Annotated in this window: 84 protein-coding genes, 2 pseudogenes and 1 other annotated feature; of the genes and pseudogenes, 57 read left to right on the top strand and 29 right to left on the bottom strand. The window is 45.9% G+C overall.

The window, feature by feature from the left end; translation table 11 throughout:
- Positions 1-666: 666 nt before the first annotated feature.
- The 6 genes and pseudogenes from DBT49_RS09715 to lpdA all read right to left on the bottom strand — a co-directional run bounded on the left by DBT49_RS09715 (position 667) and on the right by lpdA (position 6,816).
- Positions 667-1,716 carry a PTS sugar transporter subunit IIC gene (locus DBT49_RS09715; RefSeq protein WP_070558801.1) on the bottom strand — a complete coding sequence of 350 codons (1,050 nt, stop codon included), beginning with the start codon at positions 1,714-1,716 and terminating at the stop codon, positions 667-669.
- 75 nt (positions 1,717-1,791) lie between these two features.
- Positions 1,792-2,478: pseudogene (locus DBT49_RS09785) on the bottom strand (dihydrolipoamide acetyltransferase family protein); the annotation flags it as partial.
- A 120-nt stretch (positions 2,479-2,598) separates the two neighbouring features.
- Positions 2,599-3,243, bottom strand: a pseudogene (locus DBT49_RS09780) (E3 binding domain-containing protein); the annotation flags it as partial.
- A gap of 43 nt (positions 3,244-3,286) precedes the next feature.
- Positions 3,287-4,276, bottom strand: coding sequence for an alpha-ketoacid dehydrogenase subunit beta (locus DBT49_RS09705; RefSeq protein WP_070558797.1), 990 nt, complete (start codon positions 4,274-4,276; stop codon positions 3,287-3,289).
- Positions 4,277-4,309: 33 nt separating this feature from the next.
- Positions 4,310-5,296 (bottom strand): thiamine pyrophosphate-dependent dehydrogenase E1 component subunit alpha, encoded by a 987-nt coding sequence (locus DBT49_RS09700; RefSeq protein ID WP_070558795.1) that lies wholly within the window; start codon positions 5,294-5,296, stop codon positions 4,310-4,312.
- 104 nt (positions 5,297-5,400) lie between these two features.
- Positions 5,401-6,816, bottom strand: coding sequence for a dihydrolipoyl dehydrogenase (lpdA, locus tag DBT49_RS09695; RefSeq protein ID WP_101560548.1), 1,416 nt, complete (start codon positions 6,814-6,816; stop codon positions 5,401-5,403).
- Positions 6,817-7,185: 369 nt separating this feature from the next.
- On the opposite strand from lpdA, the gene rpmH reads away from it, so the two are divergent.
- From rpmH to DBT49_RS09665, 6 genes are all read left to right on the top strand, one after another.
- Positions 7,186-7,320 carry a 50S ribosomal protein L34 gene (gene rpmH / locus DBT49_RS09690; RefSeq protein WP_013669588.1) on the top strand — a complete coding sequence of 45 codons (135 nt, stop codon included), beginning with the start codon at positions 7,186-7,188 and terminating at the stop codon, positions 7,318-7,320.
- Positions 7,321-7,371: 51 nt separating this feature from the next.
- A complete protein-coding gene (gene rnpA / locus DBT49_RS09685) occupies positions 7,372-7,758 on the top strand; it encodes a ribonuclease P protein component (RefSeq protein WP_064293045.1) in 387 nt (128 codons plus the stop codon).
- Positions 7,748-8,602 carry a membrane protein insertase YidC gene (gene yidC / locus DBT49_RS09680; RefSeq protein ID WP_306740197.1) on the top strand — a complete coding sequence of 285 codons (855 nt, stop codon included), beginning with the start codon at positions 7,748-7,750 and terminating at the stop codon, positions 8,600-8,602. The genes rnpA and yidC overlap by 11 nt, the downstream gene beginning before the upstream one ends.
- A 15-nt stretch (positions 8,603-8,617) precedes the next feature.
- Positions 8,618-9,613: an RNA-binding cell elongation regulator Jag/EloR gene (jag, locus tag DBT49_RS09675; protein WP_070558791.1), complete on the top strand. Its 996-nt coding sequence runs from the start codon at positions 8,618-8,620 to the stop codon at positions 9,611-9,613.
- A 347-nt stretch (positions 9,614-9,960) separates the two neighbouring features.
- Complete coding sequence (locus tag DBT49_RS09670; protein ID WP_070558789.1) at positions 9,961-10,878, top strand: 3-hydroxyacyl-CoA dehydrogenase family protein; 918 nt, start codon at positions 9,961-9,963, stop codon at positions 10,876-10,878.
- Between the two features lie 102 nt (positions 10,879-10,980).
- Positions 10,981-12,195 carry an acyl-CoA dehydrogenase family protein gene (locus DBT49_RS09665; protein WP_060778995.1) on the top strand — a complete coding sequence of 405 codons (1,215 nt, stop codon included), beginning with the start codon at positions 10,981-10,983 and terminating at the stop codon, positions 12,193-12,195.
- A gap of 341 nt (positions 12,196-12,536) precedes the next feature.
- Here DBT49_RS09665 and DBT49_RS09660 read toward each other — a convergent pair whose 3' ends face one another.
- The 3 genes from DBT49_RS09660 to DBT49_RS09650 all read right to left on the bottom strand — a co-directional run bounded on the left by DBT49_RS09660 (position 12,537) and on the right by DBT49_RS09650 (position 15,097).
- Positions 12,537-13,208: a PepSY domain-containing protein gene (locus DBT49_RS09660; protein ID WP_111846197.1), complete on the bottom strand. Its 672-nt coding sequence runs from the start codon at positions 13,206-13,208 to the stop codon at positions 12,537-12,539.
- 194 nt (positions 13,209-13,402) lie between these two features.
- Positions 13,403-13,726 (bottom strand): putative heavy metal-binding protein, encoded by a 324-nt coding sequence (locus DBT49_RS09655; RefSeq protein WP_070558786.1) that lies wholly within the window; start codon positions 13,724-13,726, stop codon positions 13,403-13,405.
- A 156-nt stretch (positions 13,727-13,882) separates the two neighbouring features.
- Positions 13,883-15,097: an AI-2E family transporter gene (locus DBT49_RS09650; protein WP_111872430.1), complete on the bottom strand. Its 1,215-nt coding sequence runs from the start codon at positions 15,095-15,097 to the stop codon at positions 13,883-13,885.
- Between the two features lie 220 nt (positions 15,098-15,317).
- Between DBT49_RS09650 and DBT49_RS09645 the strand changes: the two genes are divergently transcribed.
- Positions 15,318-17,111, top strand: coding sequence for a heavy metal translocating P-type ATPase (locus DBT49_RS09645; protein WP_111872431.1), 1,794 nt, complete (start codon positions 15,318-15,320; stop codon positions 17,109-17,111).
- Between the two features lie 238 nt (positions 17,112-17,349).
- A complete protein-coding gene (locus DBT49_RS09640; protein ID WP_013669627.1) occupies positions 17,350-18,720 on the top strand; it encodes an FAD-dependent oxidoreductase in 1,371 nt (456 codons plus the stop codon).
- A gap of 307 nt (positions 18,721-19,027) precedes the next feature.
- Here DBT49_RS09640 and DBT49_RS09635 read toward each other — a convergent pair whose 3' ends face one another.
- Positions 19,028-20,350, bottom strand: a complete 1,323-nt coding sequence (locus DBT49_RS09635; RefSeq protein ID WP_013668483.1) for an HlyC/CorC family transporter — start codon at positions 20,348-20,350, stop codon at positions 19,028-19,030.
- Positions 20,351-20,784: 434 nt separating this feature from the next.
- Here DBT49_RS09635 and DBT49_RS09630 point away from each other — a divergent pair, with 434 nt between their 5' ends.
- The 7 genes from DBT49_RS09630 (at position 20,785) to mnmG (ending at position 28,541) form a co-directional block, all read left to right on the top strand.
- The gene (locus DBT49_RS09630; protein ID WP_013669558.1) at positions 20,785-21,516 is read left to right on the top strand and encodes an energy-coupling factor ABC transporter permease; all 732 of its coding nucleotides are present in this window, start codon (positions 20,785-20,787) and stop codon (positions 21,514-21,516) included.
- The gene (locus DBT49_RS09625; RefSeq protein WP_013669736.1) at positions 21,517-21,804 is read left to right on the top strand and encodes an energy-coupling factor ABC transporter substrate-binding protein; all 288 of its coding nucleotides are present in this window, start codon (positions 21,517-21,519) and stop codon (positions 21,802-21,804) included. It abuts the gene before it with no gap.
- Positions 21,805-21,893: 89 nt separating this feature from the next.
- On the top strand, positions 21,894-22,571 hold the full coding sequence (cbiQ, locus tag DBT49_RS09620; protein WP_041706316.1) for a cobalt ECF transporter T component CbiQ: 678 nt from the start codon (positions 21,894-21,896) through the stop codon (positions 22,569-22,571).
- An 81-nt stretch (positions 22,572-22,652) separates the two neighbouring features.
- Complete coding sequence (locus tag DBT49_RS09615) at positions 22,653-23,393, top strand: energy-coupling factor ABC transporter ATP-binding protein (RefSeq protein ID WP_013669754.1); 741 nt, start codon at positions 22,653-22,655, stop codon at positions 23,391-23,393.
- Positions 23,394-23,580: 187 nt separating this feature from the next.
- Positions 23,581-24,969: a tRNA uridine-5-carboxymethylaminomethyl(34) synthesis GTPase MnmE gene (mnmE, locus tag DBT49_RS09610; RefSeq protein WP_111872433.1), complete on the top strand. Its 1,389-nt coding sequence runs from the start codon at positions 23,581-23,583 to the stop codon at positions 24,967-24,969.
- Positions 24,970-25,392: 423 nt separating this feature from the next.
- On the top strand, positions 25,393-26,379 hold the full coding sequence (locus DBT49_RS09605) for a helix-turn-helix domain-containing protein (protein ID WP_013669580.1): 987 nt from the start codon (positions 25,393-25,395) through the stop codon (positions 26,377-26,379).
- A 227-nt stretch (positions 26,380-26,606) separates the two neighbouring features.
- Entirely contained in the window at positions 26,607-28,541 is a 1,935-nt protein-coding gene (mnmG, locus tag DBT49_RS09600) for a tRNA uridine-5-carboxymethylaminomethyl(34) synthesis enzyme MnmG (protein WP_013668878.1), read from the top strand.
- A 167-nt stretch (positions 28,542-28,708) separates the two neighbouring features.
- On the opposite strand, the gene DBT49_RS09595 is transcribed toward mnmG, so the two are convergent.
- The 4 genes from DBT49_RS09595 to DBT49_RS09580 are packed head-to-tail and all read right to left on the bottom strand — an operon-like array spanning position 28,709 to position 33,473.
- Complete coding sequence (locus DBT49_RS09595) at positions 28,709-30,217, bottom strand: ABC transporter ATP-binding protein (RefSeq protein ID WP_013669094.1); 1,509 nt, start codon at positions 30,215-30,217, stop codon at positions 28,709-28,711.
- Between the two features lie 7 nt (positions 30,218-30,224).
- Entirely contained in the window at positions 30,225-31,004 is a 780-nt protein-coding gene (locus tag DBT49_RS09590; protein ID WP_013669950.1) for an ABC transporter permease, read from the bottom strand.
- On the bottom strand, positions 30,994-31,917 hold the full coding sequence (locus DBT49_RS09585; RefSeq protein ID WP_013668720.1) for an ABC transporter permease: 924 nt from the start codon (positions 31,915-31,917) through the stop codon (positions 30,994-30,996). The genes DBT49_RS09590 and DBT49_RS09585 overlap by 11 nt, the downstream gene beginning before the upstream one ends.
- A gap of 44 nt (positions 31,918-31,961) precedes the next feature.
- A complete protein-coding gene (locus tag DBT49_RS09580) occupies positions 31,962-33,473 on the bottom strand; it encodes an ABC transporter substrate-binding protein (protein ID WP_013669630.1) in 1,512 nt (503 codons plus the stop codon).
- Positions 33,474-33,726: 253 nt separating this feature from the next.
- On the opposite strand from DBT49_RS09580, the gene DBT49_RS09575 reads away from it, so the two are divergent.
- The 4 genes from DBT49_RS09575 to DBT49_RS09560 all read left to right on the top strand — a co-directional run bounded on the left by DBT49_RS09575 (position 33,727) and on the right by DBT49_RS09560 (position 37,499).
- On the top strand, positions 33,727-34,644 hold the full coding sequence (locus DBT49_RS09575) for a magnesium transporter CorA family protein (protein WP_111872434.1): 918 nt from the start codon (positions 33,727-33,729) through the stop codon (positions 34,642-34,644).
- 324 nt (positions 34,645-34,968) lie between these two features.
- On the top strand, positions 34,969-35,175 hold the full coding sequence (locus DBT49_RS09570; protein WP_013669191.1) for a PspC domain-containing protein: 207 nt from the start codon (positions 34,969-34,971) through the stop codon (positions 35,173-35,175).
- Positions 35,176-35,213: 38 nt separating this feature from the next.
- Positions 35,214-36,224: a transglutaminase domain-containing protein gene (locus tag DBT49_RS09565; protein WP_049776783.1), complete on the top strand. Its 1,011-nt coding sequence runs from the start codon at positions 35,214-35,216 to the stop codon at positions 36,222-36,224.
- 120 nt (positions 36,225-36,344) lie between these two features.
- Positions 36,345-37,499, top strand: a complete 1,155-nt coding sequence (locus DBT49_RS09560; protein ID WP_041706312.1) for an MFS transporter — start codon at positions 36,345-36,347, stop codon at positions 37,497-37,499.
- Positions 37,500-37,581: 82 nt separating this feature from the next.
- On the opposite strand, the gene lrgB is transcribed toward DBT49_RS09560, so the two are convergent.
- The 4 genes from lrgB to DBT49_RS09540 all read right to left on the bottom strand — a co-directional run bounded on the left by lrgB (position 37,582) and on the right by DBT49_RS09540 (position 41,438).
- Entirely contained in the window at positions 37,582-38,265 is a 684-nt protein-coding gene (gene lrgB / locus DBT49_RS09555) for an antiholin-like protein LrgB (protein WP_013669843.1), read from the bottom strand.
- A 52-nt stretch (positions 38,266-38,317) separates the two neighbouring features.
- Positions 38,318-38,767, bottom strand: coding sequence for an antiholin-like murein hydrolase modulator LrgA (gene lrgA / locus DBT49_RS09550; RefSeq protein ID WP_013669073.1), 450 nt, complete (start codon positions 38,765-38,767; stop codon positions 38,318-38,320).
- A 155-nt stretch (positions 38,768-38,922) separates the two neighbouring features.
- Entirely contained in the window at positions 38,923-39,654 is a 732-nt protein-coding gene (locus tag DBT49_RS09545) for a LytR/AlgR family response regulator transcription factor (protein ID WP_013670080.1), read from the bottom strand.
- Positions 39,655-39,656: 2 nt separating this feature from the next.
- Positions 39,657-41,438, bottom strand: a complete 1,782-nt coding sequence (locus DBT49_RS09540; protein ID WP_013668523.1) for a sensor histidine kinase — start codon at positions 41,436-41,438, stop codon at positions 39,657-39,659.
- A 197-nt stretch (positions 41,439-41,635) separates the two neighbouring features.
- Between DBT49_RS09540 and rsmG the strand changes: the two genes are divergently transcribed.
- From rsmG to DBT49_RS09505, 7 genes are all read left to right on the top strand, one after another.
- A complete protein-coding gene (rsmG, locus tag DBT49_RS09535; RefSeq protein ID WP_013670093.1) occupies positions 41,636-42,355 on the top strand; it encodes a 16S rRNA (guanine(527)-N(7))-methyltransferase RsmG in 720 nt (239 codons plus the stop codon).
- Positions 42,356-42,696: 341 nt separating this feature from the next.
- A complete protein-coding gene (locus DBT49_RS09530) occupies positions 42,697-45,477 on the top strand; it encodes an MSCRAMM family protein (protein WP_111872435.1) in 2,781 nt (926 codons plus the stop codon).
- Between the two features lie 308 nt (positions 45,478-45,785).
- Positions 45,786-47,417, top strand: coding sequence for a peptide ABC transporter substrate-binding protein (locus DBT49_RS09525; RefSeq protein ID WP_013669029.1), 1,632 nt, complete (start codon positions 45,786-45,788; stop codon positions 47,415-47,417).
- 53 nt (positions 47,418-47,470) lie between these two features.
- Positions 47,471-48,691, top strand: a complete 1,221-nt coding sequence (gene pepT, locus DBT49_RS09520) for a peptidase T (RefSeq protein WP_013668671.1) — start codon at positions 47,471-47,473, stop codon at positions 48,689-48,691.
- A 300-nt stretch (positions 48,692-48,991) separates the two neighbouring features.
- Positions 48,992-49,900: an ABC transporter ATP-binding protein gene (locus DBT49_RS09515; protein ID WP_013669663.1), complete on the top strand. Its 909-nt coding sequence runs from the start codon at positions 48,992-48,994 to the stop codon at positions 49,898-49,900.
- Position 49,901: 1 nt separating this feature from the next.
- Positions 49,902-50,654 carry an ABC transporter permease gene (locus DBT49_RS09510; RefSeq protein WP_111872436.1) on the top strand — a complete coding sequence of 251 codons (753 nt, stop codon included), beginning with the start codon at positions 49,902-49,904 and terminating at the stop codon, positions 50,652-50,654.
- Entirely contained in the window at positions 50,651-51,385 is a 735-nt protein-coding gene (locus DBT49_RS09505) for an ABC transporter permease (protein ID WP_013668658.1), read from the top strand. The genes DBT49_RS09510 and DBT49_RS09505 overlap by 4 nt, the downstream gene beginning before the upstream one ends.
- Before the next feature lie 187 nt (positions 51,386-51,572).
- Here DBT49_RS09505 and DBT49_RS09500 read toward each other — a convergent pair whose 3' ends face one another.
- Positions 51,573-52,817, bottom strand: a complete 1,245-nt coding sequence (locus DBT49_RS09500) for a peptidoglycan bridge formation glycyltransferase FemA/FemB family protein (RefSeq protein WP_111872437.1) — start codon at positions 52,815-52,817, stop codon at positions 51,573-51,575.
- Between the two features lie 252 nt (positions 52,818-53,069).
- Here DBT49_RS09500 and DBT49_RS09495 point away from each other — a divergent pair, with 252 nt between their 5' ends.
- From DBT49_RS09495 to DBT49_RS09460, 8 genes are all read left to right on the top strand, one after another.
- Positions 53,070-54,785, top strand: coding sequence for a putative polysaccharide biosynthesis protein (locus DBT49_RS09495; RefSeq protein ID WP_013669117.1), 1,716 nt, complete (start codon positions 53,070-53,072; stop codon positions 54,783-54,785).
- A 199-nt stretch (positions 54,786-54,984) separates the two neighbouring features.
- A complete protein-coding gene (locus DBT49_RS09490; protein ID WP_041706891.1) occupies positions 54,985-55,854 on the top strand; it encodes an ABC transporter ATP-binding protein in 870 nt (289 codons plus the stop codon).
- Between the two features lies 1 nt (position 55,855).
- On the top strand, positions 55,856-56,662 hold the full coding sequence (locus tag DBT49_RS09485; protein ID WP_111872438.1) for a hypothetical protein: 807 nt from the start codon (positions 55,856-55,858) through the stop codon (positions 56,660-56,662).
- Between the two features lie 321 nt (positions 56,663-56,983).
- Positions 56,984-57,748 carry a ParA family protein gene (locus DBT49_RS09480; RefSeq protein WP_013669632.1) on the top strand — a complete coding sequence of 255 codons (765 nt, stop codon included), beginning with the start codon at positions 56,984-56,986 and terminating at the stop codon, positions 57,746-57,748.
- A complete protein-coding gene (locus DBT49_RS09475; RefSeq protein WP_013668691.1) occupies positions 57,738-58,703 on the top strand; it encodes a ParB/RepB/Spo0J family partition protein in 966 nt (321 codons plus the stop codon). The genes DBT49_RS09480 and DBT49_RS09475 overlap by 11 nt, the downstream gene beginning before the upstream one ends.
- A gap of 10 nt (positions 58,704-58,713) precedes the next feature.
- On the top strand, positions 58,714-58,917 hold the full coding sequence (locus tag DBT49_RS09470; protein WP_013668998.1) for a DUF951 domain-containing protein: 204 nt from the start codon (positions 58,714-58,716) through the stop codon (positions 58,915-58,917).
- Between the two features lie 108 nt (positions 58,918-59,025).
- Positions 59,026-60,123 (top strand): redox-regulated ATPase YchF, encoded by a 1,098-nt coding sequence (gene ychF / locus DBT49_RS09465; RefSeq protein WP_013669818.1) that lies wholly within the window; start codon positions 59,026-59,028, stop codon positions 60,121-60,123.
- A gap of 12 nt (positions 60,124-60,135) precedes the next feature.
- Positions 60,136-60,849 (top strand): DUF1129 domain-containing protein, encoded by a 714-nt coding sequence (locus DBT49_RS09460; protein ID WP_013669241.1) that lies wholly within the window; start codon positions 60,136-60,138, stop codon positions 60,847-60,849.
- Between the two features lie 76 nt (positions 60,850-60,925).
- Here the strand turns inward: DBT49_RS09460 and ppc are convergent, their stop codons facing one another.
- Positions 60,926-63,637, bottom strand: coding sequence for a phosphoenolpyruvate carboxylase (gene ppc, locus DBT49_RS09455; protein ID WP_013669937.1), 2,712 nt, complete (start codon positions 63,635-63,637; stop codon positions 60,926-60,928).
- Between the two features lie 395 nt (positions 63,638-64,032).
- Between ppc and DBT49_RS09450 the strand changes: the two genes are divergently transcribed.
- Positions 64,033-65,652, top strand: a complete 1,620-nt coding sequence (locus tag DBT49_RS09450) for a LysM peptidoglycan-binding domain-containing protein (RefSeq protein WP_181565451.1) — start codon at positions 64,033-64,035, stop codon at positions 65,650-65,652.
- Between the two features lie 85 nt (positions 65,653-65,737).
- Positions 65,738-67,164 (top strand): IS3 family transposase gene (locus DBT49_RS09445; protein ID WP_101560582.1). Its coding sequence is split into 2 segments (ribosomal slippage): positions 65,738-66,248 and positions 66,248-67,164, totalling 1,428 coding nucleotides; the frame shifts between segments, so codons are not numbered across the junction.
- Between the two features lie 215 nt (positions 67,165-67,379).
- Here the strand turns inward: DBT49_RS09445 and DBT49_RS09440 are convergent.
- The 3 genes from DBT49_RS09440 to DBT49_RS09430 form a co-directional block, all read right to left on the bottom strand.
- Positions 67,380-68,642: a lipid II:glycine glycyltransferase FemX gene (locus tag DBT49_RS09440; RefSeq protein WP_013669557.1), complete on the bottom strand. Its 1,263-nt coding sequence runs from the start codon at positions 68,640-68,642 to the stop codon at positions 67,380-67,382.
- A gap of 109 nt (positions 68,643-68,751) precedes the next feature.
- On the bottom strand, positions 68,752-69,822 hold the full coding sequence (locus DBT49_RS09435; protein WP_013669288.1) for a glycosyltransferase family 4 protein: 1,071 nt from the start codon (positions 69,820-69,822) through the stop codon (positions 68,752-68,754).
- Positions 69,823-69,857: 35 nt separating this feature from the next.
- On the bottom strand, positions 69,858-70,634 hold the full coding sequence (locus DBT49_RS09430; protein ID WP_081456582.1) for a TVP38/TMEM64 family protein: 777 nt from the start codon (positions 70,632-70,634) through the stop codon (positions 69,858-69,860).
- A gap of 370 nt (positions 70,635-71,004) precedes the next feature.
- Between DBT49_RS09430 and DBT49_RS09425 the strand changes: the two genes are divergently transcribed.
- From DBT49_RS09425 to DBT49_RS09415, 3 genes are all read left to right on the top strand, one after another.
- Complete coding sequence (locus tag DBT49_RS09425; protein WP_013668933.1) at positions 71,005-71,691, top strand: response regulator transcription factor; 687 nt, start codon at positions 71,005-71,007, stop codon at positions 71,689-71,691.
- Positions 71,692-72,033: 342 nt separating this feature from the next.
- Positions 72,034-73,191, top strand: a complete 1,158-nt coding sequence (locus DBT49_RS09420) for a sensor histidine kinase (protein WP_013670072.1) — start codon at positions 72,034-72,036, stop codon at positions 73,189-73,191.
- Positions 73,175-74,542, top strand: coding sequence for a serine hydrolase (locus DBT49_RS09415; RefSeq protein ID WP_013669154.1), 1,368 nt, complete (start codon positions 73,175-73,177; stop codon positions 74,540-74,542). Before DBT49_RS09420 ends, DBT49_RS09415 begins: the two co-directional genes overlap by 17 nt.
- A gap of 126 nt (positions 74,543-74,668) precedes the next feature.
- Here the strand turns inward: DBT49_RS09415 and DBT49_RS09410 are convergent, their stop codons facing one another.
- From DBT49_RS09410 to guaD, 5 genes are all read right to left on the bottom strand, one after another.
- Positions 74,669-75,061, bottom strand: coding sequence for a DUF3021 domain-containing protein (locus tag DBT49_RS09410; RefSeq protein ID WP_013668566.1), 393 nt, complete (start codon positions 75,059-75,061; stop codon positions 74,669-74,671).
- 14 nt (positions 75,062-75,075) lie between these two features.
- Positions 75,076-75,537 (bottom strand): LytTR family DNA-binding domain-containing protein, encoded by a 462-nt coding sequence (locus DBT49_RS09405; RefSeq protein WP_013669690.1) that lies wholly within the window; start codon positions 75,535-75,537, stop codon positions 75,076-75,078.
- 184 nt (positions 75,538-75,721) lie between these two features.
- Complete coding sequence (locus DBT49_RS09400; protein ID WP_013668550.1) at positions 75,722-75,850, bottom strand: hypothetical protein; 129 nt, start codon at positions 75,848-75,850, stop codon at positions 75,722-75,724.
- Between the two features lie 44 nt (positions 75,851-75,894).
- A complete protein-coding gene (locus tag DBT49_RS09395; RefSeq protein WP_013669574.1) occupies positions 75,895-76,659 on the bottom strand; it encodes a hypothetical protein in 765 nt (254 codons plus the stop codon).
- Positions 76,660-76,844: 185 nt separating this feature from the next.
- Positions 76,845-78,212, bottom strand: coding sequence for a guanine deaminase (gene guaD / locus DBT49_RS09390; protein ID WP_013668840.1), 1,368 nt, complete (start codon positions 78,210-78,212; stop codon positions 76,845-76,847).
- Between the two features lie 369 nt (positions 78,213-78,581).
- On the opposite strand from guaD, the gene DBT49_RS09385 reads away from it, so the two are divergent.
- The 15 genes from DBT49_RS09385 to fsa all read left to right on the top strand — a co-directional run bounded on the left by DBT49_RS09385 (position 78,582) and on the right by fsa (position 95,772).
- On the top strand, positions 78,582-79,808 hold the full coding sequence (locus DBT49_RS09385; RefSeq protein WP_111872447.1) for a dicarboxylate/amino acid:cation symporter: 1,227 nt from the start codon (positions 78,582-78,584) through the stop codon (positions 79,806-79,808).
- 93 nt (positions 79,809-79,901) lie between these two features.
- Positions 79,902-80,120: a binding site (T-box leader), on the top strand.
- A 106-nt stretch (positions 80,121-80,226) separates the two neighbouring features.
- Positions 80,227-81,525: a serine--tRNA ligase gene (serS, locus tag DBT49_RS09380; protein WP_013669486.1), complete on the top strand. Its 1,299-nt coding sequence runs from the start codon at positions 80,227-80,229 to the stop codon at positions 81,523-81,525.
- Between the two features lie 398 nt (positions 81,526-81,923).
- Entirely contained in the window at positions 81,924-82,448 is a 525-nt protein-coding gene (msrA, locus tag DBT49_RS09375; protein WP_013669472.1) for a peptide-methionine (S)-S-oxide reductase MsrA, read from the top strand.
- Between the two features lie 416 nt (positions 82,449-82,864).
- Positions 82,865-83,893, top strand: a complete 1,029-nt coding sequence (locus DBT49_RS09370; RefSeq protein ID WP_013668548.1) for a branched-chain amino acid aminotransferase — start codon at positions 82,865-82,867, stop codon at positions 83,891-83,893.
- A gap of 298 nt (positions 83,894-84,191) precedes the next feature.
- Entirely contained in the window at positions 84,192-86,354 is a 2,163-nt protein-coding gene (locus DBT49_RS09365) for a copper-translocating P-type ATPase (RefSeq protein WP_101560544.1), read from the top strand.
- A 292-nt stretch (positions 86,355-86,646) separates the two neighbouring features.
- Entirely contained in the window at positions 86,647-86,916 is a 270-nt protein-coding gene (locus DBT49_RS09360; RefSeq protein WP_070558980.1) for a hypothetical protein, read from the top strand.
- 255 nt (positions 86,917-87,171) lie between these two features.
- The gene (locus DBT49_RS09355) at positions 87,172-88,368 is read left to right on the top strand and encodes a MalY/PatB family protein (protein WP_013669192.1); all 1,197 of its coding nucleotides are present in this window, start codon (positions 87,172-87,174) and stop codon (positions 88,366-88,368) included.
- Positions 88,369-88,495: 127 nt separating this feature from the next.
- Complete coding sequence (locus DBT49_RS09350) at positions 88,496-88,858, top strand: MerR family transcriptional regulator (RefSeq protein ID WP_013669829.1); 363 nt, start codon at positions 88,496-88,498, stop codon at positions 88,856-88,858.
- 111 nt (positions 88,859-88,969) lie between these two features.
- On the top strand, positions 88,970-90,319 hold the full coding sequence (locus DBT49_RS09345; protein WP_013668676.1) for a flavocytochrome c: 1,350 nt from the start codon (positions 88,970-88,972) through the stop codon (positions 90,317-90,319).
- 52 nt (positions 90,320-90,371) lie between these two features.
- Positions 90,372-90,605: a hypothetical protein gene (locus DBT49_RS09340; protein ID WP_013669387.1), complete on the top strand. Its 234-nt coding sequence runs from the start codon at positions 90,372-90,374 to the stop codon at positions 90,603-90,605.
- Positions 90,574-91,284: an HAD family hydrolase gene (locus tag DBT49_RS09335; RefSeq protein ID WP_013668819.1), complete on the top strand. Its 711-nt coding sequence runs from the start codon at positions 90,574-90,576 to the stop codon at positions 91,282-91,284. The genes DBT49_RS09340 and DBT49_RS09335 overlap by 32 nt, the downstream gene beginning before the upstream one ends.
- Before the next feature lie 174 nt (positions 91,285-91,458).
- Complete coding sequence (gene rpiA / locus DBT49_RS09330; RefSeq protein WP_013668666.1) at positions 91,459-92,151, top strand: ribose-5-phosphate isomerase RpiA; 693 nt, start codon at positions 91,459-91,461, stop codon at positions 92,149-92,151.
- Between the two features lie 11 nt (positions 92,152-92,162).
- Positions 92,163-92,822 carry an HAD family hydrolase gene (locus DBT49_RS09325; RefSeq protein WP_111872446.1) on the top strand — a complete coding sequence of 220 codons (660 nt, stop codon included), beginning with the start codon at positions 92,163-92,165 and terminating at the stop codon, positions 92,820-92,822.
- Positions 92,823-93,025: 203 nt separating this feature from the next.
- On the top strand, positions 93,026-95,023 hold the full coding sequence (tkt, locus tag DBT49_RS09320) for a transketolase (protein WP_013670121.1): 1,998 nt from the start codon (positions 93,026-93,028) through the stop codon (positions 95,021-95,023).
- Between the two features lie 101 nt (positions 95,024-95,124).
- On the top strand, positions 95,125-95,772 hold the full coding sequence (fsa, locus tag DBT49_RS09315) for a fructose-6-phosphate aldolase (RefSeq protein WP_013669223.1): 648 nt from the start codon (positions 95,125-95,127) through the stop codon (positions 95,770-95,772).
- 348 nt (positions 95,773-96,120) lie between these two features.
- Here the strand turns inward: fsa and DBT49_RS09310 are convergent, their stop codons facing one another.
- Positions 96,121-96,648 carry a TetR/AcrR family transcriptional regulator gene (locus DBT49_RS09310; RefSeq protein ID WP_224786529.1) on the bottom strand — a complete coding sequence of 176 codons (528 nt, stop codon included), beginning with the start codon at positions 96,646-96,648 and terminating at the stop codon, positions 96,121-96,123.
- A 175-nt stretch (positions 96,649-96,823) separates the two neighbouring features.
- On the opposite strand from DBT49_RS09310, the gene DBT49_RS09305 reads away from it, so the two are divergent.
- From DBT49_RS09305 to DBT49_RS09295, 3 genes are all read left to right on the top strand, one after another.
- Positions 96,824-97,525 (top strand): ABC transporter ATP-binding protein, encoded by a 702-nt coding sequence (locus DBT49_RS09305; protein ID WP_013669526.1) that lies wholly within the window; start codon positions 96,824-96,826, stop codon positions 97,523-97,525.
- 10 nt (positions 97,526-97,535) lie between these two features.
- Positions 97,536-100,262, top strand: a complete 2,727-nt coding sequence (locus DBT49_RS09300; protein WP_013669179.1) for an ABC transporter permease — start codon at positions 97,536-97,538, stop codon at positions 100,260-100,262.
- A gap of 344 nt (positions 100,263-100,606) precedes the next feature.
- Positions 100,607-101,263, top strand: coding sequence for a nitroreductase family protein (locus tag DBT49_RS09295; RefSeq protein ID WP_070558976.1), 657 nt, complete (start codon positions 100,607-100,609; stop codon positions 101,261-101,263).
- Positions 101,264-101,283: the final 20 nt, after the last annotated feature.

Raw genomic sequence — 101,283 nt, 5'->3', positions numbered from 1 at the left:
CGAAACGACTCCTTTCTATAGAAATAGTCTCTTTTAGTTTACCATGAAGCGGAAAAGTTATCCACATTTATTCGAATTGGGGATAAAAGTTTTCCCAAGTTGTTCATAGACTTATCCACAATCTGTGTATAGTTAGCAGGTAACAGGGGAAAACTTGTTCGACTGTGGATAATACCCTGGGGTAAAAGCCTAGCTACACACAGATTTAGTAAAAGAATCCACAGCTGTGGATAACTTCTCCCCTTGCTGTGGATTGTGTAGAAGTCTGTTAAAAGCCCTTGGGATAAGTTATAGACAGTAAGCTCTGTCCACTCCCCCTGGGAAAACTTATCCACTTTTGGGGATTTTAGAGAGTGTGACAGTCACACAAAAGGACGAAATCGCTGGAGAAAACTGGGATAAGCTCAGCTAGTCTGAGCGTTACCAGTTTTTGAAGCGGACGTTCGTCCTGTGACTGGAACACGTTTGAAGAGAGTGTGACAAGTGCGCCAAAGAGCAAGACCGCTGGAAGAAATATGCGGAAATCCTTGAAAAGGATTGACAAATATTTCTGAAGTGGAGTTCACTTTTGTCACCGAACTCAACTAGAGAGTGTGACTGTCACACAAAAGGACGAAAAAATTCGCATAAAAAAAGCCGAGCTTGCGCTCGACTTTGTTAGCAATCTTAGTCTTGACCTTGGTAAGCAAAGACCACGTTACCGTCATATAATTTCAATACTTTTTCAAAGAGAACTTTGCTGAGTAAGGCAACGGCTACGGGGATGATTAACCAAGAGAGAATGACTAAAGGAATACTTAGGCCGGCATCGAAGGATGCTAGCGGTCCGACAATACCCACTAAACCGAAACCAGCGGATTGTGGGGTACCGGAAATATTAAAGAGGGCTACTGGAATAGCGGTAATCACTGCGGTAAATAGGGTAGGTACCAAGATGATTGGGTACTTGAATAAGTTGGCCATCATCATCTTCATAGCCCCTAAGGCAATAGCTAGGGTAACCCCGGATTCATTGACTTTCCAAGAATGAACCACTAAAACGACTGTGGTTGCCGCAACCCCCATGGAAGCTGCCCCAGCAGCAATCCCATCGAGTTGGATAGCTAAACCGATCGCCACGGTTGAAATAGGTGAGATAATCAACATCGCGAATGAACAGGAGATCAAGATGGTCATTAGGATCGGTTGTAAATTGGTAAAGCTGTTAATGACACTACCGATGGCGCCAGTGAATTTAGCAATAATCGGTAGTAAGAGGACCCCGATCAAGGCCACCCCACAACCCACTAAGATCGGCATAGCAATCACAGCGGTGGAGCCAAATTTATCTTTGACCCAGAGTAAGACCAGAACCGCGATCGCGGCGGTGATCATGGTATTGATCAAGTCCCCGGTTCCTGCACCGATATAGGCCTTGGCTTCAGGGTTATATTGAATAACCCCCGAGCCCACGAAACTGGCTCCAGCAGTCACCATGACTTGCATGGGCTTGAAGCCAAATTGCATGGCGATTAAGGCCCCAATCAAAAGCGGGGTAGCTAATTGGAAAATTACGGCAATTTGAGAAATGGTAAGGGCTAGGGGAATGTGGGTAAAATATTTCAAAATCCCGGATAAAACGGCATTAGGAATTAAACCAATAACCACTCCTGTCGCTGTCCCATTCAATACTTTATTAAGAAAGACCTTAGGGGTCATTTGTGTTTCTTCACTCATATTGTCACTCCTTCTTCTCTAGAAATAATTGGTTGACTCTCAGTTAAAGACTGTCGCTAGAGTCTAAGAAGCGCATTAATATATCTCTGTTTCTTGGCTGAATTGAGCTAAATTGTGGACCACATCTTGTAAGAAGCGACCGGCCTCTAAACCGTCGAGGAGACGATGGTCAATGGAGAGACAGAGGTTAACCATGTCGGCCATCTTGAAATTACCGTCATCGCTGACAAGAAGGCGCTTCTTAATCGATTCGACTTGAAGAATCGCAGCTTGTGGTGGATTAATGATTCCCATGGATTGGACCGAACCGAAGACCCCCGTATTATTTACGGTAAAGGTCCCGCCTTGCATGTCTTGGCTGGTTGCCTCACCGTTTTTAACGGCTTGCGCGAGGCGGTCAATTTCATGGGCGATTCCATTGATGGAAAGACGGTCCGCCTGCTTAATCACTGGGACATAAAGATGGTCTTCGGTAGCTACTGCTATCGATAAGTTAATGTCTTTATGGTAGTGAATCCCATCTTCTTGCCAACTGGCGTTAAGCAGTGGGTGTTGTTTTAAGGCTTGGGTCACTGCTTTTACAAAGAATGGGAAGTAAGAGAGGTGGATCCCTTCATTATCCTGGTAGGAATCTTTCAAATGATTGCGTAAATTAACGATATTGGTCACGTCAGCTTCTACCATCATCCAAGCATGGGGAATCTCTTGGTAGGACTTGGTCATTTGTTTAGCAATGGCCTTACGGATACCATCGGCTGGTGTGACTTGGTCTTGAGATTGACTTGGTTGACTCACAGGAGTCTTGGCTGACTGATCAATTTGGTTGCTGCTTTCAGACTGGCTGGCAGTTTGGTCTGGGCTTGGGCCCGACTCAAGTGCCGCTAGGACATCTTTTCGCGTGATGCGCCCTTTAGCACCAGTTCCCACCAACTGAGACAAATCAATATTATGCGTCTGTGCTAATTTTAGCACAGCTGGTGAGTATCGGCTATCAAATTTTGATTTTTCTGAATCATTTGACAATTTCACTTCATTTACTTTTGTGCTTTGACTGCTACTTTCGCTTTGATCAGCGGCCTTAAGAACATCTTTTTTGGTAATCCGACCATTTTTGCCAGACCCGGTGACTTGTTTGAGATCGATTCCTTTCTCCTGGGCCAAACGAACGACAGCAGGGGAATAGTTGAGATTTTGAGTTGGCTCGGCTTCCTCTTTTGCTTCATCCGCATTCTCTTGGTCACTAGTTTCTGTAGAATGGGCTTCGGCTTGGTCGTCTGGGCCATCCCCTTCGACAATAATTGACAGGATGGCTTGGCCAATAGGGATTTCTTCATCTTCATCAACCAACAATTCGTCGATCACCCCACTATATTCGGAGGGGACCTCGGTGGTGACCTTGTCAGAGATCACTTCCGCCAGCGGGTCGTATTTTTTGACAGTATCGCCGGCTTTGACTAGCCAAGCGTTAATGGTCGCTTCATGAACACTTTCGCCTAGGGCCGGCATCTTGATGATTTTTTTAGTCATTAGTTTAAGCTCCCTTCTGCTTGATGACAAGTCTTAGCTATGGTTAGAATTCAGCGAGCTCTTTCATGGCTTGGTAGACCTTGTCCTCATCGACTAAGAATTCACGTTCTAAGTTTAGGGCATAGCCCACAGTAGGCACATCTGGGCCAGCTAAACGGCGGATGGGCGCGTCCAAGTCGAAGAGGGCTTCTTCAGCGATAATGGCGGCAATTTCACTCATTATCGCGCCTTCCTTATTATCTTCGGTAACTAAGAGGACCTTACCGGTTTTCTTAGCCGCTTCCACCAGGGTTTCCTTATCTAGTGGATAAAGGCTTCTCACGTCAACGACTTCACATTCAATGCCTTCTTCTTCACTTAAGCGTTCAGCCGCTTTGAGGGCGTATTGGAGGACAATCCCATAGGCAATCACGGTAATATCATCCCCTTGACGGAGGACATTGGCCTTGTCTAAAGGAACGGTATAGTCTTCACTAGGAATTTCATCTTTTAAGAGCCGGTAGAGGCGTTTGTGCTCATAGAAGAGGACGGGGTCATCAGAGCGGATAGCGGCCTTGATCATCCCTTTAGCGTCATAGACAGTGGAAGGGGTCACAATCCGTAGTCCCGGTTGTCCGGCAAAGACCTTGTCGGTAGTTTGGGAATGATAGAAACCGCCGCGGACACCAGCTCCATAAGGGGCGCGAAAGACAATTGGCGTGGTCCAGTCGCCCTTGGTCCGGTAACGCATCCTAGCAGCTTCGGAGTTAATTTGGTTAACGGCTGGGAGGATATAGTCCGCAAATTGGAATTCACCAATGGCCCGGTAGCCTTTAATCCCTAAGCCCACGGTTAAACCAGCGATGGCAATTTCAGTGAGGGGGCTGGAGAAGACCCGGTCATCCCCGTATTTAGCGGCTAGGCCTTTGGAGACCCCGAAAACCCCACCTTTTTCCCCACCGACGTCTTCACCAAAGATGAGGACCTTATCATCGCGGGCCATTTCTTCATCAATACCTTGGTTTAAGGCCTCTAAGTAAGTTATTTCTGTCATCTTGAGTCATTCCTTTCCTATTATATGGAGAAATTAGTCGGCATAGACTTGTTCATAGAGTGATTCTGGCGTCGGATCAGGGCTGGCTTCCGCTTCATCGGTGGCTTGGTCGACTTCCGCTTGCAGTTCTTGGTAGATTTTTTCGTTTTCTTCTTCAGTCAGATAGCCTTCCTCGATAAGTTGTGCTTTAAATTTCTTAATTGGGTCGTTGGCTTTCACTTCTTCCAGTTCTTCCGGCGACCGATAGACAGTTTGGTCGTCATCGGAGGAGTGACTGGTTAAACGGGTGACCATGAGTTCAATCAAGTGTGGGCCCCCGCCTTGGCGAACTTTTTCTACAGCTTTTTTGAAGGCCTTGTAGGTTTGAGCAAAATCAAAGCCGTCCACGCGTTCGCCGTCAAAACCGTAGCCAGGACCTCTTAGGGCTAAGGATTCGGCATGGTATTGGTGTTTGGCTGGTACTGAGATGGCATAACCGTTATTTTCCACCACGAAGATGACTGGGAGTTGCATAACCCCGCTAATGTTCATGGCTTCAGCACATTCCCCTTGGTTAAAGGAACCTTCACCCGTCGTTGTCAGGGCAATGCTGTCAGACCCATCCAGTTTGTTGGCTAGGGCGACACCTGCAGCGACAGGGTATTGGGTGGACACTGGGGAGGAGTGGCTGACAATATTGTGTTCCTTGGAGCCGAAGTGGTTTGGCATCTGCCGGCCGTGGGAGTTGGGGTCAGCATCCTTACCAAAGGTGGCCAGGAGAACATCGGTACAGGACATGCCCCACACCATGCAGGCAGTCATGTCCCGGTAGTAAGGTAGGAAGAAATCCTTGTCATGGTCAAAGGCTAAAGCCATGGCCACTAGACCGACTTCATGACCTTGACCAGAAATATTAAAGGAAGTCTTACCAATCCGGGTTAATTGCCAGATCCGTTCGTCGAGTAAACGGCTCCGGACCACATGCTTATAAGCCTCGATAATGGCTTCTTTACTTAGACCAGTACTTGCTAATTTTTCCATGATAGTCAACTCACTTTCTCTATTCGATGAGCTTTATGGCTCAATATACTTACTAAATCAACAAAAATATTTTTAGAGACTACTATATCCTTTGTGGCTGTAATTTACTTGTGAATGGCCATTTTCATAGCGTCTAAAGCGGCTTCTTGGAGGGCTTCTGAGAAGCTCGGGTGCGGGTGGACGGTGGTGGCGACTTCCTCATTGGTGGCATTGAGGTAGAGTCCCAGGCTGCCTTCACTGATCATCTCGGAAGCATGGGGGCCAAAAATGGTGATGCCTAGTAAGTCGTCCGTGACTTGGTCGCGGATAACTTCAATAAAGCCGTCACTGGCTTTCTCGATCAAGGCCTTGCCGTTACCTGCTAGGGGGAAGTGGCCGACCTTGGCTTCAACGTCTTCGGGGAGGTTGTCTTGGTTATAACCTACGCTGGCAATTTCTGGGGAACTATAGACACAACGTGGCAGCATGGTGTAGTTAAGCGGGTCACTGGTTTTCTTGACGATGTGGTCGACGGCACACTTGGCTTCAGCCATGGCCACATGAGCCAGTTGCAGGGTATTAATCGCATCACCGATGGCATAAATGTGGCCTTCCTTGGTTTGGTAGTGCTGGTTGACCTCAATCCCCTTCTTATCGTATTTAATGGAGGTATTATGAAGGCCAATGTTATCAATGTTAGGCTCGCGACCAACAGCCACCAGGACCTTGTCAAAGACTTCCTGGTCCTGACCCTGGTTCATGGAGACCAGAACCTGGCCATCCTGGACTTGGGCTTGGTCGACTTGGCAGTTGAGCTTCAGTGTGATGCCTTGATCTTTAAAGGCCTTGGCCAGGGCTTGGGAGATGTTTTTGCCTTCATTGGCTAAGAGCCGGTCTAGGTATTCGATAATGGTGACCTGGCTTCCCATCCGGGCAAGGAAAGAGGCAAATTCTACCCCAATGACCCCGCCCCCAATAATGGCAATGGACTTAGGAATTTCTCCAATCTCTAAGAGGCCGGTGGAAGAGAGGATATATTCCTCATCAATAGTAATATTGGGCAGGTTTTTGTTCCGTGACCCAGTAGCTATGATGACATTTTTGGGAACGATAATACTTTCTTCTTCCTCAGGATCGTTCGGGCTTACTGCAATGGCGCCAGAATTGGGAGAGAAGATCGAAGGCCCTAAAACGGCTCCGTGACCCTTTAGGAGGTGGACCTTGTTTTTCTTGACCAAACCTGCCACCCCGGTCACTAATTGTTTGACCACGGCATTTTTATAGGACTGGACTTTTTCCATCTTGACCTGGGACTGGCCTCCACTTTCAATGCCAAAAGCTTGGGCCTGGTCGACCGTGTCTTTTACATGGGCCGCCTGTAAGAGGGCTTTGGTAGGGATACAACCTCGATTCAAACAGGTTCCCCCCACTTTGTCCTCTTCAATTAAGTAAACCTCTAAGCCGAGCTTGGCTGCCTGGATAGCGGCCACATAGCCGGCAGGTCCACCGCCGAGTACGACTAAATCTGTATTGATCATCAACCGTCACCTTTCTTTCTATACACCTGACTTGAATAATTAGCTTTATTTATGGTTTATTTACTTGAAGTTAAAAAGAGGTGAAAAGATATGGATTTATAGCAAGTAAGCGCTTTCTTTTTCACTTTTATTATACTAATCCTTAGGTCATTTCGCAAAGGTTAGACTTAATTAATAAGAAGAAACTATTAATTATTTGCCGACTAGAAATCCTGTTTATAAGACTGCTGGGAAGGATGTGTTTTTTAGAAAAAGATTAGTCAGTTGGTGAATTTTTTTTTAGATTTCTATTGATCTTATTTCAGTTGTTCGGTATAATGTGAAAGATTGTTATTAGATATAACCATTCCCATATCATAGGAGGTGTCATTCATGAAGAGAACTTATCAACCAAATAAACGTCGTCGTCAAAAGAAACATGGCTTCCGCAACCGTATGAGTACAAAAAATGGTCGTCACGTTTTAGCGCGTCGTCGTCAAAAAGGCAGAAAACGACTTTCAGCATAAGACCACAAAGCGCTGTGGTCTTTTTTTATTTAGTGTCGAGGAGGGAATACAATGCGCAAGAGCTACCGAGTCAAGTCAGAAAAAGATTTTAGCTTGGTTTTCCACCAAGGAGATAGCAAGGCGAACCGGCAATTTGTAGTCTACTCCATCGAAAAAGAGCAAAAACATTTTCGGGTTGGACTCTCTGTGGGAAAAAAGATCGGCAATGCGGTGACCCGCAACCGGGTGAAACGGTTAATCCGCCAGGCACTGACCGAGTTAAAACCCTATATTAAAAGCAATGTCGATTTTATCATCATTGCCCGTAAGCCAACCAAGGCGATGAGCCAAGACCAGGTCAAGTCCAGTTTGATCCACGTCATGCGCTTACAGGGCCTCTTCCACACTGACCCGTCTAGGCCAGTAGAAAGAAACGAGAGGGCAGAAAGTGAAAATTAAACAAAATAAAAAACACCTGCTAGTTCTGGGGATGCTCTTAGTCGGAGTCCTGGTTCTGAGTGGGTGTGCCAGAGCCGGTGGTATGGAGCCGATTACAGCCGATTCCACGGGCTTCTGGGACCGTTATGTGCTCTATAACCTATCACAAATCATTATTTGGTTATCAGGAGTTTTTGGTAATAGTTACGGGATGGGGATTATTGTCTTCACCATCTTGGCCCGCCTCCTCTTAACCCCGCTCTATAGCTTACAAATGAAGAACACGGAGAAGATGCAAAAGATGCAGCCTGAACTTCGGGCCCTGCAAGAAAAGTATGCTTCCCGTGATTCGGAAACCCAACAAAAACTCCAAGAAGAGACCGCCAAACTGCAAGAGAAGTATGATACCAACCAATTTGCTGGCTGTCTCCCCTTATTAATCCAACTTCCAATTCTGACGGCCCTCTACCAAGCCATCAGTCGGACAGAGGCCTTAACTAATGGGCATTTCTTATGGATGGAATTAGGGAAGCCAGACCCTTACTTCATATTGCCAATTATTGCTGCGGTATCGATTTGGTATTCGACCCACCTCAGTCAGATTGCTTCAGGAATTAAATCAGGGTCTATGACAGCGATGCAATACGTTATGCCTGTCTTTATTTTCTTTGTTATGATGAACTTACCGAGTGCTTTGGCCTTATACATGGCAACTGCCAATGTCTTTACCATTGGCCAAACCCTATTGATCAACAACCCTTATCAAAAACAAAGGGCCCGCCACGAAGAAGAGGCCAAGGAAAGGGATTTGGAACGGCGCTTAGAGAAAGCCCGTCGCAACCCACGAGGTAAAAAGCGTAAGTAATAAGGAGCATCAAATATGAAATTAGAAACTTATCAAGGCGCCAGCGTTGAAGAGGCGATCGCAGCAGCTAAAGAAGGGCTCCAAGTCAGTGACATCCCGATGGAAGATGTCAAAATTCTCCAAGAGCCTAAAAAAGGTTTCTTTGGTTTTGGTAGCCAACCGGCCATTATTCAAGTCAGCCTAGCTGATGGTGAACCTAGTGTTGATGAGATTGTGGCTGAAGTAGCTGTTGAAGCAGAAACAGTCACTAACCCAGCAGCTGATAAAGAGCCGGCCACTACTGAAGTGGTCGAAGAAGCTAGCCAGGTTGAAGCGCTCGATGATAGCCAAAGTGCTGTCGGCCAAGCAACTAGTGAATCCAGTAGTGACAGCCAAGTAGCTCATACACTCGATAGTCAAAGCGCTAGCCCAGCTGATGCAAGTACCAGCGCCGAATTAGAGCCAGTGGAGAGTCAAAGTGAGCCAGCCAGCCAATCACTAGCAGCTGACTACTCAGCAACTGACAGCCAGTCTCAAGACGCAGATGAAGCGGATGACGAAGAAGAAGCTTCCTATCCTTTCGATTGGGGCGTTGAAGATGTGGCCCACTATCTCATCGATGTCATGGAAGCCTACCTAGTGGATGTGACCATTGATGTTGAAGATATGGATGACTTAATTATCTTCCATATTAATACCGACAAACCGGGCTTAGTGATTGGTAAGCATGGTAAGATTATCAATTCCTTAGAAACCCTGGCTCAGATTCTCACTCATTCCCATGTGCGTAAACGTGTAGCTGTTGAAGTGAATGTGGGCGACTACCGGGAACGTCGTGAGCAAACCTTGGAGAAATTGGCGGAAAGAACCGCTGATCAAGTGACTGTGGAACGTGAAGACGTCACCTTGAGTCCCTTGCCAGCGCGTGAACGGAAGATTATTCACCGTTGCCTATCCAAATATAGTCATATTAAAACCCAGTCCCAAGGCCGCGATCCCCATCGTTATATGGTCGTGTCCTATAAGGACTAGTGATATGGTAAGAAGAACTCCAGTGTCTGATGGCGCTGGAGTTTTTTTATATCAACAAATGAGGTTGGTGAGCAGTTAGTACAAAAATTGTATAAATACGCCTTTCAGAGGAGCGATTAGTCAAGAAATAAGATATTTATTTTTTGGCTTTTTTCTTTATGTTTATTTTTTATCAAGGCCAAGAGATGGCTTGTGAAATCACTTTACCTGAGCATCTTGGCTTAGTGATAGTGATTTTAACGGCTAGATAAAGAATAAGTGCACAAGCATATAACTGATAAAGCGCTTACATTTTTGCTACAATACTTGTGAAGATAATAAATCCAAAGAAAGGAAGTGTTTTTTCTATGTCAGAGATCAAAACAATTGGAGTGATTGGAGCCGGCTCAATGGGGGCAGGGATTGCCAACGTGTTTGCTTCCAATGGTTACCAGGTGATCTTAAGAGATATTGAAGACAAGTTTGTCCAAGGGGGGATAGACCGGATTAGTAAATTCCTCGACGGTAGTGTGAAACGGGGGAAATTAGATGAAGCGGGCAAGGAAGAAGTTCTTAGCCGCATCACCGGAACCACCGACCTCAAGGACTTCAAAGATGTGGACTTCGTGGTTGAAGCCGTTCTAGAAAAGATGGAGCTCAAACAGGAAGTTTTTAAAGAAGTGGAAGGCATTGTTCGTGATGACATTGTCCTAGCGACTAATACCTCTTCCCTATCCATTACCGAAATTGCTAGTGTCTTAGAAGATCCGAGTCGTTTCGCGGGGATGCACTTCTTCAACCCACCACAAGTGATGAAGTTAGTAGAAATTATCTATGGCTATGAAAGCAGTGATGAGACGGTAGCGGTGGTTAGAGAAGTTGCTGAAAGTATCGGTAAAGAAACCGTGACCGTTCATAAAGATTCCCCAGGTTTCATCGTTAACCGGATCATGATCCCTCAAATGATCGAGGCCATCAAGGTGCTCGAAGAAGGTATTGCCACTCCAGAAGACATTGACAAGGCCATGCGCTATGGCTTAAACCATCCCATGGGATCCTTTGAACTCCAAGACTATGCTGGGGTAGATATTGGTTACTATGTCATGGAATACTTCGAACAAGAGTATGGTGACCCACGCTGGACCCCACCAGTTACCATGAAGAATATGATGCGGGCTGGTCGCTTCGGTAAGAAAGCAGGCAAAGGCTTCTACGACTACGATGAAGATGGCAATCAATTACCTTCTGAACAAGCCAAAAACCAAGAAAAATTACAAGGAAAATAGTGAGATGACCAAAAGGCCCAAAAGCGCTAGACTTGGGAGAAGAAATGAATATCCTAGCTGCTTAAAGGGCATATGAGCGAATTAAAGGACAAGGAGACTATTATGGTTAAAGAATCTAGAGCAGACATTGATGCAGTTGAAAAAATGTTTTATTCCGACCTTTATAACTATGCTGAAGACTTAACCGATGGGGAAAAAGAAGTTCTGCAAGAGGTTGAAAAGGTTCTAAAAGAAGATATCTACCCCGTCCTCGATGAGCACTGGGACAAGGCAACTTTCCCACTGGAAGAAATGCAAAAAATTATTGATATTGACCTTATCCAAAACCCTAAATTATTAGAAGGTCGTGAAGATGGGACCATCAGCCAACTCTTCCGGGGCTTCCGGGCTTATACCTTAGCCAAGACTGACCCGGTGATTGGGACCTTCTATACCTCTAATGGGGGGCTCTTCCACGAATGTGTCAAAATTGGGGGTAGCAAGGAACAGCAAGAAAAACTCATGCCAGGCGTCCTCAGCTGGGAAGGTAAGGGTGTCTTAGCCATGACCGAACCTGAACACGGCTCTGATATTGCTGGCGGGATGGCAGCGACCGCTAAACGGGAAGGTGACACCTGGATTCTGAATGGTCATAAGAAATGGATCGGTGGCGGGACTCTAGCTAAGTGGCACGCTTTCTTTGCTCGTGATGTGGACGATGGCCAAGTGAAGATGTTCTTTGTGGAACGGGAAAGTGAAGGGGTCGAAACCTTCAACACCGAACCCAAAGCCTTCTTCCGGATGATGCCTAATGCGGAAATTATTTATACCGATGTTAAAGTGCCTGAGTCCCAACGGGCGCAAAATGTGAACTCTTGGAAGGACGCGGCGAACATCCTCCGTAATACCCGGTCTGACGTGGCTTGGTTACTGGCAGGTGCGACAGCCGGCGCCTTTGAAGCAGCCTTGAAGTACACCCGGGAACGGGAAGCCTTCGGTAAGACCGTGGCCAGCTTCCAATTGATCCAAGAAAAATTGTCCCGCATGGCAATGAACGCTCAAGCTACCCTAGCGATTGCAGTGAGATTAGCCCAACAACAAGAACGTGGTATCTACAAAGAAGAGAACTCTTCTATGGCCAAGATGCATAACGGCTACCGGGCTCGTGAAAATGCTGCTTTAGCTCGGGAAGTCTGTGGGGGTAACGGCATTCTCTTGGAATACGATGTGCCACGTTTCATGGCGGATATTGAAGGGATGTACACCTATGAAGGGACCCACGAGGTTAACTCCCTCATTATCGGTCGTTACTACACTGGCCAACAAGCCTTTATCTAAAGTTTTCGATAATTAAGCGCTGGGCTAAAACTTAGCCGAATAATATAAGAAGACGAAAAAAGTGTCTCTTTCACTGATGAGTGATGGAGGCACTTTTTGTTTGTCTAAGCCCAAAGAAAAAGGATCTAGCAGATTTATTCTACTAGATCCTTATTTATTACTTATTTGTCAAAATGTGCTCCAGTGGTCTTGCTCTCTGACGCGCTTGTCGCACTCTCTTCAAACGTGTTCGCTGACAAAAGTGAACTCCGCTTCGGTAATATTTGTCAATCCTCTACGAGGATTTCCGCATATTTCCTCCAGCGTTTCACTTTTTTGTCGTCAGCTCACACTCTCTTCCTTTATTTAATAATTTCTCCGCTGCTTGCATTGACGTCCACGTCATCGACGTTAGTGAGGTCGACTTCGTAGTGGATGACGCCGTTGTCATCGACAGAGAGTTCCCAGTTCTTGACTTTTTCGCCTGGGTGTTCAGCGAGGGCCTTTTCCATGGCTTCTTTTGGTGTGATTAAGCTGGTGACTTCGAGTTGTTTGGTTTCGTCATTGGCTTCTTTTTCAGCTTCTACCTTTAAGACTTCACCAGTATCGGGGTCAATGTGCATGTCCCATTCGTTTTCTGCGTTGTAGCCTTGGATTTGATAGGTATGTTTGCTGAATTCTTCTTCGTAGTCAAATTCAATTTCTTCAATCTTCACGTCTTGGGCGCCGGTTTCTTCGTTAAATTTATTCACGGCATCCTCGATAGAGATGGCATATTCTTTGTTTTCAATGCCTTCTTGGTCCTGGCTGGATTGATTGGATTCAGCTTGGTCCTTATTGTCTTCTTTAGACTCTTTTTGGCCCTTGCTGTCCTCTTGAGAAGCTGTTTCTCCCTTGGTTTCTTGAGAAACTTCTTGGCTGCTTTCATTTTGGTCAGTGTTAGCCTTATCTCCCCCATCATTGGCTTGGCCACAGGCAGCTAAGGTAAAGATGCTGGCTAGACTGACTAATGAGATTTTCAATTTCTTATTCATATAATCGTCCTCCTCAAAATACTTTTATATGATTAACATACTTTAAGCTTAGGAGAAATATTGATAAACCACAAATGGAAGCGCTTCATTTTCTAGATTCTTAAAGTCTCCTTAATAAAAAACAGAGAAAAACTTAGAGTTTCTCTCTGTTTAGAAGGGAATGGTTTATCGATTGTCTGCTACAGTTGCCTGATTTAATCACCTAAGCTTACAGCGGTGCCACTGCAGGTGACCATGAGTATGCCATTATTAGCGCCTAGGGTTTCATAGTCCATCTTAACGCCCACTACAGCATCAGCGCCCAGGTCTTTAGCCCGGTCAGCCATTTCTTGGAGGGCTTCTTCGCGGGCTTGGGTCAGTTCGCCTTCGTAACCCTTGGACCGACCGCCAAAGACATTACGGAAACCAGCGCCCATATCTTTGAGCAGGTTGACCCCGGCCACCACTTCGCCAAAGACAATGCCCTGGTAGCTAGTGATGGTCTTGCCTTGGATGTTTGGTGTTGTTGTAATAATCATGATAAGCCTCCTTAGTAAATAATGAAAGCGTTCTATTTCTACCACTATTTTATCACTATGCCTGTCGACTTAGTATCGAAAATCGCAAAAAACCGTTCCCTTTTTTATGCTGAGGGAACGGTTTTTATCAAATTTGAGCTAAATTTCTCTGATCAGTTAGTTTAAGCCCTCTTCATTGGCTAAGGCTTGGATACTGAAGTCATGCTGGCGGGCCAGTTGGCTAGGGGCTTTGACTTCTTGGTCGTTAGAAGCCTTGGCCTTGGCTTCTCGGTAGTTGACGTCAAATTTAAGGAGACGGTAGCCGGCGGAAGCAATTGGCACCCCAATTAGCATACCAGCCACGCCCATTAAACCGCCACCGACCGTGACTGCGATCAAGACCCACATGCCAGGGAGTCCCAGGGAATTGCCAACCACTTTGGGATAGATCAAGTTCCCTTCAATTTGTTGGACAACCACAATAAATACGACAAAGAGCAGGGCTTGGATCGGTGAATGCATAAGGATCAACAGAAAACCCAGTCCTCCAGAGATATAGGCGCCCAAAAGTGGGATAATAGCTGTCACCCCAGTGAGGACCCCGATCATGCTGGCGTAAGGGAAGCCAAAGATCCACATGCCAAAGCCGACCATACAGCCCAGGATAGCGGCCTCTACCACTTCTCCCGCGATAAAGTTATAGAAGGCATCGTTTACCATGGCGAGGACATAGTGGATTTGGTTATAACGCTTGTCCTTTAAATAAGCCTTGGTAAGTCGGTGGAATTGTTGACCCAGTCTTTCTTTGGACATCAAAATATAGAAAGTAATGATGATGGCAATAAAGATAGTAACGATCCAGCTGGCCACTGAAGTGACAGCACCAATGGTTGACCCGATTAAACTCGAGGTGAGTCCTTGGGCAAAGCTGACGGTGCGCCGGACCATGTTTTGCCAGTTGAGGTCCAAGTTCCCCATATAGGAGACAATTTCCGGATAGAGGTCCTCGTAACGCTCTAGGAGTCGATCGAGACTTTGGAAGAGGCGGGGGAGGATCTCCATGAAGTTGGTCACTACAGCCACCAATTGGGGAATAATCAAGCCCAAGGTGAGGGCGATAATGGCCAGAATCGTTAAGAGGGCCAAGACAATGGCGATGGGGCGGCGGATTTTGGCCAGCCAGTCCTTATCGGCATGGGGCCAGAGATACTTCTCATAAAGTGACATTAAAATATTGACCACATAGGCCATCATGGCCCCTAAAGTGATCGGATAGGCAATCGACCAGACTTGGCCCAGCCAGGAGACGATGGTTGACCAGTTGAGGACAATTAGGCAGAGGGCAATGACGCCTAGTCCCAATGATAACCATTGTTTGCGGTTAAAATGCACAAAGTTAACCTCCTTTATTGGTTAAAGATTGAATATTTTTTTGGCATAAGTTTACTTTAACAAATTATTGGCTAGAAGTCTTAAGAAAAAAGCAAAGTCGGCACTCTTTTTGGCCCTTTGGAAATATTTTGTAAAAATAAGCTTTATCACTTTAGAAAAATTCTAAACTAGTGTATACTAAGCATACAAAAGCAAGATGATTAACAAGGAGGAAGAAAAAATGACTGATTTTCAACAGTTCATCGTGACCTTGGTCACTGGAGCAATCGCCCTCTGCCTACAATTTCTGATGGGGCGGGAGACCATGGCTTTTTGGGTGATTGCGATTTGGGGGATTATCATGGCCCTCATTTTGGCTAAGGACATGATTGAAACCCTAAAGGATGGCTACTATGGGGTAGATATCCTGGCCATTACCGCTATCCTAGCCACTCTAGCTGTGGGGGAACACTGGGCCAGTTTAATGATCTTAGTGATGATGACTGGGGGAGAATCCCTGGAAGCCTATGCTACCCAACAAGCCAGCCGAGAACTGGAAGCCTTACTGGAACATTCCCCCCAATTTGCCCACCGGATTAATACCGACAGTTCGGTAGATTCCGTCCCGGTGGAAGAGATTCAAGTCGGCGACCAAGTCAGGGTCCGTCCCAATGAATTGGTGCCTGTGGACGGAGTCATTGTCCAAGGGGAGACCTTTGTCGATGAATCGTCCTTGACCGGTGAATCCAAGCCGGTAGAGAAAGGCGTGGGCGACGAACTGATGTCAGGGTCTATTAATGGGGAGGCCAGTCTGACTTTCGAAGTGAAGAAGGCTGCTAAGGATAGCCAGTACCAACGTTTAGTGGCCCTGGTGGAGAATTCTAAGGAAGAGCCCGCTCCCTTTGTCCGCTTAGCTGACCGTTATGCGGTACCTTTTACCATTATTGCCTATGTCATTGCCTTTATTGCCTGGTTTGTCTCAAAAGACCCAGTTCGTTTTGCGGAAGTCCTAGTGGTGGCTTCACCTTGTCCCTTAATTATCGCCGCTCCGGTGGCTATTGTCGGGGGGATGAGTAATTCCAGCCGCAATGGGATTGTCATGAAATCAGGAACCAGCTTGGAAAAACTCGACCAAGTCAAAACGGCGGCCTTTGATAAAACCGGAACCATTACCCAGGGTTCTTTAGCTGTTGATGATATCCAAGTCCAAGGGAGATTTGAGGTGGATCATATTCTCCACTATGCAGCTAGTGCCGAACAATCCTCTACCCACGTTTTGGCCCGGTCCTTAGTGGATGACGCTCAAAAACAGGGTCTGGACCTTAGTCCGGTTAACCACTTAGAAGAAGTGACTGCTGCTGGGGTTAAAGGCCAAGTGGACAGTAAGGAAGTCAAGGTGGGTAAAGCTGACTTTGTCGGGGCTGAGAAGATCACTGACGGCAAGACCAATGTCTATGTGTCCATTGACGGTGCTTATGCGGGTCGGATTACCTTTAACGACCAAATCCGTCCCGAAGCTCCAGCGACCATCCATGAATTAGAAAGCTTGGACCTGGACCGTATTATCATGCTGACCGGTGATGATGAAAATATTGCCCAAAGGATCGCTCACAGCGCGGGGATTGAAGAAGTCCATGCCAACTTGCTGCCGGAAGATAAGATTAACCTGCTCAAAGACCTAAGGGAAGACTTCCGTCCAGTGATGATGGTGGGGGACGGGGTTAATGATGCCCCAGCCCTGACTGTAGCAGATATTGGGATTGCTATGGGCGCCCACGGGTCAACCGCTGCCAGTGAATCGGCAGATGCGGTAATCTTGAAGGATGATCTCTCCAAGGTGGCCCAAGCAGTTAAAGTTGCCAAGCATACCCTGAAAGTCGCCAAGCAAGCAGTGATCTTTGGGATCGTAACCTCAATTATCCTAATGTTAATTGCCTCCACCGGTGCCATCCCCGCCCTACTCGGAGCCATTCTCCAAGAAGTTATGGACCTCATAGCTATCTTCTATGCTCTACGTGCCCGCATGCAGGTTTAAGGATTGTGATAAAGGATCAGGGAGGATAAGCCTTGGAGGAGAAAAAGATTGAGAAAGGAATGATGTGGCTAATTTTCGCATTTATCTTTCATTCACCTGCTCTACTTGCCTAGATCGATTGAATCTATCAATGAATGAATAAATAAACGAAGTTAACCATGGTCTCATGATTTTATGGAATTTTAGTTTATTAATTTTTGACAATTAATGAAAGAAAAAAATAAATGGAGGTATATCAATGAAATACGCTATTGTTGGTACATCGCATGCTGGTTATGAAGCCGCTCAAACGATTCTTGAGGCGCAACCAGATGCAGAAATTAATTTATATGAAGCAGGTTCAACCGCTTCCTTCCTATCCTGTGGGATTCAATCCTACTTAGAAGGCGAATCTGAATCTTTAGATGACTTACATTACGCTAATGAGGCTTCATATAAGGAACAAGGCATAAATATTATGGTCAATACCGAAGTCGTTTCCTTTGATGGCGACGCTAAGACGGTTACCGTTAAAACCCCAGAAGGTGAACGGACCGATGACTATGACAAGTTAATCCTCTCCCCTGGTGCCATCCCAACCCCTCTACCTGTTGACGGCGTTGACGCTGAAAATGTCTTTTATCTCCGTGGTCGTGACTGGGCACAAAAAGTTCATGACCGTATGGAAGACGCTAAGAGAGTCGTTGTTGTCGGTGGTGGTTACATTGGGATTGAAGCAGCTGAAGCTTACGCCCTAGCAGGAATTGACACCACAGTCATTGACTTCCAAGACCGCATCTTACCCACCTACTTAGATGAAGAATTTACTGATATCTTAACCAAGAATGCTGAATCTCACGGTTTAACTTTCCATGGTGGTGAAGGGGTTCAATCCTTCGAAACTAAGGATGGTAAAGTCAGTGCAGTCGTTACTGACAAGAATACATATGAAGCTGACACCGTGATTGTTTCTATCGGTATTAAACCTAATACCAAATGGTTAGAAGGTTTAGTTGATATGGACCAAAAAGGATTTATTGAAGTCAATGAAAAACATGAAACTTCAGTAAAAGACGTTTACGCTGCTGGGGATGCTACCCTAGTACCATTTAGCCCAACAGGTAAGAAAGTTTCCTATGCTTTAGCTTCTACCGCTCGTCGCCAAGGTATTGTCGCAGCTAAAAATGCTTTAGGTGAAGAAGCAACCATCCGTCCAGTCTCAGGGACTTCTGGCCTACACTTATTCGACTATGAATTCTCTACTTCAGGGATCAAAGATTCCAACGCTGACTGGTATGATGGTGAAGTGGACAGTAAGTATGTCACCGCCCGCTTACGCCCAACTTTCTTTACTGAATTAAATGACGACAATAACACCGTCTACATGCAAATCAACTTTGACAAAGAATCTCATGTTGTGCTTGGTGCCCAATTCATGTCAAAAGGCAGTGTTGGCGAATTAGGTAACATTATGTCAGTTGTCATTGATCATAAGATGACTTTAGAAGAACTTGAAGCCCAAGACTTCTTCTTCCAACCAGAATTTGATGGCCCATGGCATCCAATTAACGTCTTAGCAATGCAAGCTTTAGGACGTACCTACGGATCCGATAAAATGTTATTTATGTAATTGCAGTAAAATGATTTAAAAAACTCCTTCAATAAGACCCGCCCAGAGATTGATCAACAGTCCTTGGGCGGGCTTTATTTTGACAGTAGCTAACTAGATAAAGAAGTTATCTTGAGTCTTGGGCAACGAACTAGCTCTTTTTGATTTTAGGTAATAAAAAAGACGCGCTCAGGCGTCTTTTCTTCTACTCTTTCTATAATGGGAGGAGAAAGATAGAAATAATGTATCTATTTACTACGGTTTTATATTAAGCCATAATTGTGAAGAACTTGTGAACAAACTGGGAAGAAACTAACAAATCTCTTAATTATTCTTCTTTGTCATGGTCACTTTCTTCATACTGAGCGGCTTGGCCGACGATCTCATCTTCGGGGAGGCGTTGGGCATCTAACTTGCCGACTCTTTGCTTGTCCTCTTCAACCACTTCAAAGACCCAGGCGCCAACGGCAAAATGGTCGCCGAGTTCAGGTAGCTTACCAAGATAATGGGTGGCAAAGCCGTTGATAGTGTGGTAGAGGTTGGCTTCCTTGAGGGGAAGTTGGAGGAGGGGTTGGCTCTTTTCAATCGCGCAGCCTCCGCTGAAGATATAGTGTTGGCCTTCTTCCAAAACTTCGATATCTTGGGTGACCACATCGTCTTCGTCCCAGATTTCCCCCACTAATTCCTCTAAGACATCTTCCATGGTAACGATCCCAATCATGCCCCCGTGTTCATCACGGACAACGGCCATATGGATTTGTTTGGCTTGCATTTGCCGCAAGAGGGTGGCGAGTTTCATATTTTGTGGGATGGAGAAGGTATCCAGTAGGAGACTGTTTAAGAGAATCTTCTTCTCGGGATGTTTGAATTTTTCCCGCAAATAGCGGTTGAAGTCGCGTTCGTGGAGGACACCGAGGACATTGTCGATGTCTTCTTCATAGACTAAGAGCCGGGAATAGGGTTGGTTTTCAAAGATGGCTTCAATTTCTTGGTCACTGTCCGAAACATCGATGGCTTCAACATCGATCCGCGGGGTAATGATGGCGGAGACTTCCCGGTCATCGAAGCGGATGGCGGCCTTGACTAAGCGTTGTTCATCGTGCTCAATGCTGCCGCCGACCCGGGCTTCATCCACCATGGACAGCAATTCTTCTTCACTAATACCTTCTTGGGCCTCCAAGGGAAAGAAGTGTTGGACCATTTTTTGCCATTGGTTAACTAACCAGACTAGGGGTTTGAAGAGCCACATGATAGCCCGTAGGTAGGGGGTGGAGAACTTGGCAAAGGGTTCAGGAACAATCTTGGCGATCAGTTTGGGGGTGATTTCTGAGAAGAGCAAGAGGGTCACTGTGGTAAAGACCGTGGCAATGGTGGCGCCATATTCAGGAATCAACTCCATAAAGATCACTGTCGCAATGGAAGAAGCGGCAATATTAACGAAGTTATTACCGATTAAAATCGTCGATAATAAGGAATCAAATTGATTTTGTAAGTCTAGGGCTTGTTTAGCGCGGTCGTCACCCAATTCGGCTTCATTCTGTAAACGAATCGAAGACGCTGAGGTGAAGGCCGTTTCCGATGATGAAAAGTAGGCCGATAAGATTACACAGACTAAAAAGATGATTATGCTGACAAGAAAACTGTCATCCATAGATGAAATTCCTCCTAAATTTTATTACTACTATCATAGCACAAAGCCTGGGCTAGTCCTATTGATAGCCTAGAAAAATTCTAAAAATTGAACCGGTTAGGAGCTTGCTTTATTTTAATAGAATATAAAGTTTATTTGTCTTTAGAATTCTTCTAATCTTGTGAAAAACATTGCAAGCCGACTAGATCTGGGGTATAATCTTCGCGTAGCTACAAGATCTTGGGTAAGGCAGTGACTTCGCCGAGCCACATTGAGTAAAGAAAATAAGTTCAGGACTAGTTTCATGAGTGACTATTGCTGGGATGATGACCAGCAGCTTTCACAAGGACTTGGGGGTCAAGGCTTTTGCGACTAGTCCGCTTATTTCTGACCTTTTTTCCCATGGGGGTTGTTATTGTTAGGCATTTTAGTGTATCAAAAAGGAGAAATTTTTAATGCATTTATCTAAAAGTCAAGCCCTAAAGTTATTTCTAGCGGCTTTCTTGTTTTTATTAGTGGCCTTTTCTGAACCTGCCCACGCCATGCACATTATGGAGGGTTACTTGCCACTGAAATGGGTAATCATTTGGTTTGCGATTTTCATTCCCTTCTTCTGCTACGGGGTTTACCAAATTAAGGAAAGCGTCAAAAAAGATAGTAAAAATAAGGTCTTATTAGCCCTCAGTGGTGCCTTTATCTTTATCCTATCTTCCTTGAAAATTCCATCCGTGACTGGGTCAACCTCCCATCCTACGGGTGTCGGTGTGGGGACCTATTTATTTGGACCTGGGGTGATTAGCGTTTTAGGGACTATCTGTCTCTTATTCCAAGCCCTCTTCCTAGCTCACGGTGGTTTAACCACACTGGGTGCCAATGCTTTCTCGATGGCGGTTGTAGGACCATTTGTTGGTTACGCCGTTTACCGTTTAGGCGAAAAAATCAACCTTCCAAGTAGTGTCAATATTTTCCTCTGTGCAGCCTTAGCTGACTTGGCCACCTATATGACCACCTCCTTCCAATTGGCTTTGGCTCACCCTGATCCTGCCTTAGGGGTCTTTGCAGCAGCTATGAAATTTATGGGCGTCTTTATGATTACCCAAATTCCTCTAGCTATTGTTGAAGGGCTACTTTCCGTGGTAATGGTGAATATGATTAACGACACCGTCTTGAAAGAGGTGAAGAAATAGATGAAAAAGAAAAATTTATTACTCATCTTATTAGCCCTATTAATTATGTTTATCCCCTTGTTTACCATTGATGGTGAATACGAAGGTTCCGATGGTGGGGCTGAAGAATTGATTGGGGAATTAGACGAATCCTATACTCCTTGGTTTGAACCCATCTTTGAACCTGCTTCCGGTGAAATTGAAAGTTTACTCTTTACCTTACAAGGAAGCATTGGGACCGGGATTATTTGTGGGATCGTTGGATACTATTTAGGCAAGAATAAAGGCCTAGACCAAGGTAAGAGATAAACCAGTTAAGTGTATTCTCAATAAAGAAGCTGAGGTTCTGTGCTCAGCTTCTTTTAAAAAGCAAATGATTAGTGAAAAGGTGTGATGTTATGGGGATTGATCGTTATACCTATCAATCCAAGTGGGCTAAGAAGTCCGGCAAGTTTAAGTTTGCTTTTTGGCTCTTGGGGATTCTAGTGGCCTTTTCGGGGTGGAATAGCTTAGAAGTGGTCTATACCCTCCTGATCATGACTCTTACCCTCTATCTGGTGCCTATTAGGCTAAGGACCTACCTGAATTTATATATTGGTCCGGTTCTGTTTTTGGCCTTTTCTAGCCTGGCCTTGTTGGTGTCTGTTAGCCAAGAGCCCGCTCTTTTTTCCTGGTCCTTATCACTGGGAGATTATTACCTGGGGCTGTTAAGTGGTCAGTTTTCCTATACCTTGACCCTAATTATTAGGGCTTTGACAGCGATCACGGTGACTTTTTTATTTACCCTGACTACGCCACTAAAGCAGATCTTACAATTGATGAAGCAAGCCCACATCCCTTATGTGGTGATTGAATTGGTCCTCTTGATGTACCGTTTTATCTTTGTCCTCTTAGACGATGTGGTGGTGGTCTACCAGGCCCAAAACTTGCGCTATGGCTACTCCCACCCTAGAGTGTCTATTCATTCCCTGGCCTTACTGGCTAAGGTAGTTTTCGAGCGGTCATTGTATCGCTTTACGGAAATGACTGACACCTTAGATTTGAAACTCTACCAGGATGAATTTTACCTGGATTAGTTTAATGTACAAAAATGGGGCTAGAAATGGCTAGGGTATAAGGATTTGTAGGCTTACAAAATAATAAGTGAGGATGAAATGATGTTAAGTGTCAAACACCTATCTTTTGCCTACCAAGGGCATACCGTATTTGAAGATATTTCTTATGATTTTTCCAAGGGCCAGGTGATCGGTCTGATGGGGGCCAATGGGACCGGAAAGACCACCCTGATGCGGATTTTAACTGGTCTGATTCCGGTGGAGAAAGGGATGGTGCTCTTCCAAGGCCAACCCCTCTCCTATAAGAAGAAGGCCCTCTACCAACTTCGCCAAGCGGTCAATATGGTCTTTCAAGACCCCAACCAACAGCTCTTTTACCCCACGGTTCAAGACGATGTGGCCTTTGCCCTCCATAATTTAAAGCGCGACCCGGCTGAAATAAAAGACCGGGTGGCGAGTGCCCTCAAGGCCCTGGCGATCGATCACTTGGCTAGCCGCCCGATTCAAACTCTTTCCTATGGGCAAAAGAAGCGGGTGGCTTTGGCGGGAATTTTAGTGATCCAGCCCGCTATGATCCTCTTGGATGAACCCACTGTGGGGCTAGACCCGGCTGGGGTGAAAGACCTGACTAAAATCATCCAAGACTTGGTCAAACAGGGCCATCGTTTCTTGATCTCAAGCCATGACATGGCCTTTCTCTACCAGCTCTGTGACCAATATTTGGCCATCGCTGATAAGGGCATTGTGGCCCAAGGGGATAGTGAGGCGGTCTTTAAGTCCCAGGCCTTTATGGAAAGTATTGGCCTAGAACTCCCCTGGCAAGTCCGACTCCTCGACGAGTAAAGCTGGTTATTGGACTCAGAAATTGGATGCTAACAGTTTACATTTAGGCCCCTAGCCCTTATAATGCTGGTGTAGTTACTAAGAAAATAAATCATTAAGACAGTCAAAGTGTCGTTTCTGCAGGATAAACTGGGCAGAAAAGGCACTTTTTTATTGAGTTTAAGGACTTGTGAAGAGGGGTAATTTTATGTTTACTGAAGGTTTTGATACCATTGCTGCGATTTCAACGGCACCGGGGGAAGGCGCGATTGGGATTGTGCGCTTGTCAGGCGACCAAGCTCTAGCCATTGCCGATACCGTCTACCAAATGGGGACCAAGCAACTGGCCAACCAGGATTCCCATACTATTCATTATGGCCACATTGTTGATCCGCAAAGCGAACAAGAATTGGATGAGGTCATGGTCACTGTTTTGCGCGCGCCTAAGACCTATACCCGCGAAGACATTGTCGAAATTAACTGCCACGGGGGTATGGTGGCCACTGACCGAATCTTGCAATTGGTTCTGAGGGAAGGGGCGCGGATGGCGGAGCCGGGGGAATTTACCAAGCGGGCCTTTCTCAATGGCCGAATTGACTTGACCCAAGCCGAAGCGGTCCAAGACATGATCCGGTCGAAAACGGACCGGTCCATGGACCAAGCCATGAAACAATTAGATGGGAAATTATCCACTAAAATCTCTACTCTACGGAATCGGATTTCGGACGCCATGGTCCAAGTGGAGGTCAACATTGACTATCCGGAATACGAAGAAGAAGAGATGACTCTGGAACTTTTAGACCAAACCGCTGATACTATCCAAGCCGAATTACAAAGGTTACTCACGACGGCTAAGCAAGGCAAGATTCTTCGTGATGGGATTGAAACGGCTATTATTGGCCGGCCCAATGTGGGGAAATCCAGCCTCTTGAACCATCTCTTACGTGAAGACAAGGCCATTGTGACCGATATTGAAGGGACTACCCGCGATACGATTGAAGAATATGTCAACTTACGGGGCGTGCCACTGAAATTAGTCGATACGGCTGGGATTCGCGATACCGAAGATGTCGTCGAAAAGATTGGGGTAGAACGGAGTCGTAAGGCCATGGAAGAAGCTGACCTGGTGCTCTTAATCCTCAACCAAAGTGAACCCTTACAGGCGATGGACCGGGAACTCTTAACCATGACTAAGGACTCCAATCGGATTATTCTCTTGAATAAGACTGATCTCGACCCGGCTTTAAGCCTTGACGACCTGGCCGACTATGCTGATAAGGAAGAGATCATCAAAACCTCGATTACTCAAGACCAAGGGGTGGATGACTTGGAAGAAAGAATTTCTCAGCTCTTCTTCTCGGGCCAAACCGGCGACCGGGATGCTACTTATGTATCCAACACCCGCCACATTGACCTCCTCCAAAAAGCCAGCCAAGCCATTGCTGAAGCCAAGGAAGCCATTAGTCTGGGCACGCCCGTTGATTTAATCCAAATCGACTTTAACCGGGCCTTTGAATTTCTCGGCGAAATTACCGGAGAAAATGCCCCTGATGAATTGATTACTAAACTCTTTAGTCAATTCTGTTTAGGGAAATAGTCTATGAGAGTGTGACAAGCGCACCAAAGACCAAGACCTCTGGAGCAAAAAGGCGAAAGAATTTGCGTAGAGAATTCGTCGCCTTTTTGTGAAGAGGACGCTTGCTCTGCGCTTGGAACACGTTTTGATTAGAGAATTCGTATTTAAAAAAGGGGCTTTTTTAATGGCTGAAGCTATCTCCAACTGCCGTCATGCTTTTGAATAAGTACATTCAAAAGAGAAAATTTTTCATTTAACATTTTCACTCTCATCCAAGTTCAAAAGCTTGATTTGACAGCTTTGCAACCCCCAGTTGCGCCAATGATCTGGACTGGTGCTAGCTGCCCTTAGATAAATCACCTATAATTAAGACAAAGAAAGGGGTAGGCGTCGACCGCTTTCAATAAAAAAATAATGAACTTTCATTGAAAGGAAGTGGTTGGCATGATTTTAGCCGACAAGATTTTACATTTGAGGAAACAGGCAGGCTGGTCCCAAGAAGAACTGGCCCAACAATTAAATGTTTCCCGGCAATCGATTTCTAAATGGGAGCGGGCCGAAGCTATTCCCGATTTAGAGAAAATATTAGACCTTGCCCGAATTTTTGGAGTGACCACCGATTATCTGATTAAAGATGAATTAGACCAAGTAGACTATAGTGCGGGTGATGAGGGTCCCTTAGAGGCTGGCCTCCCCAAACTATCGATTGAAGAAGCCAATGCTTTTATCGCTGCTCGCTTGAAAGGGGCCCATAGGTTAGCTTTGGGTGCTTTCCTCTGTATCCTAGCTGGGGTCCCGATCACGGTTTTGGGGATATTAAGTGAAGGCCAGGGTTGGTTTCATGTCCAGGGTCAAATATCGATTCTCGGGATCTCCTTGACCTTGGCTATTGTAGCCATTGCCGTCGCCCTGTTTGTAAAGAATAGCCAAGACTTAAAAGCCTACCAATTCATTTGTGAGGGACAATTTACCCCAGCTTATGGGGTCAGTGGCTTGGCCAGTGAAGGGCTCAAACGCTACCAAGCCTCCTACCAGCGGGGCTTAGTTTTAGGGATCTCCTTTTGTATCTTGTCGGGGATCCCGCTCCTATGGGGGTCGATTAGTGAAGAAAATACCTCTCTGGCTCTGGGCTTCACTTTGACCCTTGTCCTTGTTGCTTTGGGCGTCTATCAACTCGTCAAGGTAATCAGCCGCAGAAACACTTTCCGCTACCTCTTACAAGATGAAGACTTGCTAGGCGAACGTGGCGACCGGGAGCTGGACGATCAAATTGATCGTTATATGGAAATTTACTGGCCCTTGGTCCTGGCCATCTACCTGGGCTATAGTTTTTGGACCCATGACTGGGGTCGGTCCTGGATCATCTTCCCAGTCGCGGGACTCCTCAGTGCAGTCCTAGAAAATCTGCTGAAAGTAGTTTTGAAAGATTAAATAAGCCTTAATTCCTAATTTCCCTATTTTACAAACCTTGCTTTTCCTGTTATAATCTGTCAGGAAATTAAATAGCTAGACAGTCAAAGTGTCTTTCCGTCTCGATTTAAGGGGCGGAGTGGACACTTTTTTAGTGCTTATCGAGTGACGACTGCCTGGTTAAAGGAAATGGATACCACTAGCATAAGAGAAGCAAGAACGACTTGATTTAGGAAGGAAGAGGATGAATGAAGACTTTTGAAGCGGGAAGCTTTGATGTCATTGTGGTTGGTGCTGGACATGCAGGTTGTGAAGCGGCCCTAGCCAGTGCCCGGATGGGAATGGAAACCTTACTGGTCACTATTGATATTAATATGGTGGCCTTTATGCCATGTAACCCCTCGATTGGTGGACCCGCCAAGGGGGTCGTGGTGAGAGAGATTGACGCCTTGGGTGGCGAAATGGGTAAGAATATTGATAAGACCTATATCCAAATGCGGATGCTCAATACCGGGAAGGGGCCGGCTGTTCGCGCTTTGCGGGCCCAAGCCGATAAGGAAGCTTATGCCCGGGAAATGCGCCGGACGGTGGAAAGACAGGAAGGCTTGACCCTCCGCCAAGGAATTGTTGATGACCTGGTGGTAGAAGATGGGGTCTGCCGGGGTGTCATTACTCAAACCGGGGCTCTCTACCGGTCTAAAGCTACCATTTTGACTATGGGGACCAGTGCTCGGGGCGAAATTATTATCGGTGAATTAAAGTATTCCGCCGGGCCTAATAACTCCCAACCCGCTCTCAATTTAACCAAAAATTTAGCCGAAAAATATGGTTTCGATATTACCCGCTTTAAGACAGGAACCCCGCCTCGGGTGGATAAGAAGACCGTCGACTTCTCTAAGATGGAAATCCAACCCGGTAGCGCAGAACCTAACCATTTTTCCTTTATGACTCCTGACGAGAATTATATTCCCGTTTCTGAACAAGTGCCCTGCCATCTCACCTTTACCAATGCCAAAACCCATGAATTGATTCGGGCTAATTTGGACCGGGCGCCTATGTTTACTGGGATTGTAGAAGGAGTCGGGGCGCGCTACTGTCCTTCTATTGAAGACAAGATTGTCCGCTTCGCTGATAAGCCTAAGCATCAACTTTTCTTGGAACCAGAAGGCCGGGATAATGAGGAAATCTACCTGCAAGGCTTGTCTACCTCCCTACCAGAGGATGTCCAAATCGAAATGGTTCATTCCATTACCGGGATGGAAAAGGCCCAAATCATCCGTGATGGTTATGCCATTGAGTATGATGTGGTCCGGCCTAGTCAATTGAAGGCTACCTTTGAAACCAAGGCCATTGAAAACCTCTATACCGCAGGTCAGACCAATGGGACCTCGGGTTATGAAGAAGCTGCCGGTCAAGGACTCTATGCGGGCATCAATGCCGTGTTAAAAATCCAAGGCAAGGAAGCCTTTATCCTCGGTCGGGATGAAGCTTACATTGGTGTCTTAGTGGATGACTTGGTCACCAAGGGGACGACCGAGCCTTACCGTCTACTGACTTCTCGGGCTGAATACCGGCTCCTGCTCCGCCACGACAATGCTGACTGGCGCCTGACGGAGAAAGGCTATGAAATCGGCCTGGTCACTGAAGACCGCTACCAAGCCTTTAAGGCCCACCAAGCTGCGGTCAATGAGGAATTGGACCGCTTGGAACATACACGCTTGAAACCAAGCGATGACCTCCAAGCCTATCTCGAATCGAAAGGATCTTCCCGCTTGAAAGACGGGATTTTGGCCTCTGAACTCTTACGTCGACCAGAACTTTCGATTGACGATATCTTAAAATTTGCCCCTGGCGATAAAGACCTGGGCCATAAAGTCTATGAAGAAGTGGCTGTTGCCATTAAGTATGCTGGTTATATTGAAAAGGCGCAAAAACAAGTCAAGCGCCTACGTAAAATGGAAGGTAAGTTGATACCTGAAGATATTGACTACAGTCAAATCGAAGGCCTTGCTACTGAAGCAAAGGACCGCTTATCAACCATTGAACCCAGGACCCTGGCCCAAGCCAGTCGAGTATCTGGAGTCAATCCCGCTGACGTCTCTATCCTAGCCGTCTACCTAGAGAGTGCGACAGTCACAAAAAAGGACGAAACCACTGGAACTAAAGGGAGAAAGAATTCTTGAAAAGAATGCGTCGACCTTTAGCGAAGTGGACGTTCGTCCTGTGACTGGAGCAGGTTTAAAGAGAGTGCGACAAGCGCAAAAAGAGATTAAGAGACACTGAAATTTTCTAAAAGGACATAAAAATACTCCTCCCAAGGCGGACTTTAAGCGCCTGGGAGGAGTATTTTTTATTGGGCAATGACTTTGCCGTCTTCAATCTGATAAATACGCTGGCAGAGGATTTTTACCATGGCCAGGTCGTGGGAGATAAAGAGTAAGGTAAAACTTTGCTTGTCTCGTAAGTCTTTCAGTAATTGAACCAATTCTAAGGCAATGTCATAATCTAAGGCGGAAAAGATTTCATCAGCCACAATAACAGGACATTGGGTCAAGAGAATGCGCAGAATGGCGAAACGTTGACTCTGACCGCCGGAGAGTTGGCGGGGGTATTTATCCATAAGGTCCTCGCTGATATGTAGGTGCTGGGCCAGGTGGTTGATCCGCTCGTAGAAAGCTGCTTGTGAGGCATAACGGGCTTTGACCCAAGGAATCTTCTCCAGTTCCCTAAGGTTCACAAGCATTTTATAAGTGGGGTCAAAGGCTTGGTAGGGATTTTGAAAGATCATCTGAATGGCTTGAAAATCACTGAGCTGCTCTGGGGCGAGGGCCTTACCATTCAAGTAGATTGTACCTTGGCTGGGCGGATAGAGCCCAGTGACTAATTTAGCTAGGCTAGATTTTCCCGAACCTGAGGGGCCGACTAAACCGACAAATTCTCCCGGATAGAGTTCAAGATTGACGTCTTGGAGGACCGGGTTGTGGGCCCCGGGATAAGTCAGGCTTAAATGCTCAGTCCGTAAGAGCGGTTGAGCAGCTTGAGGCAGCTGGCTTTGGAAATTTTGGCTGGCTTGCTTGCGGTAGTCCGCACTTTGCACCAGCCGCTTGGTGGTCGGTGCTTTAGGGTGGTTAAAGAGAGCCTTGGTGGTATTACTTTCAATCGTTCTTCCCTGGTCAATAATGACAATATCCGAGCAGAGTTGGCTGACCAGTTCTAAGTTATGACTGATAAAAAGGACAGCGATTTCTTCCTTTTCACTGAGGGCCTTGATCAAGCGAACAAAGCTGACTTGGTTAGCCTGGTCTAGGGCGGTGGTAGGTTCGTCGGCTAAGATTAATTTAGGCTTTTGTAAGAGAGCCATGGCGATGACCACTCGTTGTTTCATTCCCCCAGAAAGTTGGGCAGGTTTGGCGGCTAAAACCTGGTCGGTCTGGCTTAAATTCACTTGTTCTAGCACCTGTTGAAATACTTTAGGATAGTCTGCTTTGGGCACTTCGGCTTGAAATTGCTCCATGATTAGCTCTAACTGAGCGGCAATGGTATAGTGAGGATTGAGACTATCCAAGGCCTCTTGCTGGATGACGGCAATTTCTTGGGGCAGGATTTTTTGGGCTTCCTTTGTGGGTAAGTCGAGTAAGTTCCCTAGCCCTTGATAAATAATTTCCCCACGGATCTCAAGGTCACCTTGGTGAATAAAGTGCATGATTGCCTTGGCAGTGAGGCTTTTACCGGCACCGGAAGGCCCCACTAGGCCTAAGCGTTGTCCGGGGTAGATTTTTAGGGAGAGGTCCTTGACATAGCTTTGGCCCTGGATAGCGACACTTAGTTGGTTGATGGTTAATAGTGGACTTTGTTTCATGATCTACTCACCTTTCCAAGAGGGCTTGACGGTCAAAGAGGGCTTGAAAGAGGACCGCTAAAATAAAGATGGCTAAGGTTGGTGCTAATACCAGTAGTGGTCGTTCAAAGACATAGAGACGGTAGTCGTAGAGTAAGGTGCCCCAGTCAGGTTGGACCAGGTCCGTGCCTAGTCCGATAAAGGCAAGTCCCGCGTAGGATAAGACCATGCCACTCAGGCGGTTAGCTAAATTGGTAAGAATATAAGGCTGTAAGTTTTTACCGAGATGGTCCTTAATCAGGCGAAAATCAGAGAGACCGAGTTTTCTGAGACTAAGGATAAATTCACTGGCCTTTAACTCTTCACTCAGGGCAGCGACTTGGAAGATATAATTTCCCATGGCTCCGATGCCAAGAACAAGGCCGGCGCTGAGTGGGCTGAGGCCGATGAGGGCAGTAATGATTAGGGCCATGATAAAGCTGGGTAAAATCAAAAGTGATTGGGCGACGAGGAGAATGGCCTTCTTTAAGCTGCCACCGTAGTAACCAGCCAGGATACCTAGAGTCGATCCTAAAACTAAAGATAAGGAGCCGCCCACTACAACAACGATGAGGGTACGGATGGTGCCTGCCTGCATGAGGGCTAAGACATCGCGGCCGAGATGGTCCGTTCCTAGCCAGTGGTCGGTAGAGACGGGGGCTAGGACATTGGTCATATCGGTTTGAAAATAATCGGGTGAGGGGATGACTAAGAATAGTCCTATGGCTAGGAGCAGGACGGCACTGACAATTTTCTGCTTAAGCGACATAGGAAGTCTCCTTTCTTAATCGATTCATCAACCAGCGAAAGATTAAACGGATGATAAGCATCCAAATGCCTACCACCATAATATAGGCTTGGATGACTAAGTAGTCCCGCCTTTGCATACTGGTGACCAGGTAATTGGAGATGCCGGCAATGCCAAAGGAGTATTCGACAATAGCGGTCCCGCCAATGACCCAAGACATTTGTGCCAGCGAACTGGCTAAGAGTCCGTAGAGGGCATCTTGCCAAGCGTATTTACCCAAGGCCTGCTTTAAAGGCAGTCCCCGCAATAGGAGGGCTTTAAGATAGCTTTCCTTTTGAGTGGCTTCGAAATGGCGGCAGACAATGCGTGAGAGTGGCCCGATTTGGTAGAAAGCGACCACTATGACGGCAAAGACAATGGCCAAGGGGCTCTCCTCAGTATAGAACTTAAACCAGCGCAGGCGGACACTAGTGATTTGGATAAAAATAATAATTAAAATAAAGCTGGGAATGGCCTGGGAGATTAGGGATAGTGCTCGGCTTACTTTATCCCAGAAGCCATAACCAGGAAGCGATGCTAGGAAGCCTAAGTAGAAGCTTCCTAGCATCGCTAATAAAACCCCGCCTAAGCCGACCATTAAGGAGGCCGGCAGGCGGTTAAAGATTTCTTGACGGATGGGCTGGCTGGAGTAGAAGGAAGTCCCCCAGTCGCCTTGAATAAAGTGACTAATCCACTGGAAATACTGAACCATGAGTGAACGGTCTAAGCCAAATTCTTCATTGATTAAGGCGATATTTTCCGGGCTTTGGGCCAGCTGCTTAGATTCTAAGTACAAGCTTGCTGGGTCGCCTGGAATAAGTCGGGAGATGAAGAAGGCAAAGAGACTCATGATAAAGAGGAAGCCGAGTGCTTGATAGAGCGTTTTTAATTTCATACTGTCCTCCTCTATTGAAGGCTTACGTCTTGGTAATTGTCTGCTTACTTATTGACCCCTAAACTTGGATTAACGATATAATAGTCCCCGCAATAGAGCTGGTAATCGCCGAGATCGGCACCAATGCCAGCATGCCATTCAGGATCGACTAGGCGAAGGATAGGACGGTCGTTAATAATTTTTTCTTGGATGGATTGAGCAATCGCATCGCGTTTAGCGGGGTCGGATTCTTGACCAAGTTGGTCGAGTTCTTGGTCCACTTCTGGGTTGCTATAATCGAAGCGGTTGTTGGACCCGTCGCTTCTAAAGAATTGATTGAGGAAGTAACTCGGTTCTCCAGAAGGGGCGGTGTGTTGGCTGTAGATTAAGAGGTCGTAAGGCGACCCGGTCTTAATGTCTTCCGCATTATCTAAAGCTTCTACCTTGACTTGGATACCTAAAGGCTCGAGTTGAGAAGTCAACATTTGTCCAATGGTTACCAGGTCTTCACGGAAGGAAAGGGTGGCCACCTTAAGTTCTAAGGCTTGGCCATCTTTTTCCCGTTGGCCTTGGTCATTTTTCTTCCAACCTAATTCATCCAATAGGGCCTCTGCCTTAGCGGTGTCTTGTTCGAGAGGGACATCTGCATTGAAGGAATAGATGTCCGCAAATAGTCCGCTTGGTAGCCGTCCGCCTTTGAGGGCCTTGAGGTAGTCATCGCGGTTGAGGGCTAAATCAAGGGCTTGGCGCATTTTAGCCTCTTGGAGGAGTGGCTTTTGGATGTTGACCAAGGCGAAATATTGGTAACCAGCGTCATAGGACTGGGTCTTGTGACCAGATTTGTCTAATTGTTCCTTTAAATTAGGAGAAATGGGAGCGATTAAATCCATCTCTTCGGATTGGAAAGCTGACTTCATGGCCGCTTCATCGTTAAATGCCGTGATGGTTACATTTTTTCTTTGGTCGCTGTCTGGGTAATGGGGGTTGGGTTCCATTTCCACTTTTTCTTCGGACTGCAGGTTTTTCACTTGGTAAGGACCAGAGTAAATGACTTGGTCGCCGTCGCGCTTATAAACCACATTGGTCCATTCCCCTAAGACTGAGTCCATGACTTGGGTAGGGCGTTCGGTTTTGATGGTGAGATGGCTATCATCGTCAGCGGTAAAAGTGATCTTACCGGCTGTAGCATTGGACAAGGGGTTCTTTTCTTGGATTTCGTTAAGGCATTCAGCCAGGGCTGGGGCATCCACCAGGCTCCCATCAGCGAACTTGGCTTCGTTTTTACTGCTAGCTTGCCAGGTATTCGCATCCACATGGTCTAACTGGTCAATATAACGGGAGAATAGATTACCGTCTGGATCTTGTTGGTAGACATATTCAGCTACTCCGTGACTGGCTAGGGACCAACTCGAATTCAAGGGATCGAGGTCCCCGGCGACTAGGCTTTGGCCGACGTGGTAGGTGTCGGTATTATTTTGACCCTGACTTTGCTCAGACGAGCTGCCTTGGCAACCGCTAAGGAAGAGGGTCAGAAAACTGGAACAAAGGATTATGCATCTAAAAAATTGGCGCTTCATATCTTATCCCTTTCTATAATTGTTATGGAGGGCTATTTTCCCTAATGATCTCCATTGTCAAGACGTAAGCCAACTAAATATAGGGAATTCCCTTTTCGATTTTACTATATGTAGCGGGAGAAAACAAGGGAATATGAAAGCGCTTTAAAAAGAATGAAAGATTCTTGAATTAGCGATAATAGAAGCTTTCGACTGGGGTCAATGCTACAATAGTAAGGCAGTGAATATAAAAAGTGCGGAAAGAAGTGAGAATATGGCTAAAGTGAAGGAATATGGACCAGCAGACGAACGCTTTACCTGGATTAATTTACCGGTGGATGATTTAGACGACCTCCTCGAGATTGGGAATACTTACGGGATCAGTGAAGAAATGTTGGCCTATGCCAGCGACAAGAATGAACGGGCCCGCTTGGAGTACGATGATGATACCGATACCTTGCTGATTATTTTTAATATTGCTAATAAGAAGAAGGTTAACTATCATTATGAAACCCTGCCGATGACCCTCATCATTCGGAACAATGTCCTCTTAACCTTTGCCCATGAGGATAATGATTATGTTATTCAGTTGATGAAGCATTATATCCACCGCCACTCGGATGAAGGGCTCTATAAGTTTCTTTTCTCTAGTCTTTTTTTAATTGTTAAGGAATACTTCCCTTTGGTGGAGGAGATGGACCGGGAGCGCAACCTCTTAACCAAGGAATTACGGACCCGAACCACTCGCAAGAACCTCTTCAACCTGTCAGACTTAGAAACGGGGATTGCCTATTTCCGTACCGGGGCCCGGCAAAATGAAATTCTCTTGGAACAATTCCGCTCACCCTCGCTCTTTAAACGCTTGGATGGGATTGATATTGAGGAGCTGGACGACGCCGTCATTGAAGCCAAGCAGCTCGTGGAAATGACGGAGCTGTCCTGGCAAATTCTCGACCGCCTCTCCGACACCTATAACAACGTCTTGAACAATAACTTGAATGAGACCATGCGGATCTTGACCGTCCTCTCCATCCTTTTAACCGTGCCCACCATTGTGACCGGTTTTTACGGGATGAATATGGATCTGCCCTTTGTCCAAAGCCGCTTTTCCTGGGTCTTCGCCCTAATCATCTCCGCCTTAGGCTGGTGGATCCTGTCCCGAATCTTAAAACGGTTCTTTGATAAGCATTAGAGTGCGAGCTGACGATAAAAAGTGAAACGCTACGCATACTATATCTGTAACTCGCTGACGCTTCGAACAGCTATAGCAACTGGAGCTAAAGGGAGAAAGAGAGTGTGACAAAAGTCAAAAGAGCTCTGAACCACTGGAAGGAAAAGCACCGTGAATCTGAAGCCTTTTTACGGTAGAATAGGGAAAGCTCCTTAATTGAGTGCTTACTCATTAAAAAGTTTAAAAGCTAGGCTCAACTGGCGTTTAGACATGAGAATTGCTGACGTTTAGGGTATAATAAAGGTATCTAAAAGGCAGGAATAGCCAGTGAAAGGAGCTAGAAGGATGGATTTTAATGGAAAACGTTTATATCGTAAAAAGTATGATCGTACCTTTTTAGGGGTATGTGGTGGTTTGGGAGAGTATTTCAATGTGGATCCCGTTATCTTCCGCATCATCTTCGTTGCCCTTTTCTTAGGAGGGTCAGTCGGTTTTTGGCTGTACTTATTGATGGCCTTGATCATTCCTGAAGAGCCTGACTCACAAGAATAAGCCTTACAGTTTTACTAAGTTATAATGGGGTGGTATGTATGAAAAAGAGACAAGTTTTCGGACTGTTTTTCAGCATGCTGCTTTTTTTGTGGGGCTGTGACCATAACCAAGCCCTCAACTGGGTAGAAGACCAGCTGGTTGATCAAGAAGAAGTGACTAATCAAGTCATAGAAGAAAGTGAAACTAAGCCGGTCGAATCGGCTTCTCAAGAAGAGAGTCAGGCAGCTCCTAGTAAGGACCAGCCAGGGAAGACTTCTCAGCAGAAGGGCCGGCCTCAAGCGCCGTCTAAGCAGGAAGTCATCCAGCAATTTAAAGAGGCCCCCCTGGCTGGCCAGGTTAAGGAAGCTAATTATGCCGACCTCCTGCCAATTGTCCAAAGGCAATTAGAGCAGGGGACCTATCAATTTGTGGTTGACGTGACCGCTCCCCAAGCCAGTGGCTCAGCCATCTTTGAGCGTTTGCGCCAAGACTTGTATGGGACTTATTACGGGATTGTCCTGGACTATGCCAATGCCTATTCCTACCAGGCCAGTCCCAGTAAGTTGAAGGTCTTATTGACCTTCCGCTTCCACCATGACGCCGCTGCTGACCAGGCTATCCGTGACTATGCCCGCAACTTTGCCAGTCAGATCCAGGGCAAGAGCGACCATGAAAAGGTTCGTCTCATCCATGATGCCATTATTGACAAGGCCCACTACCACCTAGGTGAGGGCAATGATGTCCAAGGCGTCTCGATTTATTCCCCGGCCTGCATCCTCTCCCAAGGCACTGGGGTTTGCCAGGCTTATGCTGGTCTCTTCCAGATTATGTGTGAAGAGAGTGGGGTCAAGTCACTGGCCCGGACCGGCATTGCCTATCAATACGCCGATAAGAACCAGCCCATCGACCACGCCTGGAACTTGGTCCAAGTCAATGGTCAGTGGCTGGGGGTCGATACGACTTGGGATGATCCCGTGGACCTCAATAATCCCCAAGCCGAGTTTAAACGTTACGATTACTTCTTAGTGGACTTGTCTGACACCCACTTTGCTGACGATAAGATACGTTAGGCGATTATTAGGGACGAGAGAGGGCTTTTCTTGCACGCTCTTGCCCTACTTTTTTGTTAAGATCCTGCATGCGGGCGGCAGGATTTTTTATTGGAAAAGATTGAGAAAGGTTGTGAATTGATGAAAACAGATACAGAACAGCAAGGCTTGCCCTGGCTGCCCTTGATGGTGATGCTGGGCCTAGTTTTATTAGCTATTATTTCGGAATTATTACCTTCCGGCCTCTTAGTGCAAATGGGGGATGACCTGGGAGTTGATTATGGGACGGTGTCTTACTTGGTGGGAGGCTATGCCTTACCCGCTGGGCTCTTAGCGATTCCGATGACCCAGGTGGTGACCAAGTTCAACCGCCGGCCCCTCTTACTCGTGTTAACCTGCGGCTTTGCCTTGTCGAACTTCCTGGTTTTCTTGGCCCCTAACTTCCCCTTGGCCTTTATGGGACGTTTGATCGGTGGGGCCAGTGCCGGGACATTTTGGTCCATGTTGGGCCCTTATGCTATGGACATGGTGTCCAGTGAAAACCGCGGTAAGGCCGGGACCATTGCTCTGGCGGGGTCACCGATTGGGATTTCGCTTGGATTGCCCCTGTGGACGCGTTTAGGTCAAATCGCTGGCTGGCGGATCGCCTTTTTAGCTACTGCACTAGCCTTTCTTGTCTTAGGCTTATTGGCTTGGCGGCTTCTTCCCTCGATTCCGGGACAAGCAAGTGACAGCCGGGTCAAACCGACTGATGTCTTGAAGAAACCGGGTTTCCGAGTAGCTATCTTAGTAGTCTTCTTGATGGTGATGGCTGAATATAGTGTCTATGTCTATATTCAATTGATTAGTGAACGCTTGGGGCTAGCCCTGCAAAGTTCTCAAATCTTCTTTGGGGTCGGTGCCCTCCTAGCGGTTTGGATTGTCGCCCGCTTTATTGACAGTCACTTGAAGCATTTAATGCAAGGGGCCCTCTTAGCGGGAGCGCTTGCCATGTTTGTCTTCCTGGCTCTTTCTGGCCATCCGCTTTTAGGCTTAGGGGCGATGGTGCTTTGGGGGATGAGCTTTGGCCCGATTTCCTCGCTCTTACAGAATTCGGTGATTCGCCAAGTGGACAAGGGCCATGACGTGGCCATGTCGATTCAAACCACGGTCTTTGACCTCTCCATTATGGGGGCCAGTGTCATGGGGGCTTCCTTCTACCAAGGTTTAGGTCTAGGTGCTAACCTGCTTGTGGCTATGATCCTCTTCTTGGGAGCTGCCCTGGTGGTGACGGTCTTTAGACAATATTATGAATAACGACTCATTGTAGACATGAAAAAATCACTCTAGAGCACATTCTAGAGTGATTTTTTGAAGGGTGCGTATTTTAAAGTAGGGATTAGATACCAAAGAGTGGTGCGATCATGGGGACAACGAAGACGGTCAAGACACTGACTACGACCATGGCAACGGAAGCCATCGCGCCTTCGGTTTCACCCATTTCTAAACCAACGGCTGCTCCGATGGTGTGTCCGGCTGTCCCTAAGGCGAGACCACGGGCAACAGGATCTTCGATATGGAGCCATTCGAGTAGGCCTTTACCGACTGCAGAAACGATCACGGCGTTAAAGATCACGGCTGCTGCAGTGATGGAGGAGATACCGCCTAAGGATTCTGCGATCGGTAGGGCGATAGCGGTGGTGGCTGGTTGAGGTAAGAGGGCGGCAATAATAGAGTTATCCATATGGATTAACTTAGCCATGATACCCAGAGATACCAAGGAAAGGGCCATGCCGCCGACAAGCATGATAGCGATTTGTTTCCAATATTTAACGAGTAGTTTTCTTTGCTTATAGAGTGGGATGGCAAAGGCGATGGTGGCTGGTTCAAGGAAGAACATGATCACCTTTCCACCGGGTTGATAAGCTTCATAAGGAATTCCGGTGACGACTAAGAAACCGATTCCTAAAATCATAGCGACAAAGAGTGGGGTGAAGAGGAAGAAATGGTTAAAACGGTTGTATAACCAAGTCCCAATCCCAAAGGCAACAAATGAAATAACAATTCCTAAATAAGCTGACATGTGATGAACGCTCCTTCTTCTCTTGACTGCTTACTGATCGAACAACTGCGCCCTAGTGGCTGACATTGTTACTGTATGAGTAAGAACTTTCGCTGCTTTCTTGTGAGCTGGATACTTTCTTACGTACCCATTCAATGCCTTCACCGATGTAACCGATGAATACCATAGCCATGATGGTCCAGAAGATGACCAAGAAAACAATTTGTACGCCGGATGTGGCCATGATCCCAAGAGAATTCATTAAGGAAATTCCGGAGGGGACGAAGAGGAAGGAAAGAATCGAAATCAATTTTTGTGATAAGCTTTCCACTTGTTCCAGTTTGACAATGCCTAAGCAGAGACTGGCGAAAAGTAAGATTAGACCAATCACTGAAGCTGGCATGGGGATGGGGGATAGTTTAGAGAGATAGCCTGAAATCAGCATAATCACTGCGAAGATCCCCGCTTGAGTTAGAAAGTTCGCTTGTTTAACCTCTTGTTTTTCTGTTTGTTTCTTTTCCATTATGAATCGCTCCCTTTGTTTGTTATTTTTTAACTCTTCATTTATCTGACAATCATAGTTTAGCCTAATAACAAGGATGGAAGCGGTTTTATTCATAAGATGCGAGGATTGGAACATAACTTACATGGCCCTGGACATTAAATACAGGGCCTCATTTATTCGATGGGCAGGCGGTCTTTGAAATCTTTGAGATAGGACCTAGAAACAGGCACCTTACTGCCGTTTCTCAAGGTGACTTGGTAGGTCTGGTTGAACCAGGGTTGGATTTCTTGGATCTGGTCGATATTAATTAGGTAGGAGCGGTGGGTTCTTAAAAAGAGGTCCTTGGGTAATTTCTTCTCAATGGCACTCAAACTCCCCGCCATTTCATAGGTCTTGTCATAGCTTTCGATACTGAGGGTGTGACCTTGGACCGAAACCAGGAAGATTTCTTCTGGACGAAGGAGGTAGACCCGGTCATTACTTTGGATAGGGATAGCCTCATGGCGCTTACTTTCTTGGTCTTGGTCGACTTGGCCACTGGCCCGCTCCAGGCTTTGGTAGTATTTGTCGATTGCCGCATGGATCTTAGACTCTTCAAAGGGTTTTAAGATATAGTCATTGGCATTGGCTTCAAAGGCCTCTAGGGCGTATTGGTCATAGGCGGTGGCAAAGATGAGATAGGGTGGGTTGTGGACGGCCTTGAGTTTCTTTGCCAGGTCAAAGCCGGTTTCGCCCTCGAGGTGGATGTCTAGAAAGAGAATATCAGGTTTCTCATCCAACATCATGGTGATGGCTTGGTCAATGCTGTCGGCGGTTTTCACCTGGCTAACCTGGTCGTGTTCCTTGACCAAGTAAGCCAGCTCTTGGCGCGCCATTTGTTCGTCATCAACAATCAAAACTTTCATCTTTAGTCCTCCTTGTTAGCTAATTCTAAGGGAAATGTCAGGGTAAAGCGAGCGCCACCAGTTGGGCGGTTGGCGGCTTGAAAGCTGCCCTTGTCGCCATAAAGGTTCTCAATCCGCCTTGCTAGGTTTTCTAAAGCTGTCCCAGTTCCTTCCTTGGATTCAACACTTTCCTTACCCAGGCGTTGGAGTTGGCCTTCCTCAATTCCTACACCATTATCTGCAACTACAATTTCCAGCTGGTCGTCCAGCTTCTTGATCTCAATCACCACAGTGTTATTGTCCTTCTTATCGGGAAAGGCGTGGCGGATAGCATTTTCCACCAGGACTTGGATACAGAGGGGCGGCAGGAGGTATTGGTTAAGGGCCTCGGGCATGTCGAGTTCAATGTGGTAGCGGTCAGGGAAACGGGCGTCATTCAAGGACAGGTAGGCATAGAGGTGTTCCAATTCCTTTTCCGCTGGGATCTTGGTTTGCCGGCTGGCTTGCAAGTTGTGGCGGAAATAAGTGGTCAATTGGAGCAGTAACTGCCGAGCCCGGTCATGGTCAAAGCGCATAACCGCCAGGATTGTATTAATGGTATTAAAGAAAAAGTGGGGGTTGACTTGGGCTTGTAAGGACTTAATCTCAGCATCTTGGAGCAACTTACTTTGTAGTTGGGCTTCCCCAAGTTCCAGCTGCATGGAAAAAATTGCCCCTAGGCCCCGGGCGAGTTGTTCTTCCACATAGGAGAGCTGGCTGGGGTTAGTGAAGTAGAGCTTCATGGAACCGAGGACTTGCTGGTTAGACTTCAAGGGCACCACAATGGCCGCTTCTAGGGGACAATCAGGGTGGGTACAGCCAATTTCGCTCTTACTGTGGGCAATCCGCATCTGCCCCGACTCAATAACCTCCCGGGAGAGTTCAGTAATCACATCGTGGCTGGGAAAGTGATGGTCGATCCCGGCCCCGACATGGGCTAAGATCTTACTTTGGTTGGTCAAAGAGACGGCTGAAACCTTGGTGGAGGCCTTGATCATGGTCGCCAGTTCTTGGGCTTTTTCGCCTTTGAGTCCTTCCAGACCCGACCGCAAGTAGGGGAGGGTCTGCATGGTCAGGGCGAGGACGTCGTGGGTTTGGACAGCCCGGGCCTGTTCTTCCTGGATCAGGGTATTAACAATGGTTGAGAGGAAGATAAAGGTTCCGACACTATTTAAGAGAATCATGGGTAGGGCGATTAATTGGACCAGGGGCCAACCTTCCCGGGAGAAGATCCCGATAAAGAGGAGTTGAATGCATTCTAAGCCCACTGCCACCAGGGACCCTTTGATGGGCTTGATAAAGGGGGCGTAGGCATTACTGGAGGAAGATTTCTTGCCCGCGTAACCGGCCAGAAAACCAATCAGGGGCGAAGACAGCATATAAAAGGCGTTGGACCCATTCCCTTGGAAGAAACGATGAACCCCAGCGATCAGACCAACCGCACTCCCCACCCAGGGGCCACCGACAAATCCTGACACGCCAATGGCTAGGGACCGGGTGTTGGCAATAGAGGTATTGGGGGAGATCTGGGTTAGTAAGCCCGAATACTTGAGGCCTTCTGAAGTAATTTGAATCCCGACTAAGTTGGAGAGAATGGCAAAAAAGCCAAACAAAATAATCAAAGACAACATCCGCTTGGGCGAATTTCTTTGTACCAGTAATTTCTTGAAATACGAGAAGTGAACTAAGAGGACGGCTAAGAGAACAATCAAACCGACCCTTTCCATCATTAGGATAAAAAGTTCACCCAGATAAGTCAGTCCCATGTTAAGGGCTCCTTTCCACGTGCAATTTTACTTTACTCATATAGCTTAGCAGATGAGGAGAGGCTGAGCGCAAGTTTTTTCTTTTAGGAGGGTAAGTTATCTTAGTTTGAAGAACAAAAATGACTCGTTGGCGATGATTTCTAGACCGAGCTTGCCTATGCTATAATGAATGGGATAAAGTCAAAGGAGGATTTGACATGAACCCAGAAGAATTTAAGGCAGCCCTGGTTGAGCAGGGGATTGACCTGACCGATTTACAAATGCAACAATTTGAGAGCTACTACCAACTGCTAGTTTCCTGGAATGAAAAGATTAACCTCACCGCCATTACCGACCGCGATGAAGTGTATTTGAAACACTTTTATGATTCCCTGACCCTGGCCTTTAGCTTGGAGACCGATTTGACGGGTAAAAAGCTGGTTGACGTGGGATCGGGAGCAGGTTTTCCTAGCATCCCGCTCAAGATTGCCTTCCCTCAATTACAGGTCAGCATTGTTGACAGCTTGAACAAGCGGATCAAATTTATTGAAACTGTGACGGAAGAACTGGGACTAGCAGGCGTTTCAGCCTACCATGACCGGGCGGAAGATTTTGGTCAAAATAAGGCCTTCCGCGGGCAATTTGACCTAGCCACCGCCCGGGCAGTCGCACGTTTGAGCGTTTTAAGCGAGTATTGCCTGCCCCTAGTGAAAAAAGGCGGACTTTTTGTGGCCATGAAGGCAGCCAAGGCGGATGAAGAAATCGCTGATGCTAAGAAGGCCATTGCGACTTTAGGGGGCAAGTTTAGCCAAGACTTGGCCTTAGAACTCCCTGGTCAAGCCGGCGAACGCCATCTCCTAGTCATTGAAAAGCGTAAAGAAACTCCTAATAAATACCCCCGTAAGGCCGGTTTGCCCAATAAGAAACCCATCCAATAGAAGAAAAGTGTCCAGAGCAAATTTTAATAGAAGCTTTCTTATCTACCTGCTAAGACTTATTGAATGACTTAAGTCTTAGCAGATTTTTTGTGTTTACGAACAATAATTAATAATAAATAAACTTATTTAAAACGTTTTCAATTTTAAATAGTTTTTATTTAGTTAACGTGCTAAAATAAATGTGAAAAAACAGAAATGATTGGAATCATGATGCCTTTTCCTAAGTCAAAAGCGGGAAAGCTTGGGCAAGAATGGTTAGTAATATCCTGGTTTTATTAACCCTTATCTTTTTGCTTAAGACCTTTTGATTGCTTTAAAAATGGATTAAGGAGGGTTGAAAAATGAAGAAGGGATTTACTGCTTTATTATTGGCAATAGCAATGTTAATTTTCAGTTTCATACCGACCCGAGTAGAGGCTAAGGAGCTGGGACCTCCCATTGCTAATCAGGAAGTTATGGCAATAAATGAGGTAAATAGTCAGGACAAGGTCACTCCAAGTCCTGAAACTCACAAAGAAGTAAATTCAATTAGCGAGAAGGACACGACGAGTCAAGTTGCTGGTCAAAAGAAAGAAGGAGGCGACCAAAAGCCAGCGACTCTAAAGGAAAATACAAGTTCAATCAAAGCGACTGGAGCAGAAAGCCATTCTCCTAAGGCCACCCAGGCTAGTGGGGATAAAGACCAAGCTTCAAAGCCGGTGGAAGAGCCAGCTGACCCAGAAGTCAGGGCTGAAAAGTCAGGAGAAGACTTGCTGGACCAGGCTGTGGATGTGGCAGAAAGAAGCCTGTCTAAGCACCATGACAATATCATTAAAAGGGTAAGAGTAACTAAGGGCAATGGTCAGAACTTGGATAGCGTCCGCCAATGGATGACGGTTAAGGTCAATATGGACTTTGAGCTACCGGATAACACCATTAAATCTGGTGATATCACCACGATCCAGCTGCCTCAAGGCCTGGTCTTTAAAGAAACCCCTAGTCGTTTTGGGGTCAAGGATTCTACTGGAGCAGTCGTTGCTAGAGCTTCGGTTAATCCTCAATACAAAACCATTACCCTATCCTACACGGACTATGTCGAAAAGCATTCCGGCATCCAGGGTACTTTATTTTTCTCCACCCGGGTGGACCATGTCAAGGAGAAGAAAGCCAGAAAGATTCCTTTGAATTTTCAAGTCGGGAATCAGCTGATCTTGGCGGGAAAAATCCGCTGGCAAGGGGCTATAAAACCCCACTATTATCCCTTACAAAAAGATTCCTGGAAAAGCTGGCAAGGGGATAATATCATCCAGTACCGTATCTCTGTCAATCGCAAGGGACAAGACATTTATAATGGGCTTATTTCAGATGCTCTGAAAAGTGAAAAAGTTGACTACCTCAAGGACACTTTGCGTGTCTATAAGGGCAAGTGGCGCTGGAACGATAAGAAGAGTGATTTTGATTTTGACCATGGTGTCAATGTGACTTCGCAAGTGGACATTATTTGGGGAGAAAATGGTCAAAATTTCAAGATTCACTTTGGACACTTAAGCGCTGAAGAAGGATTAATGATTACCTACCGGGCTCGCATTGGCTACCAAGCCCTTGATGGCGAAGTCATTAACAATTACGTGCGACTGACCGGTGATGGGATTTCAAATGAAGAAGGCCTCAGTCGTTATCGCTATCTTTCTGCTGGTGGGAAGGCCCAAGGCTATCTTTATCAGCTTAAGATTCGTAAGTTAGATAAGACCGACTCAAATAAAGCTTTAGCAGGCGCTAAATTTAAGCTGATTCGCAACCGTACTGGAGCCCTTATTGGTGAGTACGAAACCAATCAAGCGGGGGAAATAGTAATTAAGAACCTGCTAAGAGATGACTACACCCTGACGGAAAGCCAAGCACCGGCGGGTTATCAATTGGATCCAAGTCCCATAACCATTGGGGCGGAAGACTTCGACAAGAATAACAAGTTGGCCATTAAATCCATTAGCAATCAAAAAGTGGAAGAAAAAATCGCTATCCCAGTCACCAAGCTTTGGAAGGGCAAGGCCTTAAAAGAGGTCAGCGTTTTCTTAATAGCAGATGGTAAAAAGATTCAAGAAGTCAAACTTTCACAAGAAAACGACTGGAAGCATAGCTTTGATAATCTGGCTAAATTCAAGTCAGACGGCAGTCGCATTGATTATAGGGTGGAAGAGGCAGCCTTAGATGGTTATCGCACGGAAATCAAGCAAAAGGATGCTAACGATGTCAGTCAAGGTGTTGAAATTATTAATGTAGAAAGCCCCTCCTGGACCCTAATGACGCCACCAAGCCGAGAGATCAAAGTGACGAAGACTTGGTTAAACGCCCAAGGGGAGGCCGTAACCGCGCCAGCTGCTAAGATTGAAGTCGAACTCTACCGCGACGGTCAAGCCACCGGCAAGACCTTGGCGCTGTCGAAAGAAAATCACTGGAGCGGTTCATTTAAGAATTTACCAGTTTATGAATCGATAGAAAATCCCAAAAATTACGACTACAGTATTCAAGAGGTTGGCGGAGACCAGGGTGCGATCCAAGTCGCTGGCAAGTGGTTCAAGGTGACCTACCAAGGGGCGATGAAGGATGGCTTCCAAATTCTTAACCAAGCCTATCCTCCAGAGGAACCCCAAACCCCACCAGATAAACCCAAGAAGCCGGAGACGCCACCTGTGACCCCACCGGATGAACCCAAGAAGCCGGAGACGCCACCCGTGACCCCACCAGATGAACCCAAGAAGCCGGAGACGCCACCTGTGACGCCGCCGGATAAACCCAAGAAGCCGGAAACGCCACCTGTGACGCCGCCGGATAAACCCAAGAAGCCGGAGACGCCACCCGTGACGCCGCCGGATGAACCCAAGAAGCCGGAGACGCCACCTGTAACGCCGCCGGACCAACCTAAGAGACCAGAATCTCCAGCGAAAGTATCCCGGCCTGGCGTAAATCCATCCACGCCAACTGAAAAATCCCTAGCCCCTCAAAAACAAGTTCATAAAAAAGCGGAATTACCGCCTACTGGCTTTGACAATAAGACTAAGGATTGGCTGGCTTTGGGAATCGGAGCAGTCTTTGTTGGTTGTCTCTTTGCTTGGCTAGGAAAGCATAATAAATCCCGGCGCTAAGGCTTAGTCATGGCTTAAATTTTAAAAAATGGTAAGAAAAGAATAATCGCCAAGATAGGTCTTGGTATTTCATAGAATCACTCCTAAAAGTGCTTAGGCTTGTGTTATTGACACGGGCCATAGGCACTTTTTCTCTGTTTTTAAAAACCAGAGTAGACTGATAAAGGGAGGCCTTATCATTTTTTTTAAATACTTAACTGCGATCAAGAAAATCGATTAATAGAAATCGGATTTATAGTGATTAAATAGTTTGACAATTTGTTATAATAGGAATAATTTTGAAAAATTTTAATCTGAGGAGGAATTACATGAAATGGAGAAAGCTCCAGCAGTTATTGCTGGCCTTAGTCGTAAGCCTAGTCTTAGTAGGCTGTTCGGGAGGGGCTTCTAAGGAAGAACGCCCGATTAAAATGGGGGTAAAGACCGAATTATCGACCTTAGACACCCTCATTGTTGGTGATATTGAAAGCTTTTCTGTCTTGGGGAATACGGTGGAAGGCCTTTATCGTTTGGATGCCGATAACCAACCCCAGCCTGCCATAGCAGAAAAGACCGATGTTTCTGAAGATGGTAAGACCTATACCTTCCACTTGCGGGATGCCAAGTGGTCCAATGGGGAAGCGGTGACCGCCCATGACTTTGTCTACGCCTGGCAAACCGCAGTCAACCCAGACAAGGCGGCCCGTTACGCTTATATGTTCGCTAACATTGTGAATGGTGAAGCGGCAGCTAAGGGCCAAGTACCGGTAGAAGAATTAGGGGTCAAAGCCATCGATGATAAGACGTTTGAAGTCAAATTGAATCACCCTGTTTCTTATTTCCTCAGTGTAGTGGCTTTCGCGCCTTTCTACCCTCAAAACCAAGCCTTTGTGGAAGAACACGGGGAAGCCTACGGGACTTCCAGTGACAAGATGCTCTATAACGGGCCCTTCACTGTGGAAAACTGGGACGGTAGCAATCAAACCTGGCAATTAGTCAAGAATGAGAACTATTGGGACAAGGATAATGTCAAGCCACAGAAGGTAGACTTCCAAGTGATTAAAGAAGTACCAACTGCCCTTAGTCTCTTTGAAAACGGCGAGGTGGATGACGTTCTAATTACCGGAGAAGCTGCCAAGCAATTACAGGGGTCCGATAACTTTGTGGTTGAGCCCCAAGCGGCCACCAATATGGTCCACATGAATTACACCAAGAGGCCTGAATTTAAGAATAAGAACTTGAGAAAGGCCTTATCTTTGGTGATAGACCGCGACCAATTAGCCAATGGAGTCTTGGCCGATGGTGCCGTGCCAGCGGAAAACTTTGTCCCTCATGACTTTGTCAAACATCCAAATACCGGTAACGACTTCGCTGATGATGCCGGTAATGTTGACAAAGCCTTACGCTATGATGTTGAATCCGCCAAGCAGGCTTTGGAAGAAGCTAAGAAAGAATTAGGTCAAGACCAATTCCATTTTGAAATCTTAGCTTATGATGATCCGCAAATGAAGCTAGTGGCCCAATACTTACAAGGCCAATGGCAAAATGAACTCGAGGGAGTTACGGTAGATATCCGCACCATGCCAAAACAAACCGCCCTAGCAGAAGCAGGCAAGAAGAATTTTGACCTCTTCTTATCGGGTTGGGCAGCGATTTTACCTGATGCTATCAACCTCTTAGATATCTTAAATACGAAGACCACAGCCAATTTTGGGGATTACAATAATCCTAAAGTTAATGAACTCCTTGACCTAGCGGAAGGTGACCATGCGACCGATGTGGACCAACGCTGGCAAGATATGATTGAAGCACAAAATACCATGGTTGATGATTATGGCTTCTTAGTGCTTTACCATCCTTATGAAGGTCACTTACGTAATCCAAACCTGAAGGGCTTCGTTTACCACTCAGTAGGGGCCAAGTATGATTTCCGTCAAGCAGAATTGGTGGATGCTAACTAGTTCCACTGGACCGCTCGATTCCTAGTCATTAAGCCAGAGAAAGGATTGATACCATGGCTGAAAGTTTAACCGATCGTTTTATCCGTTATGCTAAGGTCAATACCCGGTCTGATATGTATAGTGAGACCTTCCCCAGCACCCAAAGCCAGCTGGATTTCTTAGAAGTCATTGCTGGAGAAATGGAAGAATTGGGCCTGAGCCAGGTCGACTTTGACCGCCAGCGGGCCTGTGTGACGGCTACCCTGCCGGCAACGACAGAAGCGGATTTACCCGTGATTGGCTTTGTTGCCCATGTCGACACGGCTGACTTTAATGCGGAGAATATCCAACCCCAAGTCCATGAAGACTATGACGGCCAGGACCTGGTATTAAATGAAGCTGAGGGGATTGTCATGGAAGTGGCGGAATTTCCCTTCCTCAAAGACTATGTCGGTCAAACTCTGATCACTAGTGATGGGACCACCCTGCTCGGTGCCGATGACAAGGCCGGCATGGTGGGAATTATTGGGGCCATGGAATACCTCCTGGCCCACCCAGAAATTGAACATGGGAAGGTGAGGATTGCCTTTGTGGTCGATGAAGAGATCGGTCTCCTAGGGGCCTACCGCTTTGACGTGGAAGGTTTTGGGGCTGACTTTGCCTATACTCCTGATTCTGGCCGGGTCGGAAAGATTGAAGGAGAGACCTTCAATGCGGCCCAGGTGGAAGTTTGGATTGAAGGTAAGAGTGTCCATCCCGGGTCTTCTAAGGGCAATGCCATCAACCCCTTGCACTTGGGGGCGCAAATTGTCAATGACTTACCCAAAGACCAAGTGCCGGAAAAGACTGATGGCTATGAGGGTTACTTTATGCTAACTCAACAAAACGGGGACTTAGGCCAAGTTCACCAAGTCTTCATTATCCGTGACCACGACGAGGCCAAGTTCCAAGAACGTAAGGAAATCTTTGCCCAAGTGGTGGATAAGATCAATAGTCAGTACAAACGGCCGCGGATCCGCTATGAAATTTCTGACCAGTACAAGAATATTAAAGAAGTCCTCGACCACCACCCCTATGTCATGGAGCGGGCCCTGAAAGCCTACCGGGATTGTGGGATTGAGCCAGATATCCAACCCTTCCGCGGGGGCATGGATGGCTGTGTCTTTAACTTCAAAGGTCTCCCGACCGCGAATATTTTTACCGGTGGGGAAAACCTCCACGGCCAATACGAATTCGTCAGTGCCCAAGGCCTCCAAGCCCTCCAGGATGTCATCGTGGCCATTATTAAAGGCTAAGACAATGACTGAAATCAAAATCATGTCGATAAACAATGTCATATCAGTGATGGTATGGCATTTTTTCTTTGCCTTGAAGTTAAAGAAAGGCTCTTCTCTGGGGCCATGGGGTTAGATATAAGCACAGCTAAGCGTAGTCAGGCCTTGAGTTAATAAACATCAATTAAGCTTACAAAACTGTAAGCTTACCCCTTTGATTTGTAAGTTTAGGTAAAGGCTGGTCCACTTGCTTCAACCTATAATTAGATATGATCTAAAAAGTATATTGCAAAAAGTTTTACTGATAGGAAGAGGCATGACATGACCAATATCATTGAACTTAAAAATTTGAAGAAGGACTTTAATGGCCACCATTCGGTTGACTTGGATCGTCTTACCGTGAGAAAAGGAGAAATCTATGGTTTCTTGGGACCTAACGGGGCCGGAAAAACCACCACCATGAAGATGATTCTATCCTTAATCCCACCCTCATCGGGTCAGATTGAAGTCGGCGGTCAATCCATTTTAGAAAATAGGGATTATTTAAATGACATCGGCTCAATGATTGAAGAGCCTTCCTACTATCCCAATTTAACCGGATATGAAAATCTCCTAGTCTTTCAAAAAATGCTAGGTTTCGATAAGCGGAATATTTGGAAAACCCTTGAATTAGTCGGTTTAGCTGAAGAGAAGAATCAGAAAAAACTGGCCAAAGACTATTCTTTAGGAATGAAACAGCGCTTAGCCCTTGCCTTTGCCTTAGTTAAGCAACCCAAAATCTTACTTCTTGACGAACCGACCAACGGCTTAGATCCTAGCGGTATCCACGAGGTCAGAGAATTGATTATTAATCTAGCCAAAACTCAGGGCTTGACCGTCTTTATTTCCAGTCATATTTTATCGGAAATTGAACAGATGGCTGATCGGGTGGGCATCATTAACCAGGGGCGACTGGTCTATGAAGGCGAAATTGACCAAATCAAGGCCAATCATTGGATTGAGTTTCGCGGAGAATTTGAATGCCAGGCCTTAGAGCGCTTGTTAAGTCAATACTATGGGCCCAATGACTTCGAAGTGGCGGACCATCTCTTGAAAATAAAGACAACGACTGATGACAAAGTCGCCATGGTCGCTAAAGCCTTGGTTGAGACGGGTTTCCCGCTTTTTAGAATCGAGTCCAAACAGGAAAGTTTGGAAGATATTTTTCTACAGTTAACCAAGGAGGTATAGGATGGTGAAAGCTTTACAAATCGAACTTTTAAAGAGTCGCCGAACCCGGTCATTTTCGATCGCAGTCATCCTGATGCTAATAGCCTTGCTATGGAATCTAGTTAGTTTAGGTAGTGAGTTTTCCAGCCGCCAACTAGATGCGGTAGGGGTCTTGTTTAACAATCAAACCGTTAACAGCCTCTTACTCCCCATAGCCATTAGTATTTTTACCAGTCGAATTGTTAACAATGAAAGAATGGGGCAGACCTTTAAACTGCAAAATGCCAATGGCAGAAGCACACTGAAGATTTTTGATAGTAAATTACTCCTCACGGCCTTATTTTTCCTGCTGATTGCAATCGTCCAAACCGGGCTTGTGACTCTATATGCCTATAGCCATGGGGCCTATGTTCCTCTATCAATCAGTCTCCTGCAAGTGACTGGACAATTTCTGGCCAGTTTCAGCTTGATCACTCTTTATTTATTCCTGGCGCTGGTGATCGAAAAACAAGGGCTTTTGTTATCCTTAGGTTTTATGGGTGGCTTTTTTGGACTGGTTTTAGCCTCAAAAACCTCAGCGCTTTGGAGTTTTATCCTGCCTTTTTTAGGGGCAGGCTACTTAGCCCCCTATAAATTTAACCTGATTGATGGTAGTTCTTACAACTATGTTTTGGATGGGTGTCTGGGATTACGCTTACTGCTTTATTTGCTTTACCTAGCTATCATAGCGATTGTCGTCCGGGCTATGATTGCCAGAAAGGGGACCTTAGCATGAGAGACTATCTAGCACAAGAATGGTATAAATTGAGAAAAGTCCAATTATTCTGTATCGGCTTGGTCTTTCTGGCCATAGCCAGCTTTATTGGTTTGGGGATCTATTTTGCCAACCAGTCCGTTTTTACTGAAGGTACCCAATATCAAGTCATGTGGGGCCAGCTGACTTTTTATTACAGCCAGGTTTTATCGGCGCCCATGTTGGCTATATTTATGGCGATGAGCTTAAATCAAGAATTTGAAAGAAAAAATATCGAAATGCTTCGAGCCAATGCCGTATCGATTTGGAAGCTGCTTTTTAGTAAACTGATAGCAGTTCTTGGAATCGTCGTTCTCGTCCAGGTCATGCTTTTCTTAGTTTATCTTGGAGGCGTGTTGGCTGCAGACCTGGCTTTATCGCTGGATGTCTTGGTCAATTTAAAGTGGCTTGCCCTGTCAGTGTTGGCCTCGGCAAGCATTCTTTCTATTCAGAGTTATCTCTTTTCTAAAAGCAGAAATTTTAGCCAGTCAGTGGGCCTTTCTGCCCTAGGTGCTATGGGTGGCTTTGTCTTGCTCTTCATCAATGAAAACTTGGTGCCGTTCTATCCTTACTCTCAAGTCATGGTGGCCTTACGCAGTCGATCGCTTGAAGACTTTAGCTTGGCTGAACTGGTTTTATTCCTTTTAGTCAATGTGGGGGTTACGGGCCTATTCTACCAATTATCTTGTCAAGAATTAGCTAAAACAAAATAAGGGTAGATCCTTTGATGGGCTTTAGATAGATATAAGATGAAAGCTCAACAAGTATTAGACCGCTCTAAGGGAAGGTTTTGAGCGAGTAAAAAGAAGCTTTAGTCAATAATGTCCACAAGAAAAAGGCGCTGGTGGAGCATGTGTAGCTTCACCAGCGTCTTATTTTTACTATAGCTAGCGGTCAGTCTTACCAAGAAACAATTTTCCCTAGGGCATTTCTTAATTCGTAGTTGGCCATGAACCATTCAATATTCCCCTTGAAGTTACGCTTGAATTGGAGGACGCCGTAATCAGGTCCCTCTTCAGAAAAGTCGCTACTGGTCCCATAGAAATTAAAGTAGCTAAAGTCCTTGTCAATGGCCTCTAGGAGCATACGGTAGAGGATGGCGTAGGGCCCTTCAAAGCGGGTAAACTTGCTGAAGGCGCCACTGGAGAAGTAAATAAAGTCCTCAGCCGATTGGATAAAGCTGGCGCAGGCCAGGTTGACGATATTGCCTTCTTCTTCCTTCAACTTTTGGATCTTTTCAATTTTCTTTTCCCAAATACCGATATTTTCATTGAGCTCGCGGATTTTATTCTTGGTCTTTTTAGGGTTGACCTTACCCAGGGCGAGTTTGTCTTCCAGGTCCTGACGTTCTTCTTTGAGCTTGGCGATGGTCTCTTTGGTTTGGATCAGGAAGTAGTCACAATCAATATAGGCCAGGGCGAGGATGAGGTCGTCTTTGAGGATGTTTTTGAGATTTTTGAAGTATTTAGCGTCTCTAAGTTCAAAACCAATCCGCTCTGAGGTCTCTTGGTTGATGGCATCGAGGATTTTACAGTCCGCTTCATCGTAAATATTTAGTGGCCGCACTTGCACGCCTTCCTTGATAGTGCGGTTGATGGTGTAGCGGGCAATTTGCGAGACATGCTTCAGGAGATTATCCTTAGTGAGTCCGGTCAAATCCTTGGAAAAGACGCAACGAGTGGCCAGGGTGGGATCATCGAAGAGGTCATGGTCAGTTTTAATATAGCCTTCCGCCTGAAGGATCTTATCTACCTCATTTGCTTGGGGATTATCCTCGATAAAGTCGACATCGGAGAAGTAGCGTTCATTGAGGAAGGGGTTGACCCGGACACAGAGGACCCGCCAATTCTTCTTAAAGTAATTTTTTAAGTGGTGGAAGTAGAAATCGACCAGGTCTTGGTTAGTGTAATCCATAATGGGACCGAATTGGGTGGTCACCTTGTAGAAAAACTTTTTGTAGGGGTAGTAGATGAAGGTGGCATAAGCCAGTAGGGACTCGCCTTCGACGACCGCCAGGATTTTGGAAGTGGTCTGGTTGCTTTCGGCCAGGCGTTGGTAGTCAGCGCCCTGGGTAAAGAAGTGACGGTCGGGCTGCTTTTGTTGAAAGTGTTCAAGTTGATCGGCTGAAATTTCTTTAAAAATCATAATAGTCCTTTGCTAATTGTGTAATTGCTTTTATATTTATTTTACTAAACATAAGCGAAATCTTGTCTAACAGCTCCCATTATAGCAAAAAACTGCCTAAAGCTCAGGCAATTTTTGCCCTAGAGCGATGGAGCTTAAGGGGCTGACTGACAGAGCCAAGGGAAGTTGTATTGAATTGATGGCTAAATTTGAGTACAATAAGTAGGATTATGATGTATAAAAAACATGTCAAACAATTCTGGGAGAGTAATGATGCCAAAAAATGAAAAAGACCTGGAAACCATCGACCAGGAAGCACGCGCAAAAGCCAAATTGAATGAAGGATCGGCCTGGATGTCCATATCCAGTATGGTCTCACGGATCATCGGGGTCCTCTATATTATTCCTTGGATGCGTTGGATTGGAGACCCCCATACGGGAACCCAGGCCAATGCCTTGTATAGTATTGGTTACAATTATTATTTGATTTTCTTATCGGTGGCCATTGCTGGCGTGCCGGCCGCCATTTCTAAGCAGATGACCAATTACATGGCCCGGGGAGAATATGGGACCAGTCGCCGGCTCTTTAAGAGTGGGACCATTCTAATGACCATCACCGGTCTAGTCTGTGCCCTCCTCCTTTACCTGGCAGCGCCGGCCCTGTCGCAGAATTTACCTGCGGCTAGCGAAGAGGATGTGGTCTTAGTCATCCGCTCTTTGGTGCCGGCCTTGGCCGTGATCCCCCTCTTATCTATTCTTAGAGGGGGCTTTCAAGCCTATCTGGAGATGAAGCAGAGTGCCATCTCCCAGGTGACCGAGCAGATCGCCCGGGTAGCCTATATGCTGGTGGCGGTTTATGTGATCCGCCAACTCTTAGATGGCTCGGTGGCGGCAGCGGTTGGACACTCCACCTTTGCGGCCTTTATCGGTGCGGTGGTAGCCATTATCACTTTGGTTTTCTATTATATCCGTGATAAGGACCAGTACCAGATGCCAGAAGGTTATGTGGATACCAATACGGTGTCTACCAAAAGCCTCTTATTCGAGATTGTCCGGGTGGCCATTCCCTTTGTCATCACCGGGTCAATTGTTGAAGCCATCAATTTGATCGATATGAATACCTATATGCCGATGATGCAGCAGGTGAGTGACTTACCCCATGATCAACTAGTCTACCAATATGGGGTCTTCAACGCTAATGCGCGGCGGGTGATTCAAATCATCCTCTCCTTTGCGACCGCCATTGCTTCGACTTCGGTTCCAGTGGTGACCGATACCTATATTCGGGAATTGACCCACTACCGCCGGGCCAAGTTGACACAAAAGGTCAAGGCCAGCTTCACCAAAACTCGGGAAGTGATCTTACATACCTTGAATCTTTTCAGTCTAGTTATGTTACCGGCTTCCTTGGGGATGGCCCTGGTTGCTGGTCCGGTTTACCAACTCCTCTATGGGATTTATGACCCCCTAGGTGAATGGTACTTACAGGTCTCTTCAGTGATGGCGATTCCCATGGGACTCTTCTCGGTTTTAGTGATGGTTCTCCAAGCCATGGATGACCAAAAACGGGCCATGATTGGGATTGTCTTTGGGGTAGCGATGAAGTTGATCGTTCAATTTCCGCTCCTGGCGGTCTTTGGTAGTGAGGGGGCTATGTATGCCTCCATCTTGGCCTTCGTCTATATGTGTGTTTACTACCTACTGGTCATTCGCTCGCAGGTAAAGTTAGGAGCCAAGGCGATCTTGTCGCGCTTATCAGGGGCTCTGAAGGCGAGTGGACTCATGCTACTGGCTGATGGTCTACTCTTGATCTTTTTCAAGGTCGTTATCGGCGCCCCTAATCGCTTGGGCGCCATAGTGGAATTACTAGTACTGGCTAGTGTGGGTGTTATCGTTTATGTCGCCGCTATCGCTAAGGGCCGGCAACTGGATGTCATTATCGGTCACAAGCAGGCAGAACGTCTGCGCAAGTTTTTCCATATCGCTTAACAGTGAAGTCATCTAAAGAATTTTCTAGAGAGTTGGTCTTTTGGGACCGGCTCTCTTTTTTTCTTGGCTAAAAATAGGGGTTTCAAATTATATATTTTAGAGTATAATTTTATTCAAATATAAGGGACTTGTTGAGGAAACCTTCCTAGAAGAATCCAGCAAGTTATCCTAAGAATGAAGTTATTCGGGGGTGAAGCACTTGATTAAAATTGATCATGTGACCAAGTCTTTTAAGAATAAGAAGGGTATCTTTGACCTTAGCCTTGAAGTCGATGCCGGACAAGTGATGGGTTTTATCGGACCGAATGGGGCGGGAAAATCGACCACTATCCGCCATCTGATGGGATTTTTAAAGGCAGACTCGGGGTCTTTGACTATTAATGGTTATGATTGCTGGCAGGAAGCAGACCGGGTCAAGGATAAGCTGGGTTACTTGCCTGGAGAAATTGTCTTTCCCAGTGGCTTATCAGCCCAAGATTTCCTGGCTATGCAGGGGAAGATCCACCATGACCCAAATCCCAGCCGGGCTCAAAGTCTAATCGAGCGTTTCCATTTAAACATGGACATTCCTATCCCCAAGATGTCCAAGGGGATGAAGCAGAAACTGGCCCTGGTGGCTTGCTTTATGTGTGATCCTGACATTATTATCTTGGATGAACCCAGTACGGGCCTAGATCCCCTCATGCAGGAAGAATTGATCCAGCTCTTAAAGGAGGAAAAGGCCAAGGGGAAAACCATCTTTCTCTCTTCCCATGTCTTGGAGGAGGTTGAGCGGATTGCGGATGACATTTGTATCATCAAAGCGGGAAGAATCGTTAAAGAACTCTCAATCGCAGAACTCCATGCGGAAATGCAAGACTTTTTGCTAGTGAAGTTGGGCGATAAGGAAGGCCTTAGTCCCAACCTAAGTGGGGTCGAGGACTTAGGAAATCAGACTTACCGGCTGGCTCTTTTGGGCGATTGCAATCACCTAGTCCGCGAATTAGCCCAACACGACATTCTTGCTTTGGATTGTGAAAAGGTGACTTTACGCGAGATTTTTCAAAAATATTACGGGGAGGGCGAATAAGATGCCTGTAAAAGTGATCTGTCAAACTGCCTTAAAAATGAATCGAAGCTTTTTGACCCTGGTGACCCTATTAGTCTTCATTGCAGAAGTATCTCTGTTAGCGGTCTTTCCTTGGGTCAATAGTAATGCTGGCTATGCCTACATGCTCAAAGGCCTGCCTGACAACATGTTGATGGCCTTTGGCATGGAGGGGGATGTGACTAATGTCAACGACTATCTTTACATTAATTTCTATAATTCCATTGCCATTTACATTTTCATGATGGTGGTCATTGTTTTAGCGGTCCGCTTGACAGCTAAACTTCTGGGGGATACTTCCTTAGTCTATTTCCTCAATGCTTCGGTTTCGAGAAAGCAGTTCTTAATGAGCCAAATCCTAGTCTTTAAAGGGGTCTTATTTTTCCTGGCCTTAGTGGCCTTCCTTGGGGCTTTAGTTGGTAAAGTCTTTTTACCGGACCAAGTCTTTGACTTTTTTGACCTGGCGAAGATTAACGGGGAATTGCTGGCCCTCTTTATGTTGATAGGGTCCTTGTGCTTGTTACTGAGTGTGATCAGTGACAACAGTAACCAGGCCTTGGCCTATTCTACACCCCTGGTCTTGTATTTTTACCTGGCCGATGTTTTTCGGAAATTATCTAAGCAGCTGGATTGGCTGGATTATGCCACCTTATTTACTGTTTATGATCCGGATAAGATTTGTTCAAATACCCATTATTTTCTCATGTCGTCATTAGTGATGGTGGTGGCTAGTCTGGTGGTCGATTATGGAGCGGTGGTTTATTTTTCTAAACGGGACCTTTACCTCTAAGGGTAAGTCGTAGTGGAAGAGCTAATATTTCTTGAGCAAAGTCAAGCTTTTTTTGATACAATAAAAGAGACCGATGCAAATAAGTTTTTAAGCTCGTGACTGGGGTCTGGAGCGGTTGATTTTAGGCCAATTTCAAAGCTCAGCAATCGTCCAGGCAGACTTATTTGATACGCTAAGGACCGCTTTTCCTGATTGAGGGAAGAGCGCTTAACGGATACAGTAGAAAAGATAGCGAAGAGTTAATGATTAACTTGGAAGAAATGCGGGGATTAAGGAACGCATTCGTTCCTTTTTTCATTGCTAAGTTTTAGGAGGATTATCATGGGGAAGGTCATTGCCATTGCCAATCAAAAAGGCGGCGTCGGTAAAACGACAACAGCAGTCAATTTAGCTGCTGCACTGGCTTATTCAGACAAACAAGTGCTCTTAGTCGATAGTGATGCCCAGGGAAATGCCACCAGTGGTTTAGGCATCTCTAAGGCGGAAGTCGAACGGGATATTTATGACGTTTTAGTCAATGATGTGGATATGGCGACTACCATCCAGCAATCATCGCGGGAAAACCTGGTCCTGGTCCCAGCCACCATCCAATTAGCGGGAGCGGAAGTGGAACTCACTAACCTCCCCCACCGGGAAGCCCGGATGAAGCAGGCCATTGATGGGGTCAAGGAAAATTACGACTATGTCATTATCGATTGCCCACCATCCTTGGGCCACTTGACCATTAATGCCTTTACCGCGGCGGATGCGATCTTGATTCCGGTACAGAGTGAATACTATGCCCTGGAAGGCTTGAGCCAGTTGCTTAATACCATTCAATTGGTCCAAAAACATTTTAACCCCCACTTGAAGATTGAAGGGGTCTTGATGACCATGTTCGACTCACGGACCAACCTGGCCAACGAAGTGGTGGAAGAAGTTCGCAAATACTTTGGTGACAAGGTCTATAACACCTTGATCCCGCGTAATGTGCGTTTGTCGGAAGCGCCCTCCTATGGCCAATCGATTATTGATTACGATATGAGTTCCAAAGGGGCGCAAGTCTACCTACAACTGGCAAAGGAAGTGCTCGCAAATGACCAATAAGAAAAATCGCGGCTTGGGTAAGGGGATTGGGGCCCTCTTTCCCGGAGACTCCTTCGATAATGAAGCCACCGACCTGACTCAACAGGCTCAAGCCATCGACCAAGAAGCCCAAGAGGCCGAAGCGAGTGAGAGCGGCCCAGGAGAAAGTCACAAAGACCAGGTCCAAGAGATTCCTCTTGATGAGATTCGTCCCAACCCCTACCAACCACGGACCGAATTTGACCCCAGCGCCCTGCAAGAATTAGCTGATTCCATTGAAGAACAAGGGCTCTTACAACCCATTACCCTGAGAAAGTCAGCCATTAAGGGCTATGAAATTATTGCCGGGGAACGCCGCTTCCGGGCCATGAAACTAGCGGGTTATGATACGATTCCAGCCCTAGTCCGGGAAATGACCGACGCTCAAATGATCGAGACCGCCATCATTGAAAACCTGCAACGTGAAGATCTGACGCCCCTAGAAGAGGCTCAGGCCTACCGCAACTTAATGGATGAACTCGACCTGACCCAGGCTGAAGCCGCCAAACGTCTCGGCAAGAGCCGGTCCCACCTGGCCAATACCTTGAGACTCTTAGACTTAAATGAAGATGTCAAAGAGCTCCTCCAAAACCAAAAACTTTCCATGGGCCAAGCCCGGACCTTGTTAGGGTTGAAAAATAAGAAAGACCAAAGCCGCCTGGCCAAGAAAGTGGTTGATGAAGGGATAACCGTCCGCCACTTGGAGAAAATGGTTCAAAACCTTAACGAACCGGTCCAACCAGCTCCCAAAGTGGCCAATAATAAGGCCGAAAAGCCAACTTATTTACTCGAAGGAGAAGAGCACCTCATGGATAAGTTCGGCACCAATGTGCAGATTAAACCCAAGGGCCAAGCCGGCAAGATTGAAATTGAATACCTATCCCAAGAAGACCTCACCCGGATCTTGGATATTTTAGACATTCGTTTTGATGATTGAGGTGAAGAAGATGGCTGAAAAGAATTATGATTTAAATGATATTGTGGAAATGAAGAAGCCCCATCCGTGTAAGACCAATGCCTGGAAGTTGATCCGAATGGGGGCTGATATCCGCATGAAGTGCCAAGGCTGCGGTCAATCTGTCATGATGCCGCGTCGTGAATTTGAAAAGAAAATGAAAAAAGTCATTGGCCATGATGACCAAGGCAAGTAACCGCCAGTAGTATAGGCGCCAGCTGCTGCAGACGAAAAGCTGGCCCGCAACTAAGAACTGGCTAAGTGAAGATGATGAATTTTAAAGAGAAAGAGTGACCGAAAAACCATGCCTTTAACAGCAGGAATCGTGGGTTTGCCTAATGTGGGGAAATCTACCTTATTTAACGCCATAACCAAGTCCCAAGTGGAAGCCGCTAACTACCCATTTGCGACCATTGACCCTAATGTGGGGGTTGTGGAAGTGCCCGACCAACGTTTGTGGAAGCTTAGTGAAATCTACCAACCTAAAAAGACCATCCCAACTACCTTTGAATTTACCGATATTGCCGGGATTGTTAAGGGGGCCAGCAAGGGGGAAGGATTAGGCAACAAGTTCTTAGCTAACATCCGGGAAGTGGACGCCATCTGCCACGTGGTCCGTTGCTTTGATGACGGGAACATTACCCACGTCTCTGGCGGCATCAACCCCCAAGATGACATCGAAACCATTAACTTGGAATTAGTCCTAGCTGACTTGGAAAGTGTCAATAAGCGCTATGAAAAAGCGGTAAAAATGGCTAAGTCTAAAGACCACGATGCCGTGACCGAGGCCAACACCCTGAAGAAATTAAAGGAAGCCTTAGAAGCGGGGAAACCAGCCCGGACCGTTGACTTCAACGAAGAAGAAGAGGCGGTAGCTAAGCAATTATTCCTCTTAACCATGAAACCGGTCCTCTATGTGGCTAACGTCAGCGAAGATGATGCTAGTGATGGGGACAATGACTATGTCAAGCAAGTCCGCCAATTAGCCCAAGCAGAAGGGTCCGAAGTGGTGGTGGTTTCAGCTAAGTTAGAAGAAGACCTAGCCACCATGGATGAGGAAGACCGCGACATGTTCCTAGAAGACTTGGGCATGGACCAATCCGGCTTAGATGTCTTGATCCAACAAGCTTACAAGTTACTAGGACTAGCCACCTACTTTACGGCCGGGGAACAAGAAGTCCGGGCCTGGACCTTTAAGAAGGGCATGCATGCGCCTCAAGCAGCGGGGATTATTCACTCCGACTTTGAACGTGGTTTTATTCGTGCAGAAACCGTCCACTACGATGATTTGGTCGAATACGGCAGTATCCAAGCCTGCAAGGAAGCTGGCCGCTACCGTTCGGAAGGCAAGGACTATGAGGTCCAAGACGGCGACGTCATGCTCTTCCGCTTCAATGTTTAGGAGGTGGACGTCGTGTTCAATCAAGATAAAAAAACCGACCAAGCAGCCGAACGCCAGGCCCAACTCGACCAATATGAAGCCGAAAATAAGACCCTCTATCCTCAATTAACCAAGCGCAATAAGGAATTTGTCTTCCAATTTGAAAAGGCCATTAAAGATAAGGACTTACGCGGTCGGAATAAGACCGAAGTCCTCCATGAGATCTTAACCAGCTTGGTGGAGACTCAAGCGAGTGGCCAAACCGCCCAACAGCTCTACGGTCAACCCTACCAATACGCCGAAGAATTGGAAAAACAACCCACCGCTAAGGAATTAGCCCCTGCACCTTTCTGGATGCATTGGGTAGAAGGGGCCCTCTTTGTGGGCGGACTCTTCTCTATTATCGCTGGCTTGTCAGCCCTATTATCCAATAACCAAGCTAACTCAGCCACCGCCTTTGGGCCGGCTGCTTTGGTGGTTAACTTTGTCATGGGGGGCTTAGCGATGGCAGTCTTAAACCAATACAGTCCCGACATGAGTCAAGAAAAGGGCAAACGCGGCATTGGTCGCTATATCTTGCTCTCGGTTCTAGTGGTCGGCTTGTGGATGCTGATCTTGGTCGGCGCCCTAGCTATCTTACCTCCATCCTGGAACGGGGCCTTACCGCCTTTCGCATATCTCGCCATCGGTGCCCTAGCCTTCCTTGCCCGCTGGTGGTTCCAAGGACAATTTATGGGGAAGAATTAAAATAATAAAGAATTGAAAAAAGTGTTTCCGGAAAGCTGTAATTTAAGCTTTTGGGAAACACTTTTTTATTTAAGGATCAACCGGAGTTACGTAAACCGGTGGCGATTCCGTTAATGGTGGTATGGATGAGTTTTTCGTAGTCTTCATCCAGTTCATTATGACGGAGGCGTTTGATCAATTCAATTTGAATGTAGTTTAGGACATTGAAGTAAGGGAGACGATAGTCCAGGCTGGCCCGTAAGGAGGGGTTGGTAGCCAGGAATTCGTTATGGTTTTCAATGGCTAAGAGAATATCTTTGGTTAATTGCCATTCATCGCGAATGGTGGTAAAGACGGCGCGGACTTCTTCGCTTTCTGCCAATTGAGCGTATTGCTCGGCGATATTCATGTTGGACTTGGATAAAACCATGTCCACATTGGACAGTAAGGAATGGAAGAAGGGCCAGCTTTGGTACATAGCTTGGAGTTTTTCCAGGTTGCCTGCATCTTGGTCGATAAAGTGTTTGAAGGCGGAACCAACTCCATACCAGCCTGGGAACATGATCCGGGTTTGGGACCAGGAGAAGACCCAGGGGATCGCCCGAAGACCAGAGATTTCCGTGATGGTCTTACGAGCAGCCGGACGGGACCCGATATTTAAGCTGGATACTTCCTTAATTGGTGTGGCTTCAAAGAAATAGTCATAGAATTCCGGCGTATCAAAGACTAAGTGGCGGTAAACCCCGTTGGAATAGTGGACAATGTCATCCATGTCTTGGTAGAAGTCTTCCACGTCAGCCTTCTTATCAACGGAGCCCGGCACGATCCGACTAATGGCGGCCGACACTAACATTTCCAGGTTGTAGTAGGCCACATCTTGGTTACCGTATTTATTCTCAATAATTTCTCCTTGTTCGGTCAAACGGATCCGGTCCTTGATGGAGCCGAAAGGTTGGGAAGTGACCGCTTCATAGGAAGGGCCACCCCCACGACCCACGGTACCGCCCCGACCATGGATAAAGGTGATCTTAATCCCGTGGTCTTCACCGAGTTGGGTCAGTTCTTGTTGAACCTTGTAAAGGGTCCAAACGGAGGATAGGTAACCACCGTCCTTGTTACTGTCAGAGTAACCCAGCATGACTTCTTGGTAGCCATGGTTGGCTTTGATCCAGTTTTGAACCAGGTCATAGCTGAGAAATTCTTCCATAATTCCTTGGGCGTTTTCCAAGTCTTCGATGGTTTCAAAGAGGGGAACGATTTGGACCCGAGCTTGTTTAGGATCAACCAGGCCTACTTCCTTAAGCATAATGGCCAGTTCGAACATATCCGAGACACTCTCGGTGTGGGAGATAATATGTTGCTTGATCACTTGGTCGCCCAGTTGGTCTTTTAAGAAACGGGCGGTCTTAAAGATTTTCAGTTCTTTTTCCAAGAGCTCAGATTTTTCGCTATGGGCCGAAGATAGAGGTCTGGGGTCTTCCAGTAATTCTTTGAGGAGGACTTTAACTTTTTCTGGTTCCGAGAGCGAGGAATAGTCGTCGACGATCTTAGCTGACTTCAATAATTCCGCCACGCAGGCTTCATTGACACTGGAATCTTGACGCATATCGATAGTGGCTAGGTAAAAGCCAAAAATATCGATGGCTTCTACTAACTCATTGAAGTCCCCGGTTAAAAGAGCGTCTTCGCCATGGGCTAGTAGTGACTCCTTAATCACTAAGAGGTCAGCTTTAAAGGCTTCCGCATTTTGGTAGCTTGGGGTTGGGGCCTGGTCATCTCTTTTTAGGCCGTTTTTGACTTCGACTAAGTTCTGTTCGAGTTTAGCCTTGATATAGTGGAAAGCCCGGCGGTAAGGCTCATTCTCCCGGTAAATGGACTTGTCATTAGACTTGGCTGCCAAAGCTTCCATGGCGGGGCTAATGTCTACTAGGGTAGTGGACAGGGAGAAGTTGCGGTAGAGTTTATGGACCTTGTCAATGTAGTAATTGAGGATGACTTCGCTTTGGGTGGTGGCAGACAGAAGCAAGGTTTCGGCGGTAACGTAAGGGTTGCCGTCGCGGTCGCCCCCAATCCACATACCCATGGTGATGGGTTTGGCTTGGTCGAGCTCGATCCCCTTTTGAGCCGCTAAGTGGCGGTATTGCCGGCTCAACTTGGTGATGGCCCGGATTAAGGAATTGTTATAGTAGGCGGTCACATTGGTGATTTCATTACGGACGGTGAGTTTCTTTTCCCGGATAATGTCCGTCTGCATAATAATTTCAACATAGCGGCGCAAGTCGGTATACCATTTGTCGCGGTTAACTACGCCAGCTTTGACGTCATGGTACTTACGCAAGAGGTGGTGGATTTGATTGGTCAATTCCAGTATGGTCTTACGTTGGACTTGGGTCGGATGGGCCGTTAGGACGGGAACCACATTGACGTGTTCGAGAATTTCCTTGGCCTGGTCACTTTGGCTGACCCGGTCAATGGTTAAGGCGAGTTTACCCAGGTAGTCTTGGTCGGTATTGTTTTGATAGTTGATTTCATAGGCGAAATCGACATCTTCAGAAATATTAATTAGTAGCGGCAAAATCGAAAAATAGCGGGAAACAACCACCATTTCATCGTTACTGAGCTGGGCGACGACACTTTCCAGTTGCTTGTAGTCTTCTTTCATGGAGAGGTCAACCAAACCTTGGATCATTTCAAAGACTTGGTCCCCCACCATCTTATGGGTGGTGTCATCAAGGATTTCCTTTAAGACATGAACTTCTTCTTTGACCATGGATTGGGTGATATTGGCTTCCAACTTTTTGACTGGCACACTGTTCACTCCTTTATGGAACCGCACGTTCCTTATTTGTCCCTATGATACCACTTTTCCAGCTAATGAAACATGGGGATCGCCCCTTAGGAAACGCTTACTTTCTTTATTTTCTTAACTAGTCGATGAAATAATATTACGTAAATATTACAGAAGTTTGTCATAAAGCAAGCTTTGATCAGCTTTTCTTTACTTATAAAGTTAATGAAAACTTATAAAAACGCCTATAAATAAGGACTTTCACTACTTTTTCGGAAAATAGCATTAGAAAGTTTAAGGAATGGTTAATATTACAGAAATGTTACAATATGACTTTAACTCCTATTGAGGGCTTGTTATAATATAAGTGAAAAGAGAGCATGGTATGCCGTCTTTCCCTAAGGGAGGTTATTAAAATGAAAGCAAGAAATCAAAAAATGAATCAATATAATAAATGGATTAGCCTGGCATCACTGTCCTTATTGTCGTCGGCAGCTTTACAAGTGGCAGATGCACCAGAAGTCTTAGCAGAAGCTAATCCAGGTAGTGCATCCAGTGGCTGGGTTCAAGAAGGGCACAGTTTCAAAACTCTTGATGAAGCGATGACCTATGGGAACCAACACGCAGATTGGTCCAAGTATAAACAATACCGGGTCAATTACGCCGGCCCTAATCGCTTTGTCCTTAAATGGGAATTGAAGAATCCTCAAGCGAGTGGTCAAAACACTGAAACGACAAGCTCAGTCAAAACAAACAGTGAAAAACCTGTAGCGACCAACAAAGCGGTTGAAAAACCAGCTGTCAGTGGCCCCTATACCGTCCAATCCGGCGATTCTCTCTGGAGAATCAGTCGCAAGCATGGCGTAAGTATCCAAGACCTCATGACTTGGAACAAGTTAGGCGCTAACTACATGTTACATCCAGGTGACAAGTTAGTGGTTCAAGCACCTGACAAGACAGAAGTTCCAACAAGAAAACTAAGTACTGAAAAACCAAGTGAAGCCGCAAAACCTGCTGAAAGCACAACTCCTAGCGCTTCCTACACAGTTCAATCCGGCGATTCTCTCTGGAGAATCAGTAACAAGTACGGGGTAAGTATCCAAGACTTGATGTCCTGGAATAAATTAGGCGCTAACTACATGCTCCACCCTGGCGACAAATTAGTTGTCAAGGCAGAAACTTCAACAACAAAACCAAGCAGCGAAGTTATTCAAGAAAGTGAAAAACCAGCTAAAGCGGACACGACTAGAGTAGAAGATGGTTGGCAAAAAGAAGACCAAACTTTTAAGACTGTTGAAGAAGCCATGGCCTTTGGTCATCAACATGCTGACTGGTCTAAATACAAACAATATCGGGTCGACTATGTTGGTAACGGCCGCTATGTTCTAAAATGGGAATTAAGAAAGTCAGATGCAAGTCCTGAAGCTAATGAACAAAAGTCAGAAAAACCCGCTGAAAACACAACCTCAAGTGCATCCTACACGGTCCAATCGGGCGATTCGCTCTGGAGAATTAGTAACAAGTATGGGGTAAGTATCCAAGACTTAATGTCCTGGAATAAACTAGGCGCTAATTACATGTTGCATCCAGGAGATAAGTTAGTGGTCAAAGCGCCTGCCAAAGCAGTAGCTTCCACAGAGACCCCCGCTGAAACTTCAAAACCAGCCGAAAATACAACTTCAAGCGCGTCTTACACCGTCCAATCCGGGGACTCTCTCTGGCGGATTAGCCATAAATATGGGGTAAGCATCCAAGACCTGATGACTTGGAACAAGCTAGGCGCTAACTATATGCTTCACCCAGGAGACAAGCTAGTGGTCAAAACGCCTGCCAAAGCAGAAACTTCCACAGAGAAACCAGCCCAAGCGGTTAAAGTCAATACCAATCATGGCTTTGTCCGTGAACCTCGTCGTTTTAGCTCCATCCAAGCAGCCCTGAACTACGGAAATAGCGTCTTCAATTGGCGCAAGTACAAGAAGTTCTATGTCAATTATGCCGGACCTAATAGCTATACCTTAGACTGGGAATTAAGATAAAATAGACGTTAAAAAAGCCTTCAAGTCAATACTGTAGTGACCCCCAAAAGTTGGACTAAGAATTCAACTTTTGGGGGTTATTTTTATGTCTAAATATTCATTAGAATTTAAACTGAATTTAGTAGGAGACTATATTGCGAAAAAAGGAAGTTATCGAACCTTAGCTAATAAAGCAGGAATAGATCCTTCTATTTTACGAAGGTGGGTTAATAACTATTATGAATTTGGTGTAGATGGTTTAAAGAAAAGGCGGACTCAACAGGTTTATACTGTTGAATTCAAATTAAATGCGATAGAATTGTATGAAAGTACGGAAATGAGTTATCGCGAATTGGCCAATTCATTAAACATGAATAATCCAAGTCTAATCGCTAATTGGCGAAGAGCTTATCATGAAAGAGGACTTGATGGCCTTTCCGCGAGGAAAGGAAGGCCACCTAAAGTGTCTAAAAAGAAATCACAAATCAATCAAATAAAGGATAGCAGCGAAACCAATCAGTTAAGTGAAGCAAAAATAAAGGAACTTGAACAACGGATTACGGATTTAGAAATTGAGAACAAATTTTTAAAAGGATTGAGGAGACGTGTGGCTCAAAGAGTCAAGCGAGAAAAGAAGAAATAGTGACCGAAATCACACGTCTCCATGATGAAAAATATGCTTTAAAAGATATTCTTAGCGTTTTAAAGTTTCCTAAATCGACCTACTTTTATTGGAAAAATAAAGATGAGGAAATTGATAAGGATGCCGATTTAAAAGAGGAAATGAAAGACATCAGAGAAACCCATAAGGATTATGGTTATCGAAGAATGCGAGCTGAACTGCTTTCCCGTGGTTATAAGGTCAGTAAAAACAAAGTTCAACGCCTAATGAAAATTATGGGGATACAGGTCACTAGCTATACTAGAAAGACAAGAAAATATAATTCCTACAAAGGAACGATTGGAGAGATAGCGCCAAATCGTATCAACCGGCGGTTTGATTCGACCATTCCTTATCAAAAAATAACAACAGACACAACAGAATTTAAATACTACTATGCCGATGATTCTGGGAATTATCAAACTGGAAAACTCTATTTAGATCCTTACATGGATCTATTTAATCGAGAAATTATTTCTTTTAAGATAACACATCAGCCTAATGGACAAAGCATGTTGGAGGGGCTACAAGCTGCCATTGAAGCAAGTAAATTATGTCCATACAGAAGAACCTTTCATTCTGATCAGGGCTGGGCCTATCAAATGAAAAGTTACACCCGGCTCTTGAAGGATCACCGAATTTTTCAAAGTATGTCTCGTAAAGGAAATTGCTTAGATAATTCGCCAATGGAGAATTTCTTTAGTCTACTAAAACAAGAAGTCTACTATGGTCGGACTTATCATTCCTTTGAAGAATTAGCACAAGCGATTGAAGATTTTATAATCTATTACAATGGTGAAAGAATCAAAGAAAAATTAGATTTTAGGAGTCCTATAGAATTTCGTCTTCATCACGCTTCTTTCGCCGCTTAATGATTACACATAAACTTTAAACTTATCAAGAGCCGCTACGCTCTTCCTCTTGACAAGTTTAAATTTCTGAGTAAATGTGTCGGCAAGAAATAAGCAAGAACTGTAAGCAACAAAAAAGAGCTGGCCAAAGGCCAACTCACTATATATAAAGTCCAACTTATTGGGGTCACCATATACTTGAGGGCTTTTACTATGGATAAAATAAATTTTAAGACTTATTCATCGCCTCCCTTGTTACGGAAGCCTTTCATGAAGTGGCGGACTCTCGGGATGGCATAGGTCATCATTTGGTAGAGGCCAGGGATGAGGACATAGTCAAATTCACCGATTTTATCGGAAACCTTGGTCCCCCACATGCGCTTGAAGACCCAAAGTCCCCGGTAAGGCGAGTCTTCATCCGGATCCACGCTGACCCCACCAAAGTCATAGGTAGTGGCGCCTTTATCACGAGCAAAACGCATGAGGTCGTATTGGAGTTGGTAGTTGGGGCTGAGCTTGCGGTAGTGGTTGGAAGAGGCCGCATAGAGATAGTAGGCCTTCTTACCGCAGAAGCAGAGAATGGCTGCTGATAGGGGTAGACCGTTGGGGTGGTCTTTGCGCAAGTCGTCCGCGTCCGCAATTAATTTTTCTTGCTTGGCTTGCCGGGTGGCTAGTTCCTTTAATTGGTTGTCTTTCTTCTTACTATCACGGCGGGCTTCCACCTTTTCCCGGTCTTTTGCGATTAGGGCCAGTTCCTGGCGGGCTTCTGCTTCCATCTTGTCAGGCATTAACTTAATCATAAAGTAATATAAATGGCCTTGGGGATGGAGGTTGTCGTAGAGGGCTTCAAAGTAGGAAATATCCCGGGTAGCAAAACCGTCCCGTTCCCCGGTTTCCTCCATCAAACGGTGGAAGACATCCAATTCTTCCCGGCTACCTTCAAAGACTTCTAGCCCCGACTTCATGGCCTTACGAACCAGGTTTCTGGTCTTGGCTTCGTAGGAATTCAAGAGGTCCTCGTCCGATTGGTCGATGGGCGTGTACATGGTTTGGCGGGGTTGGATATACTGTTCGCTCATCCCATCTTTAAATCCGGTATGGCGAAAGCCCAGGGTTTCTAAGAGTTTTAAGGTCTCTTCATTGCCTTGGCGTTCTAAGTCTGGGTCGATCTTAAGGTAGACGGCGTGTTCTTCTTTAGCGGCCTTGACTGCGGCTTGGGTGATGGCTGCTACGGCATCGTGGTTGTCATAGTCGACCACAAAGCCCCGGGAGGCATAGGCAAAGGTCAGGGGCGTGCCTTTAATTTTCTTAAATTGAATGTTAGCGACAGCTTGGACTTGGCCGGCTTCATCCGCCACGGCAACATTTTTGGAGTACCAACCGGTAAATTCCTTGGCCTTGGCCCAGTCGGTCAGCTGCAATAAGTCCCCATTTTGATTGTTTTCAACGAAGTGGTTGTGGTCCGCATCACTTAATTGGACGCTATGGTATTGAGTCATTTATTTTCAAATCCTCTCGCAAGTTTTACTACTCCCTTAATCTTACCACGGCTTTGATTTTTTTGAAAAGTTGACCCCGATTTTAAGGAAAGTTTTAGGCCAAATCGTCTTATTTTCCCTGCTGGGCTAAATGATGGCTGTTGTTCGCCTGACTTTTAGCCAGGTCGCGGTAGAAGTTGAGCCAGATTTGCGCCACCCGGTCCTCACTGTAGTAGTGGGAGGCCGCTTGAGCCTTGTCCTGGTAGGTTTTGAGACTTTGGGGGTCTTGAGCCAGTTGAACAATCTTTTCGCCCATGGCGGCTCGGTCAGCACAAGGAATATAGTAGCCCCCTAAAATATCCTGGTAGAGGTCCAAGTCGCGCAGCATAACCGGAGTTTGGCAGGCAAAGGCCTCGAGAATACTCATGGGAAAGAGCTCGCTGTAACTGGGCAGGAGGAAGAGGTCGGCCAGGTTATAATACTTGACCATGTCAGATCGGTCCACCACCCCAGTAAAGTGGACATTGGCTGGCAGGTGTTTGAGGGCTTCCTGGTAGCGATCATGGTCATCACTCAACTTCCCAAAAGTAAAACCACCCACCCAGTAAAAGCAAATCTCTGGATGGTCGACGCCTAACTGGATAAAGTCATCGATCCCCTTACGACCCTGGATTTGTCCCACGCCTAAAACGACAAAGTCATTGGGACTGAGACCTAGTCCTTGGCGGAAACTAGCTTTTTCTTTCTTACTTTGTGGGTAGAAAGTATCGGTTGAGACAAAGTTGGGGATATAGGAGAGTTTCTTGGGGTCAAAGTGGTAGTCTTGGACCAACTTATCAATAAAAACGGGGTTTACCACCACCAAATGGTCCATTCGCCGGTAAAAAGTGATCAGATAATGGTCGAAGAGGATCTGGATAGGGCCGGGTAAGTGGATAGACCCCTGTAAGGTCTCAGGGAGAAAATGGACATAGCCCAAGCGGACCCCGCGGCGCCTTTTAAAGAAGGTGGACAAAAAGAAAGGAAAGTTAACCGTGTGGTAGTGGGAGATGTCAGTGACTTTGAGGCTATTATAAGTCAGTTTCAAGTCTTTAGGATAGTGTTTGACTAGGGTATTGACCAGCTCCCGGTAGGCCGACCCTACCCCTTGACCGGCTTTACTTTCGGCTTTTGAGAACATATTAATAGTTAAAGGCTGCATAGAAAATCCTTTCTAAGGCTGGTGGGGCTAGGGACTTAGAGACCCAATAGCTGGCCGATCCAGCTGGACAAGTAGAGGAGGCCGTAAGTATAGATAAATAAGGTAAAGGGTTTTCCTAGAGATAAGAAGAGGAAGAACCGTTTAAAGGACATGTTGGAGAGGCCGGCTAAGAGGCAGAGGGCATCGGCCGGGGAGACCGGAAAGAACATGCCAAAGATAAAGACCCGGTCAAAGGCCTTGGTGTTGAGATAGTGGATATACTTATTGTAGGACTTGGGGCCAATGAGGGCCATGACTAGGTGGCGGCCGTAACGCCGGGCCAGCCAGAAATCAATTACACTGCCGATCATAATCCCGATAAAGTTTAAAAGAAAGCCGTACCAGACCCCAAAAATGGCGGCCCCAGCCGGACAGGTCAAGCCTCCGGGAATAACGGGGATAACAGTTTGGATAATCTGAATCAGGATAAAGAGCCAGGGGGCCCAGCCTCCAAAGCCACGCAAAAAGGCCTCCAGATTTTCCTGGGAAGAGAAGAGTCCCCTTTGATAAGCGGCGTAAATCAGCCAGATAGTTAGGATAACCCCTAAGATCCCAACCAGGTTAAAGACCTGGTTAGCCAGCCGGGCCCTTTGGATGGATTGGTTTTCCCGGGCTAGGTCCTGGTGCTGACCTAGCTTTGGACTAGTAGTCGCCTGGTCTGCCTCTTGATGACTTTCCTGTTTGTCAGCTTTTCTTTCCTGGAAGTGGGCTTTTTTAGGACAAGTCGCTTGGGGTGAAACCGAATTCGGGTGAAAATCCTTGGAAGTGGACATGGCGATGACCTCGCTTTCAGAGTGTCTAGAGGAAAATTCAGGTCGTGAAGGCTGTTTTAACAGCCCCATTAAATCCATTATACGGTAAGGAGAATTGAATTAATATATAAAAAAACTAAGGATTTATTAAAGAAATAAGGGCAAAAGTGTCCAAATTGCTTTGAATTTAAGCTTTTCTTAAGCAGATTTTAAGACGAATGAGATTATTGCTGGGCGGATCTTTGGTAGAATAGGTACAAAACCAGAAAACTTTCACCGAGCAGGTTTAGAAGCGTGTAAGTGGACCAGCTCTGATTAAGAAAGTTTGTATGTATAAAGAGAGGCTAGGATGTTTGTCTCAGTCTCACAAAAAAACAGAGGAGGGATCCTTGTGAAATTATTGATCGTTGATGACGACAAGGAAATTGTTGAATTATTAACTATTTATTCCAGCAATGAAGGCTATGATGTGATCCAAGCCTATGATGGGGATGAAGCCCTAAAACGGATCAGTGAAAACCCGGATATTGCCTTAATTATCTTAGATATTATGATGCCCGGTAAGGACGGCTTGACCGTGGTTAAAGAATTACGGAGCCGGGAAGTGGACGTGCCCATTCTCCTATTGAGTGCTAAATCAGCCGACATGGATAAGATTTCTGGCTTAACTACTGGGGCGGATGACTATGTGACCAAGCCCTTCAACCCTTTAGAAGTGATGGCCCGGGTCAAATCACTCTTACGCCGGTCAGGAGCCAGTGACCAAGGCAGCGGGGACACCATTGAGATTGGACCTTTGATCATCCATAAGAACTCCCATGAAGTCAAAACCATTGACGGGGAAGATATTCAGTTGACCGCCCTAGAATTTGGCATCTTATACCTCCTGGCTTCCCATCCCAATGAGGTTTTCTCAGCTGACGAGATTTTCGAACGGGTCTGGCAACAAGAATCGGTCGTTTCCGCTAAGACGGTTATGGTCCACGTTAGCCACCTCCGCGACAAAATCGAAACCGCAACCGGCGGCGACAAAGTCATCTCCACAGTCTGGGGCGTCGGCTACAAAATCAGTGAGTGACAAAGAGTGCGACAAGCACTACAAGGAGTAAGACCATTGGAAGAAGTACGCAGAAAATCCTCAAAGAGGATTTGCAAGGACTTCTGAAATGGACGCTTGCTCCGTGCTTGGAGCAGGTTTGAAAAGGATGAGAGGAAGGAACAGTGAGGGAGATTCCTTGGAAGAAAAGCTGATAAGACCAGCAGACTGGTCGTTCAACTTTTCTGAAAGGACATCCCCTCACCCTTCCGAACTCAACTAAAGTGCGACAGTCACACAAAAACATTAATACGAGTTTAGAGTAGCGTCCTTACGCTACTTTTTGCCCTGCCTATTCACCGAGGAAAGAAGGAAAAAGAGCCCATGCCCGCTAAAAGACGCTTACGTATTTTTACGGAATTACTGTTTGAAACCATCGCCGTGACAGCCCTACTGGTGATCGGTTATTTTGGGATGGTCTTTGTTTTTATTACCCTGACCGACTACTTTATGCCGCTTGTTGCTCAGGAAAATCCCTATTGGTTACTCTTCTTTCCCCGCTTTCAACGCTATTTTGTCCTTGGTTTTACCGCCTTTTACTTGATGGCAGGCTTGATGATTTTGATTTGGCGGGTCTACCGGCGTAACCGGACCATTCAATTGGGGTTTATCTTAGATGAGCTCCACTATATCTCCAAGGGAAATTACAACCATAAAATCTCCACTAAGCATATGAACAGTATGGAACCCGTAGTTTCTTCCATTAACCGCCTGGTCGATTCAACGGTTAAGGCCATGGAGGAAGAGCGGCGGATTGAAGAATCAAAAGACGAACTGATCGCCAATATGAGCCACGACATCCGCACCCCCCTGACCTCGGTGATTGGTTACTTGGGATTGATTGAAAACAAGCAAATTGATGACCCCGACAAGATCCAAGAATATGTCCACATCGCCTATGACAAGGCTCTGCAGATGCAAAAGATGGTGGAGGACCTCTTCGAGTACACCAAGATTCAAAATATCAATACTAAGATCAATACCCAAAAGACCAATGTGGTCCGCCTCTTAGAACAATTAAGTGCCGAGTTTGAGCTCCAAGCCGATGAAGTGGGCCGGCGGATTGAAGTGGATAGCTCGGGTCAAGAGGATATTTGGGTAGAAATTGACCCCGAAACCATTGTCCGCCTCTTCTCCAACTTGATCACTAACGCCATTAAATACGGAGGCGAAGGGGACTATATTCTCCTCAGAGTCATTCCACAAAAAGACACTACCCGCTTTGAAGTGATTGATGATGGCAATGAAATCTCTAAGGCCGCTTTGGAGAATTTATTCCAACGCTTTTACCGGGTTGACCCTTCGCGGACGACTAAGGGTAGCGGGTTAGGCCTTGCCATTGCTCAAACCATTGTCAACTTGCACCACGGCAAGATTTGGGCCGAATCTGACCATGGGCAAACCCGCTTTATTTTCGTCCTACCCAACCAACAACCCCTTGATCAAAAGAAGGAGGCTGATAAGCATGAAGTCAGTGACTAAGAAGCTAGCCAGCAGTGTGGCTGGGGCAATCCTGGCTTTGGTCTTTTTCGCCAGTCCAGTCCTGGCTAGTGGCGAGACGGTGACTGATTTTTCCCAACAATTAAGCCAAAGCCAGCAATATGGCTTCAAGCATGCGATCGCGATTGACCAAGAATCAGGGCAAATTCTTTACCAGAAGGACGCCGATGACCTGCATGGGATTGCTTCCTTGACCAAATTACTGAGTCTCTATGTGATCTATGACCAGCTGGCCCAGGGCAAACTTAGTCTAGACGAAGCCGTCCCGGTCTCACCAGCCTTGGCCCAGCAGTCCCAAGTAGAGGGCCTATCCAATGTGCCGCTAGTAGCGGGTCCGGCGAATTATAGCGTGGACCAGTTGATTGATGCTGTCATCATTGCTTCGGCGAACTCAGCCACTGTGGCCCTAGCGGAAAAGGTGGCTGGCAGTGAAGATCACTTTATCGATCTCATGGCCCAAAAGTTAGACCAACTGGGCGTTGATGATTATAACTTGGTCTCCGCTTCCGGTTTACGTGGGGAATTGCGGGCGGATGCTAGACCAGGCCAATTCGCTGAAAGTGAGGAAAACCGAGTCTCAGCTAAAAGTCTGGCCCTAGTCGTCCAAAGATTGCTCAAAGACTATCCCGATATTCAAAGTCGGGCCCAAGTGAAAGAAAAAGTCTTCCAAGTGGCCCCTGACTGGCAGGTGACTATGACCAATAGTAACCAACTCCTGCCGGGAATGACCTATGGACGGCAGGATATTACTGGATTAAAGACCGGGACCGAACTGGGCGCGGGCTATTGTTTGGTAGCTACTAGTTTTATTAATCAACGACCAGTTATCCTAGTGACATTGGGAGCGGAAAGTAATGAAGACCGCTTTCTGGAAACTTCTCGTTTGTTGTCCGATCTCCAAAACAATTTGGATTGGGTAGTCTTGATTCCCCAAGGCGCCCTCTATAATAATGGTGAAGAAGTGGAGATTTACGGCGGTAATAAGGCAACAACGCAATTGCAATACGGCAATACCGTGGCTTGCTTTGTCCCCCATAATTACACCATTAGTGACAGCCCTGAAGCCGACTTTACCGAACCGGCTTCCTATTCTATGAATGGGAACTTGGAAGTCAATGCCCCTCTGGAGGAAGGGGAGGCAGTCAATACGGAAATCCTCCATATCCCCTTTGTGGACAGCGTGGACGGCCAATTAGCCTTGGCTACGGATTTGATGCCAACGGAAAATGTTAAGCGGGTCAGTCCTTTCGTTCAAATTACCCGCAAGGTCCATGAAAGCATGCAGTTCATCAGCGACTGGTTGAATGCCAAGATTGCGGAATATAGTTATTAAAAATAAATGATATGAAGAAAGCCCCTCAGGTGGAACTTATTTATGTAGTGACCCCCAAAAGTTGAATTATTAGTCCAACTTTTGGGAGTCACTACATCCACTGAGGGGCTTTTTGACTTGGTGACCCTAGTCCTTTTTCTTTTTCAGTTGTTGGTTAATTTGATTGATTTTATGACGGTTATAGAAGTAGTAGCAGACCCAAATAGCAAAGAAGATCAGGGCAAATTGAAGAATTGCTCCTACTAGAATAGGTACTTCTAAGGGCATCCAGTGGTTGATGATATTCATCAGGAGAAAGGCTAAGAGAGAAACGGTGAAATGTATGGAGACCTTGGCTAAGAGGGGCCAAGAGCTGTATTCATAGATGGCTGAGCTGCCCCCGATCACTGCGCCGAAGAACATAACTGAGGCCAGCATGGCGGTATAGGTCCAATCTTGGGTGTAAATAGCGCCCATAATGGCCCAGATAATGATAGCTAGGGAGACACTTTGGGAGATCGCGTTGACAATGTTTTTCATGGTGAATACTCCTTTCAAATACCTAAGCGGTTCTTGAGCTGACTGACGAAACGGCGGGAGACATTGACCTGTTGACCGGTAGAGAGGTAGGCATACATATTCCCAGAAAAGGCCAGCTCCAAGCGCTCGATGGCTTGGATACGGACCAAGGCGTACTTAGAAATACGAATGAAGTCCTGGCTGTTTAACTTGTCAGCTAAAGATGAGAGACTTTGCCGGGTCTGATAGTTGCCCTTACTAGTAGTGATGGTCACAACTCCCTGGTTAACTTCCAGGTAAATAATTTCCTTGGTGCGGACGATAAAATACTGGTCGTCGACTTTAAGGGCGATATCTTCCTGACTCTGGTTCAAGCAGGGACTAATTTGCTGGGCGAGGATTTGAGCTTGGGGCTCGCTTTGGGCGTGGATAGCGATATAGTTTTCTTTCAGTTGGGGATCAATGACTTCTTGAATTTTGATCTTACTGTCATCCATAAACTCACTACCTTTCTAGGAATAATGAAGGGCTTAGCCGGCCTTTTCTTCACTGTTAGTATAGCAAATTGCTGAAATAACAGGGAGTTTTCTCGCTAAGCGGTGGGAAAATAGGTCTATGCGGTAAGGAGTGTGGATTTAAATAAAAAACGACTGTGATTTGGGGTCACAGTCGTAAAATTGATTATTTGGCTAATTCTTCATAGCTCTTTTTATTGTCTTCAAGTAAGTCCTCAGATAGGCTCATGATCTCGTCATCGCTAGGGGTGGAGGTATCAGAATGCTTAGGAAAGTTTGAATGGATATTTATCATACTACCTCCCTTTAAAGATTATAAAATACAAAGAATCTGAATTTTTATTCATCTAAGTCTATTAAGAAAAATTCGTTATACCAAATCTTATCTTTAGCGACATGACTATTTTTATTGGATAGTTGTGTGGATTGGTTATTAGAATGGTGAGTCCAATAGCTTATTAAAGCAATAAATCTTCCTGCTTTCAAGGGAAGGACACAAAGTATGTATAAGAAAAAATAAAAGTAAAAGTCTTGAGCAACAGGGTTGTTATTTTCAAGAATAAAGCTTCCCTTCTCTAAGGAGGCAAGCAAATAAGGAATCACTAATAATGAAAATAGGCTTAATTCTAACTTACTAAATTTATAAGAAGCATGGTCGATTATTTTAATCGAGGTAGAGTCTTTGAAAAATATTTCTTTAATAATAAAAATTAAACAAATAGAGATAAGACATGTTAAAGTGAAACCTAATAGAATAATTATATCTTTCGGAAAAGAAGAGGTAAGTACGTATAAAAGAGAGGCAAGTAATGAAAATAATATTACAGCCTTATATAAAAATGATCTATTGCAGATTACTTTAAAGTTTATATTATGAGGTATAAAGCGATCACTCTGTAATCTAATTAGATAAAAATAAATGGTATAAGTCATTGAAATAGAGAAAAATGTAAAAAGCACAGTAGTAGAAAAATTAATATCTGTTTCATATTTGCTGGCAATAATCGCATACGGTAAAAGTATAAACATTAAGGCAGTACTTTCTATAATAGTTATTATTAATCGAACAGTAACTCCAAATTCTTTTCTATCTTTGTCGTTCATTAGGAAGTACACTCCTTTAAATATATTTTGTTTTAGCTAAATGCTAATAATTATAGCTAAAAGTTTACCAATTTAAAGATAAGAATTGAAGGACTATAAAAAAAGGCTCCGCTTAGATACGGAACCTTTTTCATATTCTAATAGTCAAATAGTTAAGATTAGATGGGGATAATTTTGACTATTTACTAAATCGTTACCTTATCCACCACTAAGGCGCCTTGGACCCAGACCTTACGGATGTTTTCTGGGGTGACTAGGTAAATGATGCGCTCAAAGATTTCCCGAGGGTCATTGAAGACGCCAAAGTCAGGGAGAATGTTATTGGCGACTTTAGTGTCGATTAGTTGCAGGTCACAGGCTTGGCCACTTTCGATACTGCCTAGTGGGAGGTCGAGCGACTCGCCGCCACCCTTGGTAGCCAGATAGAAGGCTTCCACTAAGGAGATCCGGCTGTCCTTGACCCCACGTGCTTCAGGGCCAACTTGGGTATCGACGCCGTCTTCTAGGATTCGTGAAGAGACCACGGCTTGGCGGATATTTTCATAGAGGCTAGACGAGAAGCCGCCGGAAATGTCTGTCCCTAAGCCGATGTTGACGCCTTGAGCTTTCAAGCGTTTAACCGGGAGGACTGCATTAGCGAAATAGGCATTGGAATAAGGACAGTGGCCGATCCCCGTCCCAGTTTCTTGGAAGATCTTCCCATCAGCTTCATTAAGGAAGTTGCAGTGAGCCATCACTGACTTAGGACCTAAGAGACCGAAGTCGCGTAAGACCTCAGTGTCGCGTTTGCCATGGAAGCGTTCCATAACAAAGTCGTGCTCCCATTGGCCTTCCGAGCAGTGGGATTGGACATGAGCATTGTATTTTTGAGCTAAGGCGCCTAGACCGGCTAGAGCCTCATCGGTACAGCTCGGGACAAAGCGCGGGGTAACCACCGGATAGACCCCTTGCTTATAGTCTTTTCCTAAGTCGCGAACTTTTTGGATAAAGGTCTCGGTGTCTTTGAGAGCTTGGTCAGTGGAAGCGTCCCGGTAGAAGTCCGGGTTGGCTTCGGGATCATCCATAACCACCTTACCCACTAAACCGCGTTGGCCGGCTTGGGCACAGATTTTGGCCAATTCATAGGAGGATTCTAGGTGAGCGGAGGCAAAATAGAGCCCAGTTGTGGTACCGCGAGCCAGTAACTGTTGGACCAGGTCAGTATAGACCGAACGGGCGAAATCCAGATCGGCGTACTTGGCCTCTAAGGGGAAGGTGCACTCATCCAACCAGACATTGAGGGGTTCATCTAAGGCAATCCCGGCTTGAGGCCATTGGGGTGCGTGAATATGTAGGTCCACCAGGCCAGGCAGGAAGTATTGGCCGGCTTCTAAGCGGACAAAGTCAGTAGACTCTTGGGCTTGCTTGACGGCTTCAACGTAGCTAGGGTCCTCTTGGCGGTAAACTTGGTCGATCTTACCGTTATCATCCACCGCGATCAGGGCTTGGGGGACATAGTCTAATTGGCCGTAAACAGGGGTGTGGAAGAGGTCACCTTGGAAATACTGGGTCATCGATTGAATATCCTTTCTATTCTGCCACTTATCACTTGAGGCAATAAGCGAATATTGATAGTGTTCAGAGTGATGATTATTCATAAAATTAATGATTTTTAGTGGTTAAATTGTCAACCAACAGTTTCATTCTAACAAAAAGCGAATATAAATCAAGCTAAATTTAAAATCGTCCGGAAAATACCAGCGTTAGGGACTTTTCCTAAGACACCTGTAAAAAATCACCCAATTTTAGCCTCCAGCCAGGTTTGGACTTTTATGGGTTGTTTTTTATCGAATCGTGCTATTCAGTTGATTTTACAAAGTGATCACTTTTTGCTAATATTATTAGAATGCCATGATAAGAAAATGAAATGGAGGTGGGAAAAGATGGCAAGAGTACTTGAAAAAAGGAAAATTGGCCTCGTTCCCCGAATATTATTAGCAATTATTTTAGGAATTATTGTTGGACAGTTAAGTTTGGCACCGGAGTGGTTCTTTAGGCTCTGTGTCACCTTTACCGGTATTTTTTCTAGCTTCTTAAGCTTTGTGATTCCCTTTATGATTATTGGTTTCGTGGTCCAAGGGATTGCTGACCTGGGGCAAGGAGCGGGTAAGTTACTCGGGATTACGGTCTTGACCTCGTATTTATCGACTATCGTCGGCGGCTTTTTGGCCTATTTGATAGCTAGTCAGCTCTTTCCCTTTTTTATCAGTGAAAGCCTGGTCGAGCGCTTAATCCAAACGGCACCTAGTCTGGAACCGCTTTTTGTTATTCCTATTGAACCTTTCTTTGATGTGACGGGGGCGATTATATTTGCCTTTATGATGGGACTGGGAATCTACTGGCTCCGCCAACACGGTCGTGGCCAAGTGCTTTATGAAGGTTTTAGCGACTTTGGTGGGATTATCAGCCAGGTCCTGGCAAAAATTGTGGTGCCTCTCTTACCCATCCATATCTTCTGTAATATCAGTAACCTCTCCTATAGTGGCTCGGTCTTTGCCATTATTTCAGTCTTTTGGAAGGTCTTTATCTGTGTCATTCTCTTACAGCTTCTCTATGTGGGCTTCCTATTTATTCTTTTTGGGACCTACGCGGGCAAGAATCCCTGGCAGCTGATGAAGAACCAAATCCCGGCTTATATGACCGCTATTGGGACCCAATCCTCCGCCGCAACTATTCCTGTCAACTTGAAGTCAGCGGCTAAAAATGAAGTTTCCCAAGACATTGCGAACTTTGTCGTGCCTCTCTGTGCCACCATTCATTTGACTGGGTCTATGATTACCATTACGGCCAATGCCACGGCCCTCCTATTAATTTACGGTATGCCCCACAATCTTACTACTATTTTAGCCTTTATCTTGACGCTGGGGGTCTGCATGGTGGCTGCACCTGGGACTCCGGGAGGGGCCATAATGTCAGCCCTACCTTTCTTACCGATGATAGGGATAATTGACCCAGGCATGCAACAAATCATGATCTCCCTCCACTTGACCCAGGATTCCTTTGGGACGGCCGCCAATATTTCGGGAGACAACGCCATTGCTGTCTTTATTGACAAGATTTACCATAATTACATTAATAAAAGCGAGAAGGAAAGCTCAGACTTGGCTTAGGCAAAAGCCATTTGACAAGGCGGGCTTTTCTTCTTAAAATAGACTTAGCTTTGGAGTTTTACTCCAGTAAAGTCTTGGATGACTTTATATATAGAACAAGTGATGCTTGTGACTAGTAGCTTAGGAAACTTTTTAGCGAGTCCATGGTGGGTGAGAATGGATAGGGGGACCTGGGTGAATCCACACAAGGACTGCCTACGACTTAGTATTAAGGAAGTAGGGCCGGCACAAACCGTTATTTGTAAGTGTAAGGCAAGACTTGCCTTGAAGCAGGGTGGTACCGCGCAGAGTGATGACCGTTTCGTCCCTTTGATTGAGAGGGCGGAATGGTTTTTCTTTTGCCCTAATAGTGTTGAAGAGCATTCGCCAATATTAATAAAGTAATAATGAAAAAGTTTAAAAGAAATGAGGATTTGTAATGATTGATGTACGTTTATTACGGGATAATTTTGATCAAGTGGCTGAGGCTTTGAAGGGCCGGGGGGTTGAGAAAGAAACCCTAGAACACTTACGCGACCTGGACCAAAAACGCCGCCAAGTGATTGTCGAAGCGGAAAACTTGAAAAAGGAACGGAATATCGCTTCTGACGCTATTGGTCAACTCAAGCGCAATAAGGAAAATGCCGACGACAAGATCCAAGAAATGAAGGCCTTAGGGACCAAGATCAAGGCCTTGGACAGCGACTTAGACCAACTTGACCAAGAAGAGCATGATATCCTGGCGCGGATTCCTAACCTACCAGCTGAAGGCGTACCGGTCGGTGCAGATGAAGATGAAAATGTGGAAATCCACCGTCACGGGGAAACCCCTGAATTCAACTTTGAACTCAAAGCCCACTGGGACTTAGCCGAAGATTTAGATATCCTTGATTGGGATGCAGGGGCTAAGGTGTCAGGTTCTCGTTTTGTCTACTATAAGGGTCTGGGGGCACGTTTGGAACGGGCTTTGTATAACTTCATGTTGGACCAACACCAAAAAGAAGGCTACATGGAAATGATTACGCCTTTCTTAGTCAACGACCAAGCCATGTATGGGACTGGACAATTCCCTAAATTCACCGAAGACGTTTACCAAATCACCAATGAAGGGCAAGACCTGACCTTGATTCCTACTGCAGAAGTGCCGTTAACGAACTACTTTGCTAAGGAAATCTTGAAGGAAGAAGACCTGCCTATCCGGGTAACGGCTCTCTCACCTTGTTTCCGTTCTGAAGCCGGTTCAGCGGGACGGGACACCCGGGGTTTGATCCGGATGCACCAATTCCAAAAGGTAGAAATGGTTAAAGTAGCGACTCCAGACCAATCCTTCGATGAACTGGAAGCCATGACTAAAAACGCAGAAAATATTCTCGACTTACTCGGTTTACCTTACCGTCGCATTATCCTCTGTACCGGGGATATGGGCTTCTCAGCAGCCAAGACCTATGATATCGAAGTTTGGATGCCCGCCCAAAATACCTACCGGGAAATTTCTTCCTGCTCTAACTGTGTGGACTTCCAAGCACGCCGGGCCCAAGTCCGCTACCGGGACATTGATGGCAAGACCCAACTGGCCCATACTTTAAACGGGTCTGGTTTAGCAGTGGGTCGGACAGTCGCTGCCGTCTTAGAAAACGGACAAAACGCGGACGGTTCCATTACCATCCCTGAAGTGCTGGTGCCTTACATGGGTGGGGTAGATAAAATTACCAAGGAAAACGCCCGGGGCTTAAATTAAGAAGTTTAGAATGATGGAAAAGTATTTTTGTTAATTTAGCTGATGAGCAGTAGTGGCGCTTTGAATTTGGGCCTTAGCCATGAACAAGCAAGCGATCTGAATTAGGGGGCGTAGGCTTAAGCCGTACGAACCCTTTGAAGCTCGCTAGGTGAGAGACCTAGCGCTCGAACCGGTGCCATGGCTCTTTAACGCCCAGAATTCAAAAGCAGAACGAATGCTCATCAGCTGGTTACATTAACTTAGCTAAATACTAAACAGCTCTCTCAAGCTTAATGGCTGAAAGAGCTGTTTTTTAGTCAAGTCAGGCGTCCTGCCAAGCAAAAGTCTTGTTTTTGCCTGGGCCAGTCTTTACAATGAATCATAATCGAAAGACTACCGTATAGAAAGAAGGATTAAGGATGAGTCAAGCATTAGCAACTTTTGCCGGGGGCTGTTTTTGGTGTATGGTGCAACCCTTTGAGACCATGCCCGGGATTTTAAAGGTCGTGTCCGGATACACAGGTGGGTACACCGAAAACCCCACTTATCGCGAAGTTTGCCTGGGGGGAACGGGCCACACGGAAGCGGTGCAAATCACCTATAATCCCGAATTAATTTCCTACCAAGACTTAGTGGAAATCTATTGGCAACAAACCGACCCGACTGACGCTATGGGCCAATTTGCGGACCGGGGGGGCTCTTACCGGCCCGTGATTTTCTACCATAATGACCAACAAAAAGCCATCGCCGAAAAATCCAAGCGCGACTTGGAAGCCAGCAGTCGTTTTGACAAACCCATCGTGACCCAAATTGAACCGGCCCAAAGCTTCTACCCTGCCGAAGAATACCACCAAGACTTTCATGCCAAGAACCCTGACCACTACCAGGCCTACCGCCAAGGCTCAGGTCGGCAAGCCTTCATTGATAAATATTGGCAAAATTAGGTGGAGAGTGCGACAAACGCCTCAAAAGGCAAGACCTTAACTTCTTTTTTGAAGGAATTCGGCTTACTCATGGATGACAAGTAAATATTGAAAAGTAAGCTGGGCTTAAGTCCCGGCTTATTTTTATGGCTTCTTTATTAAGTGAACTTCAAAGTGGAAAGCATGTGCCTGACTTCCTTTGTCAAAATATTTTATAGGTTAAATTTTTCCTTGCTTAGCTACGGAAAAGATCTTAAAATATGCTAAATAAAAATTGTCTTTTATTTAAATTGTCGAGCAATTCAAACAAATTATCCCTAAAGTATTTACAAATGTTTTCGAAAAAGGTATTATAAGTCTACTTAACTAATGGGCGCCGCTCTTAGAACACAGTTCGGGCGAGTGCCTAAAATTGTAATTTTGAAAGGGGAATGACAATGTCTGTAAATATCGATTGGAATAATTTAGGTTTTGCTTATATGGACCTTCCTTATCGTTGGCGTGCTTATTGGAAAGATGGCGAATGGTATAAAGAAGGCTTAGAAGAGGGAAAGACTTTTCCAATTGCTGAAGGTGCTCCAGCCTTACACTATGGCCAAGAAGCATTTGAAGGCTTAAAAGCTTACCGTCGTAAAGATGGTCAGATCCAACTCTTCCGTCCAGACCAAAACGCTAAACGGATGGCTAACTCCGCCGAACGAATGTTGATGCCAGCTTATCCTGAAGAAAAATTTGTTGAAGCGGTTGTCAAAACAGTTCAAGCGAACGCTGACTACGTCCCACCTTATGGGTCAGGCGCTTCCATGTATATCCGTCCATTATTAATTGGGGTAGGCGACAACATTGGTGTTTCCCCTGCTAAGGAATATATCTTTACTATCTTCACCATGCCAGTAGGACCTTACTACCGTGATGGTTTAGCACCAATGCCATTTGTCACCAGCAAGTACGACCGTGCCGCTCCTTACGGGACTGGTGCTTCTAAAGTTGGTGGGAACTACGGTGGTTCGCTCTTACCAGGTGAAAAAGCGAAGAAAGCCGGCTATGGTGACGTGGTTTACCTAGACCCAGCTACCCACACCAAGATTGAAGAAGTTGGTTCCGCAAACTTCTACGGGATCGAAAAAGATACCAACAAATTTGTGACACCAAAATCACCTTCAATCCTCCCATCCATCACCAAATACTCGATCATTCACTTAGCTAAAGAACGTTTAGGCTTAGAGGTTGAAGAAGGCGACGTTTACGTGGATGAATTAGACCGCTTCGCTGAAGCAGGTGCTATGGGTACCGCTGCCGTTATTTCTCCAGTTTCACGGATTGACCACGGCGACCGTTCCTTCAAATTCTACTCCGACACAGAAGTTGGGCCAATCACCCAAAAACTTTATGACGAGTTAGTGGGTATCCAATACGGAGACATTGAAGCACCAGAAGGCTGGATCGTCGAAGTCCCTGAAAAATAACAGAGTGCAACAGTCACAAAAAACTTTTGATTTCTTATAGAAAAAACTAAGTCCATTTTTTCAAATCATCCTTTTAAAACCTGTCAATCAATTGTCACCCAATAAACAATTGATGATAATAAAAAAGAACCGTCTACTGAAAAAGTAGACGGTTTTTTGTCGTCTGCTTTCAAGAAGAAAGACTTGCAATTTTAAGCAGGGGCTTTTATACTAGCAATGTAAGTTGATTACAAATGTAGTCAGATAATTAATTAAGTATAAAATGATTGAATCAACCAATAAAGAAAGGATGAATGAAATGGCAACAGCTTGTTTAAATGCTTGTCCGCATGCTTGCCGGCAAGGGGGCGCTTGCACCTGTCAACAAGCCTCCTGTGGTAGCCATGAAAAAGTAGCGGCTAGTCAAAGTCAAGAGGTTGGCTGCCATAGTCAAAGGGCTGATCATGAAAGCCATGAGACTAGTCACGCAGACCACCACGACCATAGTGACCACGCAGGCCATGGCGGCCACCACATGGGCATGATGGACGATATGAAGCAACGGTTCTGGGTGGTCCTGGTACTCACTATCCCCATTGCGGTCTTATCGCCTATGTTGATGATGATCTTTAACTATTCCATTACTTTTCCCGGCCAAGGCTGGATTGAATTTATCTTAGGGACCATCGTCTTCTTCTATGGGGGGAAACCTTTCCTAGAGCACGGCTGGATGGAAATCCAAAATAGACAGCCGGGCATGATGCTCTTAATTACCTTAGGGATTGTGTCTTCCTATTTATACAGTGTGATGACCACCTTTTTCCTTGATGCCAGCATGAATTATTACTTTGAACTGGCGACCCTGATTCTCATCATGCTCTTAGGCCATGTGATTGAAATGAAGTCACAAATGCGGGCCAATGATGACTTGGAATCCCTAGCCAACCTCCTCCCTAATGAAGCCAGTCGGATTACGGCGGATGGGGACATTGAAGTGGTTCCAATCGACCAATTACAAGTCGATGACTTAGTCCTAGTCCGTCCGGGAGAAAAGGTTGCCGTTGATGGGATCATTACAAGTGGTCGGTCTAGTTTAGATGAAGCGGTCATTACCGGGGAATCCGTTCCCGTAGCTAAGTCAGATGGGGATGAAGTGATTGCCGGAACCATTAATGGCGATGGGGCTCTTCAAGTCCGGGTAGCAAAAGCCGGTGAGAATTCCTATGTCCAACAAGTCCTTGACCTGGTTAAAGGGGCCCAAGCCCAAAAATCCAAGGCCCAAAGCTTGGCCGACCGGGTAGCGGCCTGGCTCTTCTACATTGCCTTTGGGGTCGGGATCTTAGCCTTAATCATTTGGTGGAATATCACCACGGCAGCAACCGCTATTCAATTTATGGTTTCCACCTTCGTGATTGCCTGTCCCCATGCCCTGGGACTAGCTATTCCCTTGGTGAATGCCAAGTCCACCTCCCTAGCTGCTCGTTCAGGCCTCCTGGTCCAAAATCGGATTCCCTTTGAACAGGCCTACCAAGTGGATACGGTGGTTTTCGATAAGACCGGGACCTTGACCAAGGGGGAATTTGCTGTCGACGGGGTTTACCCAATCGCCGATGCTAGTGAAGACCAAATCCTCGCCCTGGCGGCTAGTCTGGAACAACAATCTGAACACCCCATTGCCAAGGGAATTGTCAAAGCCGCCCAAGAAAAATCACTAGCCCTAGAAGAAGTGACCGACTACCAAAACCACAGTGGCGCCGGTCTAGAAGGTAAAATTGACGGTAACTTAGTTCAAATCTTAAGTCCTAAAGCCACCCGTGAAGCGGGTTATGACTATGACCAAAGTCAATTGGAAACCATTACCAGTCAAGCCAAGACGGTGGTCTTTGTCATCCAGACTGACCAAGTCATTGGTGCCATCGCTGTCTCTGACCAAGTTCGTCCGGAAGCCAAGCAAGTGATCCAAGTCCTCCATGACCAAGGCATTGAAGCCGTGATGTTGACCGGGGACAACGACCAAGTGGCCCAAGCGGTAGCTAAGGAAATCGGCTTAGACCAAGTCTTTAGCCAAGTCCTCCCCGATCAAAAATCAGCCGCTATCCAAAGCCTGCAAAATCAAGGCAAAGCGGTCATGATGGTAGGAGACGGGGTCAATGATGCCCCTGCCTTAGCCCAAGCCCAAGTCGGCGTTGCTATCGGTGCCGGAACCGATGTGGCCATGGACTCGGCTGATATTATCCTGGTGGAAAGTCAGTTGAAGGATGTCTTGAACAGTTTAAGTCTGTCTCAAGCTACCAATTCTAAGATCAAGCAAAACCTGGCCTGGGGAGCGGGTTACAATATCTTCGCTATCCCCCTAGCTGCTGGGTTACTGGCACCAATTGGTATTACCTTAGGGCCTGCCCTATCAGGAATCCTCATGTCACTTTCGACAGTGATCTGTGCCGTCAACGCCCAAAGCTTGAACTTTGAAAAATACGAATAAGTTAGCCAAGCCAGGTGTCTCTTCTTAGAGAGCTTGGCTTTTTTCTTAGTCTTATAATTAAGAAAAAGGGGGTTAGTTTATGGATAGGCTGGTAAAGGAAACTAAAACTTTTGAAGGGTGTGCCGATAAGGAGAGAGGCTTTTCGAAACGACTTGTGGGCTGAAATTAGTCAGAGCTTTGCTGATTTAGACAGCGGACGGACCTATAGTATGAGTGTAGTAAGAAATTATTTCCTTTCTCACAGTAATTGGCTATAATGGCTTATCTAAATAATTGACGAGTAGGTGATGAGATGTTTAAGCAGTTACTTGATAAGGGTCATAAGTATTGTTTTTGGTTGGGCATTATCGTTTTGGGACTTTCTATCTTACTGCCCGACTTATTCGGACCCACTATGCGCCCCTTGGCCTATGCCACCATTTTTGTCTGCCCCGCCCTGGGCCTAGTTGGCGGCCTCCTTGCCCTCTACCGTAAACGCTTTTGGTACTTTCTCGGCAATCTTAGCCTAATCTTTTCCTTTCCCATTATCTGGTTTGTTGGGGCTTTGTTTTTTGGCCCTTAGACAATCATCATCAGCTAAGACAAAAGGCTTCCACGTTTTTATAGTGGAAGCTTTTTTGGAAGAAGATTGATGAGGACTAAATTTCAAAAGTAGAAGGAATGGTCATCATGTTGATTGATAAAATATTCCCATCAGTTATCGCTTTTAGGGATAGCTGGTGATCTGCTTTTGGTATAGGGGGCGAGGGGTCTCGGGACAGTTAAGGCGCGAATCTATGCTACACTTATAGAAAAGACTGGGAAAGGGAGGAATTTGATGAATAAAGCAGATTTAATTGTAGATAGAAGAGGGACTCAAACCACCAAGTGGGGTCAGTTAGAGAACGCCTTTGGAGATAGCGACCTGATTCCTTTGTGGATTGCCGACATGGACTTTGCGACCGCACCAGAAATTAAGCAAGTCCTCCACGACTATGTCGAACAAAACCAATACGGCTATGCCCCTGTGCGGCCGGAATACTACCAAGCCATTATTGACTGGACTAAGAAGCACTTCGACTATGACACCGAAAAAGACTGGTATTTCTATACTCCTGGGGTCTGTACCGGGATTGCCTATGTCTTAGTGGCCCTCTTAGATGAAGGCGACAAGGTCCTAATTCAAAATCCGGTCTATAATCCCTTCCGTACCGTGGTTGAAGAAGCCAACCGCAAACTGGTCATGCAAGACCTCCTCGGTGACGACGACAGTGGCTATCGGATTGATTTTGAAGCCCTGGAAAAAGCCTTCAAGGAAGACGATATCAAGGCCCTACTCTTCTGTTCCCCGCAAAATCCAACTGGCCGGGTCTGGACGGAGGAAGAACTCAAGCAAGTGGTCGCCCTCTGTAAGCAATATGATGTCTTATTGATTTCTGATGAAATCCACCGCGACTTTGTCTGGCAAGGTCACCATCACATCGCCATTGATAAATTAGCCCAAGACCAAGACTTTGACCGAGTGATTACCTTGACGGCGGGTTCTAAGACCTTTAACTTGGCTCAATTCAGCCATTCCTTAATGATTGTCCGGGACCCTGACTTACGGGCACAAATCCAAGCCTTCTACGATAAGTTACACTTAAACAATCCAGGGTCACCTGCCGGCTATCTGGCACTAGAAGCAGCCTACCGTCACGGAGAAGACTGGCTTAAAGCCATCAAGGAGATCATTTACCAAAACTACCAAAACCTGCGTAACACCCTGACTGAGGCCCTGCCTGAGATCAAGGTGGCAGACTTAGAAGCCACTTACCTGATGTGGATTGACCTGGGGGCCTATGTGCCAAGTCAAGACTTACACCATGTGGTTCAAGATAAGGCCAAACTAGCAGTTAACTATGGGCAAACTTATTGGCCCACCAAAGCTGATGATACTCACATCCGGATTAATCTGGGGACCGATCCGGCCCTCATTGAAGCAGCTGGCAAGAACTTAGTTCAAGCCATTAAAGACTATCAAAAGGAAAATTAAGCAGCAGCTTGATGAACAAGTGAATCAAAGATAAAAGGGCAAGGCACTTGCCTTTTTATGTGAGATAAAGTAACATATTCATGACAGAAACTACTAAGAGGTAAAAAAAGAAAGTGGGGTTTTAGACATGGCAGAGAAACAATTACGGCGGTCACGGGCGGTCTTTCCGATCGGGACAGTGATGAAGTTAACCGATCTCACCGCGCGTCAAATTCGTTATTATGAGGAGCAAAAATTAATTGCCCCCCACCGCACCGACACCAATCGGCGGATGTATTCCTTGAATGATGTGGACCGTTTACTGGATATTAAGGATTATCTCGATGATGGTTATAGTATCCAGATGATTTATAAAATTTATAATGAACCTAAGGACGTGACCCATGAAAGTAAGCAATTAACTGAGGACGATGTCCGTCGTATTCTTTATAATGAGTTTCTCGCCGCCGGGGGCTTTGATAACGCCCCAGGAGAGAAACCCCGTTTTTAAGAGGAAGTTAAGGGAGGAGAGCAGCCTGTCCATTTGGGCGGGTTGTTTTTTTGTTTTTGGAAATTAAGAGATCCTAAGCCAGCTTTACCAACAGATGAAAGGACAAGACGAATGGTAGATATAAAAGATGCATACGATGTGATTATTATCGGTTCCGGGGGCGCAGGGATGACCGCTGCTATTACCGCCCATGACCTGGGACTAGAGACCGTCATTTTTGAAAAAACGGAAAAAATTGGTGGTAATACCAACAAGGCCTCCAGTGGCATGAATGCTAGTGAAAGCAGTTATCAGGAGGAGGCTGGTATTGAAGATAAGCGGGAAGATTTCTTTGAGGAAACCCTTAAAGGGGGACACGGGACCAATCAGCAAGACCTGCTTCATTATTTTGTCGATCATTCGGCCCAAGCCATTGATTGGTTGGCTGATTTAGGGATTGTGTTGGATAATTTAACCATTACTGGCGGCATGTCCAAGCCTCGGACCCACCGCCCCCACGATGGGTCGGCTGTGGGTGGCTACCTGGTTAAAGGTTTGAAAGCCAATGTGGACAAGCGGCAAATTCCTGTCATTACCCAGGCTGACGTCCAAGAGATTTTAGTCGATCAAGGCCAAGTGAAAGGGGTTAAGGTTGAAATCGACGATCAAGTCCGTGAGATCAAGAGTCAGGCGGTCATTATTGCTTCCGGCGGTTTTGGCGCTAATGCCAAATTAGTGGAGGAGGCCCGTCCGGAACTCGCCGGTTATGTGACCACTTCTGGACCAGGAATTACGGGCGACGGTATTCTGATGGCCCAAGCTGCTGGTGCGGGGACCGTCGACATGGACCAAATCCAAGTCCACCCTACTGTCCACCAAGATCAAGGGATTCTGATCGGAGAAGCGGTCCGCGGCGAAGGGGCCATTCTGGTTGACAGTCAAGGTCAACGTTTTACCAATGAATTGGGGACTCGAGATGTGGTTTCCCAGGCTATTACCGATCTCCCTGACCACAAGGCCCGCTTGATCTTTGACCAAGGGGTGCGTGACCGGGCCAAGGCCATTGAATTCTACGCTGCCAAGGGTTATGTAACTGATGGAGACGGTTTAACTGAATTAGCTGAAAAGATCGGCTTGCCAGCAGACAAACTCGTTCAAACTGTGGCAGACTATAACCAAGGTATCGCTGAAGAAAAAGACGAGTTCGGACGCACAACCGGTTTACATGCCCTTGACCAAGCCCCTTACTACGCCATTGAAATTGCCCCTGGCGTTCACTATACCATGGGTGGTTTAAGCATTGACCAAGAGGGCCACGTTCTCAAAGCAGATGGCAGTGGGTCGATTCCTGGGCTCTATGCCTGCGGTGAAGTCGTGGGTGGCTTGCACGGTTCTAACCGGATCGGCGGTAACTCTATCGGTGAAATTATTGTCTTTGGTCGCTTAGCTGGACAGAAGGCGGCTGAAGCGGTTAAAAATTAATTATTTTTGAAAGCAAGCGCCTGGTAATCAGCCTAGGAGCTTGCTTTTCTTATTGAAAACCAATGAAAACGCTACATTAAAGGATTTCATCTGGTACTTTATCGACTTTATGTTAAAATCGTTTTTAGGAAGAAAACAAGCTAAGATGGAGTGGTGGGAGCAAGGAGTCGCCCGAGAGGCGGCTTTTCTTTTGAAGATTAACGGGATCTCCATTCCGCTTCACTTGCTAACTATAAAAGGGAAGGATGAGTTCCTTGATTCAAGCAGTTGGCTGGGATTTGGATGATACTTTATATGACCGTAATTTACCCTATTTAGCCGTTTACCAGTATATGGAAGAAAACGTGGTGGAGACTGGGATTGATTTTGACACCTTTAACTATTTCTATCAAATGAATAGTGACATTGAATTTCGTCGTTATACGGACGGCCGGGCTTCGGTGGACCAATATCGTAATAACCGGGTCTTGATGACTTATGCTCAGTTTGGTTACACCATTAAGAAGAAGGATGCCATCCTCTTTAATCAAAAATACGAAGAAGCCAAGGAAGGTATCGTCTTACGTCCAGGGGCCAAAGCGTGCTTAGACCTTTTACGAGACGCGGGCGTGCAAAAGTTTCTTTTGACCAACGGACCGGCCCAACAAGCCCATAAGATTGACTTATTAGGTCTAGAAGACTATTTTGGTGAGGAGAATACCTTCATCTCCAGTCAGTTAGGAACCGCTAAACCGGCATTGGAAATTTTCCAAAAGGTAGAAGAGCGTTTAGATTTAAATCCAGCCACTAGCCTTTATATTGGCGATAATTATGAAGCCGATATGTTAGGGGCTTCCAATGCCGGCTGGCAGGGACTGTTTTTAAATGTTCACCACAAGGAAGCAGCCGATATTGATGAGCAGTTTGTGACTTGTCAGGACATGGAAGAGGTCTATGACTTTTTCAGTCAAGCAGAATTCAATTAAGAATAAATACAAATTAGGGAAATATTGTTAGGGTATTTCCCTTTTTTGTCTGTGACAAAGCTTGCACGAGACCTATAGCAAATTCCGGCATAGAAATTTGGGCGAAATCGTTGTCATTCTTATACATTCAAGGAAAAATAGGTATAATGGAAGCAAAAAGGAGGACATAGAAAAATGGATAATAAAGAATTAGTTGGTCGTCAAGCCGCTTACTTAGTGGAAGATCATACCGTTGTGGGACTTGGTACCGGGTCAACGGCCTGGTACTTTATCGATGAATTAGGTAAACGGGTTCAAGAGGAAGGCCTAAGCTTGAAGGCGGTCTCTTCTTCCATCAAATCGATCGACCAAGCCAAGGCCTTGGGGATTGAGGTCTTGCCGATTGACCAGGTCCAAGCGGTCGACTTAACCATTGATGGGGTGGATGAATTTACCGATGATTTTGATGGCATTAAAGGTGGCGGCGGCGCCCTCTTAGAAGAAAAGATCGTGGCTACTTACAGTAAACGGATTATCTGGGTGGCAGAAGAACGCAAACATGTCAAAAAATTAGGCGCCTTTCCCCTAGCGGTCGAAGTGATTAAAAACGGTCACCAACACCTCTTCAAGCACTTTGAAGACAAGGGTTACCAACCTACTATGCGGAAAACGGAAAATGGTGACCTCTTCCATACCGATAATGATAACTATATTATTGACCTCCATCTAGAAGTGATCGAGGATCCTAAAGCCCTAGCAGATGAATTGATTCATTTAGTCGGTGTGGTGGAACACGGGCTCTTCTTAGGCATGACGGAAGATGTTTTACTGGCCCAAGACGGTGAAGTTTACTTTGCATCGGGACGCGACTTCCCCAAACAACACTAGTGAGGTGACTTATGCAGGCAGTACTATTTGATATGGATGGGGTCCTGGTTGACTCCGAATATACCTACCTAGAAACCAAGACGCAAATGCTCCGCGACAGGGGGATTGATAAAGATGAAAGTTACCAATATCAATTTATGGGAACCACTCATGAACACATGTGGCAAGTGATGAAAGACGAATGCCAATTACCCGAGAGTGTGACTTTTTACATCCAAGAAATGAATCAAAGACGTCATGAAATGATTGCTCGTGATGGGGTCAAAGCGATAAAGGGTGTAGTCGACTTTGTCAAAGCCTTGCATGGAGCGGGTATTCCCCTAGCTGTGGCCTCTTCTTCGCCGCGGGCCGAAATCGAACAATTTATGGAAGAATTGGGCCTGGATGGTTGTTTTCAGGTCTATGTGAGCGGGGAAGAAGTCGACCATTCTAAGCCGACTCCCGATATTTTTATCGAAGCAGCTCGCCAACTTGGGGTTTCACCCAAAGCCTGCATCGTTTTTGAAGATACTAAAAATGGTAGCCTGTCCACCCACCGTGCCGGCGCCTATACCATTGGCTTTGAAAATCCTGACTATCCTAGCCAAGATTTATCCGCTGCAGACGAAATTATTTCTGATTTTTCTAAAATAAATTTAGCTGACTTTCTCAAAGACTTTGAACAAAAGTAAGTATTAAAGTCGGGGGAAAAGTCTTTTGAAGAATGGCCTCGACCAAAGCGACTGAAAAAATGACGAATTCTCTGTACAAATGTACAAGAAATGACCGCTGTAAGGGCCATAACCTCGCTGATTATCCGCTTGAAATCGATTCCAAAGTCCGATATAGTTGTTTTTAGAAGATGCATAAATCAATAGCAGTAAAGGAGAAAATGATGTTTAATCAAACAGATGAACTCGCTGTGAATGCAGTGCGTATGTTAAGTATTGATATGATTAACAAGGCTAATTCCGGTCACCCAGGCCTACCTATGGGTGTAGCACCTATGGCCTATGCATTATGGGCAGAACACATGGTGCAAAACCCAAGTGATCCCCACTGGACCAACCGGGACCGCTTTGTCTTATCAGCGGGGCATGGGTCTGCCTTACTCTATAGCTTATTACACCTATCTGGTTACCAAGTGACCATGGATGATATTAAACAATTCCGTCAATTAAATTCCAAGACTCCTGGTCACCCCGAAGTCCACTTTACCGAAGGGGTCGAAGCGACCACTGGTCCATTAGGCCAAGGTTTTGCTAATGCAGTAGGGATGGCTATGGCAGAAGCCCATGACGCTGCTATCTATAACCAAGGTGACTATAAGATCGTTGACCATTACACCTATGCCCTCTGTGGGGACGGGGACTTGATGGAAGGTATTTCCCATGAAGCGGCTTCCCTAGCTGGCCACCTCCAATTAGGCAAATTGATTGTCTTCTATGACTCCAACGACATTTCTCTAGACGGCCCAACTGACAAGGCCTTCACCGAAGACAATAAGGGCCGGTTCGAAGCTTACGGCTGGCAACATATTCTAGTGGAAGATGGCCGTGACTTAGAAGCCATTTCCAAAGCCGTGGAAGCAGCCAAAGCTGAAACCAATAAACCAACCCTCATCCAAGTCAAAACCGTGATCGGTTACGGTTCTGAAAATGAAGGCACTTCCGCAACACACGGGAACCCAATTGGTGAAGAAGACCGGGCTCACGCTGCCCAAGTTTACGGTTGGAACCATGAAGCCTTTGATATTCCTCAAGAAGTTTACAATCGCTTCCAAGAACGGGTCGCTGACCGTGGAGCTCAGGCGCAAGCAGACTGGCAAGAAGAATTCAAGGCCTATGAAGCCGACTATGCGGACTTAGCTGCCCAATATCAACGCGCCTATGCCGGTGAATTACCCGCTGACTGGGCGGACTGCCTGCCTAGCTATGACGTTAACGATGAGGCTATGGCTTCGCGGAAAACCAGCCAAAAAGCCATCCAAGCCATTGCTCAAACTCTCCCTGAATTCTGGGGCGGGTCTGCGGACTTGAAGTCCTCCAACAATACTTACATTGACGCCGATAGTGACTTTGAAGCTGGAAATTATGCGGGTCGTAACATTTGGTATGGTGTCCGTGAGTTTGGCATGGGTGCTGCCATGAACGGGATTCGTTTACACGGCGGGTCGATTCCTTATGCCGGAACCTTCTTTGTCTTCTCGGACTATCTCCGGGCAGCTATGCGGGTAGCGGCATTATCCCACTTACCTTCAACCTTTGTCTTTACCCATGACTCCATTGCCGTTGGAGAAGATGGACCAACCCATGAACCGATTGAACAGTTAGCGGCTTTCAGAGCCATGCCAAATATCAACACCATCCGCCCAGCTGACGGTAACGAAGTCTCTGCGGCTTGGAAGCTCGCTATCGAGGCTAAAGATACGCCAACAGTTCTGGCCCTGTCCCGGCAAAACCTCCCTGTGCTCAAAGGCACCGCTGATAAAGCTATGGAAGGGGTCGCTCGAGGCGCCTATGTCTTATCCGATGCCCAAGGGGATACCCCAGACGGTATCTTGATTGCCACCGGTTCAGAAGTGAACTTAGCCCTGGAAGCTCAGGCCGAACTGGCTAAGGACGGTATCGACGTCCGTGTGGTTTCCATGCCTTGTCAAGAGCTCTTCGACCAAGAAGACCAAGCTTATAAGGAAAGTGTTCTCCCAAGTGAAGTCAAAAACCGGATGGCCATCGAAATGGCTGCTACATTTGGTTGGGAACGCTATGTCGGCGACCAAGGCGTCGTGCTTGGCTTAGACCGCTATGGCCAATCAGGTAAGGGCGGCCAAGTCATGGAAGCTTTAGGCTTTAACCTGGACAATGTCGTAAAAACCTACAAAAACGCCTTTTAATCATTAGTCAATATTGGAAAAGAAGAAAATGAATGGATTAGCGTTGTTACTTAGGATTTAAATAGATAAAATCACTGCGATTAGTTTTCAAGGAGGCTATCATGAAATTTTTCTTAGACACTGCAAATATTGATGAAATTAAGCGTATTAATGACCTCGGTTTATGTGACGGGGTAACCACTAACCCTTCCTTAATTAATAAAGAAGGCCGTGACTTTGAAGAAGTGATTAAAGATATCGCTTCAACCGTCGACGGACCAGTTTCAGCGGAAGTGACCAGCTATGACTACGAAGGCATGGTCAAAGAAGCCCGCGAATTAGCTGCATGGGCAGACAATGTCGTCGTTAAAATTCCAATGACTGAAGAGGGCTTAAAAGCAACTCATACCCTGTCTCAAGAAGGCATTAAGACTAACGTGACCCTCATCTTCTCGGTTTCTCAAGGTCTCTTAGCTGCCAAAGCCGGAGCCACCTACATTTCTCCATTCATTGGCCGGATCGATGACATGGGCGAAGACGGCCTCCGCTTAATCGCTGAATTACGTGAAGTCTTAGACATCTATGGCCTAGACTCACAAATCATCGCTGCATCCATCCGCCACATCGGCCACTTCGAAGGCGCAGCCCTAGCCGGCGCCCACGTAGCCACCATCCCAGGCACCATCTTCCCTAAACTCTGGAGCCACCCACTCACCGATAAGGGAATCGAAGGCTTTAAAAAAGACTGGGACGCCTTCACGAAAAGATAAGGATGTGAGGGCGCCAATAGAGGCTTGAATCGGTGGAGGAAAATACCGTAAGCACAGGAAACTGTGCGTTGGGATTTTCTGAAGCGACCTCAAGACTGGCGGCCGAACTCGACAATAGATGTGAGCTGACGACCAAAAAGTGAAACGCTACGCATACTATATCTGTAACTTGCTGACGCTTCGAACAGCTATAGCAACTGGAGTTAAAGGACGAAAGAATTCTCAAAGAGAATTCGTCGACCTTTAGCGAACTCGACTATAGAGTGCGTCAAGCGCATCAAGATACCATAACATGAAAACACCTTTGTCGACTAATAGAAAGTGAGTCGCAAAGGTGTTTTTTGTTGTCTAGATTAATAGATCCTTTGGCGCCAAAGATTTGGCTTTAAAAATAATATTGGCCACTTCTTCAGGACTCTCCTGGCCGCCGCGTTGGATCCAGAGGTTGATGACGCTGGTAACGGAGGAAATAAGAACTTCTATGGCGTATTCCATAGGCAGGTCTTGGGTAGATAGGTGGAAGTCGTTTTCTTTTTGTATACGACTGGTGATCAGTTCTTTAATAATGGACTTAACGTCCACCATAAAGTTGGGATCACCATTGGAACTGGCCAAGGTAGCAATTAAGAGGAAATTTTCCTGGAGGTAAGTAATGGCCTTCAGAATGGTTTGATAGGGGATTAAATCTGCATGTGCTTCTTCCTGATACATGTCGTTAAGGAAGATTTTCTGGAGTTCTTTATAAATATCCGCCTTCAGTTGTTCTAGTAAATCATATTTATCCACATAGTGACGATAAAAAGTTCCCCGGTTAATGCGGGCTTGGCGGGCTATGTCGGTAACGGTTAAACTGTCAAAGCCCTTTTCCCGAGTCAGCTGGATAAAAGCGGCTTTAATTTTCTTTTGGGAATTAGTTTGTCTCTCAATGGCGATATTCTCCTTAATTGAACAGAGTGTTGCATATTGTTTATTGTCACTGGCTTGCTTTCATTTTATACTCCCTTTATAAATAGATCAACATGTTGTTCAAATAAGAAAAAGGAGTTAAAGCATGTCATACATTGAAGTTAATAACAATACAAAAGTCTATTCCTCTGGCCAAAACCAAATTTACGCCAACAAGGATGTTTCATTTGAAGTGAAAAAGGGAGACTTAGTCATTATTGTTGGTGCCTCAGGGGCAGGAAAATCGACCCTATTAAATATTTTGGGCGGGATGGACCATAATGATTCTGGTCAAGTTATTATTGATGGTAAGGATATCAGTCAGTTTTCTCGGCAAGAACTCGCTACTTACCGACGAGAAGATGTGGGTTTTGTGTTTCAATTCTATAACCTAGTCCCTAACTTAACCGCCAAGGAAAATGTCGAATTGGCGGCAGAAATTACCACCAACCCTTTAAGTGCCGAATCCCTGCTTAAGGATGTCGGTTTAGCTGATCGGATGGGTAACTTCCCCTCTCAATTATCGGGTGGGGAACAGCAAAGGGTATCCATTGCCCGGGCCCTAGCCACTAATCCTAAGCTCTTACTTTGTGACGAACCTACAGGAGCCTTGGACTATAAGACTGGTAAGCAAGTCTTAAAGATCCTCCAGGACATGTCACGAGACAAGGGTGTGACTATTATTATTGTTACCCATAATGGTGCCCTAGCGCCAATTGCCGACTGCGTGATTTATATGCGGGATGCGACTATCGCTAATATTGAGCGTCATGACCAGCCTGAAGATATTGAAAATATTGAATGGTAGGTGAAGGAAGATGAAAAAAACACTAGGAAAGGATATTTGGCGGTCGATTCGTCACTCCAAAGGACGATTTGTTTCCATTGTCTTATTGATGCTACTTGGATCCTTAGCCTTGGTCGGGTTGAAAGTCACCGGACCCAATATGCGAGCGACGGGGATCGATTATTTTGACGACCTAAACTTAGCTGACCTATCCGTCATCGGTACTTATGGCTTGGACCAAGGCGACCAAGAGCTTATTAATGAAATACCAGGCTTAGACCAGGTAGAATATGGTTATTTTAAAGATGTCGTGCCCCAAGAAAGTCAAGCTAGCCTTCGTCTCTTTTCAAAGACAGAAACGATTTCTACTTATCAATTAAAGGAAGGCCGCTTGCCAGATGCGATAGATGAGATCGCCTTGGATTATTCCTACCAGGGAGACTATCACCTAGGGGATACCATCAAGTTTGAAGAAAAAGCAGATGCCTCAGGAGATAAAATGTTGGCCCAGGACACTTTCACTATTACCGGATTTCTCTATACCGGAGAAATTCTCTCGGACATCAATCTGGGCCCTTCGACCGCGGGAACTAGTGAGTTGAAGGGCTACGGCGTAGTCATTCCCCAAGTTTTTCAGACCGATAATTACATGGTCGCGCGCTTGACCTTTGCGGATTTAGATGGGGTTGATCCCTACAGTCAAAGCTATCAAGATCGTCTTAAAGACCACCAAGCAGACTTAGAAGCAGCCTTTGACGAGGGAAAAAGCCAGCGTTTAGACCGCTTAAAGAGCGAAAAGCAGAATGAAATTGACCAAGCACAAGAGGACTTAAAGGCCGGACAAAAGGCCATATACAAGAAAAAGCAGGCAGTTAGTGATAAAGAAGCCCAACTTGCTCAGCTTATCCCCTATCAAGCCACCTTGCCTAAAGACCAGCAAGATAAAGTCAAGCAAGCTCAAAGAGAAATTGACCAGGCAAAGGAAGAGCTACAAGCAGCGGATACTGATATCACAGATAAAGAGGAAAAAATCCAAGCAGCGCAAAATCAAGTGGACCACTTAGAAGCACCCACTTTCCTGGTCTATACTCGCCGTGAAGCTCCAGGGGGAGAAGGCTATAAGATTTATTCTTCTATTAACCGTATCATTGATGCCTTGGCCAATGTATTTCCAGTCTTCATGTATTTTGTAGCGGCCTTGGTGGCTTTGACGACTATGACCCGCTTTGTGGAAGAAGAGCGGACCAAGTCAGGCACTCTAATGGCCTTAGGTTACACAGACCGCGACATTATCACAAAATTTATCCTATACGGTTTCCTTTCCAGTAGTCTGGGAGCGGTTTTGGGGATCATACTTGGTCACACTTTTATTCCCCTAACCGTCTACCATGCCTATAGCGGTGGCTTCACTGTTCCTGAAATTCAGCTCCACTTCTATGGGAAAATTTCTCTGATTGCCTTTACCGTGGCCGTCTTGTGCGGGACCGTGCCCGCTTATCTGATAGCTAAGAAAGGACTCCAAGCCTATCCGGCCCAGCTCTTACGTCCCAAGGCTCCGGCCGCTGGGGCTAATGTTTTCTTAGAGAATTTACCGGGCCTGTGGAAGCGACTGAGCTTTATGCAAAAAATTACCGCTCGTAATTTGATTCGCTATAAGAGTCGGTCCTGGATGACCATCTTTGGAGTTGCCGGTGCTGTTTCCTTGCTTTTTGCCGGCTTTTCGGTACAAGATTCCATCCGCACAGTGAATAACCAGCAATTCGGAGACTTGATCCATTATGAAATGATTGTGGCCCAAAAACCGGGAATTGATGAAGAGCAAAGCCAGGATCTTCAAGAAGCCTTGGATAGTAATCAAGTAGACCAATACTTAAATATCCATTATGAAAACTTGTCTAAAGTTGCAGGCAAGAAGCTAGATAAGCAGGACATCAAACTCATTGTTCCCCAGAATGAAGCCAAGTTTCACGAATACCTCAGCTTACAAAACCGTTCCAGTGGCCAAGTCTTGTCCTTAGCCGATGACGGGATCATTATTTCCGAACGCTTGGCCCGCCTCTTGAATGTCCAAGTCGGTGATGGGGTCACTTTTGAAGATCGAGATGGCAGGGACTATGACATGAAGGTTAGTGGTATTACTGAAATGTATATGGGACACTTTGCCTTCACCACGTCCCGTGGTTATGAAAATATTTTTGGAAAAGACTATAGCACGAATGCAAGCATGGTCCAGCTAAAGGACCAGTCGACCAGCAATGTGGAAGCCCAATCGGCTGAATTTATGAACTTAGACGGAGTCATGACTGTGGTACAAAATACCACTCTGACTAACCAAGTCAATACGATCGTGAATTCCCTGGATAAAATTATGAAAGTCTTGATTCTGGTTGCTGTCCTCCTAGGCGTGGTCATTCTTTATAACCTGACTACCATCAATGTCTCGGAAAGAATGCGGGAACTATCAACCATTAAAGTTCTCGGCTTCTACGATAAGGAAGTCACCATGTACATTTACCGGGAGACCATTATTCTTACGATGCTTGGTCTCCTGGCTGGTTACGTGATTGGGGAAGGTCTGCACCAATATATTCTGTGGATCGTTTCACCTGATAATATCATGTTCAACCCCGCCCTCACTCCTAGAAGTTTCGCACTACCAGCTATCATCATCGCCATCATTACTATTATCCTTGGACTCCTCATCAATCACCGCCTCAAGGAAGTAGACATGCTCGAGGCTCTATCGGGAGTAGAGTAGTAAGGATGAGATAAGCACTGATCCTCCTACCCCATCAGCTTTAATCGCTTTCGGATCGGTATTTGTCGCTACTATTTTGTCAATTTTCTTGCTTAAAAAAATAATTGTGTTAAAATTGTAGCAGTTCTACTCCTTACGGGAGAACTTTATCAGTGCATGGTAAAGAAGAGAGGTTGTGACTTCGGTTGCAGCCTCTTTTTTGATCCAGTTTTGATCGAAATTGCCTGGCATTACCAGGATAATGATCGTTTATTTCTCTTTGACAAGAAGACCATGAGGGAGTATTCTTTATGTGAAAATAATTACATGACTAAATTTTTATGAAAGGGAAAGCTGGTTTAACAATGACTGGAATAAAAAATAATGATTTTTCTGATGTGGTCTTTAAGCGGCGGTCCGTCCGTCACTTCGATCCAAACGTCAAGATTAGCCGGGACGAATTAAAGCAAATCGTGAAAGAAACCGTGACGGCGCCTTCCGCATGTAACCTACAATCTTGGCATTTTGAGATTGTTGACAATGAAGCGGGCAAGGAAAAATTAAAATCATACTTTATTCCTTTCAACACCCCACAAATTGATTCATGTTCTGCCATGGTCCTCGTTTTTGGCGATACCCAATCGCATAAGAATTACCGCAAGGCCTGGGAAGACGACTACCATGCTGGGAAGATCACTAAGGAAGAAATGGAAGATAACTTTTCTCGAATTCTTTACCGTTATGAAGACGGCCCTCGTGATTTCCTTGTTAATGATGCTACGGTGGATGCAGCTATGGCGGCCATGCAACTGCTCTTAGTGGCCCGGGCCCATGGTTATGAAGGTAATGCGATCGCCGGTTACGATACCACAAAGGCCGCGGAAACTTTTGGCCTCGATCCTTACCGCTACATCCCTGTCATGGCCGTTGCCCTTGGCATTCCAGCTAAAAACGGCCCAGCCGAAGAAGATCATTCTGACCGTTATGGCTTAGATACAATTCTTCACTTCGTGGATGAATAAAAGATTCTCGGCAACTAAAA

The sequence above is a fragment of the Aerococcus mictus genome (assembly GCF_003286595.3).
In the GTDB taxonomy this organism is placed as follows: Bacteria; Bacillota; Bacilli; order Lactobacillales; family Aerococcaceae; genus Aerococcus; species Aerococcus mictus.
Note: the sequence above shows the minus strand (reverse complement) of the source record. Positions and strands in the feature narration are given on the sequence as shown.

What these genes read in the sequence shown, in the direction of transcription:
- DBT49_RS09570 (WP_013669191.1), top strand. Translation starts at nt 34,969, where the DNA reads ATGGATTTTAATGGAAAACGTTTATATCGTAAAAAGTATGATCGTACC.
- msrA (WP_013669472.1), top strand. Translation starts at nt 81,924, where the DNA reads ATGAGTCAAGCATTAGCAACTTTTGCCGGGGGCTGTTTTTGGTGTATG.
- DBT49_RS09605 (WP_013669580.1), top strand. Translation starts at nt 25,393, where the DNA reads ATGATTTTAGCCGACAAGATTTTACATTTGAGGAAACAGGCAGGCTGG.
- DBT49_RS09665 (WP_060778995.1), top strand. Translation starts at nt 10,981, where the DNA reads ATGGTTAAAGAATCTAGAGCAGACATTGATGCAGTTGAAAAAATGTTT.
- serS (WP_013669486.1), top strand. Translation starts at nt 80,227, where the DNA reads ATGATTGATGTACGTTTATTACGGGATAATTTTGATCAAGTGGCTGAG.
- rpmH (WP_013669588.1), top strand. Translation starts at nt 7,186, where the DNA reads ATGAAGAGAACTTATCAACCAAATAAACGTCGTCGTCAAAAGAAACAT.
- DBT49_RS09495 (WP_013669117.1), top strand. Translation starts at nt 53,070, where the DNA reads ATGCCAAAAAATGAAAAAGACCTGGAAACCATCGACCAGGAAGCACGC.
- DBT49_RS09300 (WP_013669179.1), top strand. Translation starts at nt 97,536, where the DNA reads ATGAAAAAAACACTAGGAAAGGATATTTGGCGGTCGATTCGTCACTCC.
- DBT49_RS09395 (WP_013669574.1), bottom strand. Translation starts at nt 76,659, where the DNA reads ATGAACGACAAAGATAGAAAAGAATTTGGAGTTACTGTTCGATTAATA.
- DBT49_RS09475 (WP_013668691.1), top strand. Translation starts at nt 57,738, where the DNA reads ATGACCAATAAGAAAAATCGCGGCTTGGGTAAGGGGATTGGGGCCCTC.
- DBT49_RS09515 (WP_013669663.1), top strand. Translation starts at nt 48,992, where the DNA reads ATGACCAATATCATTGAACTTAAAAATTTGAAGAAGGACTTTAATGGC.
- DBT49_RS09580 (WP_013669630.1), bottom strand. Translation starts at nt 33,473, where the DNA reads ATGAAGCGCCAATTTTTTAGATGCATAATCCTTTGTTCCAGTTTTCTG.
- DBT49_RS09670 (WP_070558789.1), top strand. Translation starts at nt 9,961, where the DNA reads ATGTCAGAGATCAAAACAATTGGAGTGATTGGAGCCGGCTCAATGGGG.
- ychF (WP_013669818.1), top strand. Translation starts at nt 59,026, where the DNA reads ATGCCTTTAACAGCAGGAATCGTGGGTTTGCCTAATGTGGGGAAATCT.
- DBT49_RS09430 (WP_081456582.1), bottom strand. Translation starts at nt 70,634, where the DNA reads ATGTCCACTTCCAAGGATTTTCACCCGAATTCGGTTTCACCCCAAGCG.
- DBT49_RS09440 (WP_013669557.1), bottom strand. Translation starts at nt 68,642, where the DNA reads ATGACTCAATACCATAGCGTCCAATTAAGTGATGCGGACCACAACCAC.
- DBT49_RS09400 (WP_013668550.1), bottom strand. Translation starts at nt 75,850, where the DNA reads ATGATAAATATCCATTCAAACTTTCCTAAGCATTCTGATACCTCCACC.
- lrgA (WP_013669073.1), bottom strand. Translation starts at nt 38,767, where the DNA reads ATGGAAAAGAAACAAACAGAAAAACAAGAGGTTAAACAAGCGAACTTT.
- DBT49_RS09660 (WP_111846197.1), bottom strand. Translation starts at nt 13,208, where the DNA reads ATGAATAAGAAATTGAAAATCTCATTAGTCAGTCTAGCCAGCATCTTT.
- DBT49_RS09385 (WP_111872447.1), top strand. Translation starts at nt 78,582, where the DNA reads ATGGCAAGAGTACTTGAAAAAAGGAAAATTGGCCTCGTTCCCCGAATA.
- DBT49_RS09705 (WP_070558797.1), bottom strand. Translation starts at nt 4,276, where the DNA reads ATGACAGAAATAACTTACTTAGAGGCCTTAAACCAAGGTATTGATGAA.
- DBT49_RS09410 (WP_013668566.1), bottom strand. Translation starts at nt 75,061, where the DNA reads ATGAAAAACATTGTCAACGCGATCTCCCAAAGTGTCTCCCTAGCTATC.
- jag (WP_070558791.1), top strand. Translation starts at nt 8,618, where the DNA reads ATGAAATTAGAAACTTATCAAGGCGCCAGCGTTGAAGAGGCGATCGCA.
- DBT49_RS09485 (WP_111872438.1), top strand. Translation starts at nt 55,856, where the DNA reads ATGCCTGTAAAAGTGATCTGTCAAACTGCCTTAAAAATGAATCGAAGC.
- mnmE (WP_111872433.1), top strand. Translation starts at nt 23,581, where the DNA reads ATGTTTACTGAAGGTTTTGATACCATTGCTGCGATTTCAACGGCACCG.
- rsmG (WP_013670093.1), top strand. Translation starts at nt 41,636, where the DNA reads ATGAACCCAGAAGAATTTAAGGCAGCCCTGGTTGAGCAGGGGATTGAC.
- DBT49_RS09585 (WP_013668720.1), bottom strand. Translation starts at nt 31,917, where the DNA reads ATGAAATTAAAAACGCTCTATCAAGCACTCGGCTTCCTCTTTATCATG.
- DBT49_RS09590 (WP_013669950.1), bottom strand. Translation starts at nt 31,004, where the DNA reads ATGTCGCTTAAGCAGAAAATTGTCAGTGCCGTCCTGCTCCTAGCCATA.
- DBT49_RS09470 (WP_013668998.1), top strand. Translation starts at nt 58,714, where the DNA reads ATGGCTGAAAAGAATTATGATTTAAATGATATTGTGGAAATGAAGAAG.
- DBT49_RS09510 (WP_111872436.1), top strand. Translation starts at nt 49,902, where the DNA reads ATGGTGAAAGCTTTACAAATCGAACTTTTAAAGAGTCGCCGAACCCGG.
- DBT49_RS09615 (WP_013669754.1), top strand. Translation starts at nt 22,653, where the DNA reads ATGTTAAGTGTCAAACACCTATCTTTTGCCTACCAAGGGCATACCGTA.
- DBT49_RS09295 (WP_070558976.1), top strand. Translation starts at nt 100,607, where the DNA reads ATGACTGGAATAAAAAATAATGATTTTTCTGATGTGGTCTTTAAGCGG.
- DBT49_RS09565 (WP_049776783.1), top strand. Translation starts at nt 35,214, where the DNA reads ATGAAAAAGAGACAAGTTTTCGGACTGTTTTTCAGCATGCTGCTTTTT.
- DBT49_RS09645 (WP_111872431.1), top strand. Translation starts at nt 15,318, where the DNA reads ATGACTGATTTTCAACAGTTCATCGTGACCTTGGTCACTGGAGCAATC.
- DBT49_RS09415 (WP_013669154.1), top strand. Translation starts at nt 73,175, where the DNA reads ATGAAGTCAGTGACTAAGAAGCTAGCCAGCAGTGTGGCTGGGGCAATC.
- rnpA (WP_064293045.1), top strand. Translation starts at nt 7,372, where the DNA reads ATGCGCAAGAGCTACCGAGTCAAGTCAGAAAAAGATTTTAGCTTGGTT.
- DBT49_RS09505 (WP_013668658.1), top strand. Translation starts at nt 50,651, where the DNA reads ATGAGAGACTATCTAGCACAAGAATGGTATAAATTGAGAAAAGTCCAA.
- pepT (WP_013668671.1), top strand. Translation starts at nt 47,471, where the DNA reads ATGGCTGAAAGTTTAACCGATCGTTTTATCCGTTATGCTAAGGTCAAT.
- mnmG (WP_013668878.1), top strand. Translation starts at nt 26,607, where the DNA reads ATGAAGACTTTTGAAGCGGGAAGCTTTGATGTCATTGTGGTTGGTGCT.
- DBT49_RS09500 (WP_111872437.1), bottom strand. Translation starts at nt 52,817, where the DNA reads ATGATTTTTAAAGAAATTTCAGCCGATCAACTTGAACACTTTCAACAA.
- DBT49_RS09360 (WP_070558980.1), top strand. Translation starts at nt 86,647, where the DNA reads ATGTTTAAGCAGTTACTTGATAAGGGTCATAAGTATTGTTTTTGGTTG.
- DBT49_RS09575 (WP_111872434.1), top strand. Translation starts at nt 33,727, where the DNA reads ATGGCTAAAGTGAAGGAATATGGACCAGCAGACGAACGCTTTACCTGG.
- DBT49_RS09530 (WP_111872435.1), top strand. Translation starts at nt 42,697, where the DNA reads ATGAAGAAGGGATTTACTGCTTTATTATTGGCAATAGCAATGTTAATT.
- DBT49_RS09350 (WP_013669829.1), top strand. Translation starts at nt 88,496, where the DNA reads ATGGCAGAGAAACAATTACGGCGGTCACGGGCGGTCTTTCCGATCGGG.
- DBT49_RS09420 (WP_013670072.1), top strand. Translation starts at nt 72,034, where the DNA reads ATGCCCGCTAAAAGACGCTTACGTATTTTTACGGAATTACTGTTTGAA.
- DBT49_RS09305 (WP_013669526.1), top strand. Translation starts at nt 96,824, where the DNA reads ATGTCATACATTGAAGTTAATAACAATACAAAAGTCTATTCCTCTGGC.
- DBT49_RS09370 (WP_013668548.1), top strand. Translation starts at nt 82,865, where the DNA reads ATGTCTGTAAATATCGATTGGAATAATTTAGGTTTTGCTTATATGGAC.
- DBT49_RS09480 (WP_013669632.1), top strand. Translation starts at nt 56,984, where the DNA reads ATGGGGAAGGTCATTGCCATTGCCAATCAAAAAGGCGGCGTCGGTAAA.
- DBT49_RS09700 (WP_070558795.1), bottom strand. Translation starts at nt 5,296, where the DNA reads ATGGAAAAATTAGCAAGTACTGGTCTAAGTAAAGAAGCCATTATCGAG.
- DBT49_RS09715 (WP_070558801.1), bottom strand. Translation starts at nt 1,716, where the DNA reads ATGAGTGAAGAAACACAAATGACCCCTAAGGTCTTTCTTAATAAAGTA.
- DBT49_RS09560 (WP_041706312.1), top strand. Translation starts at nt 36,345, where the DNA reads ATGAAAACAGATACAGAACAGCAAGGCTTGCCCTGGCTGCCCTTGATG.
- DBT49_RS09545 (WP_013670080.1), bottom strand. Translation starts at nt 39,654, where the DNA reads ATGAAAGTTTTGATTGTTGATGACGAACAAATGGCGCGCCAAGAGCTG.
- tkt (WP_013670121.1), top strand. Translation starts at nt 93,026, where the DNA reads ATGTTTAATCAAACAGATGAACTCGCTGTGAATGCAGTGCGTATGTTA.
- DBT49_RS09595 (WP_013669094.1), bottom strand. Translation starts at nt 30,217, where the DNA reads ATGAAACAAAGTCCACTATTAACCATCAACCAACTAAGTGTCGCTATC.
- DBT49_RS09655 (WP_070558786.1), bottom strand. Translation starts at nt 13,726, where the DNA reads ATGATTATTACAACAACACCAAACATCCAAGGCAAGACCATCACTAGC.
- DBT49_RS09365 (WP_101560544.1), top strand. Translation starts at nt 84,192, where the DNA reads ATGGCAACAGCTTGTTTAAATGCTTGTCCGCATGCTTGCCGGCAAGGG.
- DBT49_RS09625 (WP_013669736.1), top strand. Translation starts at nt 21,517, where the DNA reads ATGAAAAAGAAAAATTTATTACTCATCTTATTAGCCCTATTAATTATG.
- DBT49_RS09640 (WP_013669627.1), top strand. Translation starts at nt 17,350, where the DNA reads ATGAAATACGCTATTGTTGGTACATCGCATGCTGGTTATGAAGCCGCT.
- DBT49_RS09525 (WP_013669029.1), top strand. Translation starts at nt 45,786, where the DNA reads ATGAAATGGAGAAAGCTCCAGCAGTTATTGCTGGCCTTAGTCGTAAGC.
- DBT49_RS09450 (WP_181565451.1), top strand. Translation starts at nt 64,033, where the DNA reads ATGAAAGCAAGAAATCAAAAAATGAATCAATATAATAAATGGATTAGC.
- DBT49_RS09435 (WP_013669288.1), bottom strand. Translation starts at nt 69,822, where the DNA reads ATGCAGCCTTTAACTATTAATATGTTCTCAAAAGCCGAAAGTAAAGCC.
- DBT49_RS09630 (WP_013669558.1), top strand. Translation starts at nt 20,785, where the DNA reads ATGCATTTATCTAAAAGTCAAGCCCTAAAGTTATTTCTAGCGGCTTTC.
- DBT49_RS09540 (WP_013668523.1), bottom strand. Translation starts at nt 41,438, where the DNA reads ATGGGACTGACTTATCTGGGTGAACTTTTTATCCTAATGATGGAAAGG.
- DBT49_RS09405 (WP_013669690.1), bottom strand. Translation starts at nt 75,537, where the DNA reads ATGGATGACAGTAAGATCAAAATTCAAGAAGTCATTGATCCCCAACTG.
- DBT49_RS09635 (WP_013668483.1), bottom strand. Translation starts at nt 20,350, where the DNA reads ATGGATGACAGTTTTCTTGTCAGCATAATCATCTTTTTAGTCTGTGTA.
- cbiQ (WP_041706316.1), top strand. Translation starts at nt 21,894, where the DNA reads ATGGGGATTGATCGTTATACCTATCAATCCAAGTGGGCTAAGAAGTCC.
- DBT49_RS09355 (WP_013669192.1), top strand. Translation starts at nt 87,172, where the DNA reads ATGAATAAAGCAGATTTAATTGTAGATAGAAGAGGGACTCAAACCACC.
- rpiA (WP_013668666.1), top strand. Translation starts at nt 91,459, where the DNA reads ATGGATAATAAAGAATTAGTTGGTCGTCAAGCCGCTTACTTAGTGGAA.
- fsa (WP_013669223.1), top strand. Translation starts at nt 95,125, where the DNA reads ATGAAATTTTTCTTAGACACTGCAAATATTGATGAAATTAAGCGTATT.
- DBT49_RS09345 (WP_013668676.1), top strand. Translation starts at nt 88,970, where the DNA reads ATGGTAGATATAAAAGATGCATACGATGTGATTATTATCGGTTCCGGG.
- DBT49_RS09325 (WP_111872446.1), top strand. Translation starts at nt 92,163, where the DNA reads ATGCAGGCAGTACTATTTGATATGGATGGGGTCCTGGTTGACTCCGAA.
- lrgB (WP_013669843.1), bottom strand. Translation starts at nt 38,265, where the DNA reads ATGTCAGCTTATTTAGGAATTGTTATTTCATTTGTTGCCTTTGGGATT.
- guaD (WP_013668840.1), bottom strand. Translation starts at nt 78,212, where the DNA reads ATGACCCAGTATTTCCAAGGTGACCTCTTCCACACCCCTGTTTACGGC.